Genomic DNA, 112,304 nt, shown 5'->3' with positions numbered 1-112,304 from the left:
CCTCGCCCAGTGCTGTTGTCGCGCCCTGAATGACGGACGGGTTGTTTTTGAAGTGTGCCACAGGCTCGGCGACGGCCCATGTCAGCATGCCAACACCGATCCCGGCGCCGAACATCATCGAGAACCAGGAGAAGTTGGTAAACTCTGGTTTCTCGCCCGGCTGGCCAAGGTTCAGCTTGCCTGCTGTGGGCCAGATGGCCAAACCGATGCAGACGATCACAAAGAACGTCACGACCCAGATGTACCAGGCGGCAAAGTTCGACAGGATGACGCTGTTCCAGTCACCCAGGATCGTGCCCGCCTCGGTTGGCCAGACGATGCACCAGACGACGAGCATGCTGATGATGATCTTACTGATCACCGCGACGTTGACACTGAAGCCCCGATAAAACCCCGTATCAGCGGTTTTGATGGGAAGCTCCGTGAGAGGAGGTTGAATAGACATGGCTTCCTTCCTGTTGTCTTTTTTATGACAGTCAGGAAACCACGCGCCGAGAGATTGACGAAGTGTTAATTCCGCTCTGCGGGGTCGTTTGCTGCAAAATTCTGCCGTTTTCCGACAGCGGTGAAAAAGCGGCGCTGATCTTCAATGATTCTGGCGGATTCGCGGGCGAATCTCTGTGAGGCGCGCGAATCAGTCGCCGTCACAATGCGGCGCTGATCCGTTCCGCGTGGGCCTTGATCGCATCCATGTCACCCATTTGCCCCGGTGCGCGCATTGCCAGACCTGCGTGGCGCGGATGGATGTGGAAATGCAGGTGAAACACCTCTTGCCCGCCTGCGGTCTCGTTGAACTGTTGGAGGGTGATGCCGTCGGCAACAAAGGCGGTTTTGGCGGCGTTGGCGACCTTTTTCACCGTTGCCATCACTGCGGCCAGCTGTGCGTCGCTGGCGTCCAGAACATTGCGGCAAGGCGTTTTTGGGATCACAAGGCAATGCCCGTCGGTGCGGGGCATGATGTCCATGAAACACAGGGTGTTGTCGTCCTCATAGACCTTGAAGGACGGGATTTCCCCCCGCAGGATCTTGGCAAAGATATTCTGGTCGTCATAGGCGGTCATGTGGGGTCTCCGAAGCTGGCTCGGAGACCCGTTTAGCCCGATCAGGCGTTCACGTCGACCACGACGCGGCCCTTGACCTGACCCTTGAGGATGTCAGCACCCAGACCGGGCAGATCTGACAATGTGGCGGGCTGGATCATGGCGTCGAGCTTGTCCATGGGCAGGTCCTTGGCGATGCGTGCCCAGGCGCGGACGCGGTTGTCATAGGGCTGCATGACGCTGTCGATGCCCAGAAGGTTCACACCGCGCAGCAGGAACGGAATGACCGTCGCAGGTAGAGCCGCGCCCCCGGCCAGACCGACGGCGGCGACGGATGCGCCATATTCCATCTGACCCAACACGCGGGCCAGCATCGCGCCGCCCACGGCGTCCACGCATCCGCCCCAGGTCTCGCCCTCAAGCGGACGCTTGGTGGTCTCGTTGATCTCTTCACGTGCCACGATCTGACTGGCGCCCAACGATGTCAGGTAGTCCGCCGTCTCGGGCCGCCCTGTTACACCCGCCACCTTGTAGCCGAGATTGGCCAGAATGGCCGTCGCCACCGACCCCACACCGCCCGCAGCACCGGTCACCAGAACCGGCCCCGCCTTGATCCCGTGATCCTCAAGCGCCATCACTGACAGCATTGCGGTGAACCCGGCGGTTCCCACGGCCATCGCGGCACGCGTGTCCAGCCCCTCGGGCAGCGGCACCAGCCAATCGGCCTTGACCCGCGCCTTTTGCGCATAGCCGCCCCAATGGGCCTCGCCCACGCGCCAGCCAGTCAGCACAACCTTGTCGCCGGGCTTGTAGCGATCATCGTCGGACGCCTCGACAGTCCCTGCGAAATCAATGCCCGGCACATGTGGATACTTGCGCACCAAACCGCCGCCGGGGCCAATGCACAGGCCGTCCTTATAGTTGACCGTGGAATACTCGACAGCAACCGTCACGTCTCCGGCCGGCAGATCGTCCAGCGACAGCTCCTGCACCGCGGCGGACGTCTTGCCGCTGTCTTCATCCTTGTTCACAACCAATGCATTGAACATGTCGTTCTCCATTTCACGAAGGGTCCATCCCTTCATTGTTCTTCAAATATGCCGGGGTCCGGGGCAGCGCCCCGGTCCTGCCCTTACAACCAGAACGCCTCTTGTACCGTGGCGCGGCGTATGCCGTCGAGAGTGTCGACCTCGAGCTCCGTGCCCGGATCCCAATGGGTCATACGCACCATGCCAATCGCGACATTCGTCTTGAAATCCGGCGACCAGACCGCCGAGGTCACCTGCCCCACACGTTTTCCCCCCGCCAAAAGCGGCCAGGGCCGATCGCAGGTCGGCACCGCGTCACCGTGTATGGCGATCGGTCGAATTTGCTGCACTGGTCCTTCCTTGGACACCCGCAACAGCGCGTCGCGGCCGATACAGCCAATAGCCGTCTGTGTGTCGCAAAACCGGCCCAACCCACATTCATGCGGTGTGTTGTCGTCGGTCATGTCGTTGCCATAGGACAACAGACCACCCTCAATACGCTCGATCCCGTTGGGGCAGCCCGCGCGCACCTGCAAATCCTCACCCGCATCAAACAGCGCGTTCCACAAAGGCATGCCGAGGGCGGTGTCCGGCACATAAATCTCGAACCCGCCCTGTTTGGAATAGCCCGAGCGCGCGATGGCGAGATCGCAGCCCTCGAACTGGAACATGTCAAAGCGGAAAAAGCGGATGTCGCGCACCCGCTCGCCAAAGACGCGCTCCATCAAGGCGTCGGCCTTGGGCCCCTGCACCGCCAGTGGCGACACGTCTGGTTCGTCGACCAACACATCCAGACGGTAGCCATTGGCAATGCCCTTGACCCAGAGCAACAAGTCACTGTCGGCAATCGAGATCCACCAGCGGTCCTCGCTCAGCTTGACCGCCACGGGGTCATTCAGCATGCCGCCCGTTTCATCGACGATAGGCACATAGTAGCACTGCCCCGGCAGCATTGAGCGCAGATCGCGCGGGGTCAGCATTTGCATTAGGCGGCCTGCGTCGGGGCCGCGCATTTCCACCTGCCGTTCCACCGACACGTCCCAGACCTGCACATGGTCCTTGAGATGGCGATAGTCCGCCTCGACGCTTTCAAAGACGGTCGGCAACAACATGCGGTTGTAGATCGTGTAGGCTTTGACCCCGGCGGCTTCGACACCTTCGGAGAAAGGCGTGCGGCGCAGCCGACGCGACGGAGAGATGACTGCCATGTATTACTCTTCCTCTGGCATGAATATGAGGTCGCTGACCGGCGCGGTGAGCCCTGCGGCGGTCATCATCGCGTGGACCTGGCCACGGTGATGGGTCTGATGATTGAAAAGCTGCACGATGCACTGCTCGAGCGGTGTCTGAAGGTCAGCCTTCAAGGTGCCGGAGTACCACGATAATTCGCCCTTCATGTCGATTGACCGGAGCGTGTCGGCCCACATGCGGATTGCGCCGTCCATGCGAAAACGGTCCGCACTCCAGACGGCAAAGGTCGGGGTATAGTCGAGGTGCCATGCGCCGGGGTCCGGTGCCGTCACCGCGTTTGTGAACCGGCTCATCCACAGGGTATCGCCCCATAGCAGGTGGTTGAGCGTCTGCATGATCGACCCAAAGAACGCCCCGCGATCTTCGCGCAGCACGGCGTCGGGCGCATCCTTCAGACCCTCCGTCAGCTGGCGGTTCTGCCAGGCGTTGTAACGGGCCATGGTACGTACATAACCCGCGTCGATCACAGCGCCGCTCCGATCATGGTTTGGGACCTTTCCAGTCAATCGGGCAGATTTCGGCGGACTTGCCGCCAAAGTCCCAGATGCGACCATAGTCGCGTACCTTGGATTTCACGCCACGCGCCGCGATGATGTCCGGGCCCATCCAGTATTTGGAGTTGGTGATCATCACTGGGTGATCTTCGGACTTGCCGGTGATCATCTCGATCTCGCCCTGGATCTTGCGCCCGATATAAAGGCCGCGTTTCTTGCCATCGCGGACAATCTCGACCTTTTCGCGCTCGGCGCCGACGATGTCACTGACCAGCATGGTAAAGAGACCGGTGGTGCCGCCCGCCGCACCAGAGAAGATTTGCAGGATGCCGTTATAGGCCTTGCCGCTTGCGCGTTCATCGACATAGGCTGCCACGCGCCAGCCGCCTTCGCCCATGCGTCCGGGGATATCGACCATCAGGCCCACGTTCAGGCCCGACAGGTCCTCGCCCTCGAAATGCCCTTCGTCGATGGCGATGGCCATCCAGGCGTGGCAGTGCCCTTCGGTGGGGGGATGTGCGCCAAGGCTGACCACGCAGGGGCAGAAGAGCTCGCACGAGCAATTCAGGAACAGCTCGCCCTTGATGGCCCATTCGGTGGGCGTCATCTGGCGACGACCGGGATTTGGCATCCGGCTGTCGATGCGCTGACTGATCGGCAAGCGATCCGCGTCGGGGCGTTTCTTTACGGCCATCTTATCCTCCGTTGACGAGGGGCCAGGCCAACACGGCCAGCCCTGAAAGGGTCAGCACGACCCCCATTGGTTTTGTAACGACATGCCCGATCTGGGGCAATTTTTCGAGCACCATGAACAGTGTTGCGAGGCCCATCCACAGCAGGCTCATCACCCCGCCGATAAAGCCGAGCGCCATAAAGCCCCAGCAGCAGCCCACGCAGAACGCGCCAAGGCCAAGGCCCATGCGCAGCCCGCCGCCAAAGCCGGTGCGCCAGTGTCCAAGGAAATACATCATCGGGCTATGGCAGACGCCATGGCAGATCTCTTTCGCTCGGGTGAATTGGAACAGACCGACGGCAATGAGAAGGATGCCTGCAAATGTCGTGGTCTTGGATATGCCCAGCATGTCGATGATGCCGCCATAAAGCAAGGCCAGTTGCACGCCCGTGATCAGCGCGGCAAAGGCGACCCACACGACGAAGTAGCCCAAGAGCACACCCAGCCACCCTGCCCGCGTGCCGTCGGCGGAGACCATCAGGTCCTCGTAGCTGCGCAGGGTCGGCACCAGCGTGGGCAGCATCATCGCCGCCATCATGATGGCCCACATTGCAAACAGCGGGCCAAAGTTCGCCATGGGCATATACATCGGCATGCGCGGGTCCATTGCGGCCATGCGCGCGCCCATCTCTCCGGGGCGGCCGATCAGGTCGACATCCATGTCGACGGACATGGCGTACATCACCCACCAGGCGGCCAGAATGATCCCAAAGAACCCCAGCCAAAGCGTGGACCGAACAAGATGCGGCATGTGTCCTCCCCGACGACGATGCGACTCAATGCTTGCCAGATTAAATGTCAGACATTAAAATGTAAGACAAATGAAAATTGATCCAGACAGCACAGTTGATCTCTCTGCCCAGATTGCCAAGGCGATCCGGGATGCCATTATAGCGGGAGATCTGATTGTGGATCAAAGGCTTCCCAGTGAGGCGGAACTGGCCGACCACTTTGAGGTGTCCCGACCCACTGTGCGCGAGGCGCTGAAACGACTCGCCGCGCAATCGCTGATCCGCACACAGCGTGGGGCCACGGGTGGAGCCTTCGTCAATCGGCTGCGGTTCGAGGACGCTTATGCGCAGCAGGTCACGACCTCTACCCTGCTGTTGTCCATGAACGCTGTCAGCTTTGATGTGGCTTGCGAGGCGCGCTATGCGCTGGAACGCGCCTGTGCCCCGTTGTCGGCGCAGCGTCGTACGCCGGATCAGCTTGCCACCATGCGCGCTGAAATCCACCGCCAGTCCCAGCCCGGCCTGACAGACGAGGCGTTTTGTGCCTCTGACGTGACCTTTCATCGGGCCTTGGTCGATGGAGCTGGCAACAAGGTGCTGTCCTACCAACTGGCGGGTGCTGTCGAGGCGATGCAGCCGTTGATGAATATGATCACTTTCACCGCCCGGTCGCGCGAGGCGATTGTCGCGCTGCACACGGACATAGCGGACGCGGTTGAGGCGCAGGACGCGCCCAAGGTGGATACGACACTGATCAAACTAGAAGCCTACACACGGGAATTGGCGCACAGCGTCGTCACGGCCCGTGCGGAAAGGGCCGCAAACAAGGAGACCAAGCCCGCCTGATCCCTCAAACATAACGTCAACAAAGACGACCGAGGGGCTGGGCACCGATATCAACCATACGTTCAGGGAGGACGCTATGAATTTGAGACCAGACCCCACATTTCACCCCACACCCAAAATGGCCATGGAAGCCCCGGTTGAGAAGCTCGCATTTACGTTGATGCTCAGCCCTGATGGGTCCAAACCCGACGGATTGGCCGTTGTCGATGTCGATCCGACCTCGGACACATACGGGCAGATCGTACATTCGCTGTTTGTGCCCAACCTTGGTGATGAATTTCACCACTTTGGCTGGAACGCCTGTTCGTCGTCCCTGTCGCCCCTGACCGGTCACGCCTTTCTTGAGCGTCGCTATCTGATCATCCCAGGCATCCGGTCGTCCCGTATCTACATCATCGACGTCAAGGAACCGCTTGAGGCGAAGATCCACAAGATCATCGAACCCGAAGAGCTGTTTGCCAAGACCGGGTATTCGCGCCCCCATACCATCCATTGCGGTCCCGAAGGCATCTATGTCTCGACCCTTGGTGGCGGTGGTGAGGATGGCACGGACGGCCCTCCCGGTATTTTCATCATGGACTGCCAGACCTTTGAAATTCAGGGTCGTTACGAGATGGATCGCGGCATTCAGGACAAACACTACGATTTCTGGTGGAACCTGCCGCGCGACTACATGGTGAGCTCTGAATGGGGTCTGCCGCCGCAGTTTGAGAACGGTGTGGTGCCAGAAGACCTGCTGAGCAACAAATACGGCCACACGATCCATTTCTGGGATTTGCGCGCGCGCAAAGTGGTCAAGTCGCTAGACCTTGGCGAAAATCACCAGATGGCGCTGGAAATCCGCCCTGCCCATGACCCTGTGAAAGAATATGGGTTCTGCGGCGTGGTGGTGGATACCACGAACCTGCAGGGCGCGATCTTTACCTGGTGGCGCGATGAGGACGGCGAATGGCAGGCCAAGAAGACGATCACGATTGATCCCGTGCCTGCGGATGCGGACGACCTGCCCGAGTTGCTCAAAGGGTTTGGGGCTGTGCCACCGTTGGTGACCGACATCGACCTGAGCCTTGACGACAAGTATCTCTATGTCGCGTGCTGGGGTCTGGGCGAGATGCACCAGTACGATGTGTCCGACCCGATGAACCCTGTTCTGGCCGGCAAGGTGGAGATCGGTGGCATCGTAGCCAAGCACAAGCACCCCAACGGTGAGGACTTTGGCTATGGCCCGCAGATGGTCGAGATCAGCCGAGACGGCAAGCGTGTCTATTGGACCAACTCGCTCTATTCCACGTGGGACGATCAATTCTATCCCGGTGATCGCGGGGCGGCGATGGTCATGGCGCATGTGGGTGAGAACGGTGGGCTGACGCTGGACGAGACGTTCTGGACGACCTTCCCCGAAGGCTACCGCAGTCACCAGATCCGGTTGGAGGGCGGTGATTGTTCTACGGACAGTTTCTGCTATCCGTCGGTCTAAATGGACATGACAACCGCGGCGGGCCTTTGGCTCGCCGTGATCCTCTCTGGCCTCTATCACGGGCTGAACCCCGGCATGGGCTGGCCGCTCGCGGTGTCTTCGGCGCTGTTTGAGCGGCGGCGGTCGGCGTTGTGGCCTGCGTTGGGGGCGCTGTCACTGGGACATTTCGCGGCAATGCTGGGCATTTTGCTGCCGTTTTCGATGATGACCCTGCTGATCGATCATCAGCGCGAGATACGCATCGGTGCCGGTGTGATCGTGATCGGTATGGGCCTCTATCTAGCGATCACGCGGCGGCATCCGCGGTTTCTGGCGCGCATTCCGCCGCACAAACTGACGCTGTGGTCCTTTCTGGTGGCGCTGGCGCATGGGGCCGCGCTGATGCTGGTGCCGATCTATCTGGGCCTGTGCGCAATCGAAGAACTGGATGTGGGTCACCGCGCGGCCTCTGCTTTGATGGCGACGACGAAGCTCGCGTTGGGCGTTGCGACCTTGCACACCGTTGCGATGATCGGGTCCGGTGGTGCGGTGGCCTATGCGGTGCACCGTTGGCTGGGCTTGCAGTTTCTCAGCCGCGGCTGGTTTGACCTGGAACTGGTCTGGGCGATGAGCCTGATCATTGTCGGTGCCTTTGGCCTTTGGACGGCGTTTTGAGAAATTGAATTGACCTTAGGTCCGCCGACCGCGACTGTTGGGGCAACTGTGTTCTGTGCCGGGTTGCCCACACCATGTTTCAATTAATTGACGAGACTTTGGGCAAATGGCTGCGGCATGCGTTCTTTGTGATTGTGCGCAGCTATTACGCGCTGTTTTACAACGTCAGCTGTTCGGGCAAGCATTTGCTGCAGGACACGCCGGGCGCGTTGCTGGTGGCGACACATGTCAGCCGCCATGATGGTCCGTTGATTGCCGCGATCCTTTATACGACGCAGCGGGTCCGGCCGGTGGTGCATCATCACGAGTATTACAACTGGTTCCAGTGGTTCCCCATGTTTGTGGCCCGCGCCATCCCGGTGAGTTCGCCCAAAGCGTGGTCGGCCGAGCGGCGTCAAGCCCGCAAGGAGCACAGCATGGGCCGTATCCTGGGCGCGCTTGAGCGGGGTGAAAGTATTTTGTTGTTCCCTGCGGGACAGGCCCGGCGACAAGAGGCGGAGGTCATTGCCCCGCATTTATCTGGCGTGCACGACATCCTTGGAACCAACCCGGACCGCCCTGTCCTGTTGTTACGGCTGGATGGGTTGGGCCGGTTTCAGCCCGCGCGCCACGACTATTTCTGGAGTTTTTTGGGCCGTCAGAAAGGTCGGCGGCATGTGTCGTTGGATATCAAAACGGTGGATGATCTGGACCCGACGCAGGATTTGGCGACCTTTAACGCGGCGCTCGAGGTCAAACTGAACACGCCGATCCGCGATGCGTTCTGAACAATTGGCTTGCGTGCGCAACTGCGTGCCCTAAGTCCCTCAGTATGATTGATATTCTGAACATCGTGGCGTGCCTGCTGACTGTGGGGTTTGGTTTGTTTGGCTTTGTTGCGCCGCGATATACGGCAGGCGCCCTTGATTTGGCCCCAACGGACAGCACCATGGGGCTGAGCGAGATGCGTGCATCGGTTGGCGGTCTGTTTGTGGTGGCTGGCCTGGCAGCGATGTGGATCGACATGCCCTTGGCCTATGCGATGATTGGGTTTGCGTTTCTGGGTGCGGCACTGGGGCGATGTTTGTCGTTGGTGTTTGACAAACCGCCCGTCCGCAAGGTTATCATCTTTGGCGGGATCGAAGCCGGTCTTGCGGGCTGGTTTCTCGCGGCAAATTTTTGGTTTTAAGACATAAAAACAGCATACTGCGCGCCACAAATCATCTGAAAATGCAAAAGCTGAGAAGGTGCTTTTCGCGCGAAACGACGCTGCACAGGATTGCAATGCAGCGCGGCATCACCTATGTTTCCAATGTCCTTCGGGACTATGGACATAAACGCGCTCGTAATAAGCGGATCGGACCCGGGGGCGGTACCCGGCGACTCCACCAAACATCCTTCATTTGAGGATCATGGGGTCGAAATAGGATCGACGAACGTCTAAAGGGGTTAGCTTTGTCTCGGCTGTCTGCCACCGTTACCGGCGAAAACTGTACAATTGCAAATGACAATCGTGCTCCGATGGCAGTCGCGGCGTAAGCCGTTCCTAACATCGAAATCTAAGCCCTTGCGCCTAGCCGCGTAAGGCGGGGTTCGCAGGCACCTGGCAACAGAAGCCTGCACTTTCCACCCACCGCTTCAACCTTTGTTAACACGCACTTGCTAGCGTCATGTCGTACCTTGCACGATTTGGCGGAGAGCCGTGGCATGCCGCAAAAATTCCAGACACTTCAGACATATTTTGACGAGGTTTGGGTAAAGGGGAATGTCGAGGCACTGGGCGATCTGCTGGCGCCGGATGCGCGGACGCGAGGCATCATGGGTGAGATGCCCTTTGATCAGGACGACATGACCGAACTGGTCAGCATGGTGCGCGAATTGCTGGGGCCTATTGAGGTGTCGTACCCTGTCACGGTGGATCAGGACGATTGGTTGTCCGCCGTGGTCGAGATCAAGAGCCACTCGGCCATCAACGGTGATCCGGTACATGTATTCAACCACGTGATTGCCCGGTTCGACGGCCCCCGCATGATCGAGATATACAGCGGCGTGGATTCCCTCATGCTGTTCGAACAGATTGGGCTGCTGCCGGACAGCGCACTGGCGGTCTTGTTGGGCGGCACGCGACTGAGTTGAGGGGGGTGGTGTAGCGCCCTGCGCCCGGTTGTTTCAAGTGGGGGCCGGTTCGCGCTCGGTGCAGTAACGCGTTTGGAGCATGCGTGCGAGCTGAGTGAACCACAGTTCATTTTAGGTTTCGTTTAAGGCGGAACGAACTGATTTCACGCAGGCGGGTCAGGGTGTTTTTTCCATTTTGCCTTGGCGACTTAGAAAGTGTGACCGCCACTAGGTGTGCCGTGAGGCGTAGACTACTTATGAGTGGCGGCAAGATGTTTAAACCGACTAAGAACACTTTACTCGGCCTCACTGCCCACAAACACAGGTCCCGGAATGACCTGTCCCAGTAGCCGTCTTGACGGCATGTCCATGCACCGGATAACAAACACCCATGGGGTATCCGCGAACACCCCGTGAGGCGTCAGCCCAACGTTCGCATGTTTCCAGTTCAAAGGATGCATGCTCATGGCTGCCCCAAACGCAATCACCCCCGCCCAATTGCTGCGCCGCATCGGCACACCCGATGCGCCCACGGTGATCGACATATCAATAGATCCTGATTTTGCCGACGATCCCTATCTGATCCCTGGCTCTGTGCGCGTGCCGCATACGGACCTGCCTTCCATCAAGGATCGTCTGGCAGGTACGACGACGGGTGTGATCGTCTGTCAGAAGGGCATCAAGCTGAGCCAGGGCATGGTTGCGCGCCTTGCGGCAGATGGGTTTCAGGCTGAATATCTGGAAGGTGGGATGTACGGATGGCGCGATCACGCCGGAGCGCCGCGCATACCGGCCAGCATAATCCCTGCCCACGTGGACGGCGCGACCCTCTGGGTGACATGGCACCGCCCCAAGATCGACCGCATCGCCTGCCCGTGGTTGCTACGGCGGTTCGTTGACGCGCGGGCGCGGGTATTGTTTGTCTCCCCTTCGGAAATCATTGGTGTTGCGGACCGGTACGGCGCGACACCGTTTGACATCGAGGACACGTTCTGGAGCCACCGCGGCGAGGCTTGCACATTTGACACCATGCTGGACACGTTCGAGCTGCATACGGAGGCGTTGGACAGGATGGCGCGGGTGATCCGTGCCGCGGACACCAACCGGCATGATTTGGCACCCGAAGCGGCCGGTTTGCTGGCGCTGTCTGTTGGGTTGTCGCGGCAATACCGCGATGATCAGGCACAGTTGGAGGCGGGGTTGGCGATCTATGACGCCTTGTACCGCTGGGCGCGAGATGGCTGGAACGAGGGGCATGACTGGCCCACAGGGCGGGTCCGGTGATGGTGCTGTCCTGGTCCGACATGGTGCGGGTGTTCGGGCGCATTGGGCTGTTGTCCTTTGGTGGTCCGGCGGCGCAGATCGCATTGATGCACGATACGCTGGTGCATCGGCACAAATGGCTGAACGAAGATCAGTATCTGCGCGCGCTGTCGCTGTGCATGTTGTTGCCGGGCCCCGAGGCGATGCAGCTTGCCACTTATGCCGGTTGGCGGTTGCGCGGTGTTGCGGGCGGCGTTCTGGCCGGGTTGTTGTTTGTCGGTCCGGGGGCCTTGGTGATCTTGGCGCTGGCGCTTGGGTACATCCGTTATGGGGATGTGCCGATGGTGCAGGCGGCGTTTCTGGGGATCAAGGCGGCGGTTGTGGTCGTTGTCTTGCAAGCCTTGCTGCGCTTGAGTCGAAAGGCGCTGGTTGGCGCACAGGCATGGGCCTTGGCGGCGGCGGCGTTCGTCGCGCTGTTTGTGTTTGGCCTGTCGTTTCCTGTGATTGTACTGCTGGCGGGCGCAATTGGTTACGCGATGGGTAAACAGGAAACCGTCCCAGCCCCGAGCGACCCGGTTCGGGTCAATACGCCGCGCACCGTGGCCACATGGGGCGCTTTGTGGGCCGCACCTTTGGCCGTTTTGTGGGTTTGCGATCAGGAATTCCTGCTGAGCCTAGGCGCGTTCTTTTCAAAGCTGGCGGTTGTGACCTTTGGTGGGGCTTACGCGGTGCTGGCCTATATGACCCAAACGGTCGTGCAGGACTTTGGCTGGATCACCACGGGTGAAATGATTGACGCGCTCGGCCTGGCCGAAACGACACCGGGGCCGCTGATCCTGGTGACGGAGTTCGTCGCCGTGCTGGCCGGTCATGCCCAAGGTGGTGTCGGTATGGCACTGGCGGCGGGGTTGGTTGCGCTTTGGGTGACGTTCGTGCCCTGTTTTCTGTGGATTTTCGTGGCGGGGCCGTACCTCGACCACATCGCTGCCCGGCCCCGATTGGCAGCTGCGCTGCGGGGTATCACGGCGGCTGTGGTCGGGGTGATCCTGAACCTGTCACTGTGGTTCGCACTGCATGTGTGGTTCGGCAAAGTTGGCAGTGGCAGTGCGCTCGCCCTGCCCCGGCCCGCCCTTGCGTCGTTGGATATGGTTGCGCTGGGTCTCACCGGTGTGGCGGGTGTGCTGTTGATTGGCCTTCGGTTGGGTCTTTTGAAGGTGTTGGCGCTTATGGTGCTTGCGGGATGCGCCCTTTCCCTGATTGGCACCACTTAATCCGGCCAGAAATGCCGCCACCTCTTTTCACCGGCCCATTTTGGGATATGGTGGGCCCAGAAAACACGGGGAACGCCATGAGCCGGAGCATTGATTACGGCAACCTGATGCATGAGGCCATGCGTGGTCTCATTCGCAAGGTGCTGACAGATGTGTCAGAAAACGGCCTGCCTGGTGCGCACCATTTCTTCATCACCTTTGACACCAGCCACCCGGACGCTGAACTGGCCGATTGGCTGAGTGATCGGTATCCGGGTGAGATGACGGTGGTGATGCAGCATTGGTACGACAAACTGGACGTCGGCACCGAAGGCTTTGCCGTTACGCTGAATTTCGGGGATGCGCCTGAGCCCCTCTATATTCCCTATGACGCGATCAAGACCTTTGTTGATCCGTCCGTGGAGTTTGGCCTGCGATTCGAAACGCAAGGTGAGGAAGAGGACGATGATGCGCCCGTGTCCCCGCCGGAAATTCTGCCCAGCCCGGCGGCGTCTGCGCCCAAGCCTGTCGAGGACGGCGACACGGAAACGGACGGCAAGGATGCCGAAATTGTGTCACTGGACAGTTTCCGAAAGTGAGGTTGGGCCGGTGGTGATCCGGCTCTAGTCCTTGGTCAGGAACGTCTCGACCGCGCGCTGAATCTCTCCATCGCGAATGGTTTGGAACCGCAGGTTCAGACCGCCATCAGCCAGAGTTCGGTCATATTGCTGCAAGCTGTAGCCGCCATCGGCATCCACAAACAGCGAGTAGACCGTCAGGGTCTGGTCAGCAAAACGCGCCCAGACATAGGGCTCGCCTTTCATCGGGTCCAGTTGCACCTCGTGGCCAAACACGTTCTTGCGTTGCGCCGCGGCATAGACGGCGGATCGGTCGCTTGGCACAAAGTCGATCGTATAGGATTTTTCCTTGGTCTTGCCATCAGCGCGGTAGGTCACAGATGTCCATTGCACGCGAAACCCGTCCTTGGTGTCCGAAATCTCGACGCTCATGTCGCGCGGGATCTTGGTGCCATCCAGTGACGTCACCTCGGCAGAACCGGAATACGTACCGTAAAATGGCTCCGCCTCGGCGCGGGCCTGTGTAGCCATCAAGCCAATCGCAATCGCCAGCACAACCAAAGCGCCGGTCACGTTGGCGATCATGGGCCAAAGGGCCTGGCGGGTGGCTGTCATGGGTTTGCTCCTTGGGCTGCGCACTGTTGCCTTACATATAGGGCGGTTGACGGGAACTTGCACCTGTTTCGGCCCGAAATACGCCGATCACAAGGTCACAGACGCGTGCGCGGACCGCTTGTTTGCCCGCGCTGTCCCCGGTACATGCATGGGGAACAAAGACACCAGCAAGGAGCCGCCCGATGGCCGACACCCGCACCGAATCCGACAGCTTTGGCCCTCTCGAGGTTCCGTCCGACAAGTATTGGGGCGCGCAGACGCAGCGGTCGATCATGAACTTTCCCATCGGCTGGGAAAAGCAACCGGTCGCCGTCGTCCGCGCATTGGGTGTGATCAAGAAAGCCTGCGCGATGCAGAACAAGGCCCAAGGCACGCTGGACGCCAAACTGGCCGACGCGATTATTGCGGCCGCGGGCGAAGTGGTCGACGGCAAGCTGGATGACAACTTTCCACTGGTGGTTTGGCAAACAGGGTCCGGCACGCAGTCGAACATGAACGCCAACGAGGTGATCGCAAACCGGGCCATCGAATTGCTGGGTGGCGTGATCGGGTCCAAAGACCCCGTGCACCCCAATGACCATTGCAACATGGGTCAGTCATCGAACGACACCTTTCCAACGGCGATGCACATTTCGACAGCGATGACAGCGCGTGACGTGTTGCTGCCAGGTCTGGAAAAGCTGCACGCGGCGTTGGAGGCCAAGGTTGCGGCCTTTGACGGGATCATCAAAATCGGGCGCACGCACACACAGGATGCGACCCCTCTGACTCTCAGCCAGGAATTTTCCGGCTACAGCCACCAAGTTGCGATGGGCATTCAGCGCGTCAAGGATTCGTTGGGCCGCATTTACGAGCTGGCGCAGGGCGGTACAGCGGTGGGCACCGGGCTGAACACCAAGGTCGGATGGGCCGAGGCGGTTGCCGGTCACATGGCCGACATCACCGACCTGCCCTTTGTCACCGCGCCGAACAAGTTCGAGGCGCTGGCGGCACATGACGCCATGGTCGAGATGTCGGGCGCGCTCAAGACTGTGGCGGCGTCGCTGTTCAAGATCGCCAACGACATTCGTCTGCTTGGCTCTGGCCCGCGTTGCGGTCTGGGCGAACTTGTCCTGCCCGAGAACGAGCCCGGTTCGTCCATCATGCCGGGCAAAGTGAACCCGACACAGTGCGAGGCGCTGACACAGGTTTGCGCGCATGTCATGGGCAATGATGCGGCCGTTGGTTTTGCCGGGTCGCAGGGACATTTTGAGCTGAACGTCTACAAACCGATGATGGCCTACAACGTGCTGCAGTCCATGCAATTGCTGGGTGACGCCAGTTCGGCGTTCACCGACAATCTGGTTGTGGGGCTGGAAGCGGACGAAGTGCGGATCGACAAGCTGATGCGCGAGTCGCTGATGCTGGTCACGGCGCTGGCGCCCGAGATCGGCTATGACAACGCCACAAAGGTCGCCAAAACAGCGCACAAGAACGGCACCACCCTGTTGCAAGAGGCAATTGCGCTCGGGTTTGTGGACGAAGAGACGTTCAACCGCGTTGTGCGACCCGAAAACATGATCGGGCCCAAGTGAGCACGCCGATCAACCTGAACAAGGTCCGCAAGGATCGGGCGCGCGCTGCGAAACGGGCGCGCGCCGACAACAATGCGGTGGCCTTCGGGCGGACCAAGGCCGAGAAACAGCAGAGCGCGTTGGAAAATTCCCGTCAAACGCGTGCGCTGGACGGAAAAGCCTTGGACACGCCACCGTATGGCGCAGATGAAGACCCTAAAACGCCATAAAGATCGGGCATACGCACGGATGTTGAGTGTAAAAGGTGCCCTGATGACCCGAGAATTGGACAAAGACCAGACAGCAAAACAGAAGATCCGGACATTGCGCCGGGCGCGCCGGTATATCCGCGCAAACGAGGGTGCATTGGCCCGCGTGCTGAACACCTATGCGCGGATGGCGGCCCTGGACCCGGCACGACAGTTCTGGGCCGAACAGTGAGCGGACGCCCCCAGAAACGGTCTTTGACGCTTCGGGGGCACCGCACCAGCGTATCACTCGAGCGCCCGTTTTGGGACGCGTTCCGTGATATCGCTCAGGAAAAGAACATACCAATCAACGCGTTGGCGAGCGAAATTGATGCGAATCGCGACCCAGATACGGGTCTGGCCTCTGCGATCCGCGTGTATGTCCTAGCGTATTACATGCATCGCTAGGTGCCGCGCGTCAGGAAATTGACGCGTCGTAGATGGTGTTGATGTTGGCGCCCAGAGATGCGTCAAATTCCGCATCCGACATATCACGTTGCAGACCCTGGGTCAGCGCACGGCTAAAGCTGGCGATCATCTTGTGGTTTTGCGCCAAACGCGCGCTGGCATCAGCGGTGGAATAGCCACCCGACAGGGCCACCACGCGCACAACACGCGGGTGATCGGCCAGCGCGTCGTACAAGCCAGCCTGTTCGGGCAGCGTCAGCTTGAGCATCACGTCCTGCCCCTCGGACAGCCCCTCGACCCGCGCCATCAGTGCATCGGCCAGCATCGTTTCGGCCTCTGCCTTGGTTTCGGAGTGGATATTCACCTCAGGTTCGATGATTGGCACCATACCGGCGGCAATGACTTCGTGGGCGACGGCAAACTGGTTGTCGACAATTGCGGCGACGCCGTCCTGGTTTGCGCTGTTGATGACCGAACGCTCCTTGGTGCCGAACACGCCCAACGCCTTGGCCGCGGACAGCGTGTCGGCCAGACCGGGAATGGGTTTGAGAAGCTGCACACCGTTCGCTTCATCCTCCAGCCCCTTGTCGATCTTGAGGAATGGCACAACGCCGCGCTTTTCCCACAGATGTTCAGGCACAGACTGGTCATCGATGCGTTCGTTCAGCGTCTTTTCGAACAGGATCGCGCCGATCACCTTGGTGTTCGTGAAATCGGGTGCGCGGATGATGCGTTCCCGCATGCGCTGGATTTCTGCGAACATCGCGTCTTCGCCGTCATAGTCGTTGGCATCAACGCCGTAGAGTGCCAGTGCTTTGGGCGTGGAGCCGCCCGACTGATCCAAAGCGGCAATGAACCCCGCGCCTTTTTCCATTTGGTCGCGCATTTTCAAAAAGTCAGGCATTCGGGTTCTCCAAGGTGGTGTGATCAATGGGCGCACGTCTAACCCATTCATTGCGCGTCGTTAATCCCGCAGCAGGAATGTTAGCGCTGTCTTTTTTGCAAATTCAGCCAGATGCCATCTTTTGCGCGCACGGTGAGGTGCGCAACGGGGACTGGCGTGCGATTTGGCACAGTGGAAACGGACACATCACGCAATAGCCGGGCCAGAATCAGCGGTCCTTCGACCATGGCGAACCCGGCCCCGGTGCATACACGTGCGCCAGCGGAGAACGGGATGTAGGCGTCGCGGGCGCAGGCCTTGCCATTCTCGGTGTGCCACCGGCCCGGATCAAAGTCGTCGGGACGATCCCAAAGCCGTTCGTGACGGTGCAAATGCCAGGGGCTGAGAACCAGTTGGCTGCCCGGCTTGATGTCGCGGTCGCGGAACTGTTCGGGGCATGTCGCCTCTCGCACCATCATCGGCACTGGCGGATATAGCCGCAGCGTTTCGCGAAACACGTCCCGCGTCACGGGCAATTTGGACATCACACCAAAGTTGCAGGTGTCCAGCGCCTGCGCCTCGACGGCGACTTTTTCCTGCCAGTCGGGGTAGAGCGCCATAAGGTACAACGCCCAAGCGAGCGCAGATGCGCTGGTTTCGTGGCCGGCGAGAAAGAAGATCGCCACTTGATCCACCATTTCGTCTGGGGAAAATGTCTCACCCGTCTCGGGGTCGACGGTGGTCATGATCTTGGTCGCCAGGTCATCAGGCGCAGTGCCATTGGCGATCTCCGCGGCGCGCTCTGTCACCAGTTGCGAGATCAACGCACGAATGCGCGCGGCGCTGTCGCGGGTGTCACGGCGAAACAGGCGCGGCATCCAGCGCGGCAAGGGCACAAACGCGGCAAGGTTCAGGATCGGTTGGCTGCGTTGATAGGCACGGAATTCGTGGAAAACGGCGCTGGCCAGTTCGTTTTCGATAGGGATCGAGAACAGCGTGCGAAAGATGACATCGGCGGCCGCATGGCTGGTCTGTGCCTCGATCTCTGTTTCACCAAGGGGCAGCCGCCGGGCCGCAGCCTCTGACGCGTCCCACATGGCTGGGAAGGTTTCGCGCAAACGCCCCCCTTCGAAGGCGGGGTCGATGATGCGGCGTTGCCGTTTCCACGTCTCACCATTGGTCAGAAAAACCGAGTTTCCAAGCAGCGGGCGCAGCCCTTCGCCAATGCGGTCGGATTTCGGAAACGCCTCTGGCCGGTCCTTGAGCACGGTTTTCACCAGATCCGGCTGGTTCATCAGATAGCTGCGAAAGAACGGCGTGCGAAATTCGGCCATCCAAGCGCGATAAAGCCGCGCGGGTTGGGCCGACAGGATGTCCTGACGGAACAGTTGCGCATAGCGGCGCAGCGACACGCGGTCTGGCCTGCTAGGAGGTTTTGGCGGGATCATGCGGCGACCGAGGTGTATTTGGACACCGCATGGTCGATCCGCGACTTTGACGGCGGGCGATCTGCGTACCGTTCACGCAGCGTGATCGGCCCGGCGGTGATCTGGAAATAGTCATAGTCCTTGGGCCGATCGAACGCACACATGTATTGGAAGTGCAGCCGGAAGAACCGCCACCGCAGCTCTGACCACCGTTCGGGGCTGAGCGTCTGGGTGAAGGCGGCGGAAAAGACCAGCGGCCAGCGTTTGTCAGCGGGTGCGACGCCGGACACGGACACCGGATCACAGAGTGCAAAGGCACATCCGTCGCCCGGCGCGGTCACATCGACCCAGGCCAGTTCTGAACGGCTGGACAGGTATTGCAGGTCAGCGCGCAAGCGGTGCGCGTCGGGCAGAAACGAGACCATCGGCACCACCTGTCCCAACGACAGGAACGACAGCGCCGGCCCCTGTGCAGGCACCCTGCCCGCGCGGATCAGGTCGGCCATGATGGACACCCCGAGATGCGCGCCGGAGGAATGGCCGACAACCAACACTTCGTCGATATCCGTATCGCCAAGTGCCTCGGCGATGCTGTCGGCAAACGCGGCCATCCGCTCCTCTAGAGGTGCCGGATTCGCACCGCGTGAGGCCGCAGAATAGGCGTAGTCGTGCATCAGGTAGTAGGCAAAGAACTTACCGTCCTTGGATTTGAACCACCGAAGGATTGCGATCATGGCGATCACACCAAGCGCGGCCCCGGCCCATGCGCCGACGCTGCTTGCCAGCCACGCGCCGCCGCGCCAGATCAAGGTCGCAACCGCAAGGGCCACCAGCAATTGAAACAAGAGCATGCCCACGGGATAGAGGGCCGCGATCACAGGTCCTTTGCGCAGACGCATCAGACGGCGCAGTGCGCCTGTGCTGATGTATGTCCAAGCGGTGCGCGCGAGTTGCGCGTATGTGCCGGGGATCGAGGTTTCCATGCTGTCGCGGACAATGTCGGACCATACCAACACATCCATATCGGTATGCGTGGCGGCCCCTGCCATCTCGGCATCGACTTGCCAGCCGTAATGGCCATCGCCGGATTTGGGCCGCAGGTGCAGGTCGTAGCCGGATATGGTCGCCTGCGCCGCGCCTTCCTTGCGGTAGAGTTCGCGGTAGCGGCGGGGATGAATCGGGTCGTAGCCGGGGATGTAGAACACCCGGCGTCGCGCTACGGAATGGGGATGCTTGCTGCTCATCACTGCACCTCTGTTCGATGCAGCCTAGCGCAAGTCCGGGGCTAAAGTAAGGCGGTCACCGGATCATGTCGCGGCAGGTGTTGCCCGTGATCAGCCCAGAGTGGCCAGCGCCGGGAACTGTTCCAGCAGCCAGAACGAAAATCGTGTGAACCAGCCAAAGAGCATCGCGGCCCCGACCACCAACAGCAAACCGCCCATGACCTTTTCGATCAGTGCCATGTGCCGTTTGATCCGGTTCATCAGGCCCATCGCGCGGCTCATGAACATCGCGGCCAGCAGGAACGGAATGCCAAGGCCCGCCGCATAGACACCCAGCAGGAAGGTGCCGCGCGTCACCGATGCCTCGGAGGCGGCGAGGGTCAGGATCGCACCCAGTTGCGGCCCAATGCAAGGCGTCCATCCAAAGGCAAAAGCGAGCCCCAAAACATAGGCACCAAAGGACGATCCGCCCTGGTCACCCGCTTCCATACGCGCCTCACGGTCCAGAAACGGGATGCGGAAGACGCCCAGAAAGTGCAGGCCAAAGATCATGATCACCGCACCGGAGATTTGAGCAAACAGGATTTGGTTGCTGAGAAAGAACGCGCCAAAGGCGGATGCGGCAAATCCAAGGATCAGGAATACCGTGCTGAGGCCCAACACGAAAAACAACGCGGTGATTGTCGCGCGGTTGCGGCCCGAACGCCCGTCCGACATTTCGTTGACGCTCATCCCCGACATGTAGGCCAGGTAAGGCGGCACGATTGGCAAGACACAAGGGCTGAGAAAACTCACGATGCCAGCGAGGAGCGCGATGCTCATGGCAGGCAGAAGACTTGCGTCGATGATATCTATTCCGAACATGTAACCCACCTAACCTGTGGATCGGCCCACGTCACGGGACCTGTGGTCACATGTCTGTGGACAGGTTGAAACATCACGCATATGTGGCTGGCATGAATGCAGATCAAACACTCGACGCAACCGGGCTGTTGTGCCCCCTGCCCGTTTTGAAAGCGCGCAAGAGATTGCAGGCGCTGGCGAGCGGTCAGACATTGCATGTCATGGCCGATGATCCGGCAGCGATTGTAGATGTGCCGCACTTTTGCGCGGAGGCTGGACACACGTTGTTGTCCATGGACCAGTCCGGCACGGTGCAAACCTACCTGATCCAAAAAGGTTGAGGGCGCGCCTTAGGCACGCCCCCTCTTCTTTACTTGCCCAGTGACCACCAGCCACGTTTCTTAGGCTTTGGCGGTTCGTCAGGTGCGGGTTCAGGTGCCACTTCGGCAACTTCTGGTGCAGCCTCGACCACCGGTTCTGCAACCACGGCAACGGGCGCCTCGGCCTCAACGGGGGCTGGTTCAGGGCTTGTGACCTCAGGCTCTGACGCCACCTCGGCCACGGGTGCAGGTTCAGCCGCGGCCGTTTTGGCCTTGGTGGAACGTGTGCGCGTGGTCTTCGGTTTTGGTGCAGGCTCTGCTTTGGCGTCCTCTGCCGGTGCTTCAGCCTCTTCCGCAGCCTTGGCGGCTTTGGCCTTGGTTGCGGCGCTGCTGCGTGTGGACGTCGAACGGCTGGTGCTGCGCGTGCGAGTCGGTGTCTTTTTCGCCACGGGCTCTGCCGCTTCGGCATCTTCAGATGCGGCTTCGACATGTGCCTCAGCCTCGGGCTTTTCCGCTTCAGGCTCAGGGCTTGCTGCGTCTTCTGCGACTGGCTCTGTGCCTGTGTCTTCGGCTTCGCCGCCCTCTTCGGACGCGTCCGTGGTTTCATCCGACGTGGTGGTCGACGACTTGCTGCGCGACCGGCGACGACGACGGCGGCGGCGTTTTGGTTTGGGTTCGCCGTCCTCTGTCACTGTGGTTTCGGCGGCCTCGACCTCTTCGATTTCGGCCTCGTCTTCGTCCACCTGATCCATGATGGACGTGTCCACCGAAACAACCGGGGCTGCTACGGCCTTGACCACACGTGTCGCGGTCTTGAACTTTTCGACTGTGAAATCAGGGCTGACCAGATGCGGGTCCCCTTCGATCCGGACCGAAAGGCCATAACGCGCTTCGATCTGGGCGATGTGTTCACGCTTTTGGTTCATGAGGAAGTTGGCGATGCCCACGGGGCATTTCACCAGCACTTCGCGCGAGCGGCGGCGCGTGCCTTCCTCTTCGATCTGGCGCAGAATGGACAAGGCCAGGTTGTCGTCCGACCGGATCAGGCCGGTGCCGTGACAAGCCGCGCAGGGCTGTGTCGTAGCCTCGATCATACCGGGGCGTAGACGTTGGCGCGACATCTCCATCAGGCCAAAGCCCGAGATGCGGCCCACCTGAATGCGGGCGCGGTCGGTCTTGAGCTTGTCCTTCATCCGCTTTTCGACGGCTGAGTTGTTCTTGCGCTCGTCCATGTCGATGAAGTCGATGACGATCAGGCCGGCAAGGTCACGCAGACGCAATTGGCGCGCCACCTCTTCGGCGGCCTCCAGGTTGGTCTTGAGAGCGGTTTCCTCGATCGACCCTTCCTTGGTCGCACGGCCCGAGTTCACGTCGATGGCGACCAGTGCCTCGGTCACGCCGATCACGATGTAGCCGCCGGATTTCAACTGAACCGTCGGGTTGAACATGCCACCCAGATAGGTTTCGACCTGATAGCGCGCGAAGAGCGGCAGGCTGTCCTGATACTGTTTCACGTTCTTGGCGTGGGACGGCATGATCATTTTCATGAAGTCCTTGGCGATGCGATATCCACGCTCGCCCTCGACAAAGACCTCGTCGATCTCGCGATTGTAGAGGTCGCGGATCGAGCGTTTGATCAGGTCGCCCTCTTCGTAGATCTTGGCCGGCGCGATGGATTTCAGCGTCAGCTCGCGGATCTGTTCCCACAGGCGTTGCAGGTATTCGTAATCGCGCTTGATCTCGGACTTGGTACGCTGTGCGCCCGCCGTCCGCACGATCAGGCCCGCGCCTTGTGGCACGTCGATCTCGTTCGCGATCTCTTTGAGTTTCTTGCGGTCAGCAGCGTTGGTGATCTTGCGGCTGATGCCGCCGCCACGGGCTGTGTTCGGCATCAGGACACAGTAGCGCCCGGCCAGCGACAGATATGTGGTCAGGGCCGCGCCCTTGTTGCCGCGCTCTTCCTTGACAACCTGCACCAGCAGGATCTGGCGAACCTTGATGACTTCCTGGATCTTGAAGCGGCGCGGGCGTGGTTTGCGCACGGGCCGGATGTCTTCGCTGTCGTCCTCGTCAGCGACGGATTCGATGCTGTCATCCTTGGATGTGGCGTCGGAGGCCTTGGCCTCTGCGGGCTCATCCTCGGCAGCATCGGTTTCCGCTGCAGCGTCTGTTGTGTCGGCCTCTTCGGCTGCGGGGGCTGCGTCTGTTTCGACCTCGTCTGCCGCAGGTGTTTCCACCGGTGTTTCAGCGACGGTTTCCATCGGCGACGCGGCCTCGTCCTCGGGCACATCTGCCTCGAGGTCGATGGTTTCCATTCCTTCGATCTCGGTCGAGATCTTGGGATCGTCATCCTTGGTCTTGGATGCCTTGGATCGCGACCGGCTGCGCGACGATTTGGATTTGGACCGAGATTTTTCCTCGGCTTCGTCCCGCGCCTTTTGCGCTTCGACGTAAGCCCGTTCTTCCTCCATCAGCGCCTCGCGGTCGGCGACGGGGATCTGGTAGTAATCCGGGTGGATTTCCGAGAACGCAAGGAAGCCGTGGCGGTTGCCACCGTAGTCGACAAACGCCGCCTGAAGCGACGGTTCGACCCGAGTTACCTTTGCGAGATAGATGTTGCCAGCAAGCTGGCGTTTGTTTTCGGATTCAAAGTCGAATTCCTCAACCTTGTTTCCGTCGACCACCACAACGCGGGTCTCTTCCGCGTGGGTGGCATCGATAAGCATCTTTTTTGCCATGAAAGTCCATTGCACGCACGTAATCGCCGCGCACCCGGGGGTGCCAGCGTGTTAGGTACATGTCTTGTCTGAGCGATATCTGACGCGCCGCAGGCCTGGCCCTGAGGGCCACCTGCCGGGATCGTTATTGTCCTCACGCGCGTCATCGCGGTTCTTCTCCGACACGCGCGACCCTTTGGGGCGGCGTATCCGTTCATAAGCTGCGCCAGACCTTGGCCTGCGTCAGCATCTCGTGGCCGTTTCCGGCCCAATCGGTCTGTGCAGCGCGGCGGGGACGTCCCCGGTGTATCACGGTGCAACAGCGAAACTCATCATCGGGCAGCCGCAGCGTGGCGGCACAGGGCCCTATCCCTTTAGATAAGTGGAACAGGGGGGGAATGACAATGGGCAATCGTGATGGCGCTGCAACCGCAGGTCGAATTGCCCGATGCTCTGCACCTGGGATCACCAGAATGCGCGGACGGTGGTCAGCGCCCCGTTACGGGATAGGCACAAAGCGCCAACAATTTCCTAATGATGGGGGAAGCGCGACACCGTCAGCCCGCTATGTACGGGCTCACGGTGTTGGTCGCGTCAAAGGTAGTCGGACCGCTGCAGGCCGTATTTGGCCATCTTTTCGTTCAATGTCCGGCGTGGCAGGCACAATTCGTCCATCACGGATGCAATCGAACCTTTGTGACGGCGCATCGTGTTGTCGATCAGCATGCGCTCGAACGCTTCGACATATTCCTTGAGCGGTTTGCCTTCGGTGGTCATCACGGGCTGCATCTCTTCGTGGTCGTTCATCAGCAATGATGCGATTGACCCTGTACCCCGCCGCGCCTGCAAAACGGCGCGTTCGGCGATGTTGATCAACTGGCGGACGTTGCCGGGCCACGGGGCCTGCAACAATTGTGCAGCCTCCTGAGCGGAAACCTTGGGCGCTTCGCAGCCATATTCGTCCGCAAACTGATCGCTGAGACGGGTGAAAAGGGTCAGAATGTCCTCGCCACGCTGGCGCAATGGCGGGACCGTGATTTTCAGGGCCGCCAACCGGTAGAACAGGTCAGGTCGCAGCGCGTCCTCGCAGGTGCGCCCGGCCTCTTGCATGTTGCAAATGCCCACAATGCGGGTTTCGGCGGGCGTGCCCTGTTCGTTGATCACTGACAAAAGCCGCGCTTGCAGGCTTTCGCTGAGCGCTTCGATATCCTCAAGAACCAGCGTGCCGCCGCGCGCCTCTTCGATGGCGGGCAGTGCAGTGTCTTCGGGCAGCATGGGGCCAAAGAGACGCTTGGCCAGCGCTTCCTCTTCCCAGGCAGAACAGCTGACGAGAACAAATTTCTTGCCCGCGCGGCTGCCAACAGCATGCAGCGCATGCGCCACCAGCGTTTTGCCTGTGCCGGTCTCTCCGTCGATCAGAACATGCCCATCGGCTTGACCCAGGTCGAGGATGTCCTCGCGCAAACGCTCCATCACCGGGCTTTGGCCGATCAGCTTTTTCATCAACTGGCCACCATCCGACAGCTCGCGGCGCAACGCCCGGTTGTCCATGGTGAGCCTACGCGCGCCTGTGGCCTTTTTGGCCAGCTCGGACATGCGATCCGGGTTGAATGGCTTTTCCAGGAAATCAAAGGCGCCGACGCGCATAGCCTCGACCGCCATAGGCACATCGCCGTGACCCGTGATCATGATCACCGGCAAGGCGCTGTCATTGCCCATCAGCTTTTTGAGGAACTGCATGCCGTCCATACCTGGCATCTTGATGTCGGAAATCACGATGCCGGGGTATTCCGGCCCCAACACTTTCAGCGCGTCCTCGGCGCTGGCGAATGTCTCGGTGTCATAGCCCGAAAGGGCGAGCCACTGGCTGATGGATTGCCGCATGTCCTGTTCGTCATCGACAATTGCGATTTTCATGGCTTGGGTCATCTGGGCTTACTCCGCCGCTGCGATATTCTTGTCTTTGTCCGCATCCTCATCGAGGATCGGCAACTGCATTTCAAACACGGCGCCGCCTGCCTGTCCGTTTCTCGCGGTCAGCCGTCCACCCAAATCGTTTACAATGCCAGACGAGATGGCAAGGCCCAGCCCAACACCGTCGCCGGGCTGTTTGGTGGTGTAGAACGGCTCGAACAGGCTATCGAGGTCCTCGATACCGGGGCCGTTGTCACGCACCGTCAGCGTCGCGGTTTCGCCCGCCGACAGCAGGATATCGACCTGTGGTTCACGTTCGGATTTGGTGGCGTCGATGGCATTGCGCAAGAGGTTCACCATCACCTGTTCGATCCGCATGCGGTCCCCCAGAACTTCGATCGGTTCGGGCGGCACAACGCGGTTGATTAACACCCGTCGCTGGCGCAACTGCGGCTCCATCATCGACAGGGACGATGCCAGCGCATCACCCATGTTTACTGGGCTGAACGCGTCCTGCCCCTTGCGCGCATAGGATTTGAGCTGGCGGGTGATGGCCCCCATCCGTTCAATCAGATCGTCGATGCGGCCAAAGCTGACCAGTGCCTCGTCTGGGCGGTTGCGCCGCAACAAAAGGCGCGCGCCAGCCAGATAGGTTTTCATCGCCGCGAGCGGTTGGTTGAGCTCGTGACTGACGGCGGCCGACATCTCGCCCAACGCGGCCAGTTTGGACGATTGTTCCAGGGTCTGTTCGGCCACGGCGAGGTCTTCTTGCACCCGTTTTCGTTCGGCGATTTCTCGCTGCAACTGCACGTTCAGATGGCGGAGCTCTGCCGACTCGCGGGCAAAAAGCGCCAGCCGCAGCGCCGATCTTCGGCTCAGCGCATAGAAGGCCAGCGCCAGCAGGATCGCGAATCCCATGATTTCAAGCGCCAACACCCCGTTCACACGTTCCCGCACGGAGGCGTAGGTGGTGAACGACGTCATGCGCCAGCCACGAAATGCAATCCGGCTCTCCAGCCGCATCACGCCCTCGCCCTGCAAGTAAGCGTCTGCAGGCAGCGCTGTCCAATCCGCAGTCGCACGGATGGCCCGTTCAATCGCGCTTTGCGGTGTTTGACGGGCCAGTGCGTCTTCTTCGGTGCGGCCACGCCAGCGTGGTTCGGTGGCAAGGATGATCTGACCGGCGCTGTCCGTGACCAGAACAGCGGCCGAGATACCAGCCCAGGCGCGTTCAAACTTTTGCAGGTCCACTTCAACCGCGATAACGCCCAAGACATCACCACCCGCCGTCACGCGCCGCGAATAGGTAAAGGCGAACCCACCCGCCTCGCGCCGTGCTACGGTGAAAATTGTATCCGTGGCGCGCAGTGCGTCGATGAAATACGGGTCCGTGCGGTGGTTTGAGCCGAGACGGTTCCGGTCCGTTGCGGCCACCGCCCGCCCATCCCGATCCAAGAGGATCAAGTTTGCCGCTCCAATTTCCTCGACAAAGGAAATCAGGCGTTGGGTGGACTGTTGATAATCTGCCGAATTCAGCGCCCCGATCAGCGTGGGATCGCGCGCCAAGAGCTGTGGCACAATCGCGTTCTGGCGAAGTTCACTCAGCAAGTTGCCGGAGTAGAGTGCCAGCCGCAGTTCGGCACGGTTGCGTGTGGTTTCGGTAAACCGGTCGGTCAGAAGGCGGTTGGTGAAATAGACCGTGGTCACCGCCACAATGGTCAATAGCCCAAGCGCAAGCCGCACGCGCCAGCTTGTCGTGGTTGCCCGTGGGCGCGGCGCAGCGGTTTGCCCCTTGCGAGCCTCGTTTGGTGTCGGTGTGGATGCCATCTGACCAAGTCTAGGGCGCTGATACGCCCCGCTCAAGTCACGCTGAGGTCAATTGCCCTGCCACTGCGCGAAAGAGCGCCTGTCCATCGGTGCCGCCATGGCCTGAATCCGCCGCCCGTTCGGGATGCGGCATCATACCAAGGACACGACGGTTGGAAGACAGTATGCCTGCGATGTCGCGCTGGGACCCGTTCGGGTTGTCAGTGTAAGAGAACGCGATGCGGTCCTCGTCGGTCAGCGCAGCGAGTGTCGCGTCGTCGGCAAAATAGTTGCCGTCGTGATGCGCAATCGGAATGTCGATCACATCACCCGCGTTGTACCCTTCGGTGTAGGCCGATTGAGAGGTCTCGATCTTGAGGCCCACCGTCTTGCAGATGTATTTCAGACCCGCATTCCGCAGCAACGCGCCGGGCAGGATGCCGGTTTCGGTCAACACCTGGAACCCATTGCAAATGCCCAGAACATAGCCGCCCTTGTCCGCGTGGTCCTTGACCGCCCGGCAGATCGGCGAGTTTGCGGCAATTGCACCGCAGCGCAGGTAGTCGCCAAAGGAAAACCCGCCGGGGACACCGACAATGTCCACTCCGGCCGGCAATGCCGTGTCCTTGTGCCAGACCATTTCGACATCTGCGCCCGCAGCGCGGAAGGCCACGGCGAGGTCCCGGTCACAGTTGGAGCCGGGAAAGACAACGACCGCCGCCTTCATGGCATTTCCACCCGGTAGCTTTCGATGACCGTATTCGCGAGCAGCTTTTCGCACATCGCGGTCACGTCAGCTTCGGTTGTACCGTCGGCCAGATCCAACTCGATCACCTTGCCCTGACGCACACTATTGACGCCGTCAAACCCCAGCGCACCAAGCGCGTGCCGCACAGCCTCGCCTTGCGGGTCCAGAACTCCGGTCTTCAGCATCACATGCACTGTGGCTTTCATGGTGTGTCTCGTCTCTTAGTTAATCAGCGTTGGTTTGGTGATCGGGCTCGACGTTTTGGGCAGAACGCCCAGACGGCGCGCCACCTCTGTGTAGGCGTCGGCCAAGTTGCCGAGGTCGCGGCGGAACACATCCTTGTCCAGCTTTTCGCCGGTTTCGATGTCCCAAAGGCGGCAGCTGTCCGGGCTGATCTCATCGGCGATGATCAGGCGCATGAAATCGCCGTCATAAACGCGGCCGATCTCGATTTTGAAATCGACCAATCGAATGCCCACGGCCAGCATCACACCGGACAGGAAATCATTGACGCGCAGCGCAAGGCTGAGGATGTCGTCCATGTCCTGCTGGCTGGCCCAGCCAAAGGCGGCAATATGCTCTTCGGTCACCAGCGGATCTCCGAGCGAGTCGTCCTTGTAGCAATATTCGACAATCGGGCGCGGCAGTTGCGTGCCCTCGTCAATGCCGAGGCGCTGGCTCATGGTCCCGGCGGCAAAGTTGCGCACGATCACTTCGAGCGGCACGATCTCGCACGAACGCACGAGCTGTTCGCGCATGTTCAGGCGTTTCAAGAAGTGCGTCGGCACGCCGATCTGGCCCAAGCCCGTCATGAAAAACTCGCTCAGGCGGTTGTTCAGAACACCCTTGCCTTCAATCACGTCTTTCTTCTGCGCATTAAAGGCGGTGGCGTCATCCTTGAAGTACTGCACAATCGTGCCGGGTTCCGGGCCTTCGTACAGGATTTTGGCTTTGCCTTCGTAAATCTTCTTGCGTCGCGCCATGGGCGTCCTTTCGCGTTTGGCGCCTACTGAGTCTTGGGCACCTTGCGGCCCTCATAAGCAATCGGGTGAAATGCCGCAAGCAAAGGGGTTGCGCAGGGGCGTCACGGCCAGCATATCTGTATCAAAACACCCTCAGGAGTAAGCCATGAGCACATTTGACGACCGCGAGAATGCATTTGAATCCAAATTCGCCCACGACGCCGAAATGCAATTCAAGGCCGACGCGCGCCGCAACAAGCTGCTGGGCCTTTGGGCGGCTGAGCTGATGGGCAAAACCGGCGATGCGGCGGCTGACTATGCGCGTGAGGTCGTGAAATCGGATTTCGAAGAGGCGGGCGACGAAGACGTCTATCGCAAGGTGTCAGGCGACTTGGGTGCCCTCGCAGACGAGGCGACGATCCGTTCCAAAATGGTGGCTCTGATGGCGGAGGCCAAGGCGCAGCTAATGGACGAAGTTTAGGGTTGCCAGAACCTTAGGCATACACCTGAAAGTAAGATCGAGGCGCGCACCCTAGCCGGGGTTGCGCGCTTTTTTAGTGGTTTTGTCGACATCCAGATGCCAGGGGTTAACAGCTTGCTCACCTCACCGCCGTACCCATGACCTCGGGTTTGATGGTGAGGAGTTTGGGCAATGCGATCCCTGTTTGTTTCAGCGAAGGCGCGTGTGGCGCTACGGGCTTTGGTGCCTGCGGCGGTTATCACGATATGCGCTTTTGTGGTCACCGATCACGTCACAGCCGACGTTCTTGCGGCACTGCCCGACCAGTTGCGCGGCATAGAGGCCTGGCAATGGGTGGCCGCGGCCGTGCTCACCATCGCCAGTTTTCTTTCCGTCGCGCAGTACGATTTTCTCGCACACCGCGCCATAGGCACTGAAACCACGGCACGCCGTGCGCGGATCTCTGGTGCGGCCAGTATCGCCTTGGGGCAGACGCTTGGGCTTGGTGTGATCACTGGGGCAATCGCGCGCTGGCGTTTGCTGCCGGAACTGTCGGTGACGCGCGCTGGCCACCTGTCGGCCTTTGTTTCACTGACATTTGTGGTGTCTTGGGGGGCAGTCACCGCGGTTGCCTGCCTGGTGTTGCCTGCGCCGCTATGGACGTTCTGGCCCTCGGTCGCCGCTGTACTGGCCCTTCCAGTTCTGGGGATGGCGTTGTTTTGGTGGCCGACTTTGAGGCTTCGCGGTCGCTCTATCGCCCTGCCCAGCCTACCCTTGGCGGGCGCATTTCTGTTCTATGCTTGCCTGGATCTGGTGCTGGCTGCGGGTGCGCTCTTTGTCCTTCTGCCGCCTGAAGCCATTGGCATTGTGCAGTTCCTGCCGCTGTTTTTCATCGCACTTGGCTGTGGGTTGATGTCGAACACGCCCGGCGGTGTCGGGCCATTCGAGTTGGTCTTGCTGACCGCGCTGCCCTTGACCGACCCTGCCCCACTCTTGGCGGCTATTCTGGCCTACCGCATTGTCTACTATGCTGTGCCTGCCACTCTGGCTGCTGCAGTCCTGTTACGCCCGCTGGCAGAGCACGTACAACCGAGCGCGGACATTCCAGCACCCCGACGTATCGCGCCACGCAGTGAAATCGGCGCGGTTCTGCAAAACGGCGGTTCCCTCGCAAGGTCTGGTGCCAGCACATTGGCGTTTTGGCCCACCGGGCAAACTATGACTGCCTTTGCTGACCCTGTGACCGGCACGCCGACCGAAGCGTTGACCCATTTGCAAATGGCGGCGCGCGCTGCCGGGACCGTACCATTCATCTACAAATGCGGTCCGCGCGTCGCACATGCGGCGCGCAACGCGGGCTGGTCCCTGTTGCATATTGCTGACGAGGCCGTCATCGACACTGCGACATACACGCCGGACATTCCAAGCCGCAGAACCCTCAGACGAAAACTGCGATCAGCGGCCAAAGCCGGTTTGCACCTGCGGTTTGGTCAACCGCTTCCACTGGCTGCCATGGCGCGCGTGGATGCGGAATGGCAATCACGCAAGAACGGTGCGCGCGGTGGCAGCATGGGACGGTTTTGCGAGAATTACATTCGTCACCAATGGGTTGTGTGTGCCTATATCAATGGTACTTTGGTCGCTTTCGCAACGGCACACTGCGCCAATGACGAATGGTGCCTGGACATCATGCGCCAATCAGATGCCGCGCCGGACGGCACAATGCACGCGCTGGTCGATGCGATGATCCGCGCGGCACGGCGCGTTGGTGCGGGCAAGGTGAGCCTCGCTGCGACACCAGCCTGCCCCGACCCTTCCAATGGGCTGTGGCGTTGGATCGCTCGTCAGGTCTCCGCACGCAGCGGCGGACCCGGTTTGCGCCAATTCAAGTCATCTTTTGCGCCGAGATGGGTGCCTCGATACGCAGCCGCACGGCATCCGGGCGCTTTGGCCCTTGCTCTGTGCGATGTGGCCCGCGCCATTCTGTCGCCAGCGCCACCCACACCGCACAATACAAATAGCGCTCATGATTTAGATGAGAATTATGAAGTGGCTTCATCTCGCGCAGCGTGACATCACGGGCATCTCCCCCTGCGCGAGGTCTGTTTGATGTTCAATGCCCTGACTGAACTCCTGTCCCGAAACGGAACGCTTTTGGCTGACGGCGCCACAGGTACAAACCTGTTCGCCGCGGGCTTGATGTCCGGCGATGCGCCAGAGTTGTGGAATGAACAGGAACCGGCAAAGATCACCGCCCTTTACAAGGGTGCCGTCGATGCGGGAAGCGATGTGTTCCTAACCAACTCGTTTGGGGCAAACGCGTCCCGGCTCAAGCTGCACGATGCAGGGCATCGGGCATTCGAGTTGTCCCGCATTGCAGCGGAACTGGCACGCAACGTTGCGGACCGTGCGGGTCGCACAGTGATCGTCGCGGGATCGGTTGGCCCAACGGGTGAGATCATGGAACCCGTCGGCAGCCTGACCCACAGCGACGCAGTGGAAATGTTTCATGAAACCGCCGCGGGCCTCAAGGCAGGTGGCGCGGACATAGGTTGGCTCGAGACGATCTCTGCCCCAGAAGAGTACGCCGCCGCAGCCGAAGGGTTTGCGCGCGCCGAACTGCCCTGGGTTGGAACGATGAGTTTTGATACGGCAGGACGCACAATGATGGGCGTCACCAGCACGGATATGGTCGACATGGTAAATGCCTTGCCAAACCGCCCCACTGCATTTGGTGCCAATTGCGGCACAGGGGCATCCGATCTGCTGCGCACTGTTTTGGGTTTCGCATCAACAGGAACAGAAATCCCCCTGATTGCAAAGGGAAACGCAGGCATTCCAAAGTACCACGACGGCCACATCCACTACGATGGGACGCCCGCGTTGATGGCCGACTATGCCGTTCTGGCGCGCGACTGTGGTGCGTCGATCATTGGCGGGTGTTGCGGCACAACGCCTGAACATCTCGTTGCGATGCGCGCCGCGCTGGACACACGTCCAAGGAAAGCCGCGCCAAAGCTGGAAGACATCGTTGCTGCCTTGGGCGCATTTTCGTCACCCAGCGACGGCACAGGCGGCAGCACACCGCTCCCTCGCAAGCGTCGAGGCCGCCGCGCCGCCGCTTAAAACAGGCTCAACTGATTGCTGGGTTTGCGGGGCGGCTGAAACAGGTCGCACCGCATCGCTGGTGCGGTTTCTTTCAACCCCAATTTCTTGATGGCCACACTGAACCGATGTGCGACAATTTCGGCATAAGGCCCCTCGCCCCGCATCCGGTGCCCCCAACGGGCATCATAGTCCTGACCGCCGTGCATCTCGCGCAAACGCGCCATCACACGGCCAGCACGGTCAGGGTAATGGACGCCCAGCCACTCTTGCCACAGCGGCGACACCTCGCGCGGCATCCGCAGCATGATCCAACTGGCAGTCCGTGCTCCCGCTTCCTTGCCCGCGGCGAGAATAGCCTCAAGCTCCGGATCGGTCAGCGCTGGCACCATCGGCGACGCCATCACGCGCACTGGAATGCCTGCCGCGCTCAGCCGGCGCATCATGGCCAGACGCCGGTGCGGCGCGGGCGCACGCGGCTCCATCTTGCGGGACAGGGTTGGGTCGAGGGTCGTCAAGGACACGCCCACACGCACCAGTCCACGGCGCGCCATACGGCGCAGGATGTCGATGTCGCGCTCTATCAAGGAGCCTTTGGTGACGATGGCCACGGGATGGTCGCAAGCCTCCAGCACCTCAAGGCATCGGCGCATGATTTCATGATCGCGCTCGATCGGTTGGTATGGATCCGTATTTGTCCCGATGGCGATCGGCGCCACCTTGTAAGACCGACGCGCCAATTCCGCCTCAAGGATGCGCGGCGCATCCGGCCGGGCGATCAACCGTGTCTCGAAATCGAGTCCAGGCGACAGACCCAGATACGCATGGCTGGGCCGCGCGAAGCAGTAGACACAGCCGTGTTCGCATCCGCGATACGGATTGATGGACCTGTCAAACGGCAAGTCAGGCGAAGTGTTGTACGTGATGAGGCTGCGCGGCCGCTCAATACTGACTTCGGTGCGCAATGGCGGCATGTCACAGTCATCGGGCCAGCCATCATCGACACCGTGGCGCGTGACACGGTCAAAGCGGCTGACTTCGTTGCTGAGGGCGCCACGACCAATTGCGCGCGTATTTTGCAAATCGCGATCCATCACATAAATTTAGAACACACCATGAACAAATGCCAGAAAAGAGTTCTAAAACAGGCGATCCGCCCCCTTCAAATCAAACCGCAGCGTCGCGCACGGTGCGGACCATGTCGTAATTCGGACAGTCCGGGTGCGACATATTGGACGATAAGCGAAATATAGGCACGCGGCGCAAGCGCCCGATTGACGAGGAATGCCATGTCAGAAGAAGACGATATCATCCTGTCCGAGCTCGACGATGAAGAGCTGGTGCAACAGATGTTTGACGACCTCTACGACGGTCTCAAGGAGGAGATCGAAGAGGGCGTAAACATCCTGCTGGAACGCGATTGGCAACCCTATGACGTGCTGACCAAGGCACTCGTCGGCGGGATGACAATTGTGGGCGCTGACTTCCGCGACGGCATTTTGTTTGTGCCAGAGGTGCTTTTGGCCGCCAATGCGATGAAGGGTGGCATGGCCATTCTCAAGCCGCTTCTGGCCGAAACCGGCGCCCCACGCGTGGGCAAAATGGTGATCGGCACAGTCAAAGGCGACATCCACGACATCGGCAAGAACCTCGTCGGCATGATGATGGAAGGCGCGGGCTTCGAAGTGGTTGATCTGGGCATCAACAACCCGGTAGAGAACTACCTTGGCGCCATCGAAAGCGAAGGCCCCGACATCCTCGGCATGAGCGCCCTGCTCACCACAACCATGCCCTATATGAAGGTTGTGATCGACACGATGGTCGAACAGGGCATCCGCGATGACTACATCGTGCTTGTCGGCGGCGCTCCGTTGAACGAAGAGTTCGGCAAAGCCATCGGCGCGGATGCTTACTGCCGCGACGCGGCCGTTGCCGTCGAAACCGCCAAAGAATTCATGGCACGCAAACACAACCAAATGGCGGCGGGCTGACCAATCAAAGCCGTCGCACAGGCGTAAAGGGCACGTTCCGGTGCAACTGGAAGCTCACACGACACATAACGAAAGGCAGGCATGTTTTGCCTGCCTCAAGCGCGCCGCTGTCACGCGGCATAGGCCACCATTGCAGACCGGCCAGACAACGCAATGTCTCTGACCGACACCGCCCTGACCGAGGATGGCTTGGCCCCTACAGGGTCACGCGGCCGGATACTTCTCATCGCCTGCGGCGCACTTGCCCGTGAGATTTTGGACCTACGGGCCGCCAATGGCTGGACCCACCTTGATCTGACATGCCTGCCCGCCAAACTACACCTCTATCCTGAGAAAATAACCCAAGCGGTTCGGGACGCCGTCTCCAAACATGCCGACGCCTATGACGACATCTTTGTCGTATACGCCGATTGCGGCACAGGAGGGCTATTAGAGGCTGCGTGCAAGGAGATGGGCGTGCATATGGTATCAGGCCCGCACTGCTACAGCTTTTTCGAGGGAAATGAGAGGTTTGCACGTCAAGGCGAAAGTGAAATCACAACCTTCTATCTCACTGATTTCCTAGTCCGCCAATTCGAAGCCTTTATCATCAAACCCATGGGGCTCGACCGTCATCCCGAACTCCGTGACATGTATTTCGGAAACTACGAAAAGCTCGTCTATCAAGCCCAAACGGATGATCCCGCGCTGACCCAAAAGGCCCGCGACGCCGCCAAAACGCTTGGCCTGCACTTCGAGCGCCGCTTTACCGGCTACGGAGACCTTGAGACGACCCTCTCAAACCTCTGACTTTCCTTTCGCACAAAATACCTCGGGGGCGTCCGTCAGGACGGGGGCAGCGCCCCCTGAACATCGTGTCGCCTGAAAGGCGTCCGCAGGATCATCCAGCCGCCGCAACCGCTTGAACACGCTCAATCATTGCACGCAACCCGTTGGATCTTTGCGCCGACAAATGGTCATTTAACCCGAGCCTTGTCATTTCCGCACGCGCGTCGACCGCCAAAACCGCATCCAGGGTCAGACCATTGTATAGCCGACGCAACACCGCAATCAGACCTTTGACAATCATCGCGTCGCTGTCGCCGTCAAAGCGGAAAATACCGTCTTCAACGATTGGGTGCAGCCAAACCTGGCTGGCGCAGCCATCAACTTTCGTCGCTGGCACCTTGAGAGCATCCGGCAAAGGCTCCATCGCCTTGCCCTGATCGATCACATAACGGTAGCGATCTTCCCAATCGTCGAGAAATTCGAAGTCCTCAACAATTTCTTCAAACGCCTCGGTTGCCATCGTCTCGCCCTCACCTCTGTACCAAGCGTCCAACTAGGCCCAAGCCCGCCAAAGGTCCAGTGCGGCAATGGGCGCTTTTCAAGATCACGTGCATCCGTTACCACAGTCATCGCAAGACACCTGAGTGAGCGAACCATGCGCCTTCTGACCACATCTCTTCTCGTTGCGACCATGACCGTCACCGCATGTGGCGCGGTGCGCGACAGTCGGATCAACCCGTTCAACTGGTTTGGCAGCAGCCGGTCTGAACCCATCGAACGCGCCCCGGTCAAAGAAGACAACCCGCTGATCCCCGAAGAACGCCGTGGTTTATTCACCAGCGTGCGCCGCGAAACCGAAGTGTACCTCGGCACGCCGCTTGATCAGGTCAGTGGTCTCGTCATTGAACGTGTGCCCGGCGGTGCCATCGTGCGCGCCACAGCCATCGCATCGGTTGACGGCGTGTATAACGTCCAACTCACGCCCGCTGATGACGACGGTGAACCTGATGAAAACGGCACACTGACGTACCGGTTCGAAGGGGTGAAACCAGCGAATGCTGGACGGCGCAATTCCCAGACCCAGCGTACCTACAACGCCGCGGTGCGCCTGACCGATCAGGAATTGTCACGCGTTCGCAGCATCCGTGTCGAAGGCGTCCGCAATGCACAAACCGTGGCGCGTCGCTAAGGCAAATCGTCCAGCGGAATAATCCGCACGTCCGATCCTTTGGCGGTCAACGCCACGCGCCCTTCACACAGACGCAGCGCATCAGCGCCAAACACCTCGGCACGCCACCCACTGAGCGCAGGCACGTCACGCATGCCAGCAGCCATCGCGTCCAGATCAGACGCTGTCGCGAGCAGTTTGGCCGCAACGCCCGCACTCTCGGACTTGGCTTTGAGTAGCACGCGCAGCAGATCGGCAATGGCCGGATTGACTTGTAGCTTTTCGCGGCTGCGGTCCGCTTTAGGCATCTCGTCGGGGTCCATGGATACCCCGCGCTCCACTGCGGCCAGGATACCGTCCGCGATATCGCCCTTGCGTGCCTCGCGCAGCAACAGCCGCGACCGTCCGAGGTCTTCGAGTGTTTTGGGTTTGTTGCTGGCCAACTCGACAAGCGCGTCGTCCTTGAACACCCGGTTGCGTGGGATATTCCGGCTCTGGGCATGGGCCTCGCGAAAGGCGGCCAGTTCCTTGACGATGGCAAGGAACCGCGACGACGTGGTGCGCGTCTTGACCCGTTTCCACGCATTTTCAGGCGCGATGATGTAGGTGCTTGGGCTCAACAGGGTCTGCAGTTCCTCTGCGACCCAACGCGCCCGCCCGCTTTCGTCCAGCTTGGCCTTCAGAAACTCATAGATCTGGCGCAGATGCGTGACGTCCGCGATGGCATAGGTCTTTTGTGCATCCGTCAGCGGCCTGCGCGACCAGTCGGTGAACCGCGATGTCTTGTCGAGCGGTTGCCGGGCGATCTTGCGCACCAGCGTCTCATACCCCGCCTGTTCCCCAAAGCCGCACACCATTGCCGCGACCTGCGTGTCAAACAACGGTTCGGGAAACACCTCGGCGTCCACAAAGAAGATTTCGAGATCCTGCCGCGCGGCATGAAACACTTTGACCACCGATGTGTCCCGGAACAGCGCATAGAGCGGCTCCAGCGACAACCCCTTGGCGAGGGGATCAACAAGCACTGCGTTGCTGTCATCGGTGCCGGGCATGGCAAGCTGAATCAGGCAGAGCTTGGAGTAATAGGTACGTTCGCGCAGGAACTCGGTGTCGACCGTCACATAGTCATGCGTCGCGGCCTCCTGACAGTAGGCGGCCAGGTCGTCGGTCGTCGTAATGGTTTTCATCAGCGGCTTCTTGTTGAGTGGTGTCACCGTCTTGGTTGTCTGGGTCTACACCATCACGCCACCAGTGACTAGAGTGTGACCGGCGCTGTGTGACCCGCTGCAAACTGGCGCAACACGGCGGGGTACAGACGGTGTTCCTGTTCCAGAACGCGCGCGGCCAAACTATCTTCGGTATCCCCCGGCTCAATTGGCACAGTGGCCTGCCCCAAAATAGGCCCATCATCGAGCGCCGGTGTCACCAGATGAACCGAGCAGCCGTGCGTCTTGTCACCCGCCGCCAAGGCGCGGGCATGCGTATGCAGCCCTTTGTATTTCGGCAGCAATGACGGGTGAATGTTCAACATCCGGCCCTGCCATGGTGCAACAAACCCGGCTGTGAGGACGCGCATGAAACCGGCCAGACAGATGATATCCAGATCGTAGGGGGCGAGAGCGGCATCAATGGCCGTCTCGAAGGACGCGCGGTCAGAGCCATAAGGTCTATGATCAACAACCTCGGTTGCGATGCCTTGCGATTGCGCCCAGGCAATGCCACCCGCATCGGCATTGTTGGACAACACAACCGCAGGCCGCGCCGCGTGATCGCCGGTCATGTCACCAACCAGCGCCCGCATGTTAGACCCACCGCCGGAAACAAAGATGCCGACGCGTTTGGTCACAAAAGCTGGCCCTGATAGCTCACGCCCTGCCCGGCCAGCACTTGACCGATGCGCGATACGTGCTGGCCTTCTTGTTCAAGTGCGGCGGTGACGTCGGCCACAGCATCCTCGGACACAACAACCACCATTCCGATCCCGGCATTGAACGTCTTGAGCATTTCAGCCTCGGCCATACCACCTTGGGCGGCCAGCCATCCGAACACCGGCGGCAAGGACCAGCTGCTCAGGTCAACAGTGACCCCGAGCCCGTCGGGCAAAACACGCGGCAGGTTTTCGGTCAGGCCGCCACCAGTGATGTGGGCAAATCCATGTACGCCGCCCGCCGCAATCGCGGCCAGCGCCGCCTTGACGTAGAGGCGCGTGGGCGTCAGCAGAGCGGCGCCAAGTGTTCCGGGACCCCAAGGGCAATCATCGTCCCAGGACAAGCCCGAGGTCTCGACAATTTTGCGTACCAGTGAGTACCCGTTGGAATGCACGCCGTCCGATGCGAGGCCCAGCAGAACGTCGCCCTCGGCAACACCCGCGGGCAGTGCCGTGCCGCGTTCCATCGCGCCAACAGAAAAGCCTGCCAGATCGAAATCACCAGCGGGATACATGCCCGGCATTTCCGCAGTTTCACCACCGATCAGCGCACAGCCGGATGCAGAACAGCCACGTGCAATCCCTTCGATGATACGTGCGGCCTGATCCAGCTCCAGCTTGCCCGTGGCAAAGTAGTCGAGAAAGAAAAGCGGCTCAGCCCCCTGACAGACAAGATCGTTGACGCACATCGCCACCAGATCGACGCCAACGCCGTCCACATTGCCTGTGTCGATGGCAATCCGCAGTTTGGTGCCAACACCATCTGTGGCAGCAACCAAAACCGGATCCACGAAACCGGCCGCCTTGAGATCGAACAATCCGCCAAAGCCACCCAAACCAGACGCAACACCCGCCCGCTTCGTGGCCGCCGCCGCAGGTTTGATACGCTCAACCAGCGCATTGCCTGCATCAATATCAACACCCGCTTGCGCGTATGTCAGTCCATTTTTGCGCTCTGACATTTCTGCCCTCCAAATCTATGCGCCCCTTAACGCGAACTGCGCAAGGGATGCAAAAAGAAAGCGCTATGTGCGCAGCTGCACACCATTTTGCATCGTAATCCGGCGGATCGAAAATATCTTGGTTGGCCCAACCCCTCTGTTCAGGAAACGCAGTATGACTCCCCTCCGCATCTCCTTTGCCAAGGCAACTTTGGCCCCCCTCGTCGTCAGTCTGATCCCCGCCGTGAGCCAGGCGCAGGTCATCAAGGTCGAAGATGGTGGATTCACGTTCACCTTTGGCGGCCAAATCAACCGCGCCTTTTTGTTCGCCGACGATGGTGTCGATTCCAACGCATTCTTTGTGGACAACGACAACTCGTCCACCCGGCTGCGTGCGCAGGCCGAGTATGACTTCGGCGACTACGCAATCGGTACTGTGATCGAGTACGAATTCGAATTCAGCTCGTCCAATTCAGTCAGCCAGTTGAACTCAGACATCAGCTCATCCGTATCGAACGAACGCAAGTTCGAGATCTATGCCGACACACCCTACGGCAGCTTTGCCTATGGTCAGGGCGACAGCGCATCAAATGGTGTGTCCGAGGTCGACCTTTCCGGCACTGCCTTGGGCAACTACTCGGACGTGGGCCTGATCGCGGGCAGCCAATTGCTGCGTGATGCTGGCGGCGCATTTACTGGCAACGACATTGGTGACTTTTTCGGCAACTTTGACGGCAACAGCCGGATTGAGCGGTTCCGTTACGACACGCCTGAGTTCCTGAACGGGTTCACCGCGTCGGTGTCCTTCGGTGAGGACAACCGCAACGACATCGCGCTGCGCTACAATGGCACCCATGGTGATTTCCGCGTCCGCGCTGCCGTCGCCTACGCAGAGACGCTGAACGCCGATCGGATCAGCGGTTCGGTGTCGGCCTTCCACACACCCACGGGTTTGAACGTCACATTTGCCTCCGGTAGCGACGATCTGGACGCAGGCGGACGTGATCCAGGGTTCAACTACATCAAGTTCGGATACCAGACCAAGGATCTGATCAAAGCCGGATCGACTTCGTTCGCAATCGACTACTACGACGGACAGGATCAAGGCGTCGCTGGCAGCAGATCGGAATCGATCAGCCTCTTTGCGGTTCAGAAAGTCGACAAGTGGAATACCGAATTCTACGCGGGTGTACGGACCTATGACGTTGAAACACCCACGGTCGATTTCCAGAACCTCGACGTTGCCTTTATCGGGGCGCGGTACCGGTTCTGACGGACAGACGTCGCTGTCGGCTTGACACGTGCTGTGCCGGTGGTATCCCACCGGCATGGCGGGCCTGTAGCTCAATTGGTTAGAGCAGAGCGCTCATAACGCTTTGGTTGCGGGTTCAAGTCCTGCCGGGCCTACCAAATCACGCCTTTTCAAACGCTTAACGGATTAGTGGGTAAAACTGCTTCCCACTGAACACCGTGAACATTTAGAGAATCTTTCCCACACCACCGGGATATTGGCTAAAGGAGTATGAGGGATGACCTTGTTCGTGACCGCAGCCCGCGCGCAAACCATGCTGCGCGACTTCAACAGGCATAGACAGGCCGTCGCCCCTGGTGATTGGGATGATATCCAAGACACATGGGATAAGTGTGAACGGTGGGTGGATCTGATCGACCCCAACCCGCCTCTAGACAGAGCGTCCAGCGAAAAGCAAAGCTAGGGCATGATCGTCACACAAGCCACCTGCCCTTGCGGCCACACAACAAGCGTCGAGGAAGATGGCACTCCCATGCTCACGCGAAAAATCATCTGCGCACGCTGTGGTGGCACGGAGGGCCAAAGGCGGGTGAAGGGATGGTCGGAGCCGATCAATCCAATGACAGCGGCGGCACAGGATCGGTAGACTCGTTTCTGTCGTTGCATACATTGCAATTTGGCCGGAAAAAAAGCCGAACTAGCCAGGACCTTTGAGGTCGGCGCGACCCAGTATCTGGCCGACCGCAGCTCACACACCTAGCCATCAGTTCGGCTCCTTTGTGTAGATGGCGGGTATCGCACCCACCGCCCGCTTTACCCCATGGGTAGAGCCGATGCGTCCAGCTTTTGAGACGGTGGCGCTTGCGCTGTACCGGACATGGGCAACACCGGCCTGTTGTCTAGCCGCGCGCCGCCCTGTGATCCGCTCGCCGCCTTCGAGGCTCACCGTTATCGGGTTTCGCCCTCCCTTATCTACCTGAGTAACTCTTGCCTTTCGGGCAAGGGTTGCCCTGCGTTGAACCCTCAAGCTCTGACCCGCAAAACAGAACAAAAACGGTAAGTCCTGAAGAAAATTCTTCAGACCCCGGCCTCATCCATTCTTCCGATTTGTCTATCAAGTATGGCGCTGGAACTGGCGGATCGCTGATCGAACTAAGAAATTCCGCCACCCTCCCAACATTCTTCCCTTCTCCAAATTTCGTCTTGTCGACACAAATTTCAGCACAGTATACGTTCTGATTGCATGCCCCGATCTTCACCCAGCTATCAGTTATACCACCAATACACAGTGTCTGCGCCCCGGCCACGATTGGAAGTGCCATCGATAATGTCGCTAGTATTGAGATTGAGGTGAATTTCATTCCTTTGGCTCCTTTTTGTTGACCCCACACTAGGCCGGATCGACACTCAACCCAAGGTCCGGTCTGAGCCCTTGATCGCCGATGCTGCGTGATGGAGCGATGCGCAGAAAGCGGACTTTGCAAAGTTCTGATGTCGGCCCTTTGTGGACATTGACCAGTGATCTGGATTGCTGCGGTGCGGCCCGCCGAAGGAGACATTCGCTGCGCTACTGTTCGTCCTACTTGAATCCCACGCAACCAAGCCGCACAACTACTCAGAGACTTTGAGTGCGCCATTGCAGTGTTAGGCTTAAGGAGATCCTGATGAAAATTGAATCCAGTGACACCAACGTGGAGCGCCTGTTCACTTCTGATTTCCTAATAATTCCTCGCTTTCAGCGGCCTTATTCATGGGACGATGAAAACCTTGAAGATTTTTGGAACGATGTCGTTAAAGCCGAAGGCGAAGATTACTTCATTGGTTCAATGGTGTTGTACGGAGCAGGCCGACAGCAATACGGCGTGGTTGACGGTCAGCAGCGCCTCACCACGATCACGATCTTGCTCTGCGTCATTCGAAATGTATTTCAGGAACTAGGCAGCGAAAATTTGGCTAAAGGGCTCCACGCCCTTATTGAGCGCGGCGATAGGGATAGTGTCAATCGCTATGTAGTAATGACAGAAACATCCTACCCCTTCTTTGCCGAAGAGATTCAGAAATTCGAAGAAAAGGATTTTGAAACAGAGCCTCAGAGGGAAGAAAAAAGGCTTCAGGCTTCCTATAACTTCTTTGAAAAGAAGGTTAGAGGGATCCTTGTTGCGGTTGATGCAGATGGCGCGGTCTTAAAAGACGATAAGCTAGAAGCAAAAATCAGAAGACTGAAGGAGCTACGCGATTCAGTGCTTTTCTTGAGTCTCATTCGAATAGAACTCGACAATGAGGATGATGCTTACTTAATCTTTGAAACCTTGAACACCCGGGGCAAGGACCTTGCGTTAACAGATCTCCTTAAGAACCATTTCCTCAAAACAATTAAGGGAAAGGGCTCTGTTGACAGTGCAAAAGAGCTCTGGACCAAGATTTTATCAACGATCAACGGCAGTGAAGTCGACATAGATCCGGATACGTTCTTTACACACTCTTGGTCTTCAAAATTCGAAGCCACCACGCAGCAAAAAGCCTACAAAAGGATCAAGTCCGCAGTAAAGGCTACCACTGCGAAAGACCAACTCAAGGGATTTGTGGTTGATGCGGAGTATTACGTTTCCATCTTCAACCCAGATCAAGGCTGGAAGAAAGAGCAAGTTGAGATTATCAATTCCCTAAAGGCAATGCGAATATTCAAGATAAGTCAGCATACGCCGGGAGTGTTGTCGTTAGTAAGAGCAAACAAGAGTGGTTTGATAAGTGACAGAGCGCTAAAACGCGCGTTAAAGGCGATTGAGGATTTTCATTTCCTTTTTACAGCGGTGACCTCTTCGCGATCCTCGGGTGGTATCTCGGCAATGTATTCGTCGTTCGGTCGTAAGATATTTGAAGCGAAAGACGCCAATGAAGCAGGCGTTGTTATCAACGAATTGATAGAAAAACTTGATGAAAGAAAGCCTTCAATTTCTGAATTCTTGGCCGGTTTCGAGCAAATCTCTTATACGAAGATCAACACAAAGCAGTCTAGCCTGGTAAGGTATACGCTTCAAAAGCTCGCCGTCAGTCAGAAACTAGCCTTTTCTGACGACGCCGCCAATTTGACGATTGAGCACATATTCCCACAAGCGAAGATGGATGCCGATTGGAATGCTGACATTATTGGCAGCTTTGGGAATTTGATCTTGCTGACAAAGAAAGACAATGAGGAACTTCAAGACGATAGTTTTGAGGAAAAAATTAAGGTTCTAAAGACACTCAATGGTTCAGTGCCTCAAGATGTGCTTGATGCCCCAGATTGGACTAAAGAGCGCGTACAGGATAGGACCAGTGCGTTGGCAGCTACAGCATATCATGAGGTATGGAATATCAAGTAGGTTTGATGGTTCGGCTGCCTGAACATCTCAATGTGCTTTTGGGAACAAGCCGCTCGGATTTCAGGGGCCGACTAGGAACTTCTAAAGTCGGCTTTCTAAGAAATTTCTGGCCTCGATGCACATCGCAGCGAAAGTCCGGTTCCCGCCCGGCGTTAGGACTTCCAAAGTCCGCTTCGGGCTGGCACCGGCCGTCGACGAGGTTTGCGGCTAAGGTCTGCATGGAGTCCATTGCGGAAGTGCCAAATTTTCGCTGCGTGCGCTCGCCGCGAAAGAATTTCTGCGCATGCAAGGTCTTCAGCGCAGTTGCGCGGCGGTGAATCCGGCCATTCATTCGGCTTGCTATTAGGTTTGGAGCAAAAACTCACGGGTGGCAGGTCGGATGCAATCAGGTTTGCGAGTAGCATTCCTACGTCAGCACGGTGCTGATGCTTGGGTTTGGAGGGCGGCAAGGAGGGCAAATTATGCCTAGAGTCCAACTTCCTGCCGTAACCCCGAAACGTAAAGCCTGGAACAAGGGGCGGATTATCGGCCAGAAACGACCGTTGCTGCCAAAACAGGTTTGGGCAATCCGAGCGCGACTCGAGTTGGCCAACAACCTTCGTGATCTGACGCTATTTAACGTTGCCATCGACAGCAAACTACGTGGTTGTGATCTGGTCAGGCTCACAGTGGTCGATCTGGTCAAAGAGGATCGCGTCCGAGAACGGGTTTCGGTGATTCAGTGCAAAACCAAGCGGCCTGTTCAGTTTGAACTGACAGAAAACACAAGGGAAACTGTCCTGGCTTGGGTCAAATCACCCGAAATGTTGGCTTGCTCGTTTGTGTTTCCCAGCCGCTTCCACGACCGCCCGCACATTTCAACCCGTCAGCATGGCCGGTTGGTGCACGATTGGGTGTCGGCGATTGGTTTGGAACCGAGTGGATACGGAACGCATTCGCTGCGCCGGACAAAAGCTGCTGAGATTTACCGGAAAACAGGCAACCTGCGTGCGGTTCAACTGTTGCTCGGCCATACGAAGGTCGATAGCACAGTGCGCTACCTGGGAGTTGAACTTGAAGATGCACTTAGTATCGCCGAGAATATTGACCTCTAGGCAATGGGCGTGCGGCTGGTGCCGCCTGCCTTTGCGGGCAAACCTGCAGCACGCAGCGCAATTGATCCAAAGTTAAAAGCGCCGCCAAACGTCCTCTTGATGTCCGATCATATCGGTATTTCTGGACAAACTCTGGTTCGACTGGATTGGCAGTCAACCCACATTGGCCAATCACTTGGACGGCTTACCCATTGAATTACATAACCTTACGGATGGCGGCGCAAAGCTCGGGGTGCATTATCCAGTTCTCAGCCTTCTCGTCATGTTCGGAGACATCTCGATACCCAATGAGCGTGCTTCCATCCGGGCCCGTTGAAGGCCCCGTGGATCCTGTTCCCGAAGACAGATAGCCCGCAATCATACGACATACACTGGCGAGCGCTCTGTTGGCCGAGGTCGTGGACTTGTAGCTGCCAGCATCTGCAACCTTAACCTGTGCCAACCCGTCCGCTTCCTTCAGCGACAACGCCATCAACATGGCGCGCTGCGAACCCGTCAGGTTTACCGAATGGAGCGCTTCCACGTATTCGTCGGATGTTGGTACCTGCGTCCCTTTGTGAGGGTCTGTTCTGCGGTCTTCGGCCCTACGGACTTCGCGCTGATCAATGGCGGAATGCAATGCGATGATCGCAGCTTCTTCGGTCTCACCCGTCGCCTCGGCAATCAAGCCGCGCGCCTTCGTGGGTGGCTTGGGAAAGGCGCGAGCGCCGTATGCGCCGGCGAGACGACCGGACTTGATCTGATATCTGCCATACTCGCCCACGCGGATCGACATAGCGGCTTCTTTCCTGGTCTCCTTGACCTTCGATTTCTTCGACATACCCTTGAAGACGTCACGTCCCGCATCTGATCTGTTTGGATCTGTGTAATCTGGCATCGGGCTGGTCTCCTTGGATGAACAATTCGTAGTGCCGGTTCGGCGGATACCAATCAGGGCAAAGAAACTGCTGCGTTAGGCAGCGGAAGAAGATTCAAAAAAGCAAATGGTCGTCTGGCGATGGGGCGCCCCAAAGGAGCGCCCACTTGCAAAGATCAGGCTAGCGCGATGTTGGTTGCGCTTTCACGACCGTCGCGGCCGGCCTCCACATCGAAGGTCACCTTCTGATCGTCGTTCATGGTGGTCATCCCCGACTTCTCAAGTGCGGAGATGTGCAGAAACACATCCTTTCCGCCAGTCTCAGGTGCAATAAAGCCGAAGCCCTTTGTGGCGTTGAACCATTTCACTGTGCCATTGGCCATGTGAATTTTCCTTATTTGATCGCTGCCCACAATATGCGGCAACCCGGCTTCTCACGACAGTGTCGAGCGCTGCGAGCCGGTAAAGGAAAACAGGGGTTCGAATGTAGGTCAGTAGCATAACAAACTTGGTGGCTCCCCGAGAGTGTTACAAGGTGCACGCGGTGCTTTGACTGATGTTTCCTTTCCAAGAGAGCATCGATCCCCTATAGTTCACAAGCTGCTGGATACCCTGGCGGCCAGAAAAGGAAAGCCAGAATGTCGTTCAACGACTTGGCGAAGAAAGAGGCCACCGACAAAAAGGCCTCGCAAGAAAAAGATACGAAATCGCAGACTGCAACCGAACACCCCGGACTCAAAGACCGAATCGACTGATCCGTAGATGGGTTGAGAGGTGCGACTAAGCAAATAGGTTTCGCTCGTGTTCAGCGTATGAGGGTTGACGCTACGGGCGGCGCGAAAGGTTGCCGCCAACGATGATCTCATTGATCAGTTTGGCGGTTGCCATATGCATTTCTTGTTCGGTTTCTGGACCTCTGGCATTCTCGTGGGTCGCTGCCGCATCCCGAAGAATTCCCAGAATCTCGCCTTCCGGCAGCAGCTTGCGATCTTGCAAGGCAAGTAGGAGGGCCTCGCAAATGGAGAAGGCGGCCATCCCTGAAGGGTCTCGTTGATCTGACATTGAGGACAATTCTCTTCCTTTCTTGCCACGCAACCGGGCGAGGTCGTGATAGTATTGACCAACATCTCAATAATTTAGGTAGTCCGTACTGATCGAAAGCAGTCTCAGCGCCGATTTCTTACGGGAGTATGCGCGGTTCGGGAGGGACCGGTAATGAACATCAAAGCCAGCCCACTTACCCAAAAGCTCTCTGCGTTTGTTGCTCTTTCGGAGACGGAACTGGTCGTTCTCGAGCGCTTGCATCAGCGGAGGAAGTCTTTCTCTTCAGGGCGCGACTTGGTTCACCAGGGTCAATTGGAACAGGCTGCTTACATCCTGGCGGCAGGTTGGGTCGTTTCTTACAAGATCCAGGCTGACGGGTCGCGGCAGATCGTTGATTTCCAGATACCGGGGGACTTTTTGGGCCTGCGCAGCGTCCTGTTGCACACATCCGATCATGGGATCGAACCAATCGTCGATATCGAGGCGGCGGAGGTTCTGGTGAGCGATCTTCTGCAAGCTTTCGCAGAGACACCACGGCTGGCCACGGCCATTCTCTGGGCCGTGTCGCGGGACGAAGCGATGGTTGTCGAGCATCTTGTTGGGCTCGGGCGGCGCGATGCGGATGCGCGCATGGCGCATTTTCTGCTGGAGCTTGGTGTGAGACTGTCACTCGTCGGATTAGGGAGCAGGGAAGGCTACGCCTGTCCGCTCACACAGTATCATCTGGCAGATGCGTTGGGGTTAAGTGCCATCCACGTCAACCGCGTCCTTCGTAAGCTCCGCGAACGCGGACTCGTCACGTTTCAGGGCGGGCTGGTAACCTTCGATGACTACGAGGGGCTGGTTGCATTGGCGGATTTCGATCCGGCCTATCTCGATCAGTCACGGCCTTTGTTGCCGTGAAACGGCCGCCCTCAGTATGGCTTCGGGCGGCCTTGCAGTCATTTCACAGGTTTGCCGACTTTACACCAATGCGCGGCTTGCCTGCTTGAGTTCGTTGTGTGCCTCTTCGTCGTTTTCGGCCTCATGCGCCTTCTCGGCCGCTTGATAATGCTTGAGAGCGGTCGCTTTCTTGGGGCCTTCGGGTGCATTGTCCCAGGCAGCCTTGACGGAAGCCATGTGTTTCACCGTCTGGTTTTCCTCGGTTTGGTCTTCTTCATTCATGGGAATGTCCTTTCCTGGACGGTCCGAGAAATAAGAGGCGCAGACCCCATGCAAACTCTTTGGGGACTGCATGCGTCCCACGCCCCTCAGATACTCGCAAAAAATGCCAACCCAATAAGCGGTAGACATGAATCACCTAACCGGTTCGATCGCGTCCTTGCACTGACGCAGGTTAGCCCGTCTGAGCCAGATAGAAGAACCACGTTAGAACCACGACTCCAACGAGGGCCATCGTTGTCCATGAGATCGATATTTTTGGAGAGTTGTTGCTGCCTGCTTCGAGTGGCTTCGAAACGCGAAGCGGCGCGCGCTTCGGCAGCAATGAAACCAGCTTTGCTGCTCTGCCCTCGCTTGCCAGAGCCAGCGCCGGAATGTCGGTAATCGCTTCAAAATGCGTAGTCAGTCGTACTTTCGCGTCCTCCCGACCCAGACCAGAAAGCTCACGCGCCTCGGTCCAAGGCTCGAGGTCAAGGCGCGCAAGCGCTGACAAGACCGTGACGGCTGCACCGGTTTTGTCCTCGCCCAATTCCGCGAAGAGGAAGGCATCGTAGTCGCTGCCATCCGGATGAAGGACGTCTGAGGCGGACATGGATTTCCTTTCGGTGTGCGGTGGATGCGAAGACTTGCACGCAGGTGTCTGGAGCCGCGCGACGGCTTTGCATCTCACCTTGACAGCCAAGAAACCGACTGGGGCTAACCTCGATCAGCATCACACACCGAAAGTTCGGATAGTGTCTATTCAACCGCCTTGCTGCGACGACGCTGGCCATAATGGCGGCTGCGGAAAGTTTAACATTCTGTTCAATGGAGGCCTGGGATGCTCACGCGTTCGACCAGATCAATGGTGACGTTTTCCAACGACTTCATGATTGGCGACAGCCAGCGGGAGCTTGCGGCCGGCACGTATGAAATCGTTGTCGAGGAAGAGCTTATGCAAGGTCTCAGCTTCGAGGCTTACCGGCGCATCGCGACATATCTGATGGTCCAGGGGCGCGGGAGCAACACGGGTCAAACGACGATGCAATTGACCACATGGGAGGATCTGGAGCACGCAATTGCATGTGATCAGGCCCTCTCGGAAACTATCAATGACAGCGAAGCGGCGCTTTCCCCGCAGGAGGACAAGACATGACGACACCCGAATGGCTGAAACCCGGAATTTACGGCGCGCTCCTTGGCGCGGCGTTCGTCGGCATTGTTGGATTTTCCTGGGGCGGCTGGATGACCGGAGGCGGCGCTGAGGAGATGGCAAGCGAGATGGCGGAGGACCGAGTTATCGCGGCGCTCGTGCCCTTCTGCCTCGACATGTCCCGAACCGACAATGAACGCATTGCAAAGCTCGCCACAATCCGTGAGGCATCATCGTTCAAGCGGCGCGACGTTGTCATGGAAACAGGCTGGGCGACGATGCCAGGGTCTGAGGGTCCGAACCGCGATCTGGCGCAGGCATGCATCGAAGGTCTCGACCTTGATGCATCGTAGTGGCCTCAAACTGTCGCCTATTTCGTCTAGGGGCATCGCAGGCGCGCTTGCAATGGTGTCGTCTCGCTTTGCAATAGCCTCCGCGGAATTCCTCGCGCTCGCATTCGTCGCGCTCATCGCAATCGGATCGCAGTCTTTCGCCCAATCTCTGGCTGCCCCGATGCCCACGAATGCGCAGCCCAAAAGCTATGGCGAGGGATGGGAATGTGATCGTGGGTACCGGCGTGACGGCGATGCCTGCCTTGCCATCATCGTTCCGGAGAATGCCTATTCCACCAACCGGACCTACGGCAAGGGCTGGGAGTGTCTGCACGGATTTCAGGAGGTCGATGGCCCGGCTTGTCTTGAGGTCGTCGTGCCCGAAGGCGGCTATCTCGACCCTTCAGGACAAAGATGGAGGTGCTTGCGCGGCTACATTAAGGTCGACGGCATTTGCCTGGAAGTTGTTGTGCCGGACAATGCGTATCTGTCGGCCGACTCCTATGGCGCCGCTTGGCTTTGCAACCGCGGCTACCAGGTCGAAGGTGAGACATGTGCCGCTATCGCGGTTCCCGACAATGCCTTTCTGAACGCGTCGTCGTATGGCCAGCCCTGGACATGTGAGCGGGGCTATTTCGAACGCGATGACATCTGTGAGGCTGTCATCGTCCCGGAGAATGCATATTTCGACGATGCAGGCTATGGCCCGGGCTGGAAGTGTCATCGCGGCTTTGCAGAGTCCAAAGACGGCTGCACAAAAATCGACCTCCCCGACAATGCGCATCTCGACAGATCGGGAAGCCGGTGGGCGTGCCACAGGAACTTCCAGCGATCGCAGGGGCGTTGCGTCCTCAACGACTAGCGATCGCAATCCAAGATGAAACGCGGCTCACCCGCCCGAACGCTCCATGTGATCGGACCCGGGTAAACCCGCTTGGCAAAGGAATAATCGTGGAATCTGACAATCCAGAAAAACCGACGACAAAGCTGTCAACGATGGGGCTGCAAGCCCCACCTGACGTATCCGCGTCCCGTCGATCTCATACCAAAAAGACTGTGACATACGGGGTGCCCACAGCGGTTGTCTATTGTGAGCGGAACTTCGGACAGATCGACGGCAAGACCGCAAACGGGCTTGTCCGTCACAGCCAAGCCTACCGCATTCATTCGGTCATAGACAGCAAACTTGATGGGCGCGACAGCGGGCAGGTGCTGGACAATGTGCGCAACGGCATCCCGGTCGTCGAAGACCTCGAAGCTGCGGTTACGCGAGAGGTAAATATCCCCGACACTTTGATCTATGGTATGGCCCCCTCCACTGGCAAGATGTCACCGGCAGATCGGGAGGTCGTGCTGGATGCTATCGCGCTTGGCATGAACGTCGTCAGTGGCCTGCACGAATATCTCGGTGACGATCCCGAGATCAGAGGTGCTGCCGACGCGGCCAACGTGACGATCCGCGATATCCGCAAACCCAGACCAAGCAAGGACATGCGCCTGTTTGACGGAAGTGTGTCCGAGGTGAAGGCCATCCGCATTGCGGTGCTGGGAACGGATTGCGCAATCGGCAAGCGGACAACAGCGACAGTTCTAGCCAGGGAACTGAACGCGTGTGGTATCAAGACCGTCCTCGTCGGCACCGGCCAGACGGGGCTTATGCAGGGCGCAAAATACGGCATCGCCATGGACGCCGTGCCACCGCAGTTTTGCTGCGGGGAACTTGAACGCGTGATTGTCGCGGCGTCTCACGGCGAAGACCCGGATGTCATCCTGATCGAAGGACAAGGTGCGCTCAGCCACCCGGCTTTTTGCACGTCGGCATTCATCCTGCGCGGCAGCCAGCCGCACGGTGTTGTTCTTCAACATGCGCCCAAACGCGCTCATCGCTGCGACTTTCCCGCCATGCCGATGCCCGGGCCGAAAAGCGAAATCGCCCTGATCGAAGCTTTTGCTGACACACGGGTGATCGGAATCACACTCAATCACGAAGCGATGACGGGCACCGAGGTCATTCGTGCAATTGACAGTCTTTCGCGCGACCTCGGCATTCCGGTGACGGACGCGCTGACTCGGCCAGAAGTGCACCTCAGCGACATGGTACTGTCCGCCTTTCCGCAGTTGCGGCCAGTGCCTCTCGCGGCCGCAGAATGACCTCGCCGCGAGTGGAAGTTAATCTGGGTAAGATCCAGGCCAACGCGCGATATCTCGTCCGACGTCTTGGCGCTCGTCGAATCTCGGTCACCGGTGTGACCAAGGCAGTGTGTGGGCATCCTGACGTAGCCGAGGCAATGCTGGACGGTGGCGTTGCCGGTCTGGCCGACGCACGCATCAAAAACGTCGTGCGGATGCGGACCGCGGGGATCACGTGCCCAATTTCGCTGATCCGCGCGCCGCTACTGAGCGAGATGGAAGACGTCATCCAGTATAGCGACGCGAGCTATAACACAGAGATGGACACGATCCTGAAGCTTGGCGCAGCCGCAAAGGAACAGGGTGCCTCGCACGATGTCATCCTGATGGTCGAAATGGGCGATATGCGCGAAGGCATTTTACAAGAGAACCTCAATGACTTCGCCGCTCAGGTCATCGCAACACCCGGTGTCGCTCTCAAAGGCATCGCTGCAAATTTTGCCTGCATGGGCGACGTTGCACCGACGGCCGGTGACATGGCCATGCTCTCGAGACTGGCCGACCAAGTCGAAGGCGCCTGCGGACCATTTCTAGAGCTTGTGTCAGGAGGTGGCTCGGCCAATTTGCCATGGGCGCTTGGCGACGTTTCAACCGGGCGGGTCAACAACCTGCGTCTGGGTGAGGCGATCCTTCTGGGCACCGACCCCGTGACTGGGCATCCGATCACTGGCCTTCATACGGATGCCTTTACCCTTTTTGCCGAAGTGATCGAAACAAGCCGCAAACCAAGCCCAGTGCCGACCATGTCAATTGCTCCGGAGCTTGGGATGCTCAATTTGGTTCGAAGTGATGACCTCCGAGCCCGAACCATCCTTGCTGTCGGGCAGCAAGACACCGACGCAAGCGGTCTTATGTTTTCCCCGGGAACGGCGTTTATTGGCGCGACCAGCGACCACACCGTTGTCGACTCAGCCAAAGCCGCTGTGCCCGTTGGCTCCGAGATGAAAATGGGCATGAACTACAGCGCCCTCATGCGGGCGATGAGCGCCCCAGATGTCGCCAAGGTTGTTCATGGCAAGCAAAAGATGAACGGAAGTGCAAAGGACCGCGAGGCCCACCCCTTCCTGACCTTGGTATGACACCCACAATGGTCGTCGGCGGGGCCTACGAAGATCATACCCCGCCGACTAGTCCCACACCGCGCCATGGTAAAAGGGCCGGTCAATACACATATACCAATAAGCCGCACTCGAGAATTCGTGCCTGATCGAGGCCCGGAAATTCCAGCGGAAAACCCAAAAAGGATGAAGAGCATGTCTTTCAAAGACCTGACCACCAAAGCTGCTGCCATACTGAAAGCCAAACCTGCGGAACCGTCGAAAAAAGAACCGGCACTCAAGGCGCCGGACGCTGCTGCGAAACCGGGTTCTCCGGGTCCGAAGAAAACCTGACGCATGCACCGGAAAGGGCTGGTTTTGCTCGATGTCATGGAAAACTGTTCAATTGAAAGGATCAAACGCAATGGACGAACAAAGAGCGAAAACCATCGCGGTTTTTGACCGGCCTTTCAATCTTCCTGGCTTCGACGAAACGCTTCCCGCCGGAGAGTATGATATCGAGACTGAATTCGCCTCACCACCTGATCACAAGGACCCTCAGGCCTGGAAGGCCTCCGTCGTGGTCCATTTGCATCCACGCCTGTCCCATCCGGGATTAACACGGAGCCTGACTGTGTCGCTTCTCGATCTTGACCGCGCCCGTGCGAGAGACAAACTGTCCGGCAAGGACCTGTCACAGGTCTTTCTCGAAGAAATGCTGGCCGATCCGATGGTGCAACTCGTCATGCAGGCCGACGGGGTGTCCGAGGCTCAATTGCGCCATCTCTACTCGGGATCGCGGAGGACACAGATTGACATGGAAAACGCGGACGCTGAGACCGAAAACGCAACAGCGCAAGGGGCTTCGCGGGACGCTTCGGACATTCATGACGCCGAGAATGAAGGGATGCCGTGCCGACCGCGCACTTCATCCGTTTCCGTATGATGTCCGAAATGCAATTTCAGGGACCAAATGAACGCGAGGATATGATGCAAGCCAAAGTCGACGACATCCTGATGGATCACCCCAGCCGCGCGCTTGGCGATGTGCCGAAGCCGCGGTTTTGTTTGCGTTGTGATGCTTCGTTTTGGAGCGAAGGGTTCGGCCAGCGCATCTGTGCAAGATGCAAAGGAACGACAGCATGGCGCGCGGCAATGCCCGAAGGGGTCAGCACAGGTCGGTCTCGCTCCGGCGGTCGGTCGACTTAGATCTGCTGCATGCCAACGATTACGATCACACACACGACCACCTATCGCTATCGCACCGTCGTGGTCCTTGGTCCACACAGGCTGATGTTGCGTCCTCGTGAAACGCGGGACCTCACATTGACGGCTTTCGATCTTGATATCACGCCAACGGCTCGCATCGACTGGTCCCACGATGTCGCTGGAAACGCCATCGCCATCGCCAATTTCGATGCCACAACGGAAACACTATCGATCCGGTCGCATACGACCGCCGTCCTCACTGCACCTGACTGGCCTGTCTTCCCGATCGCGGCCTCTGCGGCGTCATACCCATTCCTTTACTCCGCCGAAGACTGGAAAGATCTCGGGGCGCTTTCTGCACCACAATACCAAGACGACGCAGGGCGCCTGTCAAACTGGGTCGAGCAATTCGTGATGCGCAGGCCAACGGATACGTTGTCGCTCTTGAAGGACGTCAGCAATGGCATCACAGCGCAGATCGCGTATGTGATCCGCGAGAGCGAAGGCACGCAAGGACCACTCGAAACCCTCGACCGGGGCTACGGTTCGTGTCGTGACTTTGCGGTCCTCTATGCCGAGGCTATCCGAACGCTGGGTCTCGGGGCGCGTCTGGTGTCCGGCTATCTTTACGACCACAGTAATGACCGGCTCGGATCTGCCGGCTCTGGCTCTACACATGCATGGGCCGAAGTCTTCGTTCCCGGGGCCGGTTGGATCCCGTTCGACCCAACGAACAGGTCGGTGGGGTCGGCCAATCTGATTCCGGTGGCCGTTGCGCGGAACATATCACAGGTCGCTCCGGTTGCCGGAAGCTACCATGGAGAAGATACCGATCTTCTCGCTATGGAGGTAGTTGTCCGTGTTGAAGATCAATGACTTCACCGATGTAGGCGGAATCCAAAAATTTCCGCGCAGTCCAGTTGGAGGTTCACAATGTGTTTCGCTATATGTCGTGCAACTCCTCGGACTAATCTGGGACAGTACGGGCACAGAGTGCATCCGCGGATATCTACTGGCGACACACGCAGGTGTAGTCGTTGGTCGAAACTCTGTTTGAGCGTGCCGACTAGCCTTACTCAGCTTTCGTCCTGGCTACCGTATCACGCGGCGTTCGGGCGGTTTTTCTGGGTGTCTCAATTGGCAAGCCAAAGGACCGCTTCGGCGAAATTGGCTGCAATGCAGCGAAACGCATGTCGCAGATGCGAATGGTTTCTGCGTCAGCGAAAGCTGCACCTGCACAAGTCTGCTTTGTCCCGCCCTGCGGTCACTCTACTGGCCAGATCCGATGTCCGCTGTGGGCTGGCAACGGTCGTCGGCGCGGCGCGCGGCTAAAGTCTGCTTGGAGCCAAAGCTCCTACAAGCCAATGAGCTCCACACACTTCAGTTCGTAATACAAATACGCCCATGAAAGGGCTAGCAATATGCCGATACAAGCAGACACGATGGCGAAGGCCATCTTGCCGTATCTCAAAAAAATGAACGAAATGCCCAATCCTAGAAGGGCAATGAGCCAGCTTTCCAAGTCAAAGTATGTTGAGCGCAAACATTCTTCGTAGTTCATTCGCCTACGGTTTCCCTTTGGATCATCTGTCCGAAGCTAAGCTGGTTCTTGGCGTTTCGCAAAGGGTCGGTTTGTCCGCCCTGCGGTCACCCTACTGGCCAGATCCAATGTCCGCTTTGGGCTGACACCGGTCGTAGGCGCAGTGTGTGGTTAACCTGCGCATGGCCTTCGCTCAGCACGCAAGCACGGGCCCCTTTTAGAAGTCGGGCGCTGTGCCCAACAACGAAAAAGCGAGGGCCGTGGCGACCCCCGCTTTTGTCAGTTTTGGTTGACTTCAACCGCTGCAAGTCGCTCACGGATTTCAGTCATTTCGCGTCGCAATTCTTGATTCTCGCTGGTGGACTCACGACGCATGCGCCGCATTTCCCACAGCGCTATCAAAGCAATTACCACCGAAATCAGTGCAGTGATCATTTCAACAACGTCTGGTGTTAAGAGTGTTTCTGGCATAGCCTGCCTCCAACAAGGGTGCCGGAGGCCTGAACTCTTTCGATTTCAAAATTGACATGGCTCTTCCTCTCGGCAAGGTCATGCCCAACTGCGATTGTTTGGCGTGGGGTTTATCCAATAGCTAGCCGTGATATGTGTCCCTATTGACCAGCCGATCGACAAAGGTTCATCACCCAATCAGTTCGCCCGCAGGTACGCTTCATGAGGTGTCCCACCTTTCGATCTCAATCTCAACCAGCCACACTCAGCCTCTTTTTCTAAGATTGAGCTTCTCGCACTACGTGCCTGCCTTTAAGTGCTCATCGGCCATTCCAAGCGTTCTGATTGTATTGGTTAAGGTGTGTTAACAGCCGGTCAATTTCAAGGCATCCGGCCATCAAAATGGCTATTGACTCGTTCTGAGCACTTTAGAAATTTCATCCCACAACAGTCGCGAACCCTACTTCGCCCCACCGCGCTCGAACAGCAACCGATCCAGCTTTCCCTCGATGCTCTGCAAACGCCGCTTGGTGTCGTCGTCAAAACTGTCGAGGCGCATTTCCTGCACCTTCAAATCCCCTCGGAGCGTGGCCTGCTCAACCGCGAGGCTCCAATAGGCCCCCGCACCAGCAACAGCCATGGTGATCATGGTCAACACGTTTCCGAGGGTTATCCGCTTGTCGAACATCTTTGGTCTTTCTGCGTTACTGCTTTCACGCGGTTGAAGCTCACGCATCGCGCCTATTGCCCCCGCTTGTCTTGACTGATTTCACCCCATCGGGCCGCGCTGGCCACCGTGTGGGCATCGCACTTGGCGCGGGTGTAGATCTGCGCCGAACATAGACGCGCGACCGTCCGGTCGATCTTTACCTGATCGTCACGCGTCTTGCCCTGTGCACCGGGCAGGCTGTCACCGACCACCCGGTGCAGGCCGTCGACATTGACCGGTCCCGAAGTCATACAAGAACCCGCCATCAACACATTCGAGATAGCCAAGATCAGCGCGAAACGCGTCCAGTTGAGCCGCATCGTTCACATCCTCAATTTCAGATTTCAGGTCAGCGCGCGCATCCGCCCGGATGTACGCGTAAAGGCCCAGGGCGACGCTCGCCGCCCCCAGGCCAAGCGCAACGACGGACGCACGACGTCCGAGGCCCAGCACCTGCAAAAGTCGCATCAACCTACACCCATCATGCACATGTCGAACTCGACGTTGCGGCGGTTGACCAGGCCGCGCACGACGCGCCCACCGGCCTTGTTCCACCAGGTCAACGCCTCGCATCCTCCCGCGATGTCACCCGCATTCAGACGGCGCGTGGCCGTGCTCTTGCGCACGCCACCCCAGCCGACGTTGTAGGACAGGCTGGCATAAGCCGCGTCCCGATGCCGCGTCAGGCGGCCAGCGATGGTGTCCGGTGTGAACCCCTTGCGGGTTTCGGACCAGTATTCGTGCAGCTCCTCGGACAGCAACGCATCACATTTGGCGGCCGAGAATGTTGTGCCGGCATGCACATCGGCGGCCGTGACCGTCCGGGTGTGGCCGTCGCAGATCGTTGCCACGCCCACCAGATCAAAATAAGCCGTCAGGCGTCGCCCCTCCCACTGCGACACATGCGGCGTCAGGATCGCGGCGGTTTCCTCATAGGTCGGGGGGCCGGAACTGTCCTCGACCACCGGTTCCGAAGGCTGCGGCCAGACACTCATGGCAAGCGACGGCACCGCCCAAAAGGCAAACAACAGAACGGCCGCAAAGATCCAGATCCGGCGGCGCCACGCGCCTTCCTCGGTTTGCTGGATCACCCGCCCCACGATGCCCCCGGCGATCACGACAATCTGCAACACGGACCACACAAAGGGGTTCGTGTCCCATGCGAAGGCCAAATAGATCACATCCGGTGCCAAGGTCACCGCCGCCAGCGCGTAGAACGCCCAAGCCGTGTATCCGATTGTCAGCGCGCGCCGCGCGTCTTGAACAAATTGCATTTCAGTTCTCCCATAGAAAAAGCCCGCACGTGGCGGGCCGGTTGCAGTTGAATTGAGGTTCGGGCGTCAGGTGATCGTCAGGCCCAGCACATTGCGCGCATAGCCTTCGATTTCAGCGCGCAAGTCGGCGTGTTCCGGCAAAGACAGATCCGCAGAACCATAGGCAATGTCGCTGACTTCCACGTCGTTCAAAGAGCCATCGCTGATGATATTGGTCGCAACATCAACGACCGCGCCTGCGTTGCTGTCGGTGACAAAGTCGGCACCATTGACGGACAGCCCCGCCGTTTTCGTAGCGGCGTTCCATGTGCCGATAACCAGCGTCCATTGATCCGGCACAAAACTGGCAACGGCCGTGGCCTCGGACCCGCTGGCCCCGCATCGCATGCGCACGCTGTTGTCCGCACCCAATTGCAGCATGTGGCGATTGCCGTCCGTGCCGGAATACATCAGGTATTCGTTGGTTGTGACCGCGCCGCTCTTGAACACCACGGCTTTGAAAAAGTCGCCGCCCACGGGAAACGGCGCGGATGCTGTCAGCGCATCATCGCCGCTTGTGAAGAACCGAAACGCCCCCCGGCCGTTTGGCCCGCCGTCCCGATCATAGGACGGTTGCGCGCCGATAATCGCCTGAGCCAAGGTTTCCACCGACCCGGATTTGCGGTTGGCGACCGAGGACACCAGCCCGTCGAATGTTCCGCCGGGCGCGTAGGTCAAACGCATGTCCAGCGCCGAGAACAGGGCTTGCGTGCGCGCATCATCGGCGATGGTTGCCCTGTAGCCCCGCAAAACAGGCAGGTTGGGGTTCTGCACAGATGTTGGGAACTGGAAATGATTTACTGCGTTCGTCATGAGATCACCTCTTTGAAGGACAGGGCATGGTTCATCAGCACGTAACCCGGCTCCGTCAAAGAGGCGGTGGCGTCTGTGTCGACAAGGTTGCCGTAGGCTTGGCTGTGGGCTTGCTCTGCGCCCGCGCCGGTATAGGCGTATTCCAGTGATGCGCCCGACGCAGGCGCTTGATCGAGCGTGATGGTGACAGTGCCAGTGCCACCTGCGCCATCGTCGGAAATCACAACCGATTGGATGGCTGCACCCCCGCTGTCGTTGATCACAAAGCCCTGGTTGACGGCTTGCGCGACGTTCTCTGAACTGAAGGTCAGCGCCCAGTGAGATGCGACGCCATCGTGCCGTGGCACGGTAAAGAACGGGACCGTGATTACAGCACCGGCCACACCGATGTTTGCCAAGTCAGGTGTTGGTGCATGCCGTGTGTCGCCGTACCGCTTCCAGTTCCGATGCGCCTTGGCGAAATACTCGCCTTTCAAGTCGTGGCCCAAGGCGTCCGGGTGCACGTTGTCGTTCAACGTCACCCAATAGGACGGGCCAATGATGTGAATGTCACCATGCGCCTCGCCCATGTCGAGTTGCGCGCGGGAAATCTCACTTGCCTCACCCTCGTTGAGACGAGGGGCCGCAATTTGCCAGTGGAACAGGTGAGCATCCTCGCCCTGCCCCGTCACCGCCTTGATGCGGGCGGTCTTGTCGTCCAGCAATTGCCGCAGGCTGGCGGCATAGGCCGCGCCGGTGATGCTGGCCGACCGGTCATTGGTTCCGCAGTTCAGATAGACAGTTTCGCAGAACAGGTCGCGGTCATAGACCGCCATCAATTCAGCCGTGCGGGCCAGCTCCGCAATGGCGTTTTCGAACTGGGTGTCGCCCTGTTGGATTTCGTCCAGGCGCTCACCCGACAAGCCGGAACTGCGCGCCGTCCAGACAGTGCGCTCGCCACCGTCCGCGTTCTGAAAATGGTTCATCATTTGCATAGCCGTCGCAAGCCCGGTCGTGCCAAGTGGCCCGTCCACCGCTTCAACAGCCGGTGCAAGATCACCTGCGGATGCTGGAACAAAAACAGTGTTTCCACCGCCTCGCAGGCCGCTGGACAGCATGAAACCCGTCACAGGCGTCAAAGCGGTCACATGGCGCAGATTGGTGCCGCCGGAACCAACGCCTGTGCTGTCGCTGGTTGCCAAGATGTGACTTGCTCTTGCGCGGCCCTCTTCGACCGCAACGGGCGGTGCCACCTTCTTGGACAGGTAGCCACGCGCAACACCCGAAACATCCGACATGTGCCGGTTCAGGTCTGCATTGTAGGGCGCACCACCCCAAACGTTGCCGGGGATCAGGGCCGACGACACGTCCTTTGCAGGCAGCCCATGCGCCGCCGCGATGCGCGATATGGTCGAGGCGTCAAGTTCCGCGCCCAACTCGCCCCGCCGGTTGAACTGCATCAACACCCTGTCGTCGTCGTCCAAAAAGGCAAAGATCTGCTCGAAGTCTTCATCGCCAGCCGTCAGCGCCACAAGACGAATGCCCGGAATCTCAAAGAACCCATCTCGGCCAAAACCGCCGTGGTCGCGCGTGGGATCACCCCCCGGGCCTACCAAATTACTGCCAAATCAATGCGTTAACTGTCTTCATGGGACAGAAGCAGCGCGATATGAGTGCGGAGCCCGATAGCTACGATTTACGGACGTGCCACCCGACGGTCATCGTGACGACAGTGTCGCCATCCGCGTCTCGAATATCAACCTGGATGTCGAACGCGATTTTCCCCACCTCTTCCAGTTCAGCCAGCAAGTCTGCCCCTGCCCGGCCTGTACTGGCATGTGCTTCCAATCGACCTTTGGCGACTTTGACGTATGAAATTGTGGCGCCGGACGCGACAGGTCGGACTTGAAAGATCATGGGTCCAAACGCACCTGCCAATGCGGCACCCGATGCGGCCTCTCCCAAGGTGAACATGGCGCCAGCATGCTGGGATTGGATGTGGTTGGACGTTTCGGAGCGTTGATCCAAGGCGGCGATACCAACCCCGTCTCCGACTTCGATCAATTCGACGCCGACATGGTTTGCAAACGGGACGGCCTGCGCCAGTTGGGTGCGGATCATTTCATATGGGGTCATGCGGGCGCTCCTGTACGTGTGATGGCGCAGCTAAAACCGTTTGCCACAAAGCGGCAAGCGTGCCGCAGCGGCACATCAGCGGGCAATCACGATATCCGCGCGCAAGCCTCCCAGCTTGGGGCTTTGACCCAAGCGCAAGGTGCCTCCATGCGCCCGTGCAATATCCGTTGCAATCGCCAACCCAAGACCAACGCCCGATCCCTTGTCCTGATTGCGCGCGCGGTCAAGGCGGGTGAACGGACGTTGCGCATCGGCGCGTTGCTCTTCGGGGATGCCGGGACCTTCATCTTCAACGCGGAAGCGCAGTGATTTTTCGGTCAACCGAACAGACACCTCGGCCCGCGCACCGTATCGCACAGCATTGGACACAAGGTTGTCCAACGCACGACGCATCGCCAAGGGTCGCAAACGCACCTGCCCCTCGCCTTCGACTTCGGTCAGCGTCACAGGCTGGCCCGCACGTTGCGCGTCGTCGACGATGGACCGGGCCAAGGCCACAGGATCCGTCAATTCCGGTTCCGCCTCACCATCACCTTTGGCAAAGCTCAGGAAGGCATCGATCATGCGCTGCATGTCTTCGACGTCTTGCTCAAGCGGGGCGCGTTCATCATCGTCCAGCATGGAAAGGGCGAGCCGCATACGCGTCAGTGGCGTGCGCAAATCGTGGCTGACCCCGGAGAGCATGAGGGTGCGGGTTTCGATCTGCCGTTCGATCCGGTTGCGCATGTCGACAAAGGCCGTACCAGCGGCACGTACTTCGGTCGATCCGGCGGGCACATAGGGCATGACCCGTCCCCGACCAAAAGCCTCTGCTGCATTGGCCAACCTTTTGATCGGGCGCAGTTGATTGCGCATATAGACAAAGGCAACAGCGGTCACGAGCACACTGAAAAAGATCATATTTACGAACAGTTGGTGTGGTGCAGCAGCAGAAACGCGCCGCCGGTCAAAGGACAACTCAACAGGCCCGAGCGCCGTGCGTGCAATCAACCGGACGCGCCGGTCGTCCGACAGGTCCACAACGGCGATTTCCTCCACCGCCCGTTGCAAGCGATCCGTAATGACGATGCCGGAGAAATCGTACCACGCGCGGGTGTTCCGCTCTCCCAACGCAGTGTCGGGCAATGGTGTAACCGTGATGGCCAGCGGTGCAACGATGTCTCTTGTTACCTCAGCGATCTCATCGCGGGTTTGCGCCATGTCGAGACGCATCAGAACCAGCCGCACCTCGCGCGCGGCCGCAACTGACATCTGCTGTGTGACTTCCTCAAAGTGTCGCTGTACAAACACCACGGAAACCACCAATTGCACCACGATCACGGGCAGCAAAAGGATCAGCGCCGCACGCGCATAGATACCACGGGGCATATAGCGTTTGAGCCATTGGAACGACATGGCGCTGACCCTACCCGCCTGCCACACAAGACGAAAGGCCAAGCCGCTGACACCGCCCGATGATTTTGACCCGCCTGTGGGCACACCCGAAACGCTTGCACCGGGTCTCCAGCGTATCGTTGCGCCCAATCCGTCCCCGATGACGTATCGCGGCACCAATACCTATGTTGTAGGGCAAACCAATCTGGCGGTCATTGACCCCGGCCCCATGAGTGACAGCCACCTTGACGCCATACTGTCGACCTGCACGGATCAGCGGCGCATCACCCACATCTTTGTCACGCACAGCCATCTTGATCATGCGCCACTCGCGCGGCCGTTGTCGCAAGCCACTGGCGCGCCGGTCTTGGCCTTTGGGGATGCAACCGCTGGCCGCAGTATGGTGATGTCGCAATTGGCGCAGGCCGGATTGAACGACGGCGGTGAAGGCATTGATACCGATTTCTTTCCCGATCAAACGGTTCAGGATGGCCAAGTCATTGCATGCGGTGACTGGGCGCTGCGCGTCATTCACACGCCCGGTCATCTGGGCAACCATATCTGTCTCGCTTGGGGGGATATCTGTTTTACGGCGGATCACGTCATGGGCTGGGCAAGCTCGCTTGTGTCGCCGCCCGATGGTGATCTGACAGATTTCATGGCGTCCTGTGCGCGACTGGCACAAGAACAGTGGCGGGTTTTCTATCCCGGTCATGGCGCACCGATCACGACGCCATTGGATCGTTTGGAATGGTTGATCACACATCGCCAAGCGCGTGAAGCAGCCATGTTGGATGCGCTGTCCGCTGGTCCGCAAACCGCAGACCAGATTGCTCAAGCGGTCTATTCGGATACGCCTGCCGCGCTGCTGCCTGCTGCGACACGGAATGTGTTGGCGCATCTGATTGATCTGATGGGAAAGTCTCAGGCAAAGCCGCTTGGCACACTGCACGCGCAGACCGCATTTGAGCGCATCGAACATGGGTGAAAAAATAATCTGAATCTTGGGTGCAAACCCTCTGGACGACCTGAATCGGCCTTGCTATACGGCTCAAACCGTTCCGGCGTAGCTCAGCGGTAGAGCAGTTGACTGTTAATCAATTGGTCGTAGGTTCGATCCCTACCGCCGGAGCCAAATCACCTTGAAATTAGCGACTTGAGTACCTGATCCAGGCAGGCGATTTGGTGTGGATAATTCTTCCCGTCATGTGGATGCTTCGGGATCGCTGCACCTCATTGGGCGATTCCAAAGGCTTGCGGTTTTCCACCACCAAACCGGCGCAATTATGCACGGCACGTCTGACGCCCTGAGCGACAACGCCAGTCTTCGAAACAAGCATACCACCTGTGCAAAGATCGAATTTTCAAAAATCGGCGGCTGTTTTTCAAGAAATCGGCGCGCCCCTCCTGGAAATGATAGGCTAAGTTCAGCATCAATTCGGTTGAGCCAAGGAGGTGCGGGTCGATGATGTATTTGGACCTTGCGTTGCGCGGCGGCGCAGTCACCATGTTGTTCATCTTTGCCCTGCTTATGTGGCGCACGCCCATCGGTTGGGAAGGACGCTTGTCCGTCGCAGCCCTTGCTGTGTGCAAATCCGCGTTTCTGGTCACACATGCCGCTCTGGTCCTTGATTTCCCGCCACTCGTGTACAGCAACTTGATCTTGCTCAGCGCATTGACGCCTGTGGCCATCACCTGGTTCATCGTCAGCATCTTTTTGGACGGCCCGACAATGCGGTGGCCCTGGGGCGTCGCATCCATGATCACCGCCGGGGCGTTCTACATCGAAATGACCGTGCCCGGTGGATTTGAGTTCTGCACGACCATTGCGAGTGCCTTGTACGGCAGCCTAGTGCTTATGGCACTCTGGACCGCGCGGGATGATCTGGTCGAGTGCCGATGCCGGGCGCGGCCTGCCTTTGCTGTGGCCATCGCCGGAATTGCCTTTGCCCTGACAGGTGCGCATGCCATCGGAGCGGTTAGCGAGGGGTCTGTCGTGTTTGCGCTTTTACAGTCAATCGGCACCTTTACCGTATGTGTGGCCCTTGCCCTTTGGCTGTTGTCGCCAGATATGGATCAGTGGCCGGGCCAAACGGATCCCGCCATGGAAAAACACATGCCAACTAGCAAGATCGCTGACGCGGACACGGCTTTGATTGGCCGGATCACGTCGGCGATGTCGGCGGGTATCTGGCGTGAGGAAGGTCTGACCATTGGCGCACTGGCGGCAAAGCTGTCGGTGCCAGAACACCGGTTGCGCCGCGCCATCAACCAAGGTCTGGGTCATCGGAATTTTTCCAGCTTCGTCAACCGGGCGCGTATCGAAGCCGCGCGGAACATGTTGCAGGATCCCGAGCACATGCATTCAACGATGCTGGAAATCGCCTACGATGTCGGGTTTTCGTCGATGGGGCCGTTCAACCGCGCATTTCGCGCCGAAGTCGGGTGTAGCCCAACCGAATATCGCCGCAATGTCCTGACAGACGGGCGCGCCGATTCTGAAAGGTCGTCGCCGATCCCTGCAAATCTTCATTGATTTTCAAACCTGACGCGCATGGGGCGTCGTGTAAGGCCAACTTCAGTTTCACACACATCGTAGAACGGAGATGTCCCATGCGTGAATTGACTTTGACCCTTGCGATTACCGTTGCGAGCTTGGCTCCGGCACAGGCCCAGACACTGCCCGCCCACGTTCCCTCGACCTATCCGCAGGCCGGTATGTTCTGTGGCGTCATGCAAATGTGCAATGCAAAGGCAAAAGCGCCAAAACCGACCGCGGCCGAGACGCAAGTCGCAGACCAGACCGGTAAGCAATAGCGCGACACCACTCAACACCACCGCGCCCGAAATCGCCTTTGCGACGGGCGCGGTCACTCATCGTTGCAACGCTGCTCGCGCGACGTGGTTGGTACTTTGTGCGCCAACAAATGATCCGCCTATCCCCTGCTCCGGACGGATCTTCAGCCGTCATCACGGTTGAAAAGAGCGGATTGCGCTGGATCAGCTACCCAAAAATACGCAAACAAACCGGCGTTTCCCGCAGCGGCCAAAGATGTCGCACGAAATTTTTCCGATTGCTCTTGCACTTGGCGCATTCTGATGCAGTTTCTTGCATGTCGTATACATTTCACGATCAGGAGCGTCCGTGTCTCTCTTTATCCTCGTTGCCCTTCCATTTCTGGGTGCGTTGCTGCCCGGCTTGATGAATGCCGCAGGGCGCGCTGCTTGCGCGGGGGTGACGTTCACCGTTTCGCTTGCCGCGTTCATCGGACTGCTGACCAACTTGCCCGCCATTCTGGCCGGAGAAGTGGTAACCGCCCGCGTCGACTGGATTCCATCGCTGGGTATGAATTTCACACTGATGCTGGACGGGCTTGGCTTTTTCTTTGCCCTGCTGATCCTCGGCATCGGCCTTCTGATCATTGCCTACGCGCGCCACTACCTCAGCCGCAATGACAACATGGGTGAGTTCTTTACCTATCTGTTGCTGTTCCAAGGTGCGATGGTTGGCATTGTCCTCAGCGATAACATCCTGCTTTTGCTTGTTTTCTGGGAACTGACGTCACTATCGTCGTTCCTGCTGATCGGCTATTGGAAACACCTGCCCGAAGGTCGTCAGGGCGCGCGCATGGCGCTGACTGTAACAGGCATGGGTGGGTTGGCCATGATTGGTGGCATGCTGATCCTGGGCCAGATCGCAGGCAGCTATGATCTGAGCGTCATCCTGCAGAACCGGGAATTGATCCAGAGCAGCCCGCTTTATCTGCCGGCGTTGATCCTGATCCTCTTAGGGTGTTTTACCAAATCGGCACAATTCCCGTTCCATTTCTGGTTGCCCCACGCCATGGCCGCACCGACACCCGTGTCGGCCTATCTGCACTCGGCCACAATGGTCAAAGCCGGGATTTTCCTGATGGCTCGGATGTGGCCCGTTTTGTCGGGTACGCCGGAATGGTTCGCAATTGTGACCACTGCGGGATTGGTCACCATGGTTTTGGGCGCTGTGATTGCGCTGTTCAAACATGATCTCAAGGCGCTTCTTGCGTTCTCAACAGTCAGCCACCTCGGGCTGATCACCATGCTCTTGGGAACAGGCACCGCATTTGGCGCAATGGCCGCCATGTTCCACATCCTCAACCACGCCACTTTCAAGGCTGCCCTGTTCATGTCAGCGGGTATCGTGGATCACGAGGCGCACACCCGTGACATCCGCCGTCTCGGCGGGCTGCGGACGCTGATGCCCATCACGTTTACCATTGCGACTTTGGCGGCGCTATCCATGGCGGGCATTCCCCTGCTGAACGGGTTCCTGTCCAAAGAAATGATGTTGGAAGAAGCCAATCACACAGTGCTGTTCGGCACCCCCTGGTTGGTGCCAGCGCTCGCGACGTTCGGATCGCTGTTTTCCGCCGCCTATTGCTTCCGTTTGATTGGCCATACGTTCCTCGGGCCTGTCCGCGACGACTACCCAACCAAGCCACATGATCCGGGTACTGGACTTTGGCTGCCACCAGCCTTCCTAGTGACATTGGTTGTGGTGATTGGCGTGGCCCCTTTCCTCGCAGAGCCGTTTGTCAAACTCGTCACGGCATCGGTGCTGGGGGATGCGGCCGAAGTGCCCAAAGCGTACTTCAAGATCTGGCACGGTCTGGTCCCCGCACTCTTTATGTCCATCGCCGCGGTGGTTGGCGGTCTGCTGATGATGGCGATCTTTAACCCGGCCTTGCGGTTCTGGGATGCGCTGCCGCGTCCTGAGGCCAAGGTGATTTTCGAAGCGATTGTGGCCGCCGCTGCCCGGCTGGCACAGACATTGATCCTGCCGCTGCACAACGGGTCGTTCACACGCTACGCCGCGATTGGCACTGTCGCTATTGTCGGTGCCGGATTTTACGCGTGGGCAACCGGCACGGTGGGCGCGCCGACCCGTGAAATACAAGCCGCAGGGATTGTCCCGATTGTCGGTTGGACGCTACTGGTCGCCGCGACCGTCGCTCTGGTGATCTTTCATCGCAATCGGTTCTTGTCCCTGATCCTCATCGGTATCGTCGGTCTGATGGTATCTGTTGGATTTGTCTTCTTCAGCGCGCCGGACCTGGCCATGACGCAGTTCACGGTCGAAGTGGTCACCATCATCCTGCTGCTGCTGGCGCTCAACTTCCTGCCCAACCGGACTCCGGTCGAAAGCTCCCTGCTGCGGCGGGTTCGGGATATGGGCGTCGCAATCGTGGGCGGCCTGGCCACGTTTGCCTTGGCGTTCCACTATTTGCTGCGTGACGCGGTGGACACGCCAATCTCTGAATTCCACCTCGCCAATTCATACAAAGGCGGCGGCGGCACCAACGTCGTCAACGTGATCCTGGTCGATTTCCGTGGCTTTGATACTTACGGCGAGATCATCGTTCTGGGGATTGCCGCGCTGCTGATCTATGCGCTGACCGAAACACTTTTGGATGGCCCGGTGCGTGCGCGTCTGTTGAACAGAATCCCGGATCAACCCCGCGCGGGCGACATGCATCCCATGATGATGGTCGTCCTGACCCGCGTGATCATGCCTGTTGTGCTGATGGTTGGCTTCTACATCTTCCTGCGGGGGCATAACGAACCGGGCGGTGGCTTTATCGCCGGTTTGATCGTGTCCATTGGCGTGGTGATGCAATACATGGCCAGCGGTTTCAGTTGGGCATCTGCACGCTTGAAATACCCCTATCACGGGGTCATTGGCGCAGGCGTTCTGGTCGCAGGCTTTACCGGCATCGGCTCGTGGTTTGTGGGCAAACCGTTCCTGACCTCCGATTTCACCTATGTGCGCATCCCGCCGTTTGAAAAGTTCGAACTGGCCACCGCCGCTCTGTTCGATGTGGGCGTGTTCCTGGCGGTTGTGGGCGCTGTGATGCTGTCATTGGAAAGCTTCTCGCGTCTTGCACGCCGCGCCCATACAGATGACAACGATCATCCGATGGACATCGACCCGTCACGCGATGAGGAAACTCCGCCGACCTCGGGCACCGCACAGGAGGGCGTGTGACATGGAATTGCTTGTTGCATCCGCCATTGGCGTTCTGACGTCTGCGGGTATCTACCTGATGCTGCGTCTGCGCACGTTCCCTGTGATCCTGGGCATCTCGTTGCTGACCTACGCGGTGAACGTGTTTCTCTTTGCGTCTGGTCGCCTGACCGTGGGTGCCCCACCTGTTCTGCGCGACGACATGACCGTTTACACCGACCCGCTACCGCAGGCGCTTGTGCTGACGGCTATCGTGATCTCCTTTGGGATGACGGCCGTGGTGGTGATGATCGGCCTTGGCGCATTTCTGGGCTCCAACGATGACCATGTCGACGACCAGCCCGAAGGATCGGAGGGCCAGCCATGACACATTGGATCATTGCCCCCGTTATTCTGCCGGCACTGTTGGCACCAACCGTTGTGTTGGCGGCGCGGTATCACATTGGCATCCAGCGGGTGTTTTCGGTGGTCGGCGTATTGGCCCTGATCGCGGTCGCGATTGGCTTGGCGCTGCAAACCGCCGATGGTAGCATCCTGCTGTATCAACTCGGCGATTGGGCCGCGCCCTTTGGCATCGTGCTGGTCGGCGACCGTTTGTCCACGATGATGGTGCTGCTGACAGCCGTCCTGGCCTTGTGCGTCCTGCTTTATGCAATTGGGTCCGGCTGGGATGATCGTGGGCGGCATTTCCACGCCTTGTTCCAGTTCCAGCTCATGGGCATCATGGGTGCGTTCCTAACGGGCGACCTGTTCAACCTGTTCGTTTTCTTCGAGGTGCTGCTGATCGCGTCCTACGGTCTGATGATCCACGCAGGTGGCAACGAACGCCTGCGTGCAGGCGTACAATACGTGCTGTTCAACCTCATCGGGTCGACCCTGTTCCTGTTTGCGCTCGGCTCCATCTATGCCGAGACAGGCACGTTGAACATGGCGGACCTCGCCAACCGCGTGACCATGATCGACGCAAGCGAAACGGTTGGCATACGGGTGGCCGCGGTGCTTTTGCTGCTGGTGTTTGCGATCAAAGCCGCGCTGGTGCCTTTGCATTTTTGGTTGCCATCCAGCTATGCGGAGGCCCCTGCCCCCGTTGCCGCCCTTTTTGCGATCATGACCAAGGTTGGCGCCTATGCGATCATCCGGGTCTACACATTGATCTTCCCGCCTGACCTCGAGGTCACAGCAGGGTTGCACGACACGTGGTTGCTGCCTGCCGCCTTGGTTTCTTTGGCGATTGGTATGGTGGGTGTGTTGGCGGCAAAACGGCTGGACCGGCTGGTCGCATTCTCGGTAATCGGGTCCATGGGCATGGTCATGGTCGTGATCTCGCTCTTTACGGAAACGAGCATGGCGGCGGCGCTCTACTACATCGTCCACTCGACGCTTGCCGGTGCGGCACTGTTCCTGATTGCGGACCTTGTGCGCACAGGACGCGGCACGCTTGCGCTGGAACCGGAACCGCCCCTGGCTGGCGCTGCATTGACCGCTGGTCTTTTCTTTGCCGCAGCCATCGCAATGGCCGGCCTGCCACCGCTGTCCGGTTTCATTGGTAAATTGCTGGTACTCGACGCAGCTTTCGGTGCCGACCAAGCGGTCTGGATCTGGGCCACCGTGCTCATCTCCAGCCTGATCAGCATCCTTGGCTTCGCCCGCGCGGGCAGCGTGATCTTTTGGAAAGCCCAAGGCATGGAGCCCGTCGAGACGCAACACAGCCAACCCAGTGCATTGTCTTATGTGTCGGTCGGGGCGCTGTTGGCATTGCTTGTGGCGCACACGGTTTTTGCCGGTCAGGTCCATAGTTACACCGGCACAATGGCTGCACAACTCTTTGCCTCCGAACCCTATGTGACAACGGTGGTGGAGACGCCCGGCAAACTCAGCACACCAAAGGAGGGCTACTGACATGAAGCGCCTGTATCACTGGTTGCTGCCACATCCTCTGCTGACGCTGCTGTTGGCCCTTGTGTGGATATTGCTGCAAAACGAGTTGTCCGCTGGCATGGCCGTTTTCGGCCTGATCTTGGGGATCATCATTCCGCGCGGTACAGCGATCTGGTGGCCCGACCAGCCCAAGGGCTTGCATCTGGGCAAAATGGCCAGCTACACGCTGGTTGTTCTGTGGGATATCCTTGTCGCCAACATCGAAGTGGCATGGATTGTGCTGACGGTCCCAAATGCCAAGCTCAAACCTGCTTGGATTGTTATCCCGCTGGATTTGCGCATGCCCGAAGCAATCACAGTTCTGGCGGGCACGATTACGCTGACACCCGGTACTGTGTCCGCAGATTTGTCCGATCAGGGTCGTTGCCTGTTGGTACATGTCTTGCACACTGACGATCCGGACGCCGTACGCGACGACATCAAATCCCGTTACGAAAGCCGCCTGATGGAGATCTTTACATGACATCCGCCGCTGGTTTCCTCGACATCGCTATCATCGCGGCCTTTGCGGCTCTTGCCATCGGTCAGGTGTTTTCGATGATCCGCCTCGTGCTCGGCCCAAGCGTGGGTGACCGTATCCTCGCGCTCGACACGATGGTCATCAACGCCCTCGGACTGGTTGTGGTGCTGGGCATCCGCCAGGGGGTTCAGATCTACTTTGAAATATCATTGCTGATCGCGATGCTGGGTTTTGTGTCCACCGTCGCGCTGACCCGCTTTGTCCTGCGCGGAGACATCATCGAATGAGCCCTGACATGATCGGAACCTATGCCACCGCCATTTGCCTGTTGATCGGATCAGGTTTTGTGATTGTTGGCGTGATCGGTTTGCTGAAATTCAACGACCCTATGACCCGCCTGCACGCTCCGACCAAGGTTGGCACCGTTGGCATTGGCATGTTGTTGCTGGCATCCATGATCCACTCATTCACGCTGGGTCAGACGTCGCTGCACGAGTTGCTGATCATGGCGTTCTTGTTTGTGACGGCGCCTGTATCGGCGAACTTCATCGCCAAGGTGGGCATTCATCGCCGCGCTTGTGACACGCCGCCGAAACCCAGCGATGACACCACATGGTCGACTTTGGACTCGCCCGACCCCGCTCCAGCCGCGGATGGCAAACAAGCCTGAGGTCTCAGAACAGATGGCGTTCCTTGGCGAGCAATGCCGCCTGGGTCCGGTTTGAGACACCCAGCTTGGCCAACAGGTTCTTGACGTGCAACTTGACCGTCACCTCTTGAATACCGAGGTTGCGCGCAATTTCCTTGTTGGACAGGCCAATGCACAGCTGCTCAAGCGTTTGCATCTCGCGTTCTGACAGATCCGCAAAGGTGCTGTCAGGCGCAGTTGACGTCTCTGGCGCGGCAAAATCGAACGGGAAATAGCGTTCCCCCGACAGAACGAACTTGATCGCATTGACCATGGACGCGGCGGTCAACGACTTGGGGATGAAACCATCAGCGCCGCGCGCCATGGCTGCATTTGCCACTTCGCGATTGGCAACGCCGGACATCAGCGCCACTTTTGTTGCCGGGTGCCCTTTGCGCGCACGGTCCAACCCGTCCAACCCATTCATGCCGGGCATGTTGTAGTCCAGGATCAGCAGGTCAATCGCATCCAACCCGCCCATCGTCTCCAATGCCACGTCCAGGTTCGGCGCAGTGAGCACTTTGAACCCGTCAATGGTCTCGAGATATGCGGCGATGGTATCCCGCACCAGATCATGATCGTCGGCCAAAAGGATATTGGGCATAGCAATCCGTCCTTGTTGTGACGTTCACAATCGCCTGAAAATGCGACGGAACAATGGCGTCCCTATACTTTGGTATAGGTAACTATTCCAATGCCCCAAACGCAAGCCGTCAGGACGCGATATGTCCAACTCAACACAGCATCGAAGGAACGACTATGGCAAAAGACTACCACTCACGGACATGGGCGTTCGTCTTCGGTCTGCTCATGTGTTGGACAGTCCCGGCATATGCGCAGTCAGTGATGGGGTTGCAGGTGACTGCTTCCCCATCACACTCCGCGCCGGTTGAACTGAGCCTGGAGGCGTTGGACGCCTTTGATCAGGTCACCTTTACCACCACGACGATCTGGACCGATGGCACAGTCGAGTTTTCCGGCGTTCCGCTGAAGACCCTGTTGGAATCGGTCAACGCGGATGGCAGCGCAGTGGAAATGGTCGCACTGAATGACTACGCAGTGTCCATGTCGCTTGACGCACTTGAGGACGACGCGCCCATCATCGCCACACGCATGAACGGCGAAACGATGTCGGTGCGGGACAAAGGCCCCTATTGGGTGGTGTTTCCCTACGACAGCGACCCCAAGTACCGGACAGAAACCAACTATGCGCTCAGTATTTGGCAACTGAACCGTCTGAAGGTCGTGGATTGAGGCGACAATGCCGCCTAATGTGACCCCAAGCAGGAGGTCGCGGGTGAAAGCAGGTCTGAACAGGTATCGCATTGCAATTCTGGCGGGCCTGGGCCTGCTGACGCTTTTGCTGAGCCTGATGGCCACCAACCTGCTGTCGCAACTGCGCGACCTTTCGATGGCTGCGGGCGACAACACGCAGTGGAGCATTGCCCAACTCGACACCGAGTTTGCCAATCTGAATGCGGTCTTGTCCGAACAACTCGCGGACCAGACCTATGACGATGCCGAAGTCCAACTGCGCATCGACATCGCTCTCAGCCGCCTGAACATCATCAACTCAGGCCGTGCCGCCGAAATCTTTGGCGAGAATGACGAAGCCATCGGGTTGATCCAACCGATCAATGATTTTGCCGATCAGATCATCGCACTGTCTGACCGCCCAGGGCCGTTGTCCACCCAAGAGCTGCGCCAGGTGCGCGACATGGTCAAAGATGTTCGGCCAAATGTGCGCAATATCGCGTTGCTTGGCGTGCGGCTGGGTGCGGAACAATCACAGGCGCGACGCGCCGAGTTCTCACAGCAACTATCGCGCACAGGCGGATTTGCGATTGCACTGTTGATTGGGATGGCGGGATTGCTCATCCTGCTCGACCGTCTTTTCCAACGCGCCGTGCGCCGTGATGCCGATCTATTGGCGTCCACCCGGCGGCTCACATCCACCGTATCCGCGTCGCTTGACGCAATCATCACCGCCAATGAGGCGGGCGAGATTATTGACTTCAATGCCGCGGCGGAACGTGTGTTCGGTTGGGACCGCGATGCAATTCTCGGTGAAACGATGGAGGATACGATCATCCCACCTCAGATGCGCGATGCCCACCACAACGGGATGAAGCGATATCTGAGCACCGGCAAACCGCGTGTGGTCGACGCCGGTCGGGTGGAACTGTCCGCTTTGCGCAAGACCGGCGAAGAATTTCCGGTCGAGCTGAACATCACCACGGCGCAGGACAGCGGTCAGCAGGTCTTTATCGCCTATATTCGCGACATCAGCGCCCGCAAGATCAATGAACAGGAACTGATAGACGCGCGCGATCAGGCCGAACGCACGGACAAGGCAAAATCCCAGTTCCTGACCGTGATGAGCCACGAGATGCGCACGCCGCTCAATGGTATTCTTGGCGTGCTCGACCTGCTCAGGACCACATCGCTGGATCAACGGCAAAGCCGATATGCCGACATTGCGACCGCCTCTGGTGAAATCCTCTTGGAGCATATCAACGAGGCGCTCGACATCACGCGCATCGAAACAGGTGCCTTGCAACTGACGCCGCAGGATTTTGACCTGTCAGATTTGATGACCGCGCTGACGGATGTGTTCGACCCTCTGGCGCGAGAAAAGAACCTGGACCTGACGCTGGACGTCGAAGACCAGATGCGTCGCGCTTTTCACGCAGACAGCAGCCGGATCAGGCAGATCCTGACGAACCTCGTTGGCAACGCCATCAAGTTTACAGACAATGGCGGTATCTCGATCAAAGTGGGTGGCATCCACGGTCCAAAATCGACCTCCTTGCGCATTGCGGTGACGGACACAGGTGCCGGTATCCCCGCTGAGTTGCAGGATCAGGTGTTCGAGGATTTTGTGGCGCTCGCGCATGGCGAAGGGCGTCAGGCACGCGGTGACGGGCTGGGTCTGTCGATCTCGCGCCGGATCGCCCGCGAGATGGGTGGCGACGTCACCTTGACCAGCACGGTGGGGCACGGATCAACCTTTGTGCTGTCCCTGCCCCTTGATCGTATCGAAGCCATCCATACGCCAAGCACGCCTGTCGTGCACCAACCCACGGAACCGGCGCGTCCGTGTTCCATCCTCGTGGTCGAGGACAATACGATCAATCGCAAGGTCTTGGGCGACATGCTGACCGGCATGGGCCACACCGTCCAAGAGGCCGTGAATGGTGCCGATTGTCTGGCCAAGGTGGATGACACCGCCTTTGACCTCATATTTATGGACATCAGCATGCCGGTCATGGACGGGATTGAGGCCACAAAAAACCTGCGCAACAACCCTGGCCCAAACCAGAACGCACATATTGTCGGGCTGACCGCCCATGGGCGTGAAGAGTACCGCGATGCGGCAGAACGCGCAGGCATGAACCGGTTCCACACCAAACCCATACGCCTCGATGCGTTGCATAGCATATTGGCCGACGTCACTGCCTCGTCCTTTCCCCCGAACGAGGCGATACAGACGCCGGGCGCTCTGGCTGATCTGATCTCTGCCTTGGGTGTGCCAAAGGTTCAAACCATCGGAGATACGTTCTTTGAAGAGTTGAACGCCTTTCTCGACGCCGCGCGTGCAGTAGACGACGGCAGCGCGTTGGCGGAAGCGGCACACAAGATGAAGGGCGCCGCCGCGTTGCTGGGCCAAGAGGCGCTTGAAACCCCGCTTGCAGCCTATGAACACGATGCGCGCGCGGGTGAGCTGAGCGATTCTGCAAATCGCGCGCACGCCATGGACAAGATTGCCCACCAGGCTCGAACGGCCTTCGATCAGGCTCTGACGGCTCACCGAAAGGCGTGACACCCTATCCGGACGGATAGTTCACCCCTTCCAATGTTCCACAACCTATCCCGCCGCGCGCCCCTTTGGCCCGTTTGGACGGTCTATTCCTTTGTTCATCAACACGGGCCGCTTGGAGGGGCCCAAACAAAGGAACAAAGACATGACAAACGCAAAAGACGTCCTCGTAATCGGTGGCGACGGTTTCTGCGGCTGGCCAACAGCCCTTCACCTGTCCAACCTGGGCCACAACGTCACCATCGTCGACAACCTGTCGCGCCGTGACATCGACGCACAAATGGGCGCCGACAGCCTGACACCCATCGCATCCATGGACGATCGCATCGCTGCATGGGCCGAGCAAACCGGCCGCACCATCGGTTTTGAAAACATCGACGTGGCGCGCGACTATGACGCGCTGTGCAAACTGATGCAGGCCACTCAGCCGGACACAGTCATCCACTTTGGCGAGCAACGCGCCGCACCCTATTCGATGAAGGGCGCCAGCGAAAAACGCTACACCGTCGACAACAACATTTCCGGCACGCACAATCTGCTGGCGGCTTCGGTTGAGCTGGGCCTTGATCCCCACTTTGTCCACCTGGGCACCATGGGTGTCTATGGCTACGACGACGACGGGCTGGAAATCCCGGAAGGTTACCTGCCGGTCTACATCCCGGCCGATGACAAACAGATCATCAAGCGCGACATCCTCTATCCGACCAACCCCGGCAGCGTCTATCACATGACCAAGTCCATGGATCAGCTCTTGTTCCAGTTCTATGCCAAGAACGACCGGATGCGGATCACCGACCTGCACCAAGGGATTGTCTGGGGCACCCAGACCGAGGAAACCCGCCTGGACGAGCGCCTGATCAACCGGTTCGACTATGATGGCGACTATGGCACCGTACTCAACCGTTTCCTGATGCAGGCAGTGGTGGGGCACCCACTGACTGTGCATGGCACCGGCGGCCAGACACGTGCGTTCATCCACATTCAGGACACCGTCAAATGTTTGGCGCTCGCCGTGGAAAACCCACCAGCGCGCGATGGCAAAGTGGCGATCCTGAACCAGATGACGGAAACCCACACCGTGCGGTCGCTGGCCAAGCTTGTGGCGGAAACATCAGGCGCTCAGATCGCGAATGTCGACAATCCCCGCAACGAAGCCGCGGAAAACGATCTGCGCGTATCCAACAAGACCTTTCTGTCACTGGGCCTGAAACCAATCACTCTGGCCGAAGGCCTGATGGATGAAACCCAGCAGATCGCCGCCAAATACGCCAAGCGCTGCATCCGCAAGATGATCCCCTGCGTGTCCACGTGGACGGACAAGCAGCGCCCCGGCGTGGTTCCAGCCAAGGCCAGCAAGGCGGCCTGACAAGTCCAGCACAGCAACAGCCGGATCCGCTTGGAGGTGGGTCCGGCGCACTGCTCTGCCACTTTTCTCAATCGGTGAACACAATGCGTATGATCGGTATCGGGCTTATGGGATTTCTCCTCGCAGGCATCGCCCTCCTGCTGTCTACGATGAACATTCTCGAAACTGGCCAACGCTATGCACGCGAAGTGCTGCAAGGCCCCCAACTGGTTTTTGAACCCCGTATCTCGGCCCCCAAGACCGACACGCACAGCGTGACAGTCTACCGGGCCAACCCGAACACACCCGTTGTTTTGTCCGGTTTGCCCGCCTACCAGAGCGTCGCCTTCGCCTTTCCAGTGGATGCGCGCCCTACGTCTGGACACCTCCAAATCGATGCAACAACTCAGGTCCTGCACGGCGTGGAAGGGGTGCTTCGCATCTCTATCCGAAACGCACGGCGGGGCGAGATGTTGCTGCGTTCAGGCGAGGCGGAACGGTCCTTGCAGATCCCCCTTTCACCGATGGATTTTGCAAGGCCGCAGTTGGTCGTCTCTTTTTCGCTGCAAGGTACCGCCCCCAATGTGCCTTGTGGTCCAGACACCGGCATCGCTGCCAGTGTTGAAATCGAGACGACCAGCGCAATTTTTCTGAACACCGCGCAACCTCTGACGAGCCCGCGTGACCGCATCAACAGCTGGGGCCGTGTGGCCCACTTGACATGGCCGCGCAACACCGACGCCAGTGGCATCGCAGAACGCCTGGTCCAAGCCATCGCTCTTAAACGGCGCGGTCTGGAGCCTCTTTTCGTCACGCAGATGCCTGACGCATTGGATACCGCGCAAACGGATGCAGCCCTTGCAGCCTTTGCGCCTGTGCCTGCGTTGACCGTCATAGGGTCACAAGCCTTGGCACAGTCCCGCGCCAATGCAGGTGTACGCCGGTTCCGCACACAGTCCACATGGCGGCACAGCTTTGACCTGGGGGCCACATCCAACGGCGTGCATGCCGACCGCCTTGACCTGCGCATGGCCGTTGGAGGGAACGTAGGCCAGCCACCAATGTCACTGAGCGTGACATTGAACGGCCGCCTTGTTCATCAGGCTCAGATTTCGGCAGCACAGACAACCATCGACGCGACCATAGTTTTACCGCTTACCTTCCAGTCGGGCGCAAATGTGCTCGAAACCGTCCTGACCACCACCGACAAGCGTGACGGCCAGTGCAGCGAAGGCCCAGAGCGGATCGCTGAACTGTTGCCCACCAGCCAATTGGTGTTCGGCGAAACGTCCTACCGTGATGCGACCACTGATCTGCGTGCGAACCTTGCCCAAGCCAGCCACATCACAGTGGCGGCGACATCCGGCGCTACGGCTGCGGACACTCTGATCGCCATGCACATCCTGCACGACATCGCACCCGCTGATGTGGCTCTGGCAGCCGCCAGCGACAGTGCCAAGGTTTTGCTCATCACGCCCGGATCGCCATTGCCCAATGTCACGGCGCCGGGTTGGATTGTGACCCTAGGGCCCGACGATTTGACGGTTCTGCCCCTCTCCAGCGCATCATTGGCACAGTTGGCTCAAGTTGCGCTTGTGGTCTTTGCCGCACCCCACCCAATGATCGAGGTGGCGTCATGACCGAAGCAGCGGACAAGCGCGAACAGATCAACTTTGTCTCGGTCGACAGCGCGCCCAAACGATTTGCTGGCCCCGTATCAGTCTGGCAAGCGCCCAAAATGATGGCCCTGTTTATCGTCCTCGCGGCAAGCCAACTGTGGCTGATCAACACCGACGCCGTGGCAGCGGTCTTTCCCAATCGGGACTACGTATTCTCGGTGCATGCAGGGCGGCATGCCATTGCCATCCGTATCTTCCTGCTCTCTTTCTATGTGGCTTTCGCCGCCTTCAGTTCTGGTGGGACTTGGGTGCGGGCGCTCTTTGCGCTGGATCTGGTGCTGACATTTCTGTTTGGCTGCGCCGCCTTTGATCTCGCCAACGCCTTTGCGCATCACCTTTTGGGCAACTCCTTCTCGCTGCACTTCAGTGCCATCGCGTCCGGGTTGTTCGGCTTTGCCGTCTATTCGTTCAAGCTGCTGGAACGCGGCTTCATGCCCGCCCGCATTCGCATCGAACATATCCCTGTCAGCCAATTGCGCGCCTGTGCCCGCCTTGCCGTGACGCTTGCCATCGCAGCGGCTGTGGCCATCTGGGTTGGAGGAATGGACCTGCATATCGTCGCGGTGATGCGGTCCTGGACCCTGCTTGGCGGCATTGGGCCGGGTGTGTTTCTGTTCCTGCCCGTGCTTTTCGGTCAGCTCTACGTGTTGGCAATCTACGACGTGATCACCGCCAAGAAATCACGCTTCAATCCACCTGTCTCGGTCATCGTGCCTGCGCACAACGAAAGCTACATCATCCGCGACACGATCCAGGCGATGGACCGGGCCGCCGCACACTACAGCGGTGAGGTGCACATCCTGATTATGAACAACAACTCGACCGACGACACCGAAGAGATTGCGCGCGAAACCCTCGCCAACTGCTCTGCCGCCAAAGGCCGCGTGATCAATGTGCCGAAACCGGGCAAATCAAACGCTCTGAACGCCGGGCTTGATGCCTGCGAGACCGAGTTTCTGGTCCGCGTCGACGCTGACACGTTGGTGGGCGAGGACAATTTCAGCCGGGCAATGCCATACTTTACCGACCCCGCCGTGGGCGTTGTGGGCGGTGTGCCTGTGCCACCCGGCGGCGCGCTTTTTGACCGCGCACGCCTGCTCGAAGTGCTTGTCAAACATGGGTTCTATTCCGTCGCTATGGGCGCGGTGAACGGGGTCGTCGGCATCCCCGGCATGTTCGTCGTCTACCGGACCCATCACCCCCGCTATCTCGGTGGCTTTGTCGAAGGAATGAACGGCGAAGACACCGACATCTCTTTGCGCATCGGCGAGTTGGGCTTTCACTCCGTTGTAGATCCCAAGATCCGCTACATTTCTGAGGTGCCGTCGTCCTACGGCCACATGCGCGAACAGCGGATGCGATGGTTCCGCTCGATCTACCACATCTCGTCGCGTTGCCGCGATCTGATCTACGGGCCGAATATGACCCTGCGTGGCAAGGTCATCCTGCCATACATGCTGGTCAACTCGGCCCGTCGGGCGATGCTCGTGCCCCTGATTGTGTTCGGCAGCCTCGAATGGGGCCTTGCTTTCAACCCAGACAGCCCAATCTTGTGGCAGTCAATCATCGCGGTCACCACCGGTGCGCCTGCCATCATGGCGGTGCTGTCCGCGCTCCTCAATGGTGTTCCGCGCGGCATTCTCGCGCTGCCCGAGTACCTCATCTTCCGCGTGTTGCGTGCGTATTTCACGCTCGAGTCAATGCTCAGCATCCTCGTGGATGCAACCGCCGAAGACCTCGAACGTGCCATCAGGCTCGACCTTGTCCCCGACCGCCCCATCAGGGTGGCGTGACGTCCCTCGTCTCTCTCAACTTCCAACCTCAAACCCCAACCTTAAAGAGTGAAAACAATGACCAGACATATCTACGGAACCCCCGAAAGCGATACCATCAACGGCGGCGCAGGCCCCGACCACATCCTTGGCAAGGCGAGCGATGACACGATCACCGCAGGCAACAGCGCCGATGCGGTCTACGGCCAGGGCGGCAATGACGACATCAGTGGGGCCGCCGGGTCCGACACCTTGCGCGGTGGCGCAGGTGACGACTCGCTGGGTGGCGACGCGGGCCAGGACAACCTCTACGGCGGCATCGGCAACGATACGTTGATCGGCGGCGATGTCGCCGGCGGCGGCGCCGGCGGTGGCGCAGGTGGCACCGATGACAAACTGTGGGGCGGCGCAGGTGATGACGTCATGGATGGCGGCACCGGCAACGACCTGCTTTTTGGTGGCAGCGGTGACGATACCATGCAGGGTGGCGCAGGCCAGGACCGTGCCTTTGGCGGCAACGATGACGACAGCATCGCGGGTGGTGGCGCCAATGACGTCTTGATCGGCGCTCAGGGCAACGACACGCTGAGCGGCGACGCTGGTCTGGACCGGCTCTATGGCGGCGCGGGTGATGACGTCGTTGCGGGCGGCACGGGCGCTGACCTTGTCCATGGCGGGTCGGGCAATGACCAACTGAGCGGCGCGACGGGCGCTGATCGCCTGTATGGTGCCAACGGAGCCGACAACATGACCGGCGGCACTGGCGCAGACAGCCTCTATGGCGGTGACGGCGATGACACCATCGACGGCGGCGCGCACGATGACCGTATCTGGGCCAGTGACGGCAATGATGTTCTGATTGGCGGCCACGGCGATGACACCTTGGGGGGTGGCACCGGCAACGACACGCTTGATGGTGGGACAGGCGACGATACGCTGTATGGTCGCGCTGACGATGACGTCATGGACGGTGGATCGGGCAATGATCGCCTGATCGCAGGCGCGGGCAACGACATTGCGGATGGCGGCGCTGGTGCGGATGAGATCCGCGGCGGGTCAGGCAATGACGTGCTGTCCGGCGGCACGGGCAACGACATCCTCCAAGGCCACCGCGACAACGACATACTGAACGGTGACGCGGGGCTGGATACTCTGATGGGTGGCAACGGCAACGACACATTGAATGGTGGCACCGGGGCCGACTTCCTCAACGGCGGCGCAGGTGGCGACGTTGTCAACGGCGGCGCAGGTGCCGACACGTTGGAAGGCCTCTGGGGCGCAGATACGCTGGACGGTGGGGCCGGTCACGACAGCCTCGACGGCGGTGCGGGCCACGACGTCCTGACCGGTGGCACTGGCATCAACACGATGACCGGTGGCAATGGTGCCGACAGCTTTGTCTTTGTCGATCACGGCGGACACAGCCGCGACACGGTCACGGACTTCAACGTCTACGGTGCCAATTCCGATACGCTGGATCTGAGCGCCTATGACTTCCTTGCCACCTTCGGCACCGTTGACGCCTGGGCGGATCAGGCCCTCACGACCGCGCAAGATGGGACGATAGTCATCGACCTCGCTGGCAACCAGAGCGTCCACGTCCTCGATCACGCAGAGATTGGCACGGCCTTTGCCGATCTGCTGGTCGACAGCATGATCTTCTGATCACTCCCGGCTCATCGCACCCATGTGCGGTGGGCCAACGCTAGCGCGAGATGCGATAGACCGCTCCGTTGCCAACGGAAATGAACAGAATACTGCCATCCGGCGCCTCGACAATGTCACGCACACGCAGCGTTTCATCGCTCTCGATTTGCTCAACTTCGCGGGCCGTTTCTCCGGAAACATCAAGACGCGAGATATAGCTGAACTTCAGCGATCCCACGAACATGTCGCCACGCCATTCGGGGAACATATCACCCTGATAGACCATCAACCCAGACGGTGCGATCGACGGGTCCCAGTAGTGCGCTGGCTGCTCCATGCCGGGTTTGGCCGTGCCTTCCCCGATTTTGCCACCGGAATAGTGCACACCGTAGGAAATAACCGGCCAGCCATAGTTTGCACCCTTCTGGACCCGGTTCACCTCATCACCGCCACGCGCACCATGCTCGGCGGTCCACATCACGCCGCGCGCATCCAAACCAGCGCCCTGCGGATTACGGTGCCCATAAGACCAGATTTCGGGCAGAACACCCGCTTGCCCGACAAACGGATTGTCGCCCGGCACCGTGCCGTCCCGGTTCACACGGACAATTGAACCATTGTGCAGACTGCGATCCTGTGCCGACGGTCGGTCGCCGCGGTCACCAATTGTCACCAACAACGTGCCATCTGCTGCCTCAACCACACGGCTGCCGAAATGCCGACCAGTACGGCCTCCGGGCGCGCTTTCGAACAGATCCCGCAGATTTTCCAGACGGGAACCGTCCGCGCTCAACTCAGCGGCGGCAAGCGCGGTGCCCGATCCGCGCCCCTGCTCTTTTGCGTAGGTCAGGAACAGCGACCGCGTCGTGGCAAAGTCGTGCGCCAGCGTGATGTCCAACAAACCACCCTGCCCCTCGGCAGCGACAGGTGGCACACCGGCGACATCCCGAACCTGACCACCCGAAATGCGCTTCAGCGCGCCATCACGCTCGGTCACCAGCAAATCACCATTGGGCATTTGTGCAACCCCCCATGGCTGGTCCAGGCCAGTCGCCACCGCTTGCACGTTCACCGGCCCAATATCCGTGTCCAGAGCCAGCGCAGCGCCCGGCACAAAAGTCAAACATGCAAGAATGAAACCGCGCATCACGCACCTCCTGAGGAAACCTCTTTCAGACCTAGTCAAATTCGCGGCGACATCCACCCACATTACCGTGTGTCCATTCCGACTATTCCCACTTTTCTTTTCGAAATGGCCCGCTTAGGCTCCGGCGCAGGAAAAAATTCCACAGGGAGTAAAAAAACATGAAAAAACTACTTATGGCCTCTGCCGCAACAGCGTTGATGGCAGGCACGGCTTTCGCAGGTGGCCACGCAAAAGAAGTCAAAATCGGGATCATCCTCGGCTTTACCGGCCCAATTGAATCGCTGACGCCGTCTATGGCGGACGGCGCTGAACTGGCGATGAAAGAAGTCACGGATTCCGGTCTGCTGCTGGACAGCGCCACAGTCACGCCCGTGCGTGCGGATTCCACATGTGTTGATGCCGGTGCTGCCACCGCCGCCGCAGAACGTCTGATCACCTCGGACAAAGTCGACGGCATCATGGGCGCCGACTGTTCCGGCGTGACCGGCGCGATCCTGAACAACGTGGCCGTGGCCAACGGTGTTGTCATGGTGTCGCCCTCGGCCACTTCGCCCGGCCTGTCGCACAATGACAACGAGGACAACGGCTTGTTCTTCCGCACCGCACCTTCGGATGCGCGTCAGGGCGTCGTGATGACGCAAGTCCTGATGGAAGAGGGCATCAAAAAAGTCGCTGTCACCTATACCAACAATGACTACGGCAAAGGCCTGGCAGACAGCTTCCAAGCGGCATTCGAAGCGGCGGGTGGCACTGTGACCATCAACGCAGCACACGAAGACGGCAAAGCGGACTACTCCGCCGAAGTCGGCGCGCTGGCCTCTGCGGGCGGTGACCGTCTGGTTGTTGCCGGTTACGTTGATCAGGGTGGTTCGGGCATCGTCCGCGCGGCGCTGGACTCCGGTGCGTTCGACACCTTCCACTTCCCCGACGGCATGATCAGCGCCAAGTTGCAGGAAAACTTCGGTGACGAAATCGAAGGGTCCACCGGCCAACACCCCGGCACCAACTCCGAAGGCGCAGCCATGTTCACCGATCTCGTCGGTGATGCGTTTGATGCCACATCGCCCTTCACACCAGAGTCATATGACGCGGCTGCTTTGATCATGCTGGCCATGCAGGCGGCAGACTCCAAGGACAGCAACGACTACAAAGAGAAGCTGATGGATGTGGCCAACGCACCCGGCGAGCAGATCTTCCCCGGTCAGCTGGCCAAAGCGTTGCAGATCATCAAGGACGGCGGCGACATCGACTATGTCGGTGCGACAGCGGTTGAACTGATCGGCCCCGGTGAATCGGCGGGCAACTACCGCCAGATTGTCGTCGAAGGCGGCGAAATCACAACGGCCAAGTACCGCTAAGCGGGAACGCCAAAAACTAAGACAGCCCGGAGTGCAAACTTCGGGCTGTTTCAATATCTTGAAGACCACTCTTAAAGTGGCGCGGGGAACCATATGATCGTCGTTGACTACATCCACAAACATTTTGGCGGCTTTCATGCCGTGGACGGTGCGACGCTGTCGATCCAACCGGGGTCAATCACGGGGTTGATCGGACCAAACGGCGCTGGAAAAACCACTCTTTTCAATGTGATAGCGGGCGTTCTTCCACCAACCTCCGGCACTGTCACCATGGATGGTGAAGACATCACCGGACTGCCGCCACACACACTGTTTCACAAAGGTCTGCTGCGTACGTTCCAGATCGCGCATGAGTTCAGTTCCATGTCCTGCCGCGAGAACCTCATGATGGTCCCCGGCGCGCAATCGGGCGAAACGCTGTGGAACACGTGGTTCGGTCGCAAACGTATCGCGGATGAGGAACGCGCGCTGGCCGCCAAGGCCGACGAAGTCCTTGAGTTCCTAACAATTGAACATCTGTCCGACCACAAGGCGGGCCAAGTCTCTGGCGGGCAGAAGAAGCTGCTGGAACTGGGCCGTACCATGATGGTCGACGCCAAGATCGTGTTTCTGGACGAGGTCGGCGCGGGCGTGAACCGAACCCTCCTCAACACCATCGGCGACGCGATCCTGCGACTGAACAAAGAACGCAATTACACCTTTGTTGTGATCGAACACGACATGGATTTCATTGGCCGCATCTGTGATCCCGTCATCTGTATGGCCGAGGGCCGCGTTCTGGCCGAAGGCACGCTGGACGAGATCAAAGCCAACGAGCAGGTGATCGAGGCCTATCTGGGCACCGGCCTCAAGAACAAGGACAAAGTGGGCGCATGATCCTATCGCTTCTTGTCTTGTCTATGTGGCAACCGCTGGACCTCCAAAAAACAAGTTCAGCTGAGCGTTTGATCTTCACGATGGGCGCCAAGGTCACCCATCCGGAGCACCACCAGATGTTCAGAGATGCGGAGTGTCAAATATTGGATCGAGGGATCGAGATCGGATTTGTCCTTCCCGGTCAGTTGCCCATCGGCGGCAAGACCACTTCGTTTCTGTGCAGCTTTGATACCTCGTGTGGCACACGCACAAAGAGGCACATTTTCCACACAGGTCTTTATGGTGCATGGAAACCTGCCGATAGCTTTGCCTGGACGGTCGGGGTCGCCTGCCCCGAAATGCTGACCCGAGACGCTTTCGAGCGGTTGCCGCAACACTTCAAGGACGCGCAATGACCAATCCCTATCAGGAAAGTCGCGGCAACAAGGATGCCTCGATTGCCAATCCAAAGGTAGCAAGCACGCTTGCCGTGTCACCCGGCACCAAGTCCCCCATGAATACGTCCGAAGCGTTCTTGATCGGCGACACGATGACCGGCGGCTATGGTGCGGGGCCTGACATCCTGCATGACTGCACCGTGGCGGTGAACCCTGGCGAGATTGCCGTGATCGTTGGTCCCAATGGCGCGGGTAAATCGACAGCTATGAAGGCGGTGTTTGGCATGCTGGACGTCCGCCAGGGCTCGGTGCGTTTGGACGGAGAGGACATAACCGATTTGTCGCCCCAAGACCGCGTCGCCAAAGGCATGGGTTTCGTGCCGCAAACGTCGAACATCTTCACCTCGATGACCGTGGAAGAGAACCTTGAGATGGGCGCATTTATCCGGCGCGACGATTTCTCAGACACGATGGCACAGGTTTATGACCTGTTCCCGATCCTCAAGGAAAAGCGCAATCAGGCTGCGGGTGAGTTGTCCGGCGGGCAACGCCAACAGGTCGCCGTTGGCCGCGCGCTGATGACCCAACCCAAGGTGCTGATGCTGGATGAACCGACCGCAGGGGTCAGCCCCATCGTGATGGATGAGCTTTTCGACCGCATTATCGAGGTGGCGCGCACGGGCATCCCGATCCTGATGGTGGAACAGAACGCGCGACAGGCGCTGGAGATCGCGGACAAAGGTTACGTGCTGGTGCAGGGCCGGAATGCGTATACGGGGACGGGCAAGGAGTTGCTGGCCGACCCGGACGTGCGCAAGAGTTTTTTGGGGGGATGACGGTGCACAATTATTCGGTTTTCTTCACCGTACTTGCGTTTGCATTTCCGAACGTGGTTTCCGCGCACGATGGTCAATTTAATTGTTTAGTCCAGAAAGAGTGTTCGTCGGTTACTCAATGTAAGGACACAAATGATCCTATGATGCTGCAACTTGAGCAGTTCGGCCTCTTTGTGAAAGTCGAGTTCCCGGCCAGTAAAGAGGTGTACTATCTGACCAATAAAACACAGCTCAGAGACCCCAAGATTCTCCAAGCCTCACGGCCATCAGTCTCTGACGATGATGGCATGTCTTCGCTCACCGTCTTTGCCAACGGTGCTTTTATGTACTCAGTCCATATGGCGCCCGATCAGGTTACAAAAGCCACTGTAGACGGAGCACAAATACGCCTCAAGTCTGGCTTCTGCCAAGGAGCTACCTCCTGATGGACTTTTTGAACGCTATCGTCGCCCTCTCCAACTTCGTCCTGATCCCTGCCATCGCCTATGGCTCCCAACTCGCTCTTGGCGCGCTTGGGGTCACGCTGATCTACGGGATCCTGCGGTTCTCCAACTTCGCGCACGGCGACACGATGGCCTTTGGCACCATGGCGACCATCCTGATCACATGGGGCTTTCAGGCCGTTGGCATCAGCGCGGGCCCATTGCCCACCGCTCTGCTCGCCCTGCCCTTTGGCATAGCGGTCTGTGCGCTGTTCATTCTGGCAACGGACCGCGGCGTTTACCGATTCTACCGCACGCAAAAGGCCAAACCCATCATCTTTGTCATGGTCAGCCTCGGCGTCATGTTCATCATGAATGGTCTGGTGCGGTTCATCATCGGCCCGAATGATCAACGCTTTGCGGACGGCGAACGCTTCATCATATCGGTACGTGAATTCAAGGCGCTGACCGGCTTGAAGGAAGGGCTGGCGATCAAAACAACCCAAGGCCTGACCGTGATCACCGCCGTGATTGTTGTGGCCGCCCTGTTCTATTTCCTCAATCGGACCCGCACGGGCAAGTCCATGCGCGCCTATTCTGACAACGAGGATCTGGCGCTGCTGTCAGGCATTAATCCCGAACGGGTGGTCATGGTGACCTGGCTGATCGTGGCCGCACTCGCCACGGTGGCGGGTGTGCTCTATGGGCTCGACAAGTCGTTCAAGCCGTTTGTCTATTTCCAACTGCTGCTGCCGATCTTTGCCTCCGCCATCGTGGGTGGTCTGGGAAATCCGCTGGGGGCCATTGCCGGTGGCTTCACCATCGCCTTCTCCGAGGTGATGATCACCTATGCCTGGAAGAAAGTCGCGGGCTACGCTCTGCCTGACGCTCTGGCGCCGGATGGTCTGGCCCAGCTCTTGTCCACCGACTACAAATTCGCGGTCAGCTTCGTGATCCTGCTGATTGTGCTGTTGTTCAAGCCCACGGGCCTATTTGCGGGGAAATCGGTATGACCGACACAGCACGCAACATTCTCTATTTCACCTTCATCGCTGTGCTGATCATCGGCACCGGGATGATGACATCGTGGAACCTCGCCATCACGATCATGAACTTTGGCCTGATCTCTGCGATCATGGCTTTGGGTGTAAATCTGCAATGGGGATTTGCGGGCCTCTTTAACGTCGGCATCATGGGTTTTGTCGCGCTGGGTGGGCTTGCCACCGTACTGGTTGCCATGCCGCCCGTGGGCGAAGCATGGGCCGCCGGTGGGTTACGCGTAGTGCTGTCGCTGATCCTGGGTGCTGCGACAATCGTGGGCGCGATCCTGGCCTACGGTGCGCTGCCCAAGGAGCGTGTGCGCGCTGTGGGGATGATTGCGATCCTTGTTGTGGGCTTCTTTGTCTACCGCGCCGTATTCGACGGTGGCGTGCAGGCAGTCGAGGCGGTGAACCCGGCGAACGCGGGATATCTGGGCGGTCTTGGCCTACCCGTCCTGCTGGCGTGGCCCGTCGGCGGTTTGTTGGCCGCTGGCGCCGCGTGGGTGATCGGCAAAACGGCTCTGGGCCTGCGGTCTGACTACCTCGCCATTGCGACGCTGGGCATTGCCGAGATCATCATTGCCGTTCTTAAGAACGAAGACTGGCTGGCCCGTGGTGTGAAGAATGTGGTGGGCCTACCCCGCCCCGCCCCCTACGAGATCGACCTGCAGAACGATCCGGGCTTTGTCGAGCGTGTGGGCAATCTGGGTCTCGATCCGGTCACGGCCTCGACGCTCTGGGTCAAGCTGATTTACGCAGGCCTCTTTGCCGTGGTGCTGGCGCTACTCTTTGTCCTCGCACAACGCGCCCTGCACAGCCCCTGGGGCCGCATGATGCGCGCCATCCGTGACAACGAAGTCGCGGCTGAAGCAATGGGCAAAGACGTCACCGCGCGGCACTTGCAGGTCTTTGTACTGGGCTCTGCCATTTGCGGCATCGCTGGTGCGATGATGACAACGCTGGACGGGCAACTGACACCCGGCACCTATCAACCGCTGCGGTTCACCTTCCTTGTCTGGGTCATGGTGATCGTGGGCGGATCGGGCAACAACCTGGGCTCCGTGCTGGGCGGATTCCTGATCTGGTGGCTGTGGGTGATGGTCGAACCCATTGGCCTGTGGGTTATGCAGGTTGTCACATCCGGTATGGCCGACGGCTATTGGCTGCGCGAACACCTTCTGGACAGTGCCGCCCATATGCGTCTGCTCACGATGGGTGTGGTACTGCTACTGGTCTTGCGCTTCAGCCCACGTGGCTTGATCCCCGAACGCTAAAACGTCACGTCCGCTGCGACCCGCATATCGCGCAGCGGGCGGACAATGTCGATGGACTGCTGATAGAGCGGGTGCGCCTTGTAGGCGTCCAATGCATCACGGTCGCGGAACTCAGCATAGACCACAACGTCCACCTCATCCGACAGGGCATCGCAATGCGTATTGCGCCGGACCGAGATCACGTCCGCATGCGGGTTCCCTTCGAGAATGGCCAGTCCGTCAAAGACCCGGTCCACATCTGCCCGCGCCTTGGCGCGAAAAAACACAACGTGACGCAAACGGTCTGACAGAGGCATGGCACACTCCCTAGCACTGTGACGGCGCCCGCAGATGCTTGGGGCCTGACCTCGACATGGCAACGATTGCATCTGATGAAAAGGGGACAAAACGCGCAAGGTGACATCACCTTCCGTTGAACAAACGCTCTGCCTGAGTGTGACCCGTTGGGTGCGCCTGTACGACGCACCGCCCGTGCTCAACGTCCTTTGAACAAACCGCCCAGAATACCCCGTACCATGCGACGCCCGGTGGTTCCGGTCAGTTCCTTGACCACCATCTTGGTCATCGCCTCGCCGAACGTGGCCCCACGCCGTTTTGGCCGCGACGTGGACCGGGCCAAGCCCTTTGCGGAATAGCGCCGTGCCGCGTTGAACTCGCGCAGCATCGGCGTCTCGTCTTCGGCCTTTTCCTCGGCCTTCGCCGCCTCATCCGCGGCTTTGTCGGCACGGGCCTTCAGAATTTCAAACGCCGACTTGCGATCCAGAGGTTCGTCGTATTTGCCCGCCATATCCGAGGTGCTCAAATGCACCTTGCGCTCGGCGTCGGTGATGGGACCCAATTGCGAAGATGGCGGGCGGATCAGGGTACGCTCAACAATCCCCGGCACGCCTTTCTTCTGGAGCATCGACGTCACCGCTTCGCCCACACCGACCTCACGAATGGCTTCCTCGGTTTCGAACCGGGGGTTTTCGCGATAAGTCTCGGCGGCCATGCGCAATTCCTTGCGGTCCTTGGCGGTAAATGCGCGCAAGGCGTGCTGGAACCGGTTGCCCAGTTGCCCCAGGATATCCTCGGGCACATCCGCCGGGTTCTGCGTGATAAAGTAGACGCCGACCCCTTTGGACCGGATCAGGCGTGCAACCTGTTCAACCTTGTCCACCAGTGCTTTGGGCGCGTCTTCGAACAACAGGTGCGCCTCGTCGAAAAAGAACACCAGCTTGGGTTTGTCCGGGTCGCCAACTTCGGGCAGTTCCTCGAACAACTCAGACAAAAGCCACAGCAGGAACGTCGCATAGAGCTTCGGCGCGGCCATCAGCTTGTCGGCCGCCAGAATGTTGACCACCCCTTTGCCCGCCTCATCGGTGCGCATCAGGTCCGACAGCTCCAGCGCGGGCTCGCCAAACAACTGGCTCGCGCCTTGGTTTTCCAAGACCAGCAAACGCCGCTGAATGGCACCAATGGACTGCGTCGACACGTTCCCATAGCGCAGCGACAGGTCCTTGGCGTTTTCACCAACCCAGACCAACAGGGCTTGCAGGTCCTTGAGATTCAGGAGCGGCATGCCCTCTTCGTCGGCGAGGCGGAAGGCGATGTTCAGGATGCCTTCTTGCGCCTCGGTCAACTCCAACAGTTGCGCCAGCAACAGCGGCCCCATCTCGGACACCGTGGTGCGTACCGGATGGCCCTGCTGGCCGAACATGTCCCAGAATGTCACCGGACAGGCGTGATAGGAGTAGTCCGAAAACCCGATCTTTTCTGCGCGTTCGGTAAAGGGGCCGTGCAGCTTGTGTTCGGGTGTGCCGGACTTGGCCAGCCCGGACAGGTCGCCTTTGACATCTGACAGGAACACCGGCACGCCCGCATTGGAAAACCCTTCGGCGAGGATCTGCAACGTGACCGTCTTGCCCGTGCCCGTGGCCCCCGCGATCAGCCCATGGCGGTTGGCGTATTTCAGGGTCAGCCCCTGCTGGTCGGCATAGTCCAGCCCACCGCCGCCGATAAAGATGCTGTCGGTCATGTCGTTAACCTTTTGTCCACGCGCCATTTCGGAGTGACCATACAAAGTTAACGATTGGGTGCCATAGTGTTTTTCGTTCCCGCCTAAATGTCCTCCTGGCGCGGAACACTTCCTCCCTGTCAGACTGGCCGCGCCTTGTGCGCGGCCTTTTTTTGTTTAGCGCACACGATCTTTACCTAAATGTCCGGAACCCCACACGCATCGGTGATTTCCGGTTGACGATTTGACGCACCTCTCGTAACGTCCCCCCATAAAAGTCGGCCAGTCCGACGGGGAGAAAAAATACTTGAAAAAGGGGGCCTTGCGGTCTCCTTTTTTGCTTTTGGTCCATCCGATTGCACACGTGTGCGCGCATGGCGCTCAAATCTTTGCGCTTTGCCACTGACACTGCGTTGCGGGCGTGCTAGCAAACCTGCGACACGAAACAGAAGCGGAACTGATATGCGTACCTCTTTGATTGCCCTGACACTGGCTTGTGTGATGCCAACCGCGCTCCTGGCCCAATCCACCGAAACGGACAGCGAAGCACCCGCGACCCCGTCCATCGAGGACTCTCTGAGCCTTGGCGAGGATGCAACCGAACCGCAGGTGGGTGACACCTACGTTGCCGAAACCATCGGCGACTGGGAACTGCGCTGCATCAAGTCAGAGACAGGTGACGACCCCTGCCAGATGTACCAGTTGATGTCGGACGAAGAAGGCACACCTGTCGCCGAAATCACAATCTTCCGCCTGCCAGAAGGTGGCCGGGCCGTGGCGGGCGCGACGATCATCGTGCCGCTCGAAACGTCCCTGCCCCAACAGCTGACGATGCAGGTCGATGGCGGTCAAGCGCGTCGTTATCCATTTGCGTTCTGCAACCCCATCGGGTGCCTGTCGCGCGTGGGTCTGGTGGCGGACGAACTGGCGGCGTTCCGGCGCGGCAATGCGGCGACACTGACCATCGTGCCGGCCCTTGCCCCCGATCAAAAGGTCAACCTGACGCTCAGCCTCAAAGGCTTTACCGCGACATTTGACAAAACGTCGGTTGCACAGAACTGATCTGACATCTTTCTGAACCAGTGGGCCGCTCCGGAAACGGGGCGGCCTTTTTCATGCGTGGGTTTCAGACAGCGCGCAGCGCAATCACCGCGTTCATGCCGCCAAAGGCAAACGCGTTCGACAGGGCCACTTCGACAGGGGCCTCGCGCGCCTCATTCGGAACCACATCAAGCGCACATTCGGGGTCCGGTTCTTCATATCCGATCGTGGGCGCAATCACCCCGTCCCGCACGGCCATGATACAAGCCAACAGCTCAACCGCGCCGGTCCCACCGATCAGGTGGCCGTGCATGGACTTGGTCGATGATATCATCAACCGGTCTGCATGCGGGCCGAACACATCTGCCACGGCTGCACATTCCGTCTTGTCGTTGGCGGCCGTCCCTGTACCGTGGGCGTTGATGTATCCCACCTGATCTGCTGCGATCCCCGCATCGGCCAGCGCCCCGGATATGGCCCGGGCAGCCCCGTTTTTGGACGGCATCACAATATCAGCCGCGTCCGACGACATGGCAAAGCCCACGACCTCGCACAGGATTTCGGCCCCGCGCGCCCGTGCGTGTTCATATTCTTCGAACACAAACACACCGGCACCCTCGCCCTGCACCATGCCATTGCGGTTGGCCGAAAACGGGCGGCATGCGTCCTTGGACATCACGCGCAGCCCTTCCCACGCCTTGACCCCGCCAAAGCACAGCATGCTCTCTGAGCCGCCTGTCACCATGGCGGGTGCCATGCCCGACCGCACCATCTGAAACGCTTGCGCCATCGCGTGATTGGACGACGCACAGGCCGTCGACACCGTGAATGAAGGCCCTTTGAGGTTGTATTCCATGCTCACATGCGAGGCTGCCGCATTGTTCATCAGCTTGGGCACCACAAACGGATGCACCCGGTTCTTGCCCTCTTCATAGACCGACCGGTAGTTGGCATCCCACGTGCTGACACCGCCACCCGCAGTCCCCAGTACGACACCGGATTTCGCAGCCAATTCGCCGGTAAACGTCAGCCCTGATTGGGTAACCGCCTCTTTGGCCGCGGCCAGCGTGAACTGAGTGAACCGGTCATAAAGGCTCATCTGTTGGCGGTTGTAGCGCCCCTCGGCCTCAAACCCGCGCACCTGCCCGCCGATCTTGATCGACAACCGGTCCACGTCCTGAAAATCAAGCGCACCAATGCCACAACGCCCCTCGCGCATCGCCTCAAGCGTGTCCGGCACATCATGTCCCAACGCGTTGACAGTCCCCGCGCCGGTGATCACCACACGGGGCATCAGCTGTTCTGTTCTGCCATCAGGGCTTCGATGCCCGCAATGATGGTCGCAACGCTCGAGATGTCGAAATCGCTTTTGGTTGGTTCGTTGGCGTTGAAAGGGATCTGAATGTCGAACTCTTCTTCGATGGCAAAGATACTCTCGACCAGACCTAGACTATCGATGCCCAGACTTTCCAACGTGCTGTCCATCTGCACGTCTCCCGGCTCGAGAACAGCCTGTTCCGCCACGATCTCGATGACCTTGTCCTTGACGCTCATATCATCCGTCCCCCAAGCCTGATCACGTTCACTTGTGCGATGATTTAGTCACTGCCACCCGCGTTGAAAACCGCTTTCTTCAGCGCCGCAACGTCGCGCAGCGCACGCGGCAGGCGGCGCAGGCTTTTGTAGCCTTCCAGATGGGTTTTCATCTCGACCGCCGGATAGCCCAACATGACCTTGCCGTCCGGCACAGAGGACAAAACCTTGCTCGCCGCCCCCAGTACCACGTTGTTGCCAATGGTAAGGTTGTCGGACACGCCGACCTGACCGGCCATGACTACGAAATCCCCCGTCACGGTTGACCCGGCAACAGCCACACTGCCGCACAGCAGGTTGTCGTTGCCGACAACACAATTGTGGCCAAGGTGAACGAGGTTGTCCATCTTCGTGCGGTGGCCCACCCGTGTAGCCCTGATTGTGCCGCTGTCGACCATGCTGTTTGCGCCAATCTCGACGTCGTCACCAATCACAACGCTGCCCAGGCTTGCAATGCGTGCCCAGGATTGCCCTTGCGCATCACCTTGATCACCCAACGTCTCGCGCACCGTTTCAACTGCGCCCTTTTCCGGGGTGACAAAGGAAAACCCGTCACCGGCAATGCGCACGCCGGGCTGCGCGATAAACCGGTCACCAATCCGCGCATAGGCCCCGATGCTGACATGTTCGCGCAGGAAGCAATCCGCACCAAGGACAACGCCAGTGCCGACAAAGCACAGCGGCCCAATCACTGTCCTGTCGCCAATGGAAACGCCTGCACCGATGACTGCGTTGGGTCCGACCGACACATCCGCACCCAAGGTGGCCGTCGGATCGATCACAGCGCTGGGATGAATGCCAGACGCATAACCCTGACCCGGATCCATCATCGCGGTCAGACGGGACATTGCAAAACGCGGCCGCTGCGGACGTATCGCCGCCTCAAGGCCCAGTGCCTCCCAATCCGCATCTGCCCACAACAGGGCCGCGCGTGCCGCACCGTTGGACAATGCTTCGGCGTATTTGGGATTACTGGCCATCGCCAGATCGTCGGCCCCTGCAGAGGCCGGTTCGGCCAGCGCATTGATCACCAGATCCTTGTTGCCCACCACGTCGACCTCAAGGGCGGACGCGATTTCGGCGATCGTATATGGCATGCGCGGCTCCCCTAGTGGCACCCGGCCAAATCCATGGCCGGGTCTTTCGGGGCAGCGTTTACCCCTGAACGGCGCGCAGGGCCACCCCCGCGTTGCTCAGCGCATTCCAGATCTTTGCGTCACGGCCATAGACGTCACGACGGTATTGCGTATGGCCTTTGGGCGACGTGAACGCTGTGCGGTAGATGATGTGCACAGGCACCGGCGCTTTGAGGTCCACCCGCGTCTCGCGACCGGTCGCCAGCACCGATTGGAAGTATTGTTCGGGGTTGCTTTCCTGCTTTGCCAGCAACGCGTAGGCAAAATCAAACGGGTCAGCCAGACGCACACAGCCGTGGCTATAGGCGCGCACTTCACGTCCAAAGAGGTTCTTGGCCGGTGTGTCGTGCAGGTAGATGTTGTGCACGTTGGGGAACATGAACTTGACCAGACCCAGCGCGTTGCCCTTGCTGGGCGGCTGGCGCATGGCAAAGGGGAACGTCTTGGCTGTGTACTGGCTAAAGTTCACGGCACCCCGGTTCACCTTGCGGCCTTTGCTGTCCGTGATTTCGATGTGGCGCACCGCGTTGCGGTTGCGCTTGAGTGCGGGCAGATACTCCTTGGTCACGATCGAACGCGGCACATACCAGCTTGGGTTGATGACCATGAACTCCATCACGTCCGAAAATTCGGGCGTCGGACGGTCATCCTGATTGGCACCAACCACCGAACGCGTTTGGAACGTCACCTTGCCGTTGTCGACGACATTGGCCGTAAAGTCAGGGATGTTGACCAGGATGTGACGCTTGCCACGTTCCTGATTGACCCAACGCTCCCGCTCCATCGCGACGATCACGGATTGCAGGCGCGTCTGCACGGTCTTGTTGATCTCAACCATTGTCGCAGGACCTGCGGCACCATCGGCCACAAGGCCGTGCGCCAACTGGAACTGCTGGACCGCCGATTGCATTGCGGCATCATAGCTCTGACTGTTCGTCCGCTTGAGGAAACCCATGGCGATCAAGCGATTGCGCATGATCACAACAGCGTCGCCAGACTGACCGGGCTTGAGCGCCTTTGCAGGCACTTTCTGGCCCCAGCCGCCCTTGGCCAACAGCCGCTCCATCCGCAGCTTTTCCTTCATCAACGCGGTGTATTCCATGGTCTTGGGTGCCAGCGCTTTGAAAAATCCGCTGGGCGAGGACTTGGAAAAGTTCACCAGATACGACGTGCGATCCCGGTACGGAACCTGACGCACGATGGCGCGGTCAATCCGGCTGGGCACCAAAACACCGGTTTGCAAATCGCGCGAATATTGCAGGAACGTCCGGCTCATCTCGACTTCGACCAACCCACGGTCGCGGGCATTCCGCGCGGCCTTCAGCTTGGCCTTGAGACCCTCGGCGTCGTACCGAGCAACTGGCAGGCCGTGATTGCCCGCTTGATCCAATGCCGCAAACAGTGCCGAACGACGCTGGCGTTCGCGCCCCGACCGTCCGGTCCACAGGCTGTCAAACCCGTTGGCCTTGTAGAACGCCGCAATGTCCGCATCCCGTGCCGCGGCCTCTGCAACCGCCTGCTTGAACGCGGTGACCTGTGCGGATGCAGGCTGCGGTGAACCGCCAACCAACAGCGCAACGACCAGCGCAAGAGCAACAGACCAAAATCGGAAAACCGCCAACGACATGACACACCTCTGAATATTATTATGCAGCTACTTCGCTTATCCCAAACGGCCCGCAAAACTGTCCATTCACATGTGGGACAGGTCCCAAACTTAGCCTTGCGTGATGCGCGTGTGCATCGCTCGCGGCCCGTTTGGCCACAATTGACAAATTATGCGCAAAAATCTGCCGAAAACTCTTGTGACCTTTGTGGCACCGGATTCAGCGCTTGGTAAACGAATCAAGCTATGCAATAGAAGTGTTGCATCTGGGGATGAGATGACAAATCCCGTGTAACATCACGGGAAGGCAGACGTACGGGACGGCGCAGTTACATGACGAATGAAATCTCTACGGGCATGACCCGCCGGGCGATCCTCGGTGCATTTGCGGCAACGACACTCGTTGCGGCCCCCACCTACTCCAACGCAGCTGGCTTTTTGCGCGGTTCTGGCGACATCCGCCGTCTGCGCATGTACTCGGGCCGCACCGGCGAACGCATCGACATGATCTATTGGATCGAAGGTCACTACATCAAGGACGCTGTCCGCGAGGTGAACCACTTTATGCGCGACTGGCGAACCGACGACGTCAAATCCATGGATCTGCGCACCGTCGACATCATGGCCGCCGCGCACAACCTGATGGATGTCGAAGAACCCTATATGCTGCTGTCCGGCTATCGCAGCCCCAAAACCAACGCCATGCTCCGTTCGCGCAGCCGTGGTGTCGCCAAGAATTCCCTGCACATGAAGGGTCAAGCCGCCGATCTGCGTCTGTCGACCCGCTCGGTCAGCCAAATGGCCCGCGCAGCCCAAGCATGTCGCGGCGGTGGCGTCGGGAAATACTCCGGCTCCAACTTTGTCCACATGGATTGTGGCGTCGTGCGCAGCTGGGGTGGCTAAGTCCACTCCCTCCTAACTCATCCGTTTCGTTCCAAGGGCACCGCTGGTGCCCTTTTTCGTGTCGGGCGAAGCATACGAGGCAAATGGCTGCATCGCCCGACACGCGTGTTGTGTCTATCAACACCACTGAAACGTCGCGCCCTGCATATTGGTTCCGCGCAGGCGAGAAAAATCTGCGCAATTTCGCCGGCTCCGACATGTTCCTGTGACACATCCCCATTAGCGGCCTAGTCTAGGACAACCATCACCACATCGGGGGACACCATGACTCATCTGATTTCACGCCGCACTTTCCTGGCCACAACGGCTACATTCGCCGCCTTGCACCCGTTCAGCGTACGCGCCGCCAGCAATCAAGCGCACCTGCGGATCATGGAAACGACAGACCTGCATGTGCATGTCTTTCCCTATGACTATTACGCCGACAAACCGCGCGACACCGTGGGCCTTGCCCGCACCGCATCCATCATCGAAAGCATCCGGGCGGAAGCCACGAACTCGATGCTGATCGACAACGGTGACTTCCTTCAGGGCAATCCGATGGGCGACTATATCGCCTACGAACGCGGGATGAAGGACGGCGACGCGCACCCGATCATCACCGCGATGAACACCGTGGGCTTTGACGCGGCCACGCTGGGCAACCACGAGTTCAACTACGGTCTTGATTTCCTGATGAAATCCCTTGCCGGGGCCGACTTCCCCGTCGTCTGTGCCAACGTGTCCAAGGCGCAGGGTGCAACGGCGGCCAGCGACACCACGCTGGTGCCACCCTTTGTCATCATGGACCGTATGGTCACCGATGGCGACGGCGCCGAACACCCGATCAAGGTCGGTCTGATCGGATTTGTGCCACCCCAGATCATGAACTGGGACCGCCGCCACCTCGAAGGCAACGTACAAGCGCGCGACATCGTCGACACCGCCCGCACCCTCGTGCCGCTGATGAAGGAACAAGGCGCCGACATCATCATCGCGCTCAGCCACTCCGGCATTGGCGCCGCTGATCACAGCGACGGGATGGAGAACGCCTCGGTGCCGCTGGCCGCCATTGACGGTATTGACGCTGTGCTGACTGGTCACCACCACCAGGTCTTCCCCTCACCCAACTACGCGGACATGCCCGCCGTTGACGTGGCTGCAGGCACCATTCACGGCAAACCGGCGGCTATGGGCGGGTTCTGGGGCTCTCACCTTGGGGTAATTGACCTGATGCTGGAACGCGACGGGTCGGAATGGCGCATCACGGGACACGGTTCCGAAGCGCGACCGATTTCCAAACGCAACGAGGATCGCTCGATCACCGCGCTTGTCGACAGCCAGGAACCCGTGCTTGCCAGCGTTCAGGCCGACCACGACGCGACGCTTGCCTATGTCCGCCGCGCTGTAGGCAAAACAGACGCCCCACTTCATAGCTATTTCGCACTGGTGGCCGATGATCCGTCCGTTCAAATTGTGTCGATTGCCCAAAGTTGGTACATCAAGGACATGATGCAAGGCACTGAATACGAAGGACTTCCAATTCTATCCGCCGCTGCACCCTTCAAGGCCGGTGGTCGTGGTGGACCCGAGTATTTCACCGATGTGCCAAAGGGTGACGTGGCGATCAAAAACGTCTCGGACCTCTACCTCTATCCCAACACTGCGCGTGCCGTGCTGGTCACTGGCGCCGAGGTCAAGGATTGGCTGGAACGCTCGGCGGGTATGTTCAATCAAGTGACACCCGGATCAACGGATCAGCCCCTGCTGAACCCCGAGTTCCCGTCCTATAACTTCGACGTCATGGACGGGGTGACCTATCAGATCGACCTGAGCCAGCCGTCCAAATTCGACCCCAAAGGCAACGTGATCAACCCCGACGCCAGTCGCATCGTAGACTTGAACTATGACGGACAACCCATTGACCCGAATGCGAAGTTCATCATTGCGACCAACAACTATCGCGCGGGCGGCGGCGGCAACTTCCCTGGTGCCAAAGGCGACAGCATCGTGTTCGAGGCACCCGACACAAACCGCGACGTGATTGTGCGCTACATCGTTGACCAGGGCACCATCAGCCCCCGCGCCGACGCCAACTGGTCTTTTGCCCCCCTGCCGGACACATCCGTCTTGTTTGAAACCGGACCAAAGGCTGCGGACTATATCGATGACGTCAAGGGCGTCACGATCGAGCCCGCGGGCGACGGCCCGGACGGCTTTGCCCAGTTCCGCATCTCGCTCTGACCGGCGCACAATTTGCAATTGCAGGGCGCGGATGGCATCGCTATACCGCGCCTTGTGGACCCTTAGCTCAGCTGGATAGAGCGCTGCCCTCCGAAGGCAGAGGCCAGAGGTTCGAATCCTCTAGGGTCCGCCATTCTCACAGATTCCGCACCGAAGACACGGCGGGCATCGCTGATGCCGCCTGCAATGGGCTGTCCGCTTTCGCAACCGCGTAGCACCTCCCCAATGACCATACTTAGGCGTCAGCCCAGACAAAAATGTATTCGTTTACATACGTAATGTAATCGTTTACATTTTTCAAACTGCCACATCAATTGGAGGATATGATGAGGAACTTTTATGGCGCAGCCACGGCTCTCGGGGTGCTCTGCAGCATGCCTGCAATGGCCCTGGCACAAAGCGAAGTGGTTGTCTGGGTGGCGGGAGAACCCGGTCAAACGACGATCTATGACGAACTGGCCGAGGCGTTCAACGCATCCCAATCCGACGCAGTAAACACGATTGTCAAAAACTCGTCTGACCTTTTCAACCCTGCCCTCGTCCCTGCCCTGTCTGCTGGCGAAGGGCCGGACCTCTTTACATTCGGCACGGGTCCCGGCCAACCGGCGGCGTTGATCGCGGGCGGGATGGTTGCTGACCTCACGGATGCTTACCGGCAACACGGCTGGGCGGACACGATCCCCGAGGGGATCATTGTGCAGACATCCAGCGACGGCAAACTCTGGGCATTCGGCAACGAAGTTGAGACCACGGGGATGTTCTACAATCAGGCGATCTTTGATGAAGTGGGCGTGACAGTTCCAACCACCTGGGCAGAAATGGAAGCCACTGTCGCTGCCCTGCAAGCGGCAGGCTATGACACGCCCATTGGCCTTGCAGGTGCCGACAAATGGCCCGTATCACATTGGCAGTCCATGATGTTTGGCCGCTATGCCGGGCCGGACGGGATCGAGAACGTCCTGTTTGGCGACGGCGCGTGGACCGACGCGCCCTTTGTCGCGGCCTCTGCCAAGTTGCAGGAGATGGGCCAGGCGGGCTGGTTTGGCCCAACGCCCGTGGCGATTGGCTACGGCGAGTTGATGGACAGCTTTTGGGCGGGTGACGTGCCCATGACGTTCACCGGGCCGTGGGTCATCGGTGGCGGCATCGAGGCGGCGGGCGACCGGATCGGCGACTACAGCGTCTTTGCTGTCCCACCCTTTGAAGAAGGTCAAAAAATCCACCCGACGAACTCCATCGGCATTGGCTGGTACATCCGCAAAGGCTCCGAAGTTGAGGAACAAGCCATCGCATTTCTCAACAGCATATTCATCGAAACCACAGGTCGCGTTGCCCTGCTGAACGCCGGCACAATCCCCGTCGGCCCGCTCGAAGAGGCGCTAGCCCAGGCAGAGATGTCGCAACTGGCGCAGGACATCTGGAAGACGGCTGACGATCATGCCGCCAACGGATCCGTTCCCGCGTTTCTGGACACAATCACACCGGGCAGCCTGACCACCGTGTCCTATGACGGCTTGCAGGGTCTGCTTCTCAACGTGATGACACCTGAGGCGTTCACCGCAGACATGCAGGACGCCTGGGCCGAGGCCAAAGAGGCGGGCAAAATCATGCGACCAGGCGGCATCGCGGACGAATAAGGCGCACACGCGCTTTAGGCGACGGTTTCCGGGGTCTCTCCCCACTTCGGGAACCGCCCCACCACGTCCCACCTCACCCGCGCGCCGACCTTGCCCGGTCGTGTGCCGCCCTCATGTGGAGATGACGCCATGCGGCTCGATCCAAATTCCAAACTCGCCCAGCGGCTGAACCCGGTTCTGTTCCTGTTCCCTGCCCTGTCGATCTACATCGTCTTCGCCCTCTACCCGACCGTCTCCGTCATCGAATATTCGTTCACCGATTGGGACGGCATCAGCCCCAAACGCAATTACATCGGGCTCGAAAACTACCGCAAAATGTTCTCGGACAAGATCTTCTGGGAAGCGTTCCGCAACACCTTTGTCTGGTCCGGCGTGATCCTTGTGATCAATGTCGGTCTGGGTCTGGTCATTGCGGCGATGCTGGCGCGGGTGTGGAAAGCACGCCTGCTGATCCAAACCTGCATCGTTCTGCCCGTCGTGATCTCGCCCATGGCCGTGGCCACCATCTGGCGTTGGATGTACCAGCCCAAGGGCGTGATCAATCAGGTGCTGGATGGCGTGGGCCTGGACGCACTGACCCGGCCTTGGCTGGGCGATCCCAGCGTTGTTCTTTACGCGCTTGCCTTTGCCCACAGCTGGTCAACCATTGGGCTGAGCGTGATCATCTTTCTGGCCGGTCTTCAGGCCGTGGACGAAGACCTCTATGAGGCCTCCAAGGTGGACGGTGCCACGCCATTGCAGCAGTTCCGCTATGTCACGATGACCGCATTGCGCCCCGTGACAGCCGTTGTGTTCATCCTGACCCTCACCCAGTCGTTCAAGGTCTTCGACATCGTCTGGACCACGACCCAAGGCGGCCCCATCCGCTTCAGCGAGATCCTGTCGACCTACATGTACAAGCGCGGCGCGCTGGAAAACGACTATGGCTATGGATCCGCAATTGGTGTCGCCCTGCTGGTGATCGTCAGTTTTGCAACCATCATTTACCTGCAAATTCAGAACCGGAAGGACCAGTAAAATGGCACGCAAATGGCTCCTTCTCTTTGTCCTGGGCGTTATCGCAGTCCTGATGGCGGCACCGCTGGTGCTGACGGTGTTCACATCGCTCAAGCCGACAACCGAACTGGTAAACCCGGCGTGGTATCCGCCCCAAGAGTTGACATTCGATCACTATGTCCGCGTCTGGACCGATGGCGGCTTCAGCGGATATTTCGTCAACACCCTGATCATCTCGGTGGTGGACGCGATTGTCATGATCCTGATCGCGTCGCTTGCGGCCTATGCGATGGTCTTCATGGAGTTTCGCGGCAAGATGCTGCTGCAACTCCTCTTTGTTCTGGGCCTTATGATCCCAGTCACGGCAGTTGTCTTGCCCCTGTTCCAGATCGTGCGGTCACTGGGCCTGCTGAACTCGCATCTCGGGGTGATTTTTGCAGACCTTGCCTTGGCCGTGTCGGTCTTTGTCTTCATGTTCACCTCGTATTTTGCCGGGGTCCCCAAGGCCCTGCACGAGGCGGCGCGGATTGACGGCGCAACCGAGTTTCAGATCTATCGCCGCGTGGTCATGCCCATTGCAACACCGGCCGTTGTGACAACCGCACTGCTCGAATTTCTCTGGAGCTGGAACGACTTGCTACTGCGCTTGTTGCTGATGACACGGGACGAAATGCGCACGTTGTCTGTGGGCCTGCTTAACTTTCAGGGCACGATGACACGAGACGTCACTGGCCTTTCCAGCGGTACGGCCATCATGGCGATCCCTGTTGTTCTATTGTTCCTCGTGTTCCAGCGCAGCTTCGTACGCGGCATGACGGCCGGGGCGGTCAAATGACCAAAAGCGTTGTCATCATGGATCAGCACTTTCGCCAGCTCGAGGAACTGTTTCGTCCCGCAACCTTTGGTGCATTGCAGGAAACCTGCACCGTGATCGGCGGCGTCAACTGGCCACTGCCCAAGGACCACCTTGCGACCCACCTGTCCCACGCAGAGTTCCTAATTGCCGCCACACCATCGCTGACCCGAACCGAGATCGACATGGCGCCGCACCTCAAGGCCGTAATCGAAGTCGCCGGCACCTTTCAGACCGGCATCGACTATCAGGCCTGCTTTGATCGCGGGATCGAGGTTTTGTCCTGCGCGCCGGGTTTCCGCTATTCGGTCGCCGAAATGACCCTCGGTCTGATCCTCGCCGGGGCGCGCGGTATCGTCGACGAACACGAACGGTTCCGCAATGGCTCCGAACGGTGGCTGCACGACAACAGCGGCACCGACTTTTCGCTCTACGGTCAAACCATCGGCTTTGTGGGCTACGGATCGATCGCACGCGAAACGGCGCGTTTGCTGGCCCCGTTTTCGCCACAGATCAAGGCCTTCGATCCCTGGCTCAAGGCGGCAGGCACAATCCGGGATGTCGCGTTCTGCGACCTTGAGGAAACGGTGACCACGTGCCGCTGCGTGGTCGTGGCCGCCACGCCGACCGAGGACAACTACCATCTGGTGTCGCGCGACCTGATTGGCAAAATCCCGCACGGCACTTTGGTGGTTGTGGTCAGCCGGGCGCATTTGGTGGATTTCGACGCTCTGCTCCAGGCCGCGGATGCGGGGCGCTTGCGCATCGCCAGCGACGTGTTCCCGCATGAGCCGGTGTCAAAGCGTGACGCCTTGCGTCAGGCCGACAACGTGATCTGGTCGCCGCACCGCGCCGCCGCCGTCGACGGCGGGCGTCACCCCATCGGGGACATGATCCTGCACGACATCCGGGCCATCCAGTCGGGACATCCGGATCGCCAACTGCAAGCCGCATCGCTTGAAAACATTCAGAAAATCATTCGCGCACCCATGGTCGCGCGGTAACGGAGGAGCCAATGGCTGGACTTGAATTGAAGAACCTGTCGAAGGCCTATGGGCAAACCGAGGTGCTGCACGACATCAACCTGTCAATCGCGGATGGTGAGTTCATCGTGTTTGTCGGCCCTTCGGGATGTGGCAAGTCGACCCTGCTGCGGATGATCGCAGGGCTCGAAGAGATCACCGGCGGCGAGTTGACGATCGGCGGAACCCGCGCCAATGCGCTGTCGCCCAAACAGCGCGACATCGCCATGGTGTTCCAGTCCTACGCGCTCTACCCACAAATGACCGTGGCCGAAAACATGGGCTTTTCCTTGAGCCTGGAACGCAAATCCAAGGCCGAGATTGCCGAAAAGGTGCAAGAGGCCGCCGACGCGCTCCAGCTTGGCCCCTACCTTGACCGAAAGCCCGGCCAGCTGTCTGGGGGTCAACGCCAGCGCGTCGCCATTGGCCGCGCGATTGTCCGCAAACCCAAAGTGTTCCTGCTAGATGAACCCCTGTCCAACCTCGACGCCGCACTGCGCTCCGAAACACGGGTCGAGATCAGCGAACTGCACCAACGTGTGGAAACCACCATGATCTACGTCACCTACGATCAGGTGGAGGCCATGACCATGGCGGACCGGATCGTGGTGCTGAATGGCGGCTATATCGAACAGGTCGGCAGCCCCATGGATCTCTACAACAACCCCGCGTCCGAATTTGTGGCGGGCTTTATCGGCTCGCCCAAAATGAACTTCATCACAGGCCCGCACGCACAGGTCGTCGACGCCGCCACCATGGGCGTGCGCCCCGAACACTTTGACATCGGTCCTGCCGACGACGCATGGAGTGGCAAGGTCACATTGGTCGAACGCCTCGGCCACGACACCGTTCTGTATGTGAACGTCGCGGGCGCCGGATCCCTGACGGTCAATCTCAGCGGACAACACGACCAAAGGGTCGGCGACACGGTTCACTTGAAGCCCCGCCCCGAGTTCATCCATAAGTTTGACCAGAACGGTCGCCCGCTTTCGGTGTGATCCGATGAACGTGGTGGCCATGAGCACAAAGAAACCGACCGTAAAAGACGTCGCCCGCGAAGCCGATGTGTCCATCGCCACGGTGTCACGCGCAATGTCACGGCCCGACGACGTCAAACCCGAAACCCGCGATCTGGTGTTCGAGGCGATGAAACGTCTGGGCTACCGCGCCAATCAGGCCGCCGCCGAACTGCGCCGCGGCAGCAGCAAGACCTTGCTGGTGCTGGTCTCCGACATCACCAACGCCTTCTTTGCCTCGTTCTTCAAAGGCATCGAAGAAGAGGCGCGCGACCACGGCTATGTCGTTCTGATCGGCGACACCTCTGGCGACACCGAAACGGAACGCGCCTACACGGACATGTTGCTCAAGAACCAGGCCGGTGGCCTCATCCTGAACACGCTCAACATCCCCGAAGACCTCCTGCCCAGCGACGAAGACGGCACATATTCCGGCCCACCTCTGGTGTCCTGCGGCGGCCACCGGGAACTCGAGCTGCCGACCGTGCGCACGGGCGACGAATTGGGCGGGCGTCTGGCCGCCGAACATCTGGTTGACTTGGGTCATACCAACATCGTGCAGGTCTGCGGCTCGCTGGACATTCCCGTCTTCGAACGGCGCTATTTGGGGTTCCGCGACGTGCTTCTCAAGGCCAAGATCGATCCACAGGACGAACGCCGCATTCTGGGGGATCTGTCCATCGAGTTTGGGCAAAACGCCGCAAAATCTCTGGCCGGATCCGCGACCTTGCCCACGGCCGTCTTTGTCCACAATGACGAGGCCGCAACCGGCCTGCTGCACGGCCTTGCCAAGGCCGGACTGCGCGTGCCGCAAGACATATCGGTTATCGGCTACGACGACATGCCCTACTCCGCCGTCTTCAACCCCGGTCTGTCTTCGGTGCGGCTGCCCCGCCGCGAATGGGGCAAATTGGCCGCGCGAAAGCTGATCGCCCTGATCGAGGGCCAGCCGGGTGCCAGCGAGCAACTCATCATCGATCCCGAACTGATTGTCCGCGACAGCACAGGCATGCCGCGCGACGTCGCCTGACCGCCCTGAACCCGAGGAAGCCAACAGATGATCAAGGCCGTCGTATGGGGCGAAAACGTCCATGAAAAAACCAGCAAGATTGTCGCTGATCTCTACCCTCACGGCATGCACACTTGCATTGCTGACGCGCTCACGGCGGGCGGCATTGATGCATCGACCGCCACCCTTCAGGAGCCTGAACACGGTCTGCCACAGTCGCGTCTGGACAACACGGATGTGCTGCTGTGGTGGGGTCATGCCGCCCATAGCGACGTGGACGACGCGGTGGTGGAACGCGTGGCCGACGCGGTCTATGGCGGCATGGGTTTGATCCTGCTGCACTCCGCGCATTTTTCCAAAATCTTCAAGAAACTGATGGGGACGCCCTGCAATTTGACATGGCGAGAAGCAGGCGAACGCGAGCGCCTTTGGGTCACATCCCGTCACCACCCCATCGCGCGCGGCTTGCCCAACCACTTCGAGCTCAACCAGGAAGAGATGTATGGCGAACCCTTCTCGGTGCCTGAGCCGCTGGAAACCGTCTTCATCAGTTGGTTCGAGGGGGGCGAGGTCTTTCGGTCCGGCCTGACTTATCGGCGCGGCGCGGGCAACGTCTTCTACTTCCGCCCCGGTCACGAGGCCTATCCGACCTACCACGACGCCAACGTACAAAAGGTGCTGGTGAACGCCGTGAACTGGGCTGCGAACCCCGAGGCGCGGATCACAGATGTCCATGCGGCGCCGAATGTCGATGTCGCTGCCGCGTTGGAGCCGATCACCGCACGCGGACCCAAGCTGCACGAAGACGGCGAGGAAGGGTTTCGTTAGTCAGCGACCTGTATGACCAGACAGCTTTGATTGAGCAGCCGCTGGCACACGGTCACTACAACGCGCAGACCAACCTCAACCGGCACAGAAACTACGTCCAGTTAAACACTGAAATCCATCACAAAAACACCGTCCGCTCCGCCTTCCAGAGTTGCGACGATCCGGGCGCCGATCGACTGGTGAACCGGGTCGGCCAGATAGGTATCGCGCACCGCCTCATCCTGAAAATCAAACCAGAACAGATGCCGGAAACCGCGCACCAATTCATCTTCGACGCTGACGTTGTCGCGCACCTGAAAGTCCAGAATGCCGTCGATATGCGCCGACAGGCCTGCCAAATCATCCATCAGCGATTTCTTGGTGTCAGCAGAGGTGTCCGGCGCATAGCGCAAGGCAACGAGGTGGCGGATCATGGATCGTCCTTTCTGAATTTCGGCGGCCGTTTCTCGCGGAACGCGGCCAGCCCTTCGGCAAGGTCGTCGGACCCTGCGGCAATAGTCCCAGCCAAGGCTTCGAGGACGCGCGCGCGGTCCTCGCCATCAGCGGCATTGATCATCATCTTGGCCAGTTCTGTGGCCCGTGGGCTGCGGGACAGGACCGCGCGCGCCATCGCATCAGCGGCATCGCCACCCGCCCCTGTCTCGACCACTGTGTCCACCAGGCCCAGTTGCAGCGCGGCGTGAGCATCGAACACTTCGCCAAACAGCGACATCCGCCGCGCAACCTGCGCACCAAAGCGTTGCACGACACGCTGTGTGCCGGACCAGCCCGGAATGATGCCCAAACCGGTCTCTGGTTGTCCGACCTTTATGTGCGCTTCGGCAATCCGCAAATCCGCACAGGCCGCCAGTTCCAACCCGCCACCCAAAGCATGCCCATCCAGCAGCGCAATGACCGGTTGGCGCAACCGGGCCAGCGCATCGAACACGGCGTGCCCGTCACGCACCCAATGGCGCCCAAACGCGTCGGGGCTTTCGTCGGCCCAGGCCTCTATGTCGCCCCCCGCGCAAAAGGCCTTGCCCGCACCGGACAGGATAACAACGCCCGCATCACTGCGCTCGATCTCTCGGCACCGGTCGCCCAAGGCGTTCACCATCTCCGCATCCAGCGCATTCAGCTTTGCGGGCCGATCAAGGACCAGACGCGCAACACCTTCGTCAATGGACAGACGGACAGTCATACCGACAGGCCAAATGGCGCGGGATCAAACAACGCGGCGTCCATCATACCAAGCGTGTCAGCAACCAGCAGCGGCGTTTGCGCCTGACCCAACACGTCCCGCTCCAGGTCGATGCCCGGCGCAATTTCGGTGACCATCAGGCCCTTGTCCGTCAGTTTAAGAACACAGCGTTCCGTGACATAGACCGCCTCTTGCCCCTGCGCCGTGGCGCGTTGACCCGAGAATGAAATCTGGTCCACGGCCTCCACGATTTTGGCCGTATGCCCCTCCTTGTCGATCACAAGCTTTGCACCTTCAATCCGCATCTTTGCGCCTGCGTTGAACGTGCCGGAAAAGATGATGCGCTTGGCCCGGCTGGTGATGTCCACAAACCCACCTGCCCCTGCCGTTCGGTGCGGCGTGGCCGCCAAACGGGACACATTGACCGAACCGTGGGCGTCGATCTCAAGGAACGACAGCAGCGAGGCATCAAACCCGCCTGCCTGAAAATACGAGAACTGATGCGGCGAGGCGACAAAGGCTTCGGCATTGGCCGAGCATCCAAACTTGAAATCAAGCAACGGAATGCCGCCCACAGCCCCCTGTTCGATGACCCACGTGACGGTCCCGTGCAGCCCCTCTTCGAGAAAGATCCGGGGGACGTTGGCCGACACACCGAAGCCGACATTGACGGCCCATCCCGCCTGCAATTCCTGCGCCACACGTCTTGCGATCACCTTTTGCACATTGAATTCTGGCAGTTGGAAACTGTCCAAGGGTCGGATCAATTCCCCCGAAATGGCCGGATCATAGGGTGTGGCCGTGGTTTGCAACATCTCGGGCGCTTCGACGATGTGGTCCACCATGATGCCCGGTACACGCACATCATGCGGGCGGATCGATCCATTGGCCGTGATGCGCCGCACTTGCGCAATGACGATGCCGCCGCAGTTCCGTGCCGCAAGCGCCATCTCCATCGCGCCCAGATACGCCCCCTCGGATTCAAAGCTGAGATTGCCGCGTTGATCTGCTGTGCTCGCACGGATGATGGCAACGTCGGGCCGCAATGCCTTGAAGTACAGCCAATCTTCGCCATCGAAATGTTCACGCCTGACAATCGGCTGAGCACGCGCCAGCTCGTTCATCGCCCCGCCTTCGATGTCGGGGTCCACAAATGTGCCCATACCAACCTTGGACAAAACGCCGGGCCGCTGCCCCGCGCCTTCGCGCAACATATCGAAAATGATACCGGATGGCAGGTTATAGGCCTCGACCTGATTGCCCGTGATCATCTGCCAGATCAGCGGCGGCTCGGCATTGGTGGGACCGGACGGATAACTGCCACCTATGATCCGCTTCAGACACCCCGGTTTGGCGATATGGTCCACACCTTTGGTGCCGAAAAAGTCACCTGCTGCAATCGGGTGAATGGTGGTCAGGTCGCGCGGATGACCCGTGGTGTCAAACCGTTCACCCAAAGCCTCAAGCACCGCATCCGGGCAACACAAACCGCTGGAGGAATTCACAGCCACCATCGCCCCATCCGGGATCAGGGCAACAGCGTCAGCGGCGGTGGTCTGCTTGGTCACGGGCGGCATCTTTCACATGTGTGGGCTGGCAAGTAACCAGACAGTTATTTGACTATGCCGTGCGTCAGGCCGCCAATCAAGTCCAGATTTCTCAATAAAATCAGCAGTCGGGACAGAAAGTCTTGGCGTTAAGTAACCATTGAGTTACTAATTGAGGCGACTCAGGGAGGCAACGAATGAACATCTATTTCCAAAAGACACACCAGCGCGCCTTTGGCACCTTTCCGTTGACCGGGGACGTCGCCCGCGACGCCATTCTTGCAGCCGCCGAAGCCGGCTATCGAGCCTTTGATACGGCGCAAATGTATGGAAACGAAGCAGAAACCGGAGGGGCGCTGGCCGCCACCGGTCTCAAGCGTGACGAGATGTGCATCACCACTAAAGTGCATCCCGACAATTTCTCCGAAGACGCTTTCATGGCCTCAGTCGAACGGTCGCTCAAGGACCTGAAACTGGATTTCGTGGATGTGCTGCTGCTGCACTGGCCCCCTATCGACGGAGAGGTCGCGCCATCGCTCGAGTTGCTGCAAAAAGCCAAAGACCAGGGGCTGACCCAAAACATCGGCGTGTCCAACTACACCATCGCGATGATGAAAAAGGCAGTCACGGTCGTGGACGCCCCTATCGTGACGAACCAGGTCGAATTTCATCCGCTGCTCAACCAGGACACATTGTTGGCCGGTGCGAACGACGTGGGCATACCGCTGTCGTCCTATTCATCCGTCGCGCGCGGTGAGGTGTTCAAGCATCCGGAGTTTGCCGAGATTGGCGCGGGCTATGGCAAGTCTGCGGCACAGGTCGTGTTGCGCTGGATCATCCAGAAGGGCGTGAGCATCAACACCATGTCCACCAAGCCCGAGAACATCCGCGCCAACTTCGACATCATGGATTTCACCCTGTCCCATGTGGACATGGCGCGGATCGAGAAGCTGACCCAGACGGGCTACAGAATTGTCGGGTCCGATCTAGTGCCATGGGCGCCCGAATGGGACTAAGCTAAACAAGCGGTCTGCGCAGCCAACATGTGCCGCGCAGACCATCCAACAGCTAGCGATTGCCACGTACCAGATCGCTGGCTTTTTCGGCAATCATAATCGTCGGCGCATTGGTGTTTGACCCAATCAGGCTTGGCATCACCGAACTGTCGCAGATGCGAATACCGTCGAGCCCGTGCACCCGCAGGTCGGTCCCCACCACAGCCATGTCATCCGTGCCCATCTTGCAGGTGCATGTGGGGTGATAGGACGTGCGCCCGTATTGGCGTGCGTAGTCCTCCAACTCCTTTTGCGTTTTTACACCGTCGTCCGGAAACCGGATGGCGCGCAGGTGCTTTTGCAAGGCGGGTTGAGAGAATATCTCGCGGCTCAACTTCACCCCTTCAACGCCAACCTTTAGGTCGTCGGGTTCCGCCAGAAAATTGGGATCAACGATAGGCATGTCAGCCGGATCACCTGACCGAAGCCGCACGGTGCCACGGCTCTTGGGTCGCACGGCATAAGAGTTGAGCGTGATCCCCGAAGCGCCGGGCGTGACACCCGGCACGCCCGCCTCGGCCCCAGCCCCGGCCAGAAAATGAAACTGCAGATCAGGCAGGCCAGACAGGTCATCCGAATGCCAAAACGCGCCGCCCTCCACCACGTTGGACGTGATGGGGCCGGACCGGAACATCAGGTACTGCAACCCCGCCCATGCGGCCCAATGCGGCTTGTTGTATTTGTCGAGACTGTAGTGCCCGGTCAGCTCACCCACGATGTCGATGCCAAAATGGTCGTTGAGGTTCTCGCCAACGCCCGGCAGGTCATGCACGACGTCAATGTTGTGTGCGCGCAAATGCGCGGCGGGTCCGACCCCTGACAGCATCATGATCTTGGGTGTGCCAATGGCCCCCGACGTCACCAGCACTTCGCTGGTGGCGCGCGCGTGCTTGCGTTCCTTGCCGTTGAAATAGTCGACCCCGGTGGCGCGATTGCCCTCGAATGTGATCCGCTTGACCATGCACCCGGTCTCGACCGTCAGGTTCTTGCGTTTGAGCGCGGGCTTGAGATACCCAACCGCCGCGGAGCAGCGGCGGTAGCCTTTCGTCGTGGTCTGGTACACGCCGCACCCGGCTTGACGTTCGCCGTTGAAATCGTGCGAGTAAGGGATGCCCGCCTGCTGACACGACTGCACAAAGGCACGGGTCATCGGCTGCGGATCGGGCAAATCCGATACCCCCAATGGGCCATCCGTGCCATGCCAGACATCGGCCATCCGCCCATTGCCTTCGGACTTCAGGAAATACTGTTGGATGTCCTTGAACGCCCATCCGTCGCAGCCCTCTTCATGCGCCCAACGGTCATAGTCTTCGGGCGCGCCGCGCGTGAAAACCTCGGCGTTGATCGACGATCCACCGCCGATCACACGGGCCTGCGCATAGGGGATCTCACGGTTGTTGGCATGTTTCTGGGGGGCCGTCTTGAACCCCCATGTGTGCGGCCCGGTGGTCATCTTGGCAAAGCCCACCGGCATATGGATCAGCGGGTGCCAATCCTTGCCGCCCGCTTCGAGCAGGAGGATACGCGCATT

Annotated in this window: 114 protein-coding genes, 3 tRNA genes and 1 other RNA gene (2 of these 118 cut by a window edge); 69 read left to right on the top strand and 49 right to left on the bottom strand. The window is 59.2% G+C overall.

Features of this window, described 5'->3' with window-relative positions:
- The 7 genes from Q0936_RS07375 to Q0936_RS07345 form a co-directional block, all read right to left on the bottom strand.
- A protein-coding gene (locus Q0936_RS07375; RefSeq protein ID WP_299145494.1) for a BCCT family transporter crosses the window boundary here: on the bottom strand, positions 1-445 show its 5' end (the start). It extends 1,250 nt beyond the left edge of the window; 445 of the gene's 1,695 nt are visible here — the first part of the coding sequence; its start codon is at positions 443-445; the stop codon falls past the left edge of the window.
- A 199-nt stretch (positions 446-644) separates the two neighbouring features.
- A complete protein-coding gene (locus Q0936_RS07370) occupies positions 645-1,061 on the bottom strand; it encodes an HIT family protein (protein WP_299294353.1) in 417 nt (138 codons plus the stop codon).
- 41 nt (positions 1,062-1,102) lie between these two features.
- The gene (acuI, locus tag Q0936_RS07365) at positions 1,103-2,089 is read right to left on the bottom strand and encodes an acryloyl-CoA reductase (RefSeq protein ID WP_299294350.1); all 987 of its coding nucleotides are present in this window, start codon (positions 2,087-2,089) and stop codon (positions 1,103-1,105) included.
- 83 nt (positions 2,090-2,172) lie between these two features.
- On the bottom strand, positions 2,173-3,276 hold the full coding sequence (locus tag Q0936_RS07360) for a dimethylsulfoniopropionate demethylase (RefSeq protein ID WP_299294348.1): 1,104 nt from the start codon (positions 3,274-3,276) through the stop codon (positions 2,173-2,175).
- 3 nt (positions 3,277-3,279) lie between these two features.
- Complete coding sequence (locus tag Q0936_RS07355; protein ID WP_299294346.1) at positions 3,280-3,759, bottom strand: DinB family protein; 480 nt, start codon at positions 3,757-3,759, stop codon at positions 3,280-3,282.
- A 40-nt stretch (positions 3,760-3,799) separates the two neighbouring features.
- Positions 3,800-4,507, bottom strand: coding sequence for a DUF1326 domain-containing protein (locus Q0936_RS07350; RefSeq protein WP_299294344.1), 708 nt, complete (start codon positions 4,505-4,507; stop codon positions 3,800-3,802).
- Between the two features lies 1 nt (position 4,508).
- Entirely contained in the window at positions 4,509-5,297 is a 789-nt protein-coding gene (locus Q0936_RS07345) for a DUF2182 domain-containing protein (protein WP_299294342.1), read from the bottom strand.
- Positions 5,298-5,367: 70 nt separating this feature from the next.
- Here Q0936_RS07345 and Q0936_RS07340 point away from each other — a divergent pair, with 70 nt between their 5' ends.
- From Q0936_RS07340 to Q0936_RS07295, 10 genes are all read left to right on the top strand, one after another.
- Positions 5,368-6,123: an FCD domain-containing protein gene (locus Q0936_RS07340; RefSeq protein WP_299145509.1), complete on the top strand. Its 756-nt coding sequence runs from the start codon at positions 5,368-5,370 to the stop codon at positions 6,121-6,123.
- 76 nt (positions 6,124-6,199) lie between these two features.
- Positions 6,200-7,600, top strand: a complete 1,401-nt coding sequence (locus Q0936_RS07335) for a selenium-binding protein SBP56-related protein (RefSeq protein WP_299294340.1) — start codon at positions 6,200-6,202, stop codon at positions 7,598-7,600.
- Positions 7,601-8,254: a hypothetical protein gene (locus Q0936_RS07330; RefSeq protein ID WP_299294338.1), complete on the top strand. Its 654-nt coding sequence runs from the start codon at positions 7,601-7,603 to the stop codon at positions 8,252-8,254.
- A gap of 74 nt (positions 8,255-8,328) precedes the next feature.
- Positions 8,329-9,021: a 1-acyl-sn-glycerol-3-phosphate acyltransferase gene (locus tag Q0936_RS07325; protein WP_299294336.1), complete on the top strand. Its 693-nt coding sequence runs from the start codon at positions 8,329-8,331 to the stop codon at positions 9,019-9,021.
- A gap of 44 nt (positions 9,022-9,065) precedes the next feature.
- Positions 9,066-9,422 carry a DUF4345 family protein gene (locus tag Q0936_RS07320; RefSeq protein ID WP_299294334.1) on the top strand — a complete coding sequence of 119 codons (357 nt, stop codon included), beginning with the start codon at positions 9,066-9,068 and terminating at the stop codon, positions 9,420-9,422.
- 86 nt (positions 9,423-9,508) lie between these two features.
- Positions 9,509-9,857: a transfer-messenger RNA gene (gene ssrA / locus Q0936_RS07315) on the top strand.
- Between the two features lie 83 nt (positions 9,858-9,940).
- Positions 9,941-10,369, top strand: a complete 429-nt coding sequence (locus Q0936_RS07310; RefSeq protein ID WP_299145520.1) for a hypothetical protein — start codon at positions 9,941-9,943, stop codon at positions 10,367-10,369.
- 444 nt (positions 10,370-10,813) lie between these two features.
- The gene (locus Q0936_RS07305) at positions 10,814-11,632 is read left to right on the top strand and encodes a chromate resistance protein ChrB domain-containing protein (protein WP_299294332.1); all 819 of its coding nucleotides are present in this window, start codon (positions 10,814-10,816) and stop codon (positions 11,630-11,632) included.
- On the top strand, positions 11,632-12,882 hold the full coding sequence (gene chrA, locus Q0936_RS07300) for a chromate efflux transporter (protein ID WP_299294330.1): 1,251 nt from the start codon (positions 11,632-11,634) through the stop codon (positions 12,880-12,882). Before Q0936_RS07305 ends, chrA begins: the two co-directional genes overlap by 1 nt.
- Positions 12,883-12,959: 77 nt before the next feature.
- Positions 12,960-13,460, top strand: a complete 501-nt coding sequence (locus tag Q0936_RS07295; RefSeq protein WP_299145530.1) for a ClpXP protease specificity-enhancing factor SspB — start codon at positions 12,960-12,962, stop codon at positions 13,458-13,460.
- Positions 13,461-13,484: 24 nt separating this feature from the next.
- Here Q0936_RS07295 and Q0936_RS07290 read toward each other — a convergent pair whose 3' ends face one another.
- On the bottom strand, positions 13,485-14,054 hold the full coding sequence (locus Q0936_RS07290) for a hypothetical protein (protein WP_299294328.1): 570 nt from the start codon (positions 14,052-14,054) through the stop codon (positions 13,485-13,487).
- Between the two features lie 182 nt (positions 14,055-14,236).
- Between Q0936_RS07290 and fumC the strand changes: the two genes are divergently transcribed.
- From fumC to Q0936_RS07270, 4 genes are read left to right on the top strand one after another with little or no spacing between them, the layout of a single operon-like run.
- On the top strand, positions 14,237-15,628 hold the full coding sequence (gene fumC, locus Q0936_RS07285; RefSeq protein ID WP_299294326.1) for a class II fumarate hydratase: 1,392 nt from the start codon (positions 14,237-14,239) through the stop codon (positions 15,626-15,628).
- Positions 15,625-15,837: a DUF4169 family protein gene (locus Q0936_RS07280; protein WP_299145537.1), complete on the top strand. Its 213-nt coding sequence runs from the start codon at positions 15,625-15,627 to the stop codon at positions 15,835-15,837. Before fumC ends, Q0936_RS07280 begins: the two co-directional genes overlap by 4 nt.
- Positions 15,838-15,880: 43 nt before the next feature.
- A complete protein-coding gene (locus tag Q0936_RS07275) occupies positions 15,881-16,048 on the top strand; it encodes a hypothetical protein (protein ID WP_299145539.1) in 168 nt (55 codons plus the stop codon).
- Positions 16,045-16,263: a ribbon-helix-helix domain-containing protein gene (locus Q0936_RS07270; RefSeq protein ID WP_299294323.1), complete on the top strand. Its 219-nt coding sequence runs from the start codon at positions 16,045-16,047 to the stop codon at positions 16,261-16,263. Before Q0936_RS07275 ends, Q0936_RS07270 begins: the two co-directional genes overlap by 4 nt.
- 10 nt (positions 16,264-16,273) lie before the next feature.
- Here the strand turns inward: Q0936_RS07270 and Q0936_RS07265 are convergent, their stop codons facing one another.
- The 4 genes from Q0936_RS07265 to Q0936_RS07250 all read right to left on the bottom strand — a co-directional run bounded on the left by Q0936_RS07265 (position 16,274) and on the right by Q0936_RS07250 (position 20,660).
- Positions 16,274-17,167 carry a fructose bisphosphate aldolase gene (locus Q0936_RS07265; protein WP_299294321.1) on the bottom strand — a complete coding sequence of 298 codons (894 nt, stop codon included), beginning with the start codon at positions 17,165-17,167 and terminating at the stop codon, positions 16,274-16,276.
- Between the two features lie 80 nt (positions 17,168-17,247).
- Positions 17,248-18,594, bottom strand: coding sequence for a cytochrome P450 (locus Q0936_RS07260; protein WP_299294319.1), 1,347 nt, complete (start codon positions 18,592-18,594; stop codon positions 17,248-17,250).
- Entirely contained in the window at positions 18,591-19,817 is a 1,227-nt protein-coding gene (locus Q0936_RS07255; RefSeq protein ID WP_299294317.1) for a hypothetical protein, read from the bottom strand. The genes Q0936_RS07260 and Q0936_RS07255 overlap by 4 nt, the downstream gene beginning before the upstream one ends.
- Before the next feature lie 90 nt (positions 19,818-19,907).
- Positions 19,908-20,660 (bottom strand): cytochrome c biogenesis protein CcdA, encoded by a 753-nt coding sequence (locus tag Q0936_RS07250; protein WP_299145554.1) that lies wholly within the window; start codon positions 20,658-20,660, stop codon positions 19,908-19,910.
- A 92-nt stretch (positions 20,661-20,752) separates the two neighbouring features.
- Here Q0936_RS07250 and Q0936_RS07245 point away from each other — a divergent pair, with 92 nt between their 5' ends.
- Positions 20,753-20,980: a sulfurtransferase TusA family protein gene (locus tag Q0936_RS07245; protein ID WP_299294315.1), complete on the top strand. Its 228-nt coding sequence runs from the start codon at positions 20,753-20,755 to the stop codon at positions 20,978-20,980.
- Between the two features lie 29 nt (positions 20,981-21,009).
- Here the strand turns inward: Q0936_RS07245 and Q0936_RS07240 are convergent, their stop codons facing one another.
- The 6 genes from Q0936_RS07240 to purC all read right to left on the bottom strand — a co-directional run bounded on the left by Q0936_RS07240 (position 21,010) and on the right by purC (position 29,127).
- Positions 21,010-23,697, bottom strand: a complete 2,688-nt coding sequence (locus tag Q0936_RS07240) for a ribonuclease E/G (protein WP_299294313.1) — start codon at positions 23,695-23,697, stop codon at positions 21,010-21,012.
- A gap of 573 nt (positions 23,698-24,270) precedes the next feature.
- Entirely contained in the window at positions 24,271-25,605 is a 1,335-nt protein-coding gene (locus Q0936_RS07235) for a sigma-54 dependent transcriptional regulator (protein ID WP_299294312.1), read from the bottom strand.
- Positions 25,606-25,611: 6 nt separating this feature from the next.
- Positions 25,612-27,417, bottom strand: a complete 1,806-nt coding sequence (locus tag Q0936_RS07230; protein WP_299294310.1) for an ATP-binding protein — start codon at positions 27,415-27,417, stop codon at positions 25,612-25,614.
- Positions 27,418-27,454: 37 nt separating this feature from the next.
- Positions 27,455-28,123, bottom strand: coding sequence for a phosphoribosylformylglycinamidine synthase subunit PurQ (purQ, locus tag Q0936_RS07225; RefSeq protein ID WP_299294308.1), 669 nt, complete (start codon positions 28,121-28,123; stop codon positions 27,455-27,457).
- Positions 28,120-28,350, bottom strand: a complete 231-nt coding sequence (purS, locus tag Q0936_RS07220) for a phosphoribosylformylglycinamidine synthase subunit PurS (RefSeq protein ID WP_299294306.1) — start codon at positions 28,348-28,350, stop codon at positions 28,120-28,122. Before purS ends, purQ begins: the two co-directional genes overlap by 4 nt.
- Positions 28,351-28,365: 15 nt before the next feature.
- Positions 28,366-29,127 (bottom strand): phosphoribosylaminoimidazolesuccinocarboxamide synthase, encoded by a 762-nt coding sequence (purC, locus tag Q0936_RS07215; protein ID WP_299294304.1) that lies wholly within the window; start codon positions 29,125-29,127, stop codon positions 28,366-28,368.
- Between the two features lie 145 nt (positions 29,128-29,272).
- Here purC and Q0936_RS07210 point away from each other — a divergent pair, with 145 nt between their 5' ends.
- The 3 genes from Q0936_RS07210 (at position 29,273) to bmt (ending at position 32,692) form a co-directional block, all read left to right on the top strand.
- Positions 29,273-29,587: a DUF1476 domain-containing protein gene (locus tag Q0936_RS07210; protein WP_299294302.1), complete on the top strand. Its 315-nt coding sequence runs from the start codon at positions 29,273-29,275 to the stop codon at positions 29,585-29,587.
- A 171-nt stretch (positions 29,588-29,758) separates the two neighbouring features.
- Positions 29,759-31,639 (top strand): phosphatidylglycerol lysyltransferase domain-containing protein, encoded by a 1,881-nt coding sequence (locus Q0936_RS07205; protein WP_299298385.1) that lies wholly within the window; start codon positions 29,759-29,761, stop codon positions 31,637-31,639.
- A gap of 36 nt (positions 31,640-31,675) precedes the next feature.
- Positions 31,676-32,692 (top strand): betaine--homocysteine S-methyltransferase, encoded by a 1,017-nt coding sequence (gene bmt, locus Q0936_RS07200; RefSeq protein ID WP_299298381.1) that lies wholly within the window; start codon positions 31,676-31,678, stop codon positions 32,690-32,692.
- Here the strand turns inward: bmt and Q0936_RS07195 are convergent.
- Complete coding sequence (locus tag Q0936_RS07195; RefSeq protein ID WP_299298378.1) at positions 32,689-33,765, bottom strand: PA0069 family radical SAM protein; 1,077 nt, start codon at positions 33,763-33,765, stop codon at positions 32,689-32,691. The two genes, bmt and Q0936_RS07195, sit on opposite strands and share 4 nt — an antisense overlap.
- Before the next feature lie 195 nt (positions 33,766-33,960).
- On the opposite strand from Q0936_RS07195, the gene Q0936_RS07190 reads away from it, so the two are divergent.
- The gene (locus Q0936_RS07190) at positions 33,961-34,662 is read left to right on the top strand and encodes a B12-binding domain-containing protein (protein WP_299145577.1); all 702 of its coding nucleotides are present in this window, start codon (positions 33,961-33,963) and stop codon (positions 34,660-34,662) included.
- 153 nt (positions 34,663-34,815) lie between these two features.
- Positions 34,816-35,451, top strand: coding sequence for a DUF1638 domain-containing protein (locus tag Q0936_RS07185; RefSeq protein WP_299298377.1), 636 nt, complete (start codon positions 34,816-34,818; stop codon positions 35,449-35,451).
- A gap of 91 nt (positions 35,452-35,542) precedes the next feature.
- Here the strand turns inward: Q0936_RS07185 and Q0936_RS07180 are convergent, their stop codons facing one another.
- Positions 35,543-35,950 carry a SufE family protein gene (locus Q0936_RS07180; RefSeq protein ID WP_299298374.1) on the bottom strand — a complete coding sequence of 136 codons (408 nt, stop codon included), beginning with the start codon at positions 35,948-35,950 and terminating at the stop codon, positions 35,543-35,545.
- Positions 35,951-36,085: 135 nt separating this feature from the next.
- On the opposite strand from Q0936_RS07180, the gene Q0936_RS07175 reads away from it, so the two are divergent.
- Positions 36,086-36,619: a hypothetical protein gene (locus Q0936_RS07175; protein ID WP_299145584.1), complete on the top strand. Its 534-nt coding sequence runs from the start codon at positions 36,086-36,088 to the stop codon at positions 36,617-36,619.
- On the opposite strand, the gene rnd is transcribed toward Q0936_RS07175, so the two are convergent.
- The 3 genes from rnd to purM all read right to left on the bottom strand — a co-directional run bounded on the left by rnd (position 36,616) and on the right by purM (position 39,487).
- Positions 36,616-37,785: a ribonuclease D gene (gene rnd / locus Q0936_RS07170; protein ID WP_299298371.1), complete on the bottom strand. Its 1,170-nt coding sequence runs from the start codon at positions 37,783-37,785 to the stop codon at positions 36,616-36,618. The two genes, Q0936_RS07175 and rnd, sit on opposite strands and share 4 nt — an antisense overlap.
- Before the next feature lie 68 nt (positions 37,786-37,853).
- Complete coding sequence (gene purN / locus Q0936_RS07165; protein ID WP_299298368.1) at positions 37,854-38,444, bottom strand: phosphoribosylglycinamide formyltransferase; 591 nt, start codon at positions 38,442-38,444, stop codon at positions 37,854-37,856.
- Complete coding sequence (gene purM / locus Q0936_RS07160; RefSeq protein WP_299377973.1) at positions 38,441-39,487, bottom strand: phosphoribosylformylglycinamidine cyclo-ligase; 1,047 nt, start codon at positions 39,485-39,487, stop codon at positions 38,441-38,443. The genes purN and purM overlap by 4 nt, the downstream gene beginning before the upstream one ends.
- A gap of 154 nt (positions 39,488-39,641) precedes the next feature.
- Between purM and Q0936_RS07155 the strand changes: the two genes are divergently transcribed.
- Positions 39,642-40,739, top strand: a complete 1,098-nt coding sequence (locus Q0936_RS07155; RefSeq protein WP_299296840.1) for a hypothetical protein — start codon at positions 39,642-39,644, stop codon at positions 40,737-40,739.
- Positions 40,740-40,799: 60 nt separating this feature from the next.
- A tRNA-Ile gene (locus Q0936_RS07150) sits at positions 40,800-40,876 on the top strand.
- Between the two features lie 810 nt (positions 40,877-41,686).
- Here the strand turns inward: Q0936_RS07150 and Q0936_RS07145 are convergent.
- Complete coding sequence (locus tag Q0936_RS07145) at positions 41,687-42,079, bottom strand: hypothetical protein (protein ID WP_299296838.1); 393 nt, start codon at positions 42,077-42,079, stop codon at positions 41,687-41,689.
- Positions 42,080-42,382: 303 nt separating this feature from the next.
- Between Q0936_RS07145 and Q0936_RS07140 the strand changes: the two genes are divergently transcribed.
- Together Q0936_RS07140 and Q0936_RS07135 are read left to right on the top strand one after the other, a co-directional pair.
- Positions 42,383-44,080, top strand: a complete 1,698-nt coding sequence (locus Q0936_RS07140; protein ID WP_299296836.1) for a DUF262 domain-containing protein — start codon at positions 42,383-42,385, stop codon at positions 44,078-44,080.
- A gap of 461 nt (positions 44,081-44,541) precedes the next feature.
- Positions 44,542-45,174 (top strand): tyrosine-type recombinase/integrase, encoded by a 633-nt coding sequence (locus Q0936_RS07135; protein WP_299296834.1) that lies wholly within the window; start codon positions 44,542-44,544, stop codon positions 45,172-45,174.
- Positions 45,175-45,370: 196 nt separating this feature from the next.
- On the opposite strand, the gene Q0936_RS07130 is transcribed toward Q0936_RS07135, so the two are convergent.
- The 3 genes from Q0936_RS07130 to Q0936_RS07120 form a co-directional block, all read right to left on the bottom strand.
- Positions 45,371-46,051: a hypothetical protein gene (locus tag Q0936_RS07130; RefSeq protein ID WP_299296832.1), complete on the bottom strand. Its 681-nt coding sequence runs from the start codon at positions 46,049-46,051 to the stop codon at positions 45,371-45,373.
- A 155-nt stretch (positions 46,052-46,206) separates the two neighbouring features.
- Positions 46,207-46,413 (bottom strand): cold-shock protein, encoded by a 207-nt coding sequence (locus Q0936_RS07125; RefSeq protein WP_299296830.1) that lies wholly within the window; start codon positions 46,411-46,413, stop codon positions 46,207-46,209.
- Between the two features lie 442 nt (positions 46,414-46,855).
- Positions 46,856-47,092, bottom strand: a complete 237-nt coding sequence (locus tag Q0936_RS07120) for a hypothetical protein (protein WP_299296828.1) — start codon at positions 47,090-47,092, stop codon at positions 46,856-46,858.
- Between the two features lie 153 nt (positions 47,093-47,245).
- On the opposite strand from Q0936_RS07120, the gene Q0936_RS07115 reads away from it, so the two are divergent.
- Positions 47,246-47,977, top strand: coding sequence for a Crp/Fnr family transcriptional regulator (locus Q0936_RS07115; protein WP_298975056.1), 732 nt, complete (start codon positions 47,246-47,248; stop codon positions 47,975-47,977).
- Between the two features lie 60 nt (positions 47,978-48,037).
- Here Q0936_RS07115 and Q0936_RS07110 read toward each other — a convergent pair whose 3' ends face one another.
- Positions 48,038-48,238 carry a hypothetical protein gene (locus tag Q0936_RS07110; RefSeq protein WP_299146657.1) on the bottom strand — a complete coding sequence of 67 codons (201 nt, stop codon included), beginning with the start codon at positions 48,236-48,238 and terminating at the stop codon, positions 48,038-48,040.
- 172 nt (positions 48,239-48,410) lie between these two features.
- Positions 48,411-48,827, bottom strand: a complete 417-nt coding sequence (locus Q0936_RS07105) for a hypothetical protein (RefSeq protein ID WP_299146659.1) — start codon at positions 48,825-48,827, stop codon at positions 48,411-48,413.
- Positions 48,828-49,055: 228 nt separating this feature from the next.
- On the opposite strand from Q0936_RS07105, the gene Q0936_RS07100 reads away from it, so the two are divergent.
- The 8 genes from Q0936_RS07100 to Q0936_RS07065 all read left to right on the top strand — a co-directional run bounded on the left by Q0936_RS07100 (position 49,056) and on the right by Q0936_RS07065 (position 55,011).
- Positions 49,056-49,370 (top strand): hypothetical protein, encoded by a 315-nt coding sequence (locus Q0936_RS07100; RefSeq protein ID WP_299146660.1) that lies wholly within the window; start codon positions 49,056-49,058, stop codon positions 49,368-49,370.
- Positions 49,367-49,720 (top strand): hypothetical protein, encoded by a 354-nt coding sequence (locus Q0936_RS07095; protein ID WP_299146661.1) that lies wholly within the window; start codon positions 49,367-49,369, stop codon positions 49,718-49,720. The genes Q0936_RS07100 and Q0936_RS07095 overlap by 4 nt, the downstream gene beginning before the upstream one ends.
- Before the next feature lie 52 nt (positions 49,721-49,772).
- Positions 49,773-50,561 carry a hypothetical protein gene (locus Q0936_RS07090; protein ID WP_299296823.1) on the top strand — a complete coding sequence of 263 codons (789 nt, stop codon included), beginning with the start codon at positions 49,773-49,775 and terminating at the stop codon, positions 50,559-50,561.
- Entirely contained in the window at positions 50,510-51,850 is a 1,341-nt protein-coding gene (locus tag Q0936_RS07085; protein ID WP_299296821.1) for a DUF1611 domain-containing protein, read from the top strand. The genes Q0936_RS07090 and Q0936_RS07085 overlap by 52 nt, the downstream gene beginning before the upstream one ends.
- Positions 51,847-52,968, top strand: a complete 1,122-nt coding sequence (locus Q0936_RS07080) for an alanine/ornithine racemase family PLP-dependent enzyme (RefSeq protein WP_299146665.1) — start codon at positions 51,847-51,849, stop codon at positions 52,966-52,968. The genes Q0936_RS07085 and Q0936_RS07080 overlap by 4 nt, the downstream gene beginning before the upstream one ends.
- Positions 52,969-53,142: 174 nt before the next feature.
- Positions 53,143-53,280 (top strand): hypothetical protein, encoded by a 138-nt coding sequence (locus tag Q0936_RS07075; RefSeq protein WP_299146666.1) that lies wholly within the window; start codon positions 53,143-53,145, stop codon positions 53,278-53,280.
- A 70-nt stretch (positions 53,281-53,350) separates the two neighbouring features.
- Entirely contained in the window at positions 53,351-53,872 is a 522-nt protein-coding gene (locus Q0936_RS07070) for a hypothetical protein (RefSeq protein ID WP_299296819.1), read from the top strand.
- A gap of 272 nt (positions 53,873-54,144) precedes the next feature.
- Complete coding sequence (locus tag Q0936_RS07065; RefSeq protein WP_299296817.1) at positions 54,145-55,011, top strand: transglutaminase family protein; 867 nt, start codon at positions 54,145-54,147, stop codon at positions 55,009-55,011.
- Positions 55,012-55,954: 943 nt separating this feature from the next.
- On the opposite strand, the gene Q0936_RS07060 is transcribed toward Q0936_RS07065, so the two are convergent.
- The 8 genes from Q0936_RS07060 to Q0936_RS07025 all read right to left on the bottom strand — a co-directional run bounded on the left by Q0936_RS07060 (position 55,955) and on the right by Q0936_RS07025 (position 62,470).
- On the bottom strand, positions 55,955-56,146 hold the full coding sequence (locus Q0936_RS07060; RefSeq protein WP_299296815.1) for a hypothetical protein: 192 nt from the start codon (positions 56,144-56,146) through the stop codon (positions 55,955-55,957).
- A gap of 439 nt (positions 56,147-56,585) precedes the next feature.
- Positions 56,586-56,813 (bottom strand): hypothetical protein, encoded by a 228-nt coding sequence (locus tag Q0936_RS07055; protein WP_299145968.1) that lies wholly within the window; start codon positions 56,811-56,813, stop codon positions 56,586-56,588.
- Positions 56,814-57,035: 222 nt separating this feature from the next.
- Positions 57,036-57,302: a hypothetical protein gene (locus tag Q0936_RS07050; protein WP_299377971.1), complete on the bottom strand. Its 267-nt coding sequence runs from the start codon at positions 57,300-57,302 to the stop codon at positions 57,036-57,038.
- A complete protein-coding gene (locus tag Q0936_RS07045) occupies positions 57,302-58,108 on the bottom strand; it encodes a lysozyme (RefSeq protein WP_299296811.1) in 807 nt (268 codons plus the stop codon). Before Q0936_RS07045 ends, Q0936_RS07050 begins: the two co-directional genes overlap by 1 nt.
- 66 nt (positions 58,109-58,174) lie before the next feature.
- Positions 58,175-58,960: a LamG-like jellyroll fold domain-containing protein gene (locus Q0936_RS07040; RefSeq protein WP_299296809.1), complete on the bottom strand. Its 786-nt coding sequence runs from the start codon at positions 58,958-58,960 to the stop codon at positions 58,175-58,177.
- Positions 58,957-60,555, bottom strand: a complete 1,599-nt coding sequence (locus tag Q0936_RS07035) for a hypothetical protein (RefSeq protein WP_299296807.1) — start codon at positions 60,553-60,555, stop codon at positions 58,957-58,959. The genes Q0936_RS07040 and Q0936_RS07035 overlap by 4 nt, the downstream gene beginning before the upstream one ends.
- 73 nt (positions 60,556-60,628) lie before the next feature.
- Positions 60,629-61,075: a DUF4442 domain-containing protein gene (locus Q0936_RS07030; RefSeq protein ID WP_299296804.1), complete on the bottom strand. Its 447-nt coding sequence runs from the start codon at positions 61,073-61,075 to the stop codon at positions 60,629-60,631.
- A 75-nt stretch (positions 61,076-61,150) separates the two neighbouring features.
- Positions 61,151-62,470: an ATP-binding protein gene (locus Q0936_RS07025; RefSeq protein WP_299296801.1), complete on the bottom strand. Its 1,320-nt coding sequence runs from the start codon at positions 62,468-62,470 to the stop codon at positions 61,151-61,153.
- 46 nt (positions 62,471-62,516) lie between these two features.
- Between Q0936_RS07025 and Q0936_RS07020 the strand changes: the two genes are divergently transcribed.
- The 10 genes from Q0936_RS07020 to mnhG all read left to right on the top strand — a co-directional run bounded on the left by Q0936_RS07020 (position 62,517) and on the right by mnhG (position 71,521).
- Complete coding sequence (locus Q0936_RS07020; RefSeq protein ID WP_299296843.1) at positions 62,517-63,437, top strand: MBL fold metallo-hydrolase; 921 nt, start codon at positions 62,517-62,519, stop codon at positions 63,435-63,437.
- Positions 63,438-63,509: 72 nt separating this feature from the next.
- Positions 63,510-63,584 (top strand) — tRNA-Asn (locus tag Q0936_RS07015).
- A 330-nt stretch (positions 63,585-63,914) separates the two neighbouring features.
- A complete protein-coding gene (locus Q0936_RS07010; protein WP_299296799.1) occupies positions 63,915-64,985 on the top strand; it encodes a helix-turn-helix domain-containing protein in 1,071 nt (356 codons plus the stop codon).
- Positions 64,986-65,062: 77 nt separating this feature from the next.
- The gene (locus Q0936_RS07005) at positions 65,063-65,266 is read left to right on the top strand and encodes a hypothetical protein (protein WP_299141228.1); all 204 of its coding nucleotides are present in this window, start codon (positions 65,063-65,065) and stop codon (positions 65,264-65,266) included.
- A 328-nt stretch (positions 65,267-65,594) separates the two neighbouring features.
- A complete protein-coding gene (locus Q0936_RS07000) occupies positions 65,595-68,474 on the top strand; it encodes a monovalent cation/H+ antiporter subunit A (protein WP_299296796.1) in 2,880 nt (959 codons plus the stop codon).
- A gap of 1 nt (position 68,475) precedes the next feature.
- On the top strand, positions 68,476-68,820 hold the full coding sequence (locus Q0936_RS06995) for a Na+/H+ antiporter subunit C (RefSeq protein ID WP_299141226.1): 345 nt from the start codon (positions 68,476-68,478) through the stop codon (positions 68,818-68,820).
- Positions 68,817-70,352: a monovalent cation/H+ antiporter subunit D gene (locus Q0936_RS06990; RefSeq protein WP_299296793.1), complete on the top strand. Its 1,536-nt coding sequence runs from the start codon at positions 68,817-68,819 to the stop codon at positions 70,350-70,352. The genes Q0936_RS06995 and Q0936_RS06990 overlap by 4 nt, the downstream gene beginning before the upstream one ends.
- A gap of 1 nt (position 70,353) precedes the next feature.
- Positions 70,354-70,854, top strand: coding sequence for a Na+/H+ antiporter subunit E (locus Q0936_RS06985; protein ID WP_299296791.1), 501 nt, complete (start codon positions 70,354-70,356; stop codon positions 70,852-70,854).
- A complete protein-coding gene (locus Q0936_RS06980; protein WP_299296789.1) occupies positions 70,851-71,138 on the top strand; it encodes a K+/H+ antiporter subunit F in 288 nt (95 codons plus the stop codon). The genes Q0936_RS06985 and Q0936_RS06980 overlap by 4 nt, the downstream gene beginning before the upstream one ends.
- Positions 71,135-71,521: a monovalent cation/H(+) antiporter subunit G gene (gene mnhG, locus Q0936_RS06975; RefSeq protein WP_299141218.1), complete on the top strand. Its 387-nt coding sequence runs from the start codon at positions 71,135-71,137 to the stop codon at positions 71,519-71,521. Before Q0936_RS06980 ends, mnhG begins: the two co-directional genes overlap by 4 nt.
- 4 nt (positions 71,522-71,525) lie before the next feature.
- Here mnhG and Q0936_RS06970 read toward each other — a convergent pair whose 3' ends face one another.
- A complete protein-coding gene (locus Q0936_RS06970; protein WP_299296787.1) occupies positions 71,526-72,143 on the bottom strand; it encodes a response regulator transcription factor in 618 nt (205 codons plus the stop codon).
- A 254-nt stretch (positions 72,144-72,397) separates the two neighbouring features.
- Between Q0936_RS06970 and Q0936_RS06965 the strand changes: the two genes are divergently transcribed.
- From Q0936_RS06965 to Q0936_RS06940, 6 genes are all read left to right on the top strand, one after another.
- Positions 72,398-72,793, top strand: a complete 396-nt coding sequence (locus Q0936_RS06965; RefSeq protein WP_299141214.1) for a molybdopterin-dependent oxidoreductase — start codon at positions 72,398-72,400, stop codon at positions 72,791-72,793.
- A gap of 43 nt (positions 72,794-72,836) precedes the next feature.
- Entirely contained in the window at positions 72,837-75,362 is a 2,526-nt protein-coding gene (locus Q0936_RS06960; RefSeq protein WP_299296785.1) for an ATP-binding protein, read from the top strand.
- Positions 75,363-75,504: 142 nt separating this feature from the next.
- A complete protein-coding gene (locus Q0936_RS06955; RefSeq protein WP_299296782.1) occupies positions 75,505-76,725 on the top strand; it encodes an NAD-dependent epimerase/dehydratase family protein in 1,221 nt (406 codons plus the stop codon).
- Between the two features lie 83 nt (positions 76,726-76,808).
- Entirely contained in the window at positions 76,809-78,344 is a 1,536-nt protein-coding gene (locus Q0936_RS06950) for a cellulose biosynthesis cyclic di-GMP-binding regulatory protein BcsB (protein ID WP_299296780.1), read from the top strand.
- Entirely contained in the window at positions 78,341-80,176 is a 1,836-nt protein-coding gene (locus tag Q0936_RS06945; RefSeq protein ID WP_299296777.1) for a glycosyltransferase, read from the top strand. The genes Q0936_RS06950 and Q0936_RS06945 overlap by 4 nt, the downstream gene beginning before the upstream one ends.
- A gap of 57 nt (positions 80,177-80,233) precedes the next feature.
- A complete protein-coding gene (locus Q0936_RS06940; protein ID WP_299296774.1) occupies positions 80,234-81,820 on the top strand; it encodes a calcium-binding protein in 1,587 nt (528 codons plus the stop codon).
- A gap of 40 nt (positions 81,821-81,860) precedes the next feature.
- Here the strand turns inward: Q0936_RS06940 and Q0936_RS06935 are convergent, their stop codons facing one another.
- Positions 81,861-82,949 (bottom strand): PQQ-dependent sugar dehydrogenase, encoded by a 1,089-nt coding sequence (locus Q0936_RS06935; RefSeq protein ID WP_299296771.1) that lies wholly within the window; start codon positions 82,947-82,949, stop codon positions 81,861-81,863.
- 158 nt (positions 82,950-83,107) lie between these two features.
- Here Q0936_RS06935 and Q0936_RS06930 point away from each other — a divergent pair, with 158 nt between their 5' ends.
- The 7 genes from Q0936_RS06930 to Q0936_RS06900 all read left to right on the top strand — a co-directional run bounded on the left by Q0936_RS06930 (position 83,108) and on the right by Q0936_RS06900 (position 89,132).
- On the top strand, positions 83,108-84,307 hold the full coding sequence (locus Q0936_RS06930; RefSeq protein ID WP_299296768.1) for an ABC transporter substrate-binding protein: 1,200 nt from the start codon (positions 83,108-83,110) through the stop codon (positions 84,305-84,307).
- Between the two features lie 93 nt (positions 84,308-84,400).
- Positions 84,401-85,183, top strand: a complete 783-nt coding sequence (locus Q0936_RS06925; RefSeq protein WP_299296765.1) for an ABC transporter ATP-binding protein — start codon at positions 84,401-84,403, stop codon at positions 85,181-85,183.
- Entirely contained in the window at positions 85,180-85,578 is a 399-nt protein-coding gene (locus tag Q0936_RS06920; protein WP_299296762.1) for a hypothetical protein, read from the top strand. Before Q0936_RS06925 ends, Q0936_RS06920 begins: the two co-directional genes overlap by 4 nt.
- Complete coding sequence (locus Q0936_RS06915) at positions 85,575-86,396, top strand: ABC transporter ATP-binding protein (protein ID WP_299296759.1); 822 nt, start codon at positions 85,575-85,577, stop codon at positions 86,394-86,396. Before Q0936_RS06920 ends, Q0936_RS06915 begins: the two co-directional genes overlap by 4 nt.
- 140 nt (positions 86,397-86,536) lie before the next feature.
- A complete protein-coding gene (locus Q0936_RS06910) occupies positions 86,537-86,821 on the top strand; it encodes a hypothetical protein (protein WP_299296756.1) in 285 nt (94 codons plus the stop codon).
- Positions 86,821-87,831, top strand: a complete 1,011-nt coding sequence (locus tag Q0936_RS06905) for a branched-chain amino acid ABC transporter permease (protein ID WP_299141190.1) — start codon at positions 86,821-86,823, stop codon at positions 87,829-87,831. The genes Q0936_RS06910 and Q0936_RS06905 overlap by 1 nt, the downstream gene beginning before the upstream one ends.
- On the top strand, positions 87,828-89,132 hold the full coding sequence (locus Q0936_RS06900; protein ID WP_299296754.1) for a branched-chain amino acid ABC transporter permease: 1,305 nt from the start codon (positions 87,828-87,830) through the stop codon (positions 89,130-89,132). Before Q0936_RS06905 ends, Q0936_RS06900 begins: the two co-directional genes overlap by 4 nt.
- Here the strand turns inward: Q0936_RS06900 and Q0936_RS06895 are convergent.
- Together Q0936_RS06895 and Q0936_RS06890 are read right to left on the bottom strand one after the other, a co-directional pair.
- Entirely contained in the window at positions 89,129-89,428 is a 300-nt protein-coding gene (locus tag Q0936_RS06895; protein ID WP_299141186.1) for a Dabb family protein, read from the bottom strand. The two genes, Q0936_RS06900 and Q0936_RS06895, sit on opposite strands and share 4 nt — an antisense overlap.
- Positions 89,429-89,607: 179 nt before the next feature.
- Positions 89,608-91,149, bottom strand: coding sequence for a helicase HerA-like domain-containing protein (locus Q0936_RS06890; RefSeq protein WP_299296753.1), 1,542 nt, complete (start codon positions 91,147-91,149; stop codon positions 89,608-89,610).
- 441 nt (positions 91,150-91,590) lie between these two features.
- On the opposite strand from Q0936_RS06890, the gene Q0936_RS06885 reads away from it, so the two are divergent.
- Entirely contained in the window at positions 91,591-92,190 is a 600-nt protein-coding gene (locus Q0936_RS06885) for an invasion associated locus B family protein (protein ID WP_299141184.1), read from the top strand.
- A 64-nt stretch (positions 92,191-92,254) separates the two neighbouring features.
- Here Q0936_RS06885 and Q0936_RS06880 read toward each other — a convergent pair whose 3' ends face one another.
- The 4 genes from Q0936_RS06880 to Q0936_RS06865 are packed head-to-tail and all read right to left on the bottom strand — an operon-like array spanning position 92,255 to position 96,525.
- Positions 92,255-93,463, bottom strand: coding sequence for a beta-ketoacyl-[acyl-carrier-protein] synthase family protein (locus tag Q0936_RS06880; RefSeq protein ID WP_299296751.1), 1,209 nt, complete (start codon positions 93,461-93,463; stop codon positions 92,255-92,257).
- The gene (locus Q0936_RS06875) at positions 93,463-93,723 is read right to left on the bottom strand and encodes a phosphopantetheine-binding protein (RefSeq protein ID WP_299296749.1); all 261 of its coding nucleotides are present in this window, start codon (positions 93,721-93,723) and stop codon (positions 93,463-93,465) included. The genes Q0936_RS06880 and Q0936_RS06875 overlap by 1 nt, the downstream gene beginning before the upstream one ends.
- A gap of 44 nt (positions 93,724-93,767) precedes the next feature.
- Positions 93,768-94,859, bottom strand: coding sequence for a UDP-3-O-(3-hydroxymyristoyl)glucosamine N-acyltransferase (gene lpxD / locus Q0936_RS06870; protein WP_299296747.1), 1,092 nt, complete (start codon positions 94,857-94,859; stop codon positions 93,768-93,770).
- Positions 94,860-94,917: 58 nt separating this feature from the next.
- Complete coding sequence (locus Q0936_RS06865) at positions 94,918-96,525, bottom strand: L,D-transpeptidase family protein (protein ID WP_299296745.1); 1,608 nt, start codon at positions 96,523-96,525, stop codon at positions 94,918-94,920.
- Between the two features lie 312 nt (positions 96,526-96,837).
- Between Q0936_RS06865 and Q0936_RS06860 the strand changes: the two genes are divergently transcribed.
- The 10 genes from Q0936_RS06860 to Q0936_RS06815 all read left to right on the top strand — a co-directional run bounded on the left by Q0936_RS06860 (position 96,838) and on the right by Q0936_RS06815 (position 106,991).
- Positions 96,838-97,407: a DUF882 domain-containing protein gene (locus Q0936_RS06860; RefSeq protein WP_299141179.1), complete on the top strand. Its 570-nt coding sequence runs from the start codon at positions 96,838-96,840 to the stop codon at positions 97,405-97,407.
- Positions 97,408-97,671: 264 nt separating this feature from the next.
- On the top strand, positions 97,672-99,630 hold the full coding sequence (locus Q0936_RS06855; protein ID WP_299296742.1) for a bifunctional 2',3'-cyclic-nucleotide 2'-phosphodiesterase/3'-nucleotidase: 1,959 nt from the start codon (positions 97,672-97,674) through the stop codon (positions 99,628-99,630).
- A 56-nt stretch (positions 99,631-99,686) separates the two neighbouring features.
- Positions 99,687-99,763, top strand: a tRNA-Arg gene (locus tag Q0936_RS06850).
- 241 nt (positions 99,764-100,004) lie between these two features.
- Positions 100,005-101,267 carry an extracellular solute-binding protein gene (locus Q0936_RS06845; RefSeq protein WP_299296741.1) on the top strand — a complete coding sequence of 421 codons (1,263 nt, stop codon included), beginning with the start codon at positions 100,005-100,007 and terminating at the stop codon, positions 101,265-101,267.
- 129 nt (positions 101,268-101,396) lie between these two features.
- Positions 101,397-102,284 carry a sugar ABC transporter permease gene (locus tag Q0936_RS06840; protein WP_299377968.1) on the top strand — a complete coding sequence of 296 codons (888 nt, stop codon included), beginning with the start codon at positions 101,397-101,399 and terminating at the stop codon, positions 102,282-102,284.
- A 1-nt stretch (position 102,285) separates the two neighbouring features.
- Positions 102,286-103,098 carry a carbohydrate ABC transporter permease gene (locus Q0936_RS06835; RefSeq protein ID WP_299295834.1) on the top strand — a complete coding sequence of 271 codons (813 nt, stop codon included), beginning with the start codon at positions 102,286-102,288 and terminating at the stop codon, positions 103,096-103,098.
- Positions 103,095-104,120: an NAD(P)-dependent oxidoreductase gene (locus Q0936_RS06830; protein ID WP_299295832.1), complete on the top strand. Its 1,026-nt coding sequence runs from the start codon at positions 103,095-103,097 to the stop codon at positions 104,118-104,120. The genes Q0936_RS06835 and Q0936_RS06830 overlap by 4 nt, the downstream gene beginning before the upstream one ends.
- A gap of 11 nt (positions 104,121-104,131) precedes the next feature.
- Positions 104,132-105,136: a sn-glycerol-3-phosphate ABC transporter ATP-binding protein UgpC gene (gene ugpC, locus Q0936_RS06825; protein WP_299295830.1), complete on the top strand. Its 1,005-nt coding sequence runs from the start codon at positions 104,132-104,134 to the stop codon at positions 105,134-105,136.
- Between the two features lie 19 nt (positions 105,137-105,155).
- On the top strand, positions 105,156-106,184 hold the full coding sequence (locus Q0936_RS06820) for a LacI family DNA-binding transcriptional regulator (RefSeq protein WP_299295827.1): 1,029 nt from the start codon (positions 105,156-105,158) through the stop codon (positions 106,182-106,184).
- A gap of 27 nt (positions 106,185-106,211) precedes the next feature.
- Complete coding sequence (locus Q0936_RS06815) at positions 106,212-106,991, top strand: ThuA domain-containing protein (RefSeq protein WP_299295825.1); 780 nt, start codon at positions 106,212-106,214, stop codon at positions 106,989-106,991.
- 101 nt (positions 106,992-107,092) lie between these two features.
- On the opposite strand, the gene Q0936_RS06810 is transcribed toward Q0936_RS06815, so the two are convergent.
- Genes Q0936_RS06810 through Q0936_RS06800 form a run of 3 tightly spaced genes read right to left on the bottom strand, consistent with a single transcriptional unit; the run spans position 107,093 to position 109,748 of the window.
- Positions 107,093-107,404 (bottom strand): Dabb family protein, encoded by a 312-nt coding sequence (locus tag Q0936_RS06810; RefSeq protein ID WP_299295823.1) that lies wholly within the window; start codon positions 107,402-107,404, stop codon positions 107,093-107,095.
- Positions 107,401-108,171 (bottom strand): enoyl-CoA hydratase/isomerase family protein, encoded by a 771-nt coding sequence (locus Q0936_RS06805; protein WP_299295820.1) that lies wholly within the window; start codon positions 108,169-108,171, stop codon positions 107,401-107,403. Before Q0936_RS06805 ends, Q0936_RS06810 begins: the two co-directional genes overlap by 4 nt.
- The gene (locus Q0936_RS06800) at positions 108,168-109,748 is read right to left on the bottom strand and encodes an acyl CoA:acetate/3-ketoacid CoA transferase (RefSeq protein WP_299295817.1); all 1,581 of its coding nucleotides are present in this window, start codon (positions 109,746-109,748) and stop codon (positions 108,168-108,170) included. The genes Q0936_RS06805 and Q0936_RS06800 overlap by 4 nt, the downstream gene beginning before the upstream one ends.
- Positions 109,749-109,915: 167 nt before the next feature.
- On the opposite strand from Q0936_RS06800, the gene Q0936_RS06795 reads away from it, so the two are divergent.
- The gene (locus Q0936_RS06795; RefSeq protein ID WP_299295815.1) at positions 109,916-110,734 is read left to right on the top strand and encodes an aldo/keto reductase; all 819 of its coding nucleotides are present in this window, start codon (positions 109,916-109,918) and stop codon (positions 110,732-110,734) included.
- A 52-nt stretch (positions 110,735-110,786) separates the two neighbouring features.
- On the opposite strand, the gene Q0936_RS06790 is transcribed toward Q0936_RS06795, so the two are convergent.
- Positions 110,787-112,304: the 3' portion of a GMC family oxidoreductase N-terminal domain-containing protein gene (locus tag Q0936_RS06790; RefSeq protein WP_299295813.1), read on the bottom strand. The gene runs 84 nt beyond the window's last position; 1,518 of the gene's 1,602 nt are visible here — the last part of the coding sequence; the start codon falls outside the window, past its right edge; the stop codon is at positions 110,787-110,789.

The sequence above is a fragment of the uncultured Tateyamaria sp. genome (genome assembly GCF_947488715.1).
GTDB lineage: Bacteria > Pseudomonadota > Alphaproteobacteria > Rhodobacterales > Rhodobacteraceae > Tateyamaria.
Note: the sequence above shows the minus strand (reverse complement) of the source record. Positions and strands in the feature narration are given on the sequence as shown.

What these genes read in the sequence shown, in the direction of transcription:
- Q0936_RS07370 (WP_299294353.1), bottom strand. Translation starts at nt 1,061, where the DNA reads ATGACCGCCTATGACGACCAGAATATCTTTGCCAAGATCCTGCGGGGG.
- acuI (WP_299294350.1), bottom strand. Translation starts at nt 2,089, where the DNA reads ATGTTCAATGCATTGGTTGTGAACAAGGATGAAGACAGCGGCAAGACG.
- Q0936_RS07360 (WP_299294348.1), bottom strand. Translation starts at nt 3,276, where the DNA reads ATGGCAGTCATCTCTCCGTCGCGTCGGCTGCGCCGCACGCCTTTCTCC.
- Q0936_RS07355 (WP_299294346.1), bottom strand. Translation starts at nt 3,759, where the DNA reads ATGGCCCGTTACAACGCCTGGCAGAACCGCCAGCTGACGGAGGGTCTG.
- Q0936_RS07350 (WP_299294344.1), bottom strand. Translation starts at nt 4,507, where the DNA reads ATGGCCGTAAAGAAACGCCCCGACGCGGATCGCTTGCCGATCAGTCAG.
- Q0936_RS07345 (WP_299294342.1), bottom strand. Translation starts at nt 5,297, where the DNA reads ATGCCGCATCTTGTTCGGTCCACGCTTTGGCTGGGGTTCTTTGGGATC.
- Q0936_RS07340 (WP_299145509.1), top strand. Translation starts at nt 5,368, where the DNA reads ATGAAAATTGATCCAGACAGCACAGTTGATCTCTCTGCCCAGATTGCC.
- Q0936_RS07335 (WP_299294340.1), top strand. Translation starts at nt 6,200, where the DNA reads ATGAATTTGAGACCAGACCCCACATTTCACCCCACACCCAAAATGGCC.
- Q0936_RS07330 (WP_299294338.1), top strand. Translation starts at nt 7,601, where the DNA reads ATGGACATGACAACCGCGGCGGGCCTTTGGCTCGCCGTGATCCTCTCT.
- Q0936_RS07325 (WP_299294336.1), top strand. Translation starts at nt 8,329, where the DNA reads ATGTTTCAATTAATTGACGAGACTTTGGGCAAATGGCTGCGGCATGCG.
- Q0936_RS07320 (WP_299294334.1), top strand. Translation starts at nt 9,066, where the DNA reads ATGATTGATATTCTGAACATCGTGGCGTGCCTGCTGACTGTGGGGTTT.
- Q0936_RS07310 (WP_299145520.1), top strand. Translation starts at nt 9,941, where the DNA reads ATGCCGCAAAAATTCCAGACACTTCAGACATATTTTGACGAGGTTTGG.
- Q0936_RS07305 (WP_299294332.1), top strand. Translation starts at nt 10,814, where the DNA reads ATGGCTGCCCCAAACGCAATCACCCCCGCCCAATTGCTGCGCCGCATC.
- chrA (WP_299294330.1), top strand. Translation starts at nt 11,632, where the DNA reads ATGGTGCTGTCCTGGTCCGACATGGTGCGGGTGTTCGGGCGCATTGGG.
- Q0936_RS07295 (WP_299145530.1), top strand. Translation starts at nt 12,960, where the DNA reads ATGAGCCGGAGCATTGATTACGGCAACCTGATGCATGAGGCCATGCGT.
- Q0936_RS07290 (WP_299294328.1), bottom strand. Translation starts at nt 14,054, where the DNA reads ATGACAGCCACCCGCCAGGCCCTTTGGCCCATGATCGCCAACGTGACC.
- fumC (WP_299294326.1), top strand. Translation starts at nt 14,237, where the DNA reads ATGGCCGACACCCGCACCGAATCCGACAGCTTTGGCCCTCTCGAGGTT.
- Q0936_RS07275 (WP_299145539.1), top strand. Translation starts at nt 15,881, where the DNA reads ATGACCCGAGAATTGGACAAAGACCAGACAGCAAAACAGAAGATCCGG.
- Q0936_RS07265 (WP_299294321.1), bottom strand. Translation starts at nt 17,167, where the DNA reads ATGCCTGACTTTTTGAAAATGCGCGACCAAATGGAAAAAGGCGCGGGG.
- Q0936_RS07260 (WP_299294319.1), bottom strand. Translation starts at nt 18,594, where the DNA reads ATGATCCCGCCAAAACCTCCTAGCAGGCCAGACCGCGTGTCGCTGCGC.
- Q0936_RS07255 (WP_299294317.1), bottom strand. Translation starts at nt 19,817, where the DNA reads ATGAGCAGCAAGCATCCCCATTCCGTAGCGCGACGCCGGGTGTTCTAC.
- Q0936_RS07250 (WP_299145554.1), bottom strand. Translation starts at nt 20,660, where the DNA reads ATGTTCGGAATAGATATCATCGACGCAAGTCTTCTGCCTGCCATGAGC.
- Q0936_RS07245 (WP_299294315.1), top strand. Translation starts at nt 20,753, where the DNA reads ATGAATGCAGATCAAACACTCGACGCAACCGGGCTGTTGTGCCCCCTG.
- Q0936_RS07240 (WP_299294313.1), bottom strand. Translation starts at nt 23,697, where the DNA reads ATGGCAAAAAAGATGCTTATCGATGCCACCCACGCGGAAGAGACCCGC.
- Q0936_RS07235 (WP_299294312.1), bottom strand. Translation starts at nt 25,605, where the DNA reads ATGACCCAAGCCATGAAAATCGCAATTGTCGATGACGAACAGGACATG.
- Q0936_RS07230 (WP_299294310.1), bottom strand. Translation starts at nt 27,417, where the DNA reads ATGGCATCCACACCGACACCAAACGAGGCTCGCAAGGGGCAAACCGCT.
- purQ (WP_299294308.1), bottom strand. Translation starts at nt 28,123, where the DNA reads ATGAAGGCGGCGGTCGTTGTCTTTCCCGGCTCCAACTGTGACCGGGAC.
- purS (WP_299294306.1), bottom strand. Translation starts at nt 28,350, where the DNA reads ATGAAAGCCACAGTGCATGTGATGCTGAAGACCGGAGTTCTGGACCCG.
- purC (WP_299294304.1), bottom strand. Translation starts at nt 29,127, where the DNA reads ATGGCGCGACGCAAGAAGATTTACGAAGGCAAAGCCAAAATCCTGTAC.
- Q0936_RS07210 (WP_299294302.1), top strand. Translation starts at nt 29,273, where the DNA reads ATGAGCACATTTGACGACCGCGAGAATGCATTTGAATCCAAATTCGCC.
- Q0936_RS07205 (WP_299298385.1), top strand. Translation starts at nt 29,759, where the DNA reads ATGCGATCCCTGTTTGTTTCAGCGAAGGCGCGTGTGGCGCTACGGGCT.
- bmt (WP_299298381.1), top strand. Translation starts at nt 31,676, where the DNA reads ATGTTCAATGCCCTGACTGAACTCCTGTCCCGAAACGGAACGCTTTTG.
- Q0936_RS07195 (WP_299298378.1), bottom strand. Translation starts at nt 33,765, where the DNA reads ATGGATCGCGATTTGCAAAATACGCGCGCAATTGGTCGTGGCGCCCTC.
- Q0936_RS07190 (WP_299145577.1), top strand. Translation starts at nt 33,961, where the DNA reads ATGTCAGAAGAAGACGATATCATCCTGTCCGAGCTCGACGATGAAGAG.
- Q0936_RS07185 (WP_299298377.1), top strand. Translation starts at nt 34,816, where the DNA reads ATGTCTCTGACCGACACCGCCCTGACCGAGGATGGCTTGGCCCCTACA.
- Q0936_RS07180 (WP_299298374.1), bottom strand. Translation starts at nt 35,950, where the DNA reads ATGGCAACCGAGGCGTTTGAAGAAATTGTTGAGGACTTCGAATTTCTC.
- Q0936_RS07175 (WP_299145584.1), top strand. Translation starts at nt 36,086, where the DNA reads ATGCGCCTTCTGACCACATCTCTTCTCGTTGCGACCATGACCGTCACC.
- rnd (WP_299298371.1), bottom strand. Translation starts at nt 37,785, where the DNA reads ATGAAAACCATTACGACGACCGACGACCTGGCCGCCTACTGTCAGGAG.
- purM (WP_299377973.1), bottom strand. Translation starts at nt 39,487, where the DNA reads ATGTCAGAGCGCAAAAATGGACTGACATACGCGCAAGCGGGTGTTGAT.
- Q0936_RS07155 (WP_299296840.1), top strand. Translation starts at nt 39,642, where the DNA reads ATGACTCCCCTCCGCATCTCCTTTGCCAAGGCAACTTTGGCCCCCCTC.
- Q0936_RS07145 (WP_299296838.1), bottom strand. Translation starts at nt 42,079, where the DNA reads ATGAAATTCACCTCAATCTCAATACTAGCGACATTATCGATGGCACTT.
- Q0936_RS07140 (WP_299296836.1), top strand. Translation starts at nt 42,383, where the DNA reads ATGAAAATTGAATCCAGTGACACCAACGTGGAGCGCCTGTTCACTTCT.
- Q0936_RS07135 (WP_299296834.1), top strand. Translation starts at nt 44,542, where the DNA reads ATGCCTAGAGTCCAACTTCCTGCCGTAACCCCGAAACGTAAAGCCTGG.
- Q0936_RS07130 (WP_299296832.1), bottom strand. Translation starts at nt 46,051, where the DNA reads ATGCCAGATTACACAGATCCAAACAGATCAGATGCGGGACGTGACGTC.
- Q0936_RS07125 (WP_299296830.1), bottom strand. Translation starts at nt 46,413, where the DNA reads ATGGCCAATGGCACAGTGAAATGGTTCAACGCCACAAAGGGCTTCGGC.
- Q0936_RS07120 (WP_299296828.1), bottom strand. Translation starts at nt 47,092, where the DNA reads ATGTCAGATCAACGAGACCCTTCAGGGATGGCCGCCTTCTCCATTTGC.
- Q0936_RS07115 (WP_298975056.1), top strand. Translation starts at nt 47,246, where the DNA reads ATGAACATCAAAGCCAGCCCACTTACCCAAAAGCTCTCTGCGTTTGTT.
- Q0936_RS07110 (WP_299146657.1), bottom strand. Translation starts at nt 48,238, where the DNA reads ATGAATGAAGAAGACCAAACCGAGGAAAACCAGACGGTGAAACACATG.
- Q0936_RS07105 (WP_299146659.1), bottom strand. Translation starts at nt 48,827, where the DNA reads ATGTCCGCCTCAGACGTCCTTCATCCGGATGGCAGCGACTACGATGCC.
- Q0936_RS07100 (WP_299146660.1), top strand. Translation starts at nt 49,056, where the DNA reads ATGCTCACGCGTTCGACCAGATCAATGGTGACGTTTTCCAACGACTTC.
- Q0936_RS07095 (WP_299146661.1), top strand. Translation starts at nt 49,367, where the DNA reads ATGACGACACCCGAATGGCTGAAACCCGGAATTTACGGCGCGCTCCTT.
- Q0936_RS07090 (WP_299296823.1), top strand. Translation starts at nt 49,773, where the DNA reads ATGGTGTCGTCTCGCTTTGCAATAGCCTCCGCGGAATTCCTCGCGCTC.
- Q0936_RS07080 (WP_299146665.1), top strand. Translation starts at nt 51,847, where the DNA reads ATGACCTCGCCGCGAGTGGAAGTTAATCTGGGTAAGATCCAGGCCAAC.
- Q0936_RS07075 (WP_299146666.1), top strand. Translation starts at nt 53,143, where the DNA reads ATGTCTTTCAAAGACCTGACCACCAAAGCTGCTGCCATACTGAAAGCC.
- Q0936_RS07070 (WP_299296819.1), top strand. Translation starts at nt 53,351, where the DNA reads ATGGACGAACAAAGAGCGAAAACCATCGCGGTTTTTGACCGGCCTTTC.
- Q0936_RS07065 (WP_299296817.1), top strand. Translation starts at nt 54,145, where the DNA reads ATGCCAACGATTACGATCACACACACGACCACCTATCGCTATCGCACC.
- Q0936_RS07060 (WP_299296815.1), bottom strand. Translation starts at nt 56,146, where the DNA reads ATGCCAGAAACACTCTTAACACCAGACGTTGTTGAAATGATCACTGCA.
- Q0936_RS07055 (WP_299145968.1), bottom strand. Translation starts at nt 56,813, where the DNA reads ATGTTCGACAAGCGGATAACCCTCGGAAACGTGTTGACCATGATCACC.
- Q0936_RS07050 (WP_299377971.1), bottom strand. Translation starts at nt 57,302, where the DNA reads ATGCGACTTTTGCAGGTGCTGGGCCTCGGACGTCGTGCGTCCGTCGTT.
- Q0936_RS07045 (WP_299296811.1), bottom strand. Translation starts at nt 58,108, where the DNA reads ATGCAATTTGTTCAAGACGCGCGGCGCGCGCTGACAATCGGATACACG.
- Q0936_RS07040 (WP_299296809.1), bottom strand. Translation starts at nt 58,960, where the DNA reads ATGACGAACGCAGTAAATCATTTCCAGTTCCCAACATCTGTGCAGAAC.
- Q0936_RS07030 (WP_299296804.1), bottom strand. Translation starts at nt 61,075, where the DNA reads ATGACCCCATATGAAATGATCCGCACCCAACTGGCGCAGGCCGTCCCG.
- Q0936_RS07025 (WP_299296801.1), bottom strand. Translation starts at nt 62,470, where the DNA reads ATGTCGTTCCAATGGCTCAAACGCTATATGCCCCGTGGTATCTATGCG.
- Q0936_RS07010 (WP_299296799.1), top strand. Translation starts at nt 63,915, where the DNA reads ATGATGTATTTGGACCTTGCGTTGCGCGGCGGCGCAGTCACCATGTTG.
- Q0936_RS07005 (WP_299141228.1), top strand. Translation starts at nt 65,063, where the DNA reads ATGCGTGAATTGACTTTGACCCTTGCGATTACCGTTGCGAGCTTGGCT.
- Q0936_RS06995 (WP_299141226.1), top strand. Translation starts at nt 68,476, where the DNA reads ATGGAATTGCTTGTTGCATCCGCCATTGGCGTTCTGACGTCTGCGGGT.
- Q0936_RS06990 (WP_299296793.1), top strand. Translation starts at nt 68,817, where the DNA reads ATGACACATTGGATCATTGCCCCCGTTATTCTGCCGGCACTGTTGGCA.
- Q0936_RS06985 (WP_299296791.1), top strand. Translation starts at nt 70,354, where the DNA reads ATGAAGCGCCTGTATCACTGGTTGCTGCCACATCCTCTGCTGACGCTG.
- Q0936_RS06980 (WP_299296789.1), top strand. Translation starts at nt 70,851, where the DNA reads ATGACATCCGCCGCTGGTTTCCTCGACATCGCTATCATCGCGGCCTTT.
- mnhG (WP_299141218.1), top strand. Translation starts at nt 71,135, where the DNA reads ATGAGCCCTGACATGATCGGAACCTATGCCACCGCCATTTGCCTGTTG.
- Q0936_RS06970 (WP_299296787.1), bottom strand. Translation starts at nt 72,143, where the DNA reads ATGCCCAATATCCTTTTGGCCGACGATCATGATCTGGTGCGGGATACC.
- Q0936_RS06955 (WP_299296782.1), top strand. Translation starts at nt 75,505, where the DNA reads ATGACAAACGCAAAAGACGTCCTCGTAATCGGTGGCGACGGTTTCTGC.
- Q0936_RS06950 (WP_299296780.1), top strand. Translation starts at nt 76,809, where the DNA reads ATGCGTATGATCGGTATCGGGCTTATGGGATTTCTCCTCGCAGGCATC.
- Q0936_RS06945 (WP_299296777.1), top strand. Translation starts at nt 78,341, where the DNA reads ATGACCGAAGCAGCGGACAAGCGCGAACAGATCAACTTTGTCTCGGTC.
- Q0936_RS06940 (WP_299296774.1), top strand. Translation starts at nt 80,234, where the DNA reads ATGACCAGACATATCTACGGAACCCCCGAAAGCGATACCATCAACGGC.
- Q0936_RS06935 (WP_299296771.1), bottom strand. Translation starts at nt 82,949, where the DNA reads ATGCGCGGTTTCATTCTTGCATGTTTGACTTTTGTGCCGGGCGCTGCG.
- Q0936_RS06930 (WP_299296768.1), top strand. Translation starts at nt 83,108, where the DNA reads ATGAAAAAACTACTTATGGCCTCTGCCGCAACAGCGTTGATGGCAGGC.
- Q0936_RS06925 (WP_299296765.1), top strand. Translation starts at nt 84,401, where the DNA reads ATGATCGTCGTTGACTACATCCACAAACATTTTGGCGGCTTTCATGCC.
- Q0936_RS06920 (WP_299296762.1), top strand. Translation starts at nt 85,180, where the DNA reads ATGATCCTATCGCTTCTTGTCTTGTCTATGTGGCAACCGCTGGACCTC.
- Q0936_RS06915 (WP_299296759.1), top strand. Translation starts at nt 85,575, where the DNA reads ATGACCAATCCCTATCAGGAAAGTCGCGGCAACAAGGATGCCTCGATT.
- Q0936_RS06910 (WP_299296756.1), top strand. Translation starts at nt 86,537, where the DNA reads ATGATGCTGCAACTTGAGCAGTTCGGCCTCTTTGTGAAAGTCGAGTTC.
- Q0936_RS06905 (WP_299141190.1), top strand. Translation starts at nt 86,821, where the DNA reads ATGGACTTTTTGAACGCTATCGTCGCCCTCTCCAACTTCGTCCTGATC.
- Q0936_RS06900 (WP_299296754.1), top strand. Translation starts at nt 87,828, where the DNA reads ATGACCGACACAGCACGCAACATTCTCTATTTCACCTTCATCGCTGTG.
- Q0936_RS06895 (WP_299141186.1), bottom strand. Translation starts at nt 89,428, where the DNA reads ATGCCTCTGTCAGACCGTTTGCGTCACGTTGTGTTTTTTCGCGCCAAG.
- Q0936_RS06890 (WP_299296753.1), bottom strand. Translation starts at nt 91,149, where the DNA reads ATGACCGACAGCATCTTTATCGGCGGCGGTGGGCTGGACTATGCCGAC.
- Q0936_RS06885 (WP_299141184.1), top strand. Translation starts at nt 91,591, where the DNA reads ATGCGTACCTCTTTGATTGCCCTGACACTGGCTTGTGTGATGCCAACC.
- Q0936_RS06880 (WP_299296751.1), bottom strand. Translation starts at nt 93,463, where the DNA reads ATGCCCCGTGTGGTGATCACCGGCGCGGGGACTGTCAACGCGTTGGGA.
- Q0936_RS06875 (WP_299296749.1), bottom strand. Translation starts at nt 93,723, where the DNA reads ATGAGCGTCAAGGACAAGGTCATCGAGATCGTGGCGGAACAGGCTGTT.
- lpxD (WP_299296747.1), bottom strand. Translation starts at nt 94,859, where the DNA reads ATGCCATATACGATCGCCGAAATCGCGTCCGCCCTTGAGGTCGACGTG.
- Q0936_RS06865 (WP_299296745.1), bottom strand. Translation starts at nt 96,525, where the DNA reads ATGTCGTTGGCGGTTTTCCGATTTTGGTCTGTTGCTCTTGCGCTGGTC.
- Q0936_RS06860 (WP_299141179.1), top strand. Translation starts at nt 96,838, where the DNA reads ATGACGAATGAAATCTCTACGGGCATGACCCGCCGGGCGATCCTCGGT.
- Q0936_RS06855 (WP_299296742.1), top strand. Translation starts at nt 97,672, where the DNA reads ATGACTCATCTGATTTCACGCCGCACTTTCCTGGCCACAACGGCTACA.
- Q0936_RS06845 (WP_299296741.1), top strand. Translation starts at nt 100,005, where the DNA reads ATGCCTGCAATGGCCCTGGCACAAAGCGAAGTGGTTGTCTGGGTGGCG.
- Q0936_RS06840 (WP_299377968.1), top strand. Translation starts at nt 101,397, where the DNA reads ATGCGGCTCGATCCAAATTCCAAACTCGCCCAGCGGCTGAACCCGGTT.
- Q0936_RS06835 (WP_299295834.1), top strand. Translation starts at nt 102,286, where the DNA reads ATGGCACGCAAATGGCTCCTTCTCTTTGTCCTGGGCGTTATCGCAGTC.
- Q0936_RS06830 (WP_299295832.1), top strand. Translation starts at nt 103,095, where the DNA reads ATGACCAAAAGCGTTGTCATCATGGATCAGCACTTTCGCCAGCTCGAG.
- ugpC (WP_299295830.1), top strand. Translation starts at nt 104,132, where the DNA reads ATGGCTGGACTTGAATTGAAGAACCTGTCGAAGGCCTATGGGCAAACC.
- Q0936_RS06820 (WP_299295827.1), top strand. Translation starts at nt 105,156, where the DNA reads ATGAGCACAAAGAAACCGACCGTAAAAGACGTCGCCCGCGAAGCCGAT.
- Q0936_RS06815 (WP_299295825.1), top strand. Translation starts at nt 106,212, where the DNA reads ATGATCAAGGCCGTCGTATGGGGCGAAAACGTCCATGAAAAAACCAGC.
- Q0936_RS06810 (WP_299295823.1), bottom strand. Translation starts at nt 107,404, where the DNA reads ATGATCCGCCACCTCGTTGCCTTGCGCTATGCGCCGGACACCTCTGCT.
- Q0936_RS06805 (WP_299295820.1), bottom strand. Translation starts at nt 108,171, where the DNA reads ATGACTGTCCGTCTGTCCATTGACGAAGGTGTTGCGCGTCTGGTCCTT.
- Q0936_RS06800 (WP_299295817.1), bottom strand. Translation starts at nt 109,748, where the DNA reads ATGCCGCCCGTGACCAAGCAGACCACCGCCGCTGACGCTGTTGCCCTG.
- Q0936_RS06795 (WP_299295815.1), top strand. Translation starts at nt 109,916, where the DNA reads ATGAACATCTATTTCCAAAAGACACACCAGCGCGCCTTTGGCACCTTT.